The organism is Acidovorax sp. JG5 (assembly GCF_017939685.1).
Lineage (GTDB): Bacteria > Pseudomonadota > Gammaproteobacteria > Burkholderiales > Burkholderiaceae_C > Acidovorax.
Genome location: NZ_JAGKSE010000009.1, coordinates 1 through 113,845, shown reverse-complemented (window position 1 = coordinate 113,845; position 113,845 = coordinate 1). Strand labels below are relative to the sequence as shown.

Here is a 113,845-nt window from a genome sequence, read left to right as displayed (position 1 = left end):
TGGGTTGAAGAAGCTACTGCAGGATTTTTTTTTACAGCACTACGGCGATCCGCGTTTTTTACGCCATGCTCATTACCAGTGGGAGGGTGTAAAGCCAGAAGCCGTGAATGTAATGTTCTATTTGCTGACAGGTGATACCCTTAAGGGGTTTATGCGCATCCTAGATCGAACGGCTGATGATATTTGGCTATTTCGACAAAAATTCTGGATGGCTTATTACGATGCCGGTCATATTGAAGAGGCGTGGATGGTTTTAGGCGCTCATGCCCAAATAGCGGCACAAAGCAATAATGCTACGGCAGTCCCGCAACGTTTTGGACGGCTGGAAGGTGGTGTTTCCCCAAACCAATCTGTTTTACTGCTGCGTATAGGCGATTTGGTTTTTTCAGAGTGGAGTCATAGTGGCAGTTTGCGCGCTTACCGTGAAGATGATTCAGGAGCTCCCAGCTTTTACCAGCTCACCTACCACGGACAGACATTGCGAGAAGCGCAATCACTGGATTTCCATGATGGGCTCAATATGCGTCCTGAACTGCGCCATACCCATTCCGAATATGGGACGTGGCAACGCAAAGCGCGCGATATGATTCGTCAGCGCACAGGGATTTACCTCAGTGATCGGGAGATTCTGTTGTGACTGTTGCCACCCCACAGCGCGAAACAGCCAGTGTGACATGGGCACCGCCATGCGCAGTGGCGCAGTGGCTTGAAGCTTTGCCCACCCATGCCGCTGCTGCGTTGTCGGCTTATTTAGCCGATCACTCCACTGATTTGCAAGCCGCTACGCTTACCGTTCCTGCTGCGGTGGTGGCTAGTTGGTCAGCTGCTGCAGCTACCGCTTTGGGCTTGCCGCCCAATGCTCCTTTGGGTTTTGACCTGCGCCTAAGCGGTGCGCTGGGCAAGCCCGGGGCCAGCATTGCTGTGCGTTGGTTGCAACCGGGTAAGACGGTGGCTGCCCGCGATGTGCAAGCCGACGGCCTATGGCTCACATGGCAAGACAAGCCCTATCGTATTGCCTCGCCCATGTTCGATGTGCTGGTCTTGGTGGAGCAGTTCAACCAGGCAGGCCGCGGCGGGCATGAAGAACAGTTTCGCATTTGGGCGCACATCCGCCAGACCCTGGGCGATACGGCATCCGACCAGTTGACCGATGGTTTTTTGCGCAACCTGCGCGTGGTGACGGCAACGGCGCTGACCTTCGCCATCAAAACCGACAGTCATGGGGGAGTGCAGCTTGATCCGGTGCTGCTGGTTGCCCGCCGCGATGATGAAGGCGAGGGCACGCAGCAGGTACGGGCTTTGCTGGAGGCGGACGAGGCCTTGTTTCCAAGGCGACTGGATCAGTTGCCCTGTGGCGCTTCGGCCTTTGCCCTCAATCAGGGTACCTATGTGGTAGTGGATGAGCCGCTACAGCAGGCACTGGCTGCCGTGCAACAGCTGCGGCGTGCGCCTGCAGATGTGCGCAAACGCGCCGCCATGTACCCCGAGGCGGTATTGCGCGAATACATGGGCGCAGAAGACGCCGCGCCCACCGTATTTGTCGAAACCGAGCGCTTTGCCGAGCGGGTACGCGACGTGGGCGAGTGGCAGGCTCCTCTGCTGCCTTGGATCAAGATAGAACCGCAAAGTTGGGGCGCACCCGTGGATGCGGGCGTACGGCTGGGTGGTGTGGAACTGCCCCTGGACATCGTAACACTGGAGCGGGCGCTGAGCGACATGCAAACTGCCCTGAAACAGGGGCAAGGCATGATCACCATTGCGGATCAATCCGTGGTCGCCACCCCGGCCAATGTCGCGGCGCTACAGCAACTGCACCGGGTTATGACTCGGGAGGAGGGGGCGCAGAAGCCGCAAGATGGCGATGATGAGGCCGTCAAAAACGTTCTCATCATCGAAACCAATCTGGATGAAACCTCTTTTGCGCGCACTACCACTGGCCAGCGCCCCGGCCAGCAGGCGCTGCCTTTTGGGTTGAAAACCCGTCCCAAGAAACACCAGGAATTTGGCATCACCTGGCTGCAGCAGCATTGGTGCCAAGGTTCCCACGGCGCCATGCTGTGCGACGACATGGGCTTGGGAAAAACTTTTCAGGCGCTGGCCTTTTGTCTTTGGCTGCGTGAACAGATGGAGGCAGGGCACATTGCCACCAAACCCTTGCTCTTGATTGCCCCGGTGGGTCTGCTGCGCAATTGGGAGGCCGAGATCAATGTCCACTTGATGGCGCCTGGCTTGGGTAACCTCGTGCGGGCCTATGGCGAGCATCTCAAGCCCCTCAAGCGCGGCAGGCACAGCGACGGTACAGCGGGGCTGGACACCGCGCGCCTGGGCTCTGCCGATGTGGTGCTGGCCAATTACGAAGCGGTGTCGGATTACCAACTGAGCTTTGGCGCGATTCCGTTTGCTGCCGTCGTACTGGACGAAGCGCAAAAAATCAAATCGCCCAAGGCCCGCATGACCCATGCGGTCAAAGCCCTGAATGCCGATTTTGTCTTGGCCATGACTGGTACCCCCGTGGAAAACCGGCTGGCCGATTTGTGGTGCATTGCCGATGCCGTGCAGCCCGGCGCACTAGCCGATTTGAAAGATTTCAGCGCCCGTTATGAAACCGAAGGTGCAGATGTGCAGACCTTGCGCCAGTTGGTGTGGCACGGCGAAGACCACGCCCCCGGTTTGCCTCCCCGCCTTTTGTTGCGGCGTATGAAAACCGAAAAGCTCGATGGCTTGCCTGAGAAACAAGAACATGTGCTGCAGGTGCCCATGCCCGCCCGGCAGGCCGAGGCATACCAACGTGCTTTGGCGCTGAAAGATGCAGCGAGTAGCTACACCACGCTGGAAATGATCCATGCCCTGCGCCAAGCCTCTTTACATCCTGCATTACTGGAAGGAGGGTTGGGGAATGAAGCGCTGCGATTTGAGGATTCAGCCCGGTTTATGGCGATGGTGCAGGTTTTGGATGCGATAGCACCGAAAAATGAAAAAGTGCTGGTCTTTCTGGAATCGCTCGATTTACAAGAAGCCGACCAACTACCGCTTTTGTTACAGCGCCGTTATGGGCTCTTACGCATGCCTATGGTGATCAATGGGCAGGTGCAAACGGAGGCCCGCCAACAAAGGGTGGATAAATTTCAGCACGAGTCGGGTTTTGATGTGATGTTGCTCTCACCGAAGGCTGGGGGTGTCGGTCTGACTTTGACGGCAGCCAATCACGTCATCCACTTGTCGCGTTGGTGGAATCCTGCCGTGGAAGACCAATGCTCAGATCGCGTGTATCGGATTGGTCAGACCAAGCCTGTGCATATTTATTACCCACTCGCGGTTATTCCTGGTGCAGAAGAGCACAGTTTTGATGTGCAACTGCAGGCGTTGATGGATCGAAAGCGCAAGTTGGCTCACGATTTGCTGGCTGCGCCAGCATTTTCTTCCAAGGATTATGAGTCTTTGCTTGCTTCTATCAACTGAGAATTTTTCAGAAATTAAAATTTCTTGGAGAGCGTAAAAATGTGCAATGCAAGAAACCATCCGCCCGGCTGCAATTGTGGTTGGGGAGGCGGCTGGCATAGCGGTGGCTACGGCTCTTCGGGTGGCAACTCTTCTTTTTTCTCTAGAAAGTCCAATTTATCAAAATATGCATACAGCGGCGATGTATTGACCCCAGCCTCATTCATTTCCACGACTGAAAAAAATATGAAAACCAGTTCTCTTAGTGGCGCCTGGACAGAGCCTAATGCAACTTGTCCTGAGTGTGGGCATGGAGTTTATTTTGTCAAGACAGAAAATGGCGGTTGGGTTTATTTTGATGAATTGGGGCCGCCATGGCCGAAGCATGCCTGCATTGCCAATTCGAAAAATATAAAGGCTCCTTATCCAAGGGAGAGTCGTTGGGATAGGCAAGGGTGGAAGTCGTTGCTAAATTTTACCGCCACTGTTGCTGGTTATAACTCTGGTAAGGGTTTTTTGATGCAAGTGCGTGGTGAAGATGAAAGCCGCAAAAAAAGATATTTCGTTTGTCGGATTGGGGATAGTGTGGAATTTGATATTTGTCGCTTTCTATCTGTTGGAGAAATGACTGCGTTATCTATATTGGCGCACAATAAAAATGGGGATTTTTTGATATATGAAGGTGATGCTGTCGCAGGTAATGTTTTTCAATTGAAATTAAAAGATGCTGATGGGTCTTTTGATTCAGAAGAAGAGGTTGTCAATAGTATTATATCCGCTAATTTTTTTAATGATTGGACTTTGGAGAAGCCGTGGATTCCAATATTGGATGTAAAAGCTGAATTGGCAGCCGGGACTCTTTGCAAAATTAATGGGTATGTGGATGGTGCTGAAATTACGCTGCAAGTCCGAATGGATCGCCTTTATTTGATTCGTTGTGCCAGATTTCAATTGTTTGGCGTAAGTTCTGCACTTGTTTCCCTGATGGTGCAAAAGTCGGAGGGGTCGGCTGAATTTTATGTTTTAGAGGGCGTTGCTAGCGTGGGTAGGTCTTTTCCTCCCGGAAAGAGGTTGGAAGTAAAAGAGAAATTTTCTAAGCATGAAGAGATAGCTGCTTCTAAAAATTTGACATCCTATTCGTCTGGTAATAATTTTGAGATTAATTTTATAAATGATGTTGAAGCTATTGATTTGGAGATAAATGAGTTGCTCAATAAAATATGGGCTCTCAATAAGCAAAAAACACAATTAATGGAAAAGATGATGGGTCAAGGTTCTCTTTTGGATTGAGCTAGAACCATGCTCGCCTACATCCTCAAACGCATCCTGCTCATGCTGCCCACCCTGCTGGGCGTGCTGCTGCTGACTTTCGTGGTGATCCAGTTCGTGCCCGGCGGCCCGGTGGAGCAGTACATGGCCGAGGCCAAGGCCGGTGCGGGTGGTGGCGGTGCCGAAGGTGGTGGCCTGGCCTATCGGGGCGCGCAGGGCGTGGACCCGAAACGGTTGGAGCAGATCAAGGCGCTTTACGGCTTCGACAAGCCTGCGCACGAGCGCTTCTTCCAGATGCTGGGCCAGTTCGCGCGGTTTGACCTGGGCAAGAGCTTCTTCCAGAACAAGGATGTGTGGCAGCTGGTGGTCGAGAAACTGCCCGTCTCCATCAGCCTGGGGTTGTGGACGTTTTTCATCAGCTACCTGGTGGCCGTGCCGCTGGGCGTGGCCAAGGCGGTGCGCGCGGGCTCGCGGTTTGACCTGGTGACCACGCTGCTCATTTTGGTGGGCTATGCCATTCCGGGCTTTGTGCTGGGCGTGGCGCTGCTGGTCATCTTTGGCGGGCAGCTGCAGTGGTTTCCGCTGCGCGGGCTCACCTCGGCCAACTGGGATGAACTGGGCTGGGGCGCGCGCATTGTGGATTACCTCTGGCACATCACCTTGCCCATCATCGCCATGGTGCTGGGCAGCTTTGCCGTCACAGCCATGCTGACCAAGAACGCCTTTCTCGAAGAGATCCGCAAGCAGTATGTGTTGACGGCACGCGCCAAAGGGCTGAGCGAGCGCCAGGTGCTGTGGAAGCATGTGTTCCGCAACGCGCTGATCCCCATCATCACGGGCTTTCCGGCGGCGTTCATCGGCGCATTCTTTGCGGGCTCGCTGCTGATCGAGACGCTGTTCTCGCTCGATGGCCTGGGCCTGCTGAGCTACGAAAGCGTGATCCGCCGCGACTACCCGGTGGTGCTGGGCACGCTCTACCTGTTCACGCTGATCGGGCTGGTGACCAAGCTGGTCAGCGACCTTTGTTATGTGTGGGTAGACCCGCGGGTCAAGTTTGATTGAAGTTGGACATGGTTTGTAGGTAATATGTCCATATTGGATATCCAACCGCAGGAGGCCACCATGACATGGAACATCGCCAGCGCCAAACAGCAGTTTTCTGAAGTGGTGCGGCTCACCGCCGAGGAGCCGCAAGCCATTTACAACCGCGACAAGCCCGTGGCTGTGCTGATTTCGGCGCAGGACTATGCGCAATTCAAACAATGGCAGGCGCAGCACAAGCGGCCAACGCTCAGTGCTTTGTTCGAAGAGATCCGCGCCATCCTGGCTGCCGAGGGCGCGGACGGGATCGAGCTGCCACCGCGCACCACGCGTTACAACCCCATGGTGGACGATCCCCATTACTGGGATGACCCTGCAAAGCAACCGGCCCACCCTTGAGCCACCATGTATCTGGCCGATACCCACACCGTCAGTGAACTGATGCGCCCCCGCCCCGATGCGGGAGTGCTGCAGTGGATGCAACGCCTGGAGCAGGATGACCTGCCCGTGGTCGTCAGTGCCATCACGGTCGATGAAATCGTTTTTGGCCTGCATTGGCGACCCCATGCCGCCAAGATGCGCTGGTTTGACCTTTTCTTGCAGCGCGTCAGCGTGCTCTCGGTGGGTGGCGACATCGCCCGACGCGCCGGGGAATTGCGCGCGATATTCGCCCGCCAGGGGCGCGTGTGCGAACAGGCCGACATGCTGATCGCCGCCACCGCCCAGGTGCACGCGCTCACACTCGTCACCCGCAACGTGCGCGACTTTGACGGCTGCGGCATTGCGGTGCTCAATCCTTTTTCGGAATAAAGGTTTCCATGAACTTGCCACCGCGCTTGCCCCGAACCTTTCAGTCCACCAGCGACGAGGGCACCAAGGAAATTATCCAGGCCCTGCAGGCCTGTGTTCCTGATCTCCTGGCCATCTACGGCTTTGGCAGCCGCGTGCAGGGCGTGGCCGGGCCGCACAGTGACCTGGATGTGGCGGTGCTGGTGGCCGGCTATGCCGACCCGCTCAGCCTGTGGCGCTGGGCCGCAGATTTGAGCGATGTGGCCGGGTGCCCCGTGGATCTGCTGGATTTGCGCGCCGCGTCCACGGTGATGCAGTACCAGATCATCACCACCGGCATGCGCTGGTGGGCACGGGATGCGCAGGCTGCCTTGTTTGAAAGCGCCATCCTGAGCGAAAAAACCGCGCTGGACACTGCGCGCGCCGGTCTGCTGGCCGACATTGCGCAGCGGGGGAGCGTGTATGGCAGATGACGTGCTGTTGAACAAGGCCGCCACGATCGAGCGCTGCGTGGCGCGCGCACGCGAAGAATATTTCAGCGAGCCTGGCACCTTTGCCACCAACTTCACGCGCCAGGATGCCGCCATCCTGAATATCCAGCGCGCCTGCGAGGCCGCGCTGGACATGGGCCAGCACCTGATCCGGCGCGAACGGCTTGGCGTTCCGCAAAGCGCACGGGACGTTTTTTCGTTACTGGCGCAAGGCGGTTGGATACAAGCGCACCTGGCCGAAGGCCTGCAGCGCATGGTGGGGTTTCGCAATATCGCTGTGCATGATTACAAGGTGCTGCAATTACCCATCACGGTGGCCATCATCGAAAAGCATCTGGATGATTTTTTGCAATACAGCAAGGCCGTGCTGCAGCGTGATGGCGCCTGAAAATTTGGCATGACGATGGTTGCACCTGTCTCGCTCTCCCCCTCCCGCCGTGCCTGGCTGCGCTTCAAGCGCAACCGCCTGGGCTACTGGAGCCTGCTGATTTTTTGCGTGCTGGTGGCGCTGAGCCTGTGTGCCGAGCTGGTCAGCAACGATCGGCCGCTCATCGTGCGCTACGAGGGGCAGACTTATTTCCCCATGCTCAAGGACTACCCCGAGAAAACCTTTGGCGGAGATTTTGAAACCCCTGCCGACTACCTCGACCCCTTCATTCGCGAGCGCATCACGCAGGGCAGCAACTGGGCGCTGTACACGCTTAACCCCTACGGCCCCAACACGCTCAACTATTTCGCCAAATCGCCCAACCCCTCGGCACCCACCGCCGACAACTGGCTGGGCACCGACGACAGAGGACGCGACCTGCTGGCGCAGCTGATTTACGGCTTTCGCGTGAGCGTGCTGTTCGCGCTGGCGCTCACCGTCACGGGCGTGGCGCTGGGCGTGGTCACGGGCGCCATCCAGGGCTTTTTTGGCGGCAAGACCGATTTGGCGTTTCAGCGCTTCATCGAAATCTGGGGCTCCATGCCCGAGCTGTATTTGCTCATCATCTTCAGCGCCGTGTTCGCGCCCAGCATCTCGCTGCTGCTGATTTTGCTCAGCCTGTTCGGCTGGATGGGGCTGAGCGACTACGTGCGCGCCGAATTTTTGCGCAACCGCCAGCTCGACTACGTGAAGGCTGCGCGCGCCCTGGGCGTGGGCAATGGGCAGATCATCTGGCGCCACATCCTGCCCAACAGCCTCACGCCGGTGGTCACGTTTTTGCCGTTCCGCATGAGCGCGGCCATCCTGGCGCTGACCTCGCTCGACTTCCTGGGCCTGGGTGTGCCGCCCGGCACGCCCAGCCTGGGCGAGCTGCTCTCGCAGGGCAAGAACAGCATCGACGCCTGGTGGATATCGCTCAGCACTTTTGGCGTGCTGGTGGTCACGCTGCTGCTGCTGACCTTCATGGGCGACGCGTTGCGGGATGCGCTCGATCCGCGAAAGGCCGAAAAATGACGGGCGAAGCCATCAACCCGCTGCTCCAGGTGCGCGACCTCTCCGTGCGCTTTGGCGCCAAAGAGGTGGTGCGCAGCGCCAGCTTCAGCATCGCGCCCGGCGAAAAGCTGGCCCTGGTGGGTGAATCGGGCTCGGGCAAAACCATCACGGCACTCAGCCTGCTGCGCCTGGCGGGTGATGCCAAAATCAGCGGCAAGGCCTTGCTGCGCGGGCGCGACCTGCTCTCATTGTCAGAGCGCGAGATGCGCGGCATTCGCGGCGGCGACATCGCCATGGTGTTCCAGGAGCCCATGACGGCGCTCAACCCGCTGATGACCATCGGCCAGCAGATTGCCGAGGTTTTAGCGCTCAAAAAGGCATTGAGCCCCGCCCAGTGTGCGCAAGCAGCTATTGAACTGCTAGCAAAAACCGGCATCCCCGAGCCCGGGCGCCGCGCGGGCAGCTTTCCGCACCAGTTGAGCGGCGGCCAGCGCCAGCGCGCCATGATCGCCATGGCCCTGGCCAGCGAGCCCGCGCTGCTGCTGGCCGACGAGCCCACCACGGCGCTCGACGTCACGCTGCGCGGTCAGATTCTCGACCTGCTGTCCGACCTGCAGCGCAAAAGCGGCATGGCCGTGCTGCTCATCACGCATGACCTGAACCTGGTGCGCCGCTTTGCCGACCGCGTGGCCGTGATGGAGCAGGGCGTGCTGGTGGAACAGGGCCGCGTGGCCGATGTGTTTGGCGCCCCGCAACACGATTACACCCGCCGCCTGATCGCCAGCCTGCCCCGGCGCGATGTGGTCGAGGGCCATGCGCCCGCAGGCACCGCCCCGGTGATGAAGACGCAGGATTTGCGCGTGGCTTACCCCACCCCCTTGCCCGGTGTGCGCGGCTGGTTCAAAAAAGGCGAATTCGTGGCCGTGCAGGGCGCCACGCTGCAACTGTTGCCCGGCCGCACGCTGGGCGTGGTGGGCGAATCGGGCTCGGGCAAGTCCACGCTGGCGCTGGCCATATTGGGGTTGCTGCCGCATGGCGGCGCGCTGGCCGTGGCGGGGCAGGGGTGGCAGCAGCCCGCCACGCGCAACACGCCCGCCAACCAGCAGCTGCGCCGCAAGGTGCAGGTGGTGTTCCAGGACCCGTTTTCGTCGCTCTCGCCGCGCCTCACCGTTGAAGAGATCGTGGGCGAAGGCCTCAAGGTGCACGAGGCGGCGCTGAGTGTGGCTGCCCGCCGCACCCGCGTGGAGGCCGCGCTGAACGAGGTGGGCCTGACCGAAGCGCAATACCCCGGCCTGCTGGCGCGCTACCCGCACGAGTTTTCGGGTGGCCAGCGCCAGCGCCTGGCCATTGCGCGCGCGCTCATCGTGCAGCCGCAGGTGCTGGTGCTCGACGAGCCCACCAGCGCGCTCGACGTCACCATCCAGCAGCAGGTGCTGGGCCTGCTGCAGCGCCTGCAGCGCGACAAGGGCCTGAGCTATCTGCTCATCACGCACGACGTGGATGTGATCCGCGCCATGGCGCACGACGTGCTGGTGATGAAAGACGGCGCCGTTGTCGAGCACGGCACCGTGGCCCAGGTGCTGGATGCGCCGCAGCACCCCTACACGCAGCGGCTGGTGGCGGCGGCCACGGTGCCAGAGGTTGCGACTGAATTTTAAGGGCAAAAAATGGCTCTGGCGCTTACTGGTAAAGCGCTGGTAGCTATTAAAAAATGAGTTCCTGACTCAGCGCGGCGCCGTTTTGCTGAGCGGGTCTGCGCCCGCATCGGTGCCGCTGGCATGCACCTTGGCAAAGGTCAGGATGACCTCGCGGATCAGCTTGCGCTGGGGAATGGGCAGTTTCAGGAACGCCTCAAAAATATCCCTGTCCTGGTAGCCAATGCCGCTGTCCCAACGAGAGCGGCGCTGCTCCACCTTGCGCTGGATTTCATCGCCAAAGTTGAGCTGCTGCGGTGGCACGCCCAGCCACTCGGCCAGCACCAGCAGTTTTTCGTGCGTGGGCAGCGTTTCGCCGCGCAGCCAGCGGCGCACGCCGTGCAGCGTCATGGGCTTGCCCCAGTAGCGCGTATTGAACTCCCGTTCCAGCACCGCAGGCTTGGGCTCATAGCCCGCAGCCTTCATGGCGTCACGTAACCGGTTCGCAAACATGTTCTTTGCGTTTTCCATGCGGTTACGCTATTCGCGGCTTTGTGCACAGAGGGAACAGGCCTGTATAGTTACAAAAATAGCGTAACTATCAGTCACGTTGACGAGTCTGGCGGGCCAGAGGATGTCAGCGCCTATACATGCCCAAATCCCTGCTCGAACAACTCCCCGAAATCGTCGCCAACGGGCGCAAGCAAGCCGAAAAGATCCTGGAGAGTCTGGAAAGCCGCCAGCGCGTGCGCCTGCAAACACGCGAGGTGGTGCTGCCCGCCAAAGACAGCGCCGCGCAAGACTGGGTGACGCAGCAGCGGCGCAGCGCGCAGCAAGAGGTGTTTGCGCCGGGCCAAAGCAGCCTGCTGCCCAGCGCGCAGGCCATGCTGGGCGCCGCGCCCACTGGCCCCACCGCTCGCCCTGAGTTTGTCGAAGGGCAACCCTGGGCCAACCGCCTGATCTACGGCGACAACCTGCTGGCCATGGCCGCGCTGCTGGCGGGCGATGAAGACACGCCCAGCCTGCGCGGCAAGGTGGATTTGATCTACATCGACCCGCCGTTTGACAGCAAGGCCGACTACCGCACCAAGGTCACGCTACCGGGCGTGGAGCTGGAGCAAAAGCCCACGGTGATTGAGCAGTTCGCGTATTCCGACACCTGGAGCGATGGCACCGCGTCCTACCTGGCCATGATCACGCCGCGCCTGATCCTGATGCGGGAGCTGCTGGCGGATACCGGCTCGATTTATGTGCATCTGGATTGGCATGTGGGGCATTACGTGAAAATTTTGCTCGACGAGATTTTTGGGAAACGCCACTTTGATAACCAGATTGTTTGGCACTACAGCCAAGGCGGCAAATCCACTGAGGGCTTTGCGAAAAAACACGATCTCATGTTCGTTTACACAAAAAGTGTGGATCGATTTTTCGATGGAAAAGCTGTTCGTATGCCGTTCACACCGCATAAGCAGGACAAGTCTGGGAAGAACTACGGCGGTCGAATGGGCGTCGATGATGATGGCCGCGAGTACGTCGAAAAATGGGGGACTGGTAAGAAAAAACTGTATCGCTATTACTTGGATGAGGGAAAAGTACCAGAGAACGTCTGGTCGGACATTCAATCGATCCAATCCGATGCAGGTGAACGCTCGGGCTACGCAACCCAAAAACCAGAGCCTCTAATTGAACGAGTAATTCTTGCTTCATGTCCATCAGACGGGGTAGTTCTGGATTTCTTCGGTGGCTCCGGCACCACCGCCGCCGTCGCCGAAAAACTCGGCCGCCGCTGGATCACCACCGACCTCGGCAAGCCCGCCTGCATGATCATGCGCAAGCGCCTGATCGACCTCGAAGCCAAGCCTTTCCTTTACCAGGCCATCGGCGACTACCAGGTCGAGGCCGCCAAGGCGCACCTGGGGCGCGATTTCCGGATTGGCGATTTATCGCAGATCGTGCTGTCGCTGTACGGCGCGCTGCCCCTGCCGCCCGAGGCCAATCCGCAGCGCAACCTGGGCCAGATTGCGGGCGTGGAGCTGAATGGCCGGCGCGGCAGCAAAACACTGGTGCTGGCCGATTCGCCCAACAAGCTCACCGGCACCGCCACCCTGAAAAAAGCCATTGCCCAGCGCGACAACCTGCTGGGCGGCTGGGACCGCGTGGTGGTGCTGGGCTGGAACTTTGAGCCCAGCATTGGCGAGACCATCACCGCGCTGAATGACGACCGCCTCGAAGTGCTGGTGATTCCGCCCGACCTGATGGACCGCCTGAAAAAGAAGGGCGGCATCGACAAACTGCGCGGGCAGGTGCGGTTTTCGTCGCTGCAATACCTGACGATCCACCCGATCGAGCGCAAGGCTTCGACAAGCTCAGTCCGAACGGAGGGGAAAGATACGCCGCAGGAAACCCTGAGCGTGCGCCTGAAAAACTACGTGCTGCTCTCGCCCGAGGCCATCAACCTCGACGACGCCAACCGCGCCAAGCTGCAGGCCGTGGCCAACGCCGAGCCGCTGGCGCTGATCGAATACTGGGCGGTGGACCCGGATTACGACGGGCGCGTGTTCCGCTCGGTGTGGCAGGACTACCGGGGCAACACCGCCAACGATGCCGATGCGCTGCGCGTGGTCACGCAGGCCACTTTGAGCGTGCCCGCCCACAGCGGCCCACGCCGGGTGTGCGTGCGGGTGGTGGATGTGTTTGGGTTTGAGGCCGAGGTGGTGGCACAAGTGCCGGCTGCCTGCGCGGCGTAACGCTCAGGGCGCATCCATGTGTGACCGCCCGGATGGCGCTGTCGTGGCTGTACCTCTTCGCGATGTGAAGGGAAGAAACACCACCGCTTGGCTACGCATGGCTGGCAGCAATGAAAGCGAGCTGCAAATCCGGGTTGTCGCGCACGGCCCGGCGGATGGTGCGGACAGCCGGGGCCTTTTGCCGAGAGGCCGAGAGGTGGTCATGGCGAATGCTGTCTTTGATTCCATCAGCCATTGGCTTGATGGCGACCATAGTTTTCAGGAAAGCGCTGCGCCATCTCCTGCTTGCTCTGCCTCAGCAATGCGATCTCGGATGGTGTCAGCCGCCTCGGTTCGGGCGAGGTACCGAGCTTCTGATTCAGTAAGCGCGTCGAAGGTGTGAGCGAAATGTCCGATCCACCAGTTTTCAAGTTCTGTTCCATGTTTTTCCCTCAGTGCTTGCAAAGTTTGAGGCAGCGGCGTCAATTTGGCCGAATAGGGCTTTCCTGTCAGCGTTACCGCTGCCACTACACGCCCGCCATTGGATTCGATATGGCCCTTCAAGTTCGCCAAGGTGCCACCCATTCCCACAAAGTCATCAACCAACACGTATTCGCATCCGGCCTTCACTGGGCCTTGGAATTCAGCTTGGCGGGCCATGCGCCAGAAACCCTTGGCGCTGGTATGCCCCACCACATTGACCTGAACAACCCCTGTATCCACAGGCCAGTCCAGCACCTTTCCCAGCAGCTCCGCAAAAACCTCAGGAATCGCATTGACACCTTCGCGCTCAACGGCGTGGGCACTGACCAATGTCGGTGCGCGTCCTCCCAGCAATTCCTCCAGCACATGCGTTTTATCAAGACTGAATGTATCCACAACCAAATCTGTGGCTGCATCGTCGTTACCCGATTTCGCGGCTTTGTAGGCCGGGTGCTGTTTGACGGCAGATTCTGTGGCGTGAATCACGACATCAGGAAACGCGCCCCATGCGGTGCGAGGTGGGTGAAAGGTGGCAGGCATGGCCGGAATTCTCCCACGCACACTGTTTTTTTGAATTCAACCTTCCCATGACACCTACCGATAACCCCCTCGCCCTCTCCGCCGCACTCACGGCCAAAACCAACCAGTTGGCCCTGGGCCTCGAACACGGCGCCGCCGATCTGCTGGACCTCGTCACCCCCACCACGGCCGAGCTGCTGCTGTGGTGGTTCGGCCAGGACATGGTGGACGCGCGCGGCGGGCTGAACTTTCATGCCGGGCAAAAGCAGGCCATCCTGAACGCCATCGTGGCGCACGAGGTGCTGGGCGCCGGGAAGGCAAGCTGGACGCTGAAAGACCTGTACCAGCAGGTGGCGCCCGATGCGCTGCTGGCGGGCACCCGGCTGGCCGAGGTGTCGGCGGGCAAACACGCGCACCCCAAATACTGCTTCAAGATGGCCACGGGCACGGGCAAGACCTGGGTGTTGCAGGCGCTCTTGATCTGGCAGTTGCTCAACAAGACGGCGGCGCTGGCCGAGGGCATGGACGACGCACGCTTTACCCGCCAGTTCATGGTGGTGGCGCCGGGGCTAATTGTTTACGAGCGGCTGCTGGATGCGTTTTGCGGAAAATTGATAGCAGGCAGCGCAAGCGGGGCAAGGGATTTCGCCAGTTCTGACATGGCGCAGTTTGCCGACCTGTTCATCCCCGAGGCGCACCGCGATGCGGTGTTTGCCTTTGTGCGCGGCAACGTCTGTGGCAAGGGCGAGATTGGCCTGAAGGCTACGGGCAACGGCATGATCGCCATTACCAACTGGCACCTTTTGGTAGATGGGCTGGCTGAAGGCGAGGTGGTTGACGACGTGGAAACAGTGGAGACCCCAGGCGCGCCGCTGGAACCGCAGCAGGTGGTGGCCGCCGTGCTGCCGCTCATGCCGGGCCGCGCCACGGGCAACAGCCTGGACGTGCTGGACCGCCGCTATGCGCGCGGCAATGTGCTGGAGTTTCTGGCTGCGCTGCCCGAGCTGATGGTGTTCAACGACGAGGCACACCACATCCATGAGTTCAAGCGCGAAGGCGAGGTGACCGAGGTGGAGTGGCAAAAGAGCCTGAGCCGCATTGCCGAAACCAAGGGCCGGCGCTTTGTGCAGGTGGACTTTTCTGCCACGCCGTACAACGATGTGGGCAGTGGCAAGAACAAGAAGAAGCTGTACTTTGCGCACATCGTCACCGACTTTGACCTGAAGTCGGCCATGCGCGCGGGGCTGGTCAAGTCGTTGGTGCTGGACAGGCGCAAGGAAATTGGCGCGCTGCCGCTGGAGTTCAAGGCCGAGCGCGACGAGGCGGGCAACCCCATCTTGAGCGAGGGCCAGCGCGTGATGCTGCGCGCCGGGCTGCAAAAGCTGCGCAAGCTCGAAGCCGACTTCGCCCGTATCGACCCCGCCCGCCACCCCAAGATGCTGGTGGTGTGCGAGGACACGACGGTGTCGCCCCTGGTGGCGCAGTTTCTGCAAGAGCAGGAAGGCTTGCAGGCGGATGAGGTGATGACCATCGACTCGGGCAAAAAAGCCGAGCTGGGCGAGAAAGACTGGGCGCCCGTGCGCGAGCGCCTGTTCAGCGTGGACCGGCACGCCACGCCGCGCGTCATTGTCAGCGTGTTGATGCTGCGCGAGGGCTTTGACGTGAACAACATTTGCGTCATCGTGCCGCTGCGCAGCTCGCAAGCGCAAATTTTGCTGGAGCAGACCATTGGCCGGGGCCTGCGCCTGATGTGGCGCGATGCCGAATACGCCGACCTGAAGCGCGAAAACCGCGAGCGCATCAACGCCGGGCAAGAGCCTGCCAACCTGATCGACGTGCTGAGCATCGTCGAGCACCCGGCGTTTCAGTCGTTTTACGACGACTTGCTGAAAGAAGGCCTGGCGGGCACCACGGGCGAGGGCATGGACGACACCTCCAGCACGGGCGACGTGATGGCCGCCGAGCTGCGCGAGGGCTTTGAGGCATTTGACTTTGGCATCCCGTTCATCCTGCGCGAGGCCGATGAGCTGCGGGACCACGCCGCCATCGATGTGCTGGCGCTGCCCGCCTTCACCGCCCTGTCGGCGCACGAATTGCGCGGCCTGCTGGGCAAGGGCGACACCTTCATCTCGCAAGACCTGCAAAGCGCCACGTTGTTTGGCGACTACCGCGTGGATGGCGCAGTGATGAACGTGGGCGGCTACAACGACTATCTGGCGCGCCTGACGCGACGCATCAGCCAGGCGCTGAGCGAGCCGCTGCCCAAAGGTAACAAAATTGCCACGCACCTGGCCAAACCCTATTTGCAAGTCAACACCGCCGATTTGACCGGCTGGCTGGACGACTACATCTGGACGCGGCTGTTTGGCGCCGCCTTCAACCCGCTTGAAGATGAAAACTGGCGCCTGTTGCTGCTGCAGCCGGTGGTGGAGCACATCACCAAGGTGTTTGCCGTGGCGCTGCTCGAATCCGAAGAGCAGCACACCAGCGGCCACACCGAGGTGCATGCGCGCTGGATCAGCGAGGTGCCGCGCCTGATGCTGCGCGAGGCCCATTCGGTAGAAGTCAGCAAGTGCATCTACACCCGCCTGGGCTGGCCCGCGCGCAATGGCGGGCTGGAGCGCAGTTTCATCCACTGGGCGCAGGCCGATAGCCAGGTGCTGGCGTTTTGCAAGATCAGCGAAAACCGCCACCACTTTGCCCGCCTGCGTTATGTGAAGGACGACGGCTTGCCCGCGTTTTACAGCCCCGATTTTCTGGTGCGCACGGCCAGCGGCATTTTTCTGGTGGAAACCAAGGCGCAGCAGCAGGCCATTCACCCCAATGTGCAGCGCAAGTTGAAAGCCGCCGTGGCTTGGGTAGCGCGCATCAACGCCCTGGCGCCAGAACACCGGCAAGGCCTGCCCTGGCATTACGTGCTGCTGGCCGAGAACGTGGTGCACGAGTGGCAGGCCAAGGGCGCGCACCTGGCCGAGCTGCTGGATTACGCCCGGCTGCGGCCGCTGGCCAGTGCAGAGCTGCAGGGGTGGTTGCTGTAGGCGGCGTGTTGGGCCCATCGGCCTGCTTGGGTTGAACGCGTCAATAATGCAGCCTGGCGCCACGGTTTGATAAAAATGTGGCCCTGGTGCTTATGCAGTAAGCGCTACCAGCTATCAAATCAGGAGTGTTTGGTGTTCGATATCCATGGACCCGCCTTGCGCGGAGGCGCTGTGGCGCTGCTGGCGGCGGTGCTGTTTGGCGTCAGCACGCCGCTGGTGCAGCACCTGGGCGCGGGGTTGGGCGCCTTCAGCACGGCGGCGCTGCTGTATGCGGGCGCTGCCGGCATGGGCGCGGTGTTGCGCAAGCCGGTGCAGCAGGAAGCGCGCTTGCGGCGTGCCGATGCGTCCCGCCTGCTGGCCATGGCGGGGTTGGGTGCCGTGCTGGGGCCGGTGGCGCTGGCCTGGGGCTTGCAGCGCACCAGCGGCAGCAGCGCCTCGCTGATGCTGACGCTGGAGGCGCTTTTCACCGCGCTGCTGGCCTGGCGCCTCTACCACGAAACCATGGACCGGCGGGTGTGGGCGGCCATGCTGTTGCTGCTGGCCGGGGGCGTGGCGCTGGTGGTGGACCAGGGGCGCCTCGGTGGCGTGGAGCTGGCCGGCCTGCTGGCGGTGTTGCTGGCCACCATGGCCTGGGGGGCGGACAACACCTTGTCGCGCGCCCTGGCCGAGCGCGACCCGGCGCAGGTGGTGCTGGTCAAGGCCGCACTGGGCGCCTGCGCCACGGCGCTGCTGGCCTGGGGCTTGGGCGAGCCCTTGCCCACTGCGGCGGCGGCCTGGGGCCTGGTAGCCGTGGGGGCCACGGGCTATGGGCTCAGCCTGCGTTGCTACCTGCTGGCGCAACGCGCGTTTGGTGCGGCGCGCACCGGCTCGGTGTTTGCGTTTGCGCCGTTCATTGGCGCGGTGCTGGCGTTTGCCATGGGCGACCGCAGTGCCGGCGGGCTGGTGGTGGTGGGCGGCCTGCTGATGGTGGCCGGGGTGGTGTTGCACCTGGCCGAAACGCATGAGCACCCGCACGACCACGACGCCCTGGAGCACGAACACGCACATCGGCATGACGACGGGCACCACAACCACCGCCACGACCCGATGCCGCAGGGCAGCCACAGCCATGGGCACCAGCACGGGCCGCAGACGCACACCCATGCGCATGTGCCCGACGCCCACCACACGCACCGGCATTGACTGAATCACACAGCATTTGGCTTGCAGCCACGGGGCAAAATACGCCTCGACGCGGGGCATCCCGCACTGTTTCCCAGACACTGGCCCTTGCGGTTTCCTTTTGTTCTCGGCCTGTCTGACAGGCATCCACCATGAATTTCAACGACTTTGCCGACGACGCTGAAGACACCGCGCACACCCCCGCGCAGCGTGCGGCCGCCGCATCGCGCAGCACCTGGGTGAGTGTGGGCGTCAACCTGGTGTTGTCCACCATCCAGATCGTGGTGGGGGTGCTGGCCAAATCCCAGGGCCTGATTGCCGACGGCATCCACTCGCTGTCCGACCTGGTGGCCGATTTCGTGGTGCTGTTCGCCAACCACCATGCCCAAAAAGACGCTGACGAGGGCCACCCCTACGGCCACCACCGCTTCGAGACGGCGGCCTCGCTGGTGCTGGGCCTGTTGCTGCTGGGGGTGGGCGCGGGCATGGTGTGGTCGGCGGTGGTCAAGCTGGAGAACCCGCAAGCCGTGCCGCAGGTGCATGTGATCGCCCTGTGGGTGGCGGGGGCCGCGCTGGTGGGCAAGGAGCTGCTGTTTCGCTACATGCTGGCCGTGGCCAAGCGCGTCAAGTCGGGCATGCTGGTGGCCAACGCCTGGCATGCGCGCTCGGATGCGGCTTCGTCGCTGGTGGTGGGCATCGGCATTGCGGGCAACCTGGCCGGCTACCCCATCCTGGACCCCATTGCAGCACTCATCGTCGGCTTCATGGTGGCCAAGATGGGCTGGGAGTTTGGCTGGGACGCCTTGCACGACCTGATGGACCGCTCGGTGGACGAGCAGGAGGTGCAGGCCATCCGCCAGACGCTGCTCGAAACCCCTGGCGTGAGCGGTGTGCACGATGTGCGCACGCGCAAGATGGGCGACATGATCGTGGTGGATGCGCACCTGGAGGTGAACGCCGCGCTCACGGTGGAAGCGGGCCACGACATCGCCGTGCAGGCCCGCCAGCGCGTGCTGCAACGCCACCGCGTGCTCAACCTCATGACCCATGTGGACCCGTGGCGCAAGCCTGACCTGGACCATGCCGCGCAGCCCGCGCGCGGCGGTGGCGCTGCGTAACTGCCACAGGCAATCAGGCGATCAGGCAATCAGGCAATCAGGCAATCAGGCGGTGCCGAGCTGCCCGCCGCACCAGTTCCAGCCAGGCCAGGCACAGCGCCAGCAGGCCAGCGGCCACCACCACGCCTGGGGTGCCGGGCAGCGCCAGCCCCATGAGTGTGCGCAGCCAGGGAATGCCCAGCACCGCCGCCAGCAACACCACCATCGCGGCGGCAATGCGCCACAGCCAGGGGTTGGGTGTGGTGATGCTTTGCAGCGCAGTGCGCGACAGGTCGCGGTTGGCCAGAATCAGCAGCATGACGCACAGCACCAGCGTGCCAAACACCACGGTGCGGCTTTGCGCGCTGCCCCAGCCCTGGCCAGCCAGCCAGTACTGACCGCCCAACAGCAGGGCGGCCATGCCCAGGCCCTGCAGCACCGAGGACACCAGGGGGCCGATGGCAAAGGGCGAGTCGGAAACCGGCCGTGGCGGCCGCTCCATGCTGGCGCTGTCTTCGGGCTCGGCCTCCAGCACGACGGCGCAGGTGGGGTCGATCAGCAACTGCAGCAGCACGATATGCACCGGCATCAGCAGCGTGGGCCATTTCAGCAGCGTGGGCACCAGCACCAGCGCAATGATGGGGGCGTGCACCGCAAAGGTGAAGCGAATGGCCTTGCGGATGTTGCCGTCGATGCGCCGCCCCTGGCGGATGGCGGCGACGATGCGGGCAAAGCTGTCGTCCAGCAGCACCAGCGCGGCGGCCTCGCGCGCCACGTCGGTGCCGCGCTCGCCCATGGCAATGCCCACGTCGGCGGCCTTGAGGGCGGGCGCATCGTTCACGCCGTCGCCCGTCATGGCCACCACCTCGCCACTGGCGCGCAGCAGTTGCACCAGGCGCAGCTTGTGCTGGGGCTGCAGGCGCGCGCACAGGTCCACATGGCGCAGTCGTTCTGTCAGGGCAGCGTCGTCCAGCGCCTGCAGCTGCGCGCCGGTGATGACGTCGGGGCGGTCTGAGAGGCCCACCTGCTGCGCGATGGCGCGGGCCGTGGCGGGGTGATCGCCAGTCATCATGATCACGCGCACGCCCGCGCGCCGGCATTCGGCCAGCGCGGCAGGCACCTCGGGGCGCGGCGGGTCGGCCAGCGCCACCAGGCCCAGAAAATCAAAGTCGAAGTCGTGCTGGCTCTGCGGCCAGGGCGGGCTCTGGCTGGCGGCCGGGGCCACGCCCTTCCAGCGGCCGCGCGCCACACCCAGCACGCGCAGGCCGCGCTCGGCCATGGCCTCCACCTGGCGGCGGATGGCATCGCGCCGCGCTGCATCCAGGTGGCACAGGTCGGCCACGGCCTCGGGCGCGCCCTTGGTGGCCAGCAGGTGCATGTTGGGCTCATCGCTGGCAAAAACGCGCGTCATGGCCAGAATCTCGCCCGACAGGGCGTATTCAAACTCGGGCTCGCGCCCGTCATGCACATGCTCGGTGCCCTGCAGCCACTGGTGGCCAAAATGCTGGATGGCCTTTTCCATGGGGTCGAACGGGTCGCCCGGCGTGGCCAGCATGGCGAACTCGGTCAGCAGGTGGAAGTGCTCGGGCAAGTCGCTGGCGCCTTCGGGGTCGAAATGCTGGTCGGCGGTGGCAAGCCCGGCCACTGCCATGCGGTTCAGGGTGAGCGTGCCCGTCTTGTCCACCGCCAGCACGGTGATGGCGCCCAGTGCCTCGACGGCGGTGACGCGCCGCGTCAGCACCTTCTGGTGTGCAATGCGCCAGGCCCCCAGCGCCAGAAACACGGTCAGGATGACCGGAATCTCCTCGGGCAGGATGGCCATGGCCAACGCAATGCCCGACAGCAGGCTGTCGAGCAGCGGGCGGCCATTCCACCACCAGCCCAGCAGCACCTGCGCCAGCGCCAGCACGACGGCGGCCGTGCCCAGCGTGCGCACCAGCCGGCGCGAGCCCTGTTGCAGCGCAGAAGGCGGCTCGGTGGTTGCCGCCAAGTCGGCGCCGATGCGCCCCACGGCCGTGTGGGCCGCCGTGGCGCACACCTCGGCCACACCCACGCCACGCGTGACCACGGTGCTGGCGTAGATAGCCGCCATGCTTGCCGGCGGCTGCTCGTTGGGTGCTGCGGGCAGTTTGGCCACGGGCACGGCTTCGCCGGTGAGCAGGGATTCGTCCACTTCGAGTTGGCCGTCGAGCAGCAACGCGTCGGCGGCAATGCGGTCGCCCTCGTGCAGCACCAGCAGGTCGCCGCGCACCACGTCGCGCCCGGCAATGCGCTGCTCCTGGCCGTCGCGAATCACCAGCGCGCGCGGGGCCGACAGGTCGCGCAGCGATTTGAGCGCGCGCTGCGTTTTGCGCTCTTGCGCCAGCGTGATGCCGATGACCACGAACACAAAGCCCAGCAAAAACAGCGCCTCGGCGCGGTCGCCCAGCGCCAGGTAGATGCCGCCAGCTGCCAGCAGCATGAGAAACATGGGTTCGGTGAGCACATCGCGCACGATGGCGAGCATGGATTTGGGTGCGCTGCCGGGCAGCAGGTTGGGGCCTTCGGCGCTCAGGCGGCGGGCCGCTTCGGTGGCGCTCAGGCCTGGTGGCATGGACGCTGCGCGGGGCGGTGGGGCTGGATTGGTGGGCATCGCAATCTTCCTCATGGGTTAATAGGCCATGGTGGGCCGCCGGTTCCCTTCGTAGCAGGGCCTGCCGCCAGTGTAGGGATGCGAGATGGCGCTGGGCTTGCGGTTTTGGTGGTTGGAATGAAATAGGCTGTTAGCGCTTATGTAGCAAGCGCTAGCAGCTATTGTTTTAATAGTGACGTGGTGCATCTTCACGCCGATGGCGTTGCACAATGCGAGCACCGTACCGCTGAGGAAACACGATGCGCCCGTCCGTTCGCGAAGATTCCGCTGCCGACCCGGCCACCACCGCCATCACCGCACGCGGCACGATCCATCCCGATGTGCTCAGGCTGGGCCTGGTGAGTTTTTTGACCGACCTGAGCTCCGAGATGATCTTCTCGGTGTTTGCCGTGTTCTTCACCACGGTGGCCGGTGCCTCGACGGCGTTGCTGGGGTTGATCGAGGGCCTGGCAGATTTTTCGGCGTCTTCCCTCAATTACCTGGCCGGCTGGCTTTCAGACCGCAGTGGCCGGCGCAAGTGGTTTGCCACGGCGGGCTACGGCTTTTCGACACTGGCCAAGCTGATCTTGCTGGTGTCGTCGTCCATCGTGGGGTTGTCGGTCTTTCGCGTCATCGAGCGGCTGGGCAAGGGCTTTCGCGGCCCGCCGCGCGATGCCTGGCTGTCGTCGATGGCCGCCAAGGAGTCGCGTGGCTATGCGTTTGGCGTGCACAAGGCCCTGGACAAGGCGGGCGCCGTGCTGGGCCCGCTGGTGGCTTATGCGGTGCTCCAATCGCTGGGCGAATCGGCCAGCACCTACAGCCTGCTGTTTCTGGTGGCCTTTGTGCCGGCGGTGGTGGCCGTGGTGGTGCTCACGCGCATCCCCGACCAGCGCGGCCAGCCCCATGCGCGCGAGAGCGTGCGGCAGAACTGGCAGCAGCTCAGCCCGGCGTTCAAGCGTTTTCTGGTGCCGGCAGGGGTGTTTGCGCTGGCGTATTTCAGCCTGGGCTTTGTCTTGCTCAAGGCCCATGCCGTGGGCTTTGGCATGACCGACATCGTGCTGCTGTATGCGCTGTTCAATGCCATCTGCGTGGTGGCGGCGCCGCTGGTGGGGCGGCTGGGCGACAGGGTGGGGCGCAGCCGCATCGTGGTGCTGGGCTATGCGCTGTATGCGGCCCTCAATGTGTGGCTGGTGCTGGCGGCCAGCCGCGGGGAAATGGTGGGCATTTTTTGCCTGTATGGCGTGTTCTATGCCATCGAAGAGTCGCAAAGCAAGGCCTTCATCGCCGACCTGGAGCCCGAGCGCCGCGCCACGGCCATGGGCGTCTACAACTTCGTCACGGGTGGCTTGTACCTGCCCGCATCGCTGATGGCGGGCGCCCTGTGGGCGGTGGCGCCAGCCCTGGCTTTCGGGTTGGCCGCGGTGCTGTCGGTGGCGGCCATGGTGGTGTTTATTGCGTCGAAGCCCGCCGCAGTCGGGGGGCGCTGATCGCAGCGGCAACTTACATTTGGGCCATGGACAAACCACACACCTTTCACCGCAGCGACCTGGTGCGCATTGCCATTGATGCCATGAAGGAGCGCGGCCTGGAGCCCGAGTTTCCGCCGCGCGCCCTGCAGCAGCTGCAGACCATCGACGCCGCCGCGCAGGACGACGACCCGCGCATCCGCGACCTGACCGCGCTGCCCTGGTGCTCGATCGACAACGACGACTCGCGCGACCTCGACCAGCTCACGGCCTGCGGCCCCTTGGGCCATGGCGCCGTGAAGATTTTTGTGGCCGTGGCCGATGTGGACGCCCTGGTCAAAAAGAACTCGGCCATCGACCAGCACGCGCACACCAACACCACGTCGGTGTATACATCGGCGCGGGTGTTTCCGATGCTGCCCGAGCGTCTGTCCACCGACCTCACCTCGCTGAACCCCGGCCAGGAGCGCATCGCCATCGTGACCGAAATGGTGGTGGATGCCGAGGGCGTCGTCACCCATTCCACCGTGCACCGTGCGCGGGTGCGCAACCAGGCCAAGCTGGCCTACGACGCGGTGGCCGCGTGGATCGAGGGCGCGGGTGACCTGCCCGAGGCCGCGCGCGCGGTGCCCGGCATGGACGAGCAGCTGCGCACCCAGGATGCGGTGGCCCAGCGCATGCGCGCGCGCCGGCGCGAGCAGGGCTCGCTCGATCTGGAGACCTTCCAGCCGCGCGCGGTGTTCGACGGCGACCGCGTGGTGGACATTCGCCAGCAAGCGCAGAACCGGGCGCGCCAGCTCATCGAAGAATTCATGATCGCCACCAACACCTGCACCGCGCAGTTTCTGGCGCAGCATGGCGGCAGCGCCTTGCGGCGGGTGGTGCGCTCGCCCGAGCGCTGGCTGCGCATCGTGGAAGTGGCCAGCAAGTATGGCGAGGCGCTGCCCAAAGAGCCCGATTCGCGCGCGCTCGAGGGTTTTCTGGCGCGCCAGCGCAAGGCCGATCCGCTGCGCTTTCCCGATCTGTCGCTGGTCATAGTCAAGCTGATGGGGTCGGGCGAGTATGTGGTGGAGCACGCGCGGGGCGAGCCCATCGGCCACTTCGGCCTGGCCGTGCGCGACTACACGCATTCCACGGCGCCCAACCGCCGTTACCCTGATCTGGTGAGCCTGCGCATGGTCAAGGCGCTGCTGTCGGGCGAGCGTGCGCCCTATGGCCTGGCCGAACTGACCACGCTGGCCGAGCATTGCACCCACCAGGAAGACGCGGCCCAAAAGGTGGAGCGCAGCGTGCGCAAATCCGAGGCAGCGCTGTTCATGCAGGGGTTGATCGGCCAGCGGTTTGACGCCATCGTCACCGGCCGCAGCGAAATCGCCACCTGGGTGCGCATCTTCACGCCGCCGGCCGAGGGCCTGCTGGTGGCGGGGGATTTCAACCTCGACGTGGGGGCGAAAATCCGCGTGAAGCTGGTCAGCACGAACGTGGAGCGCGGTTTCATCGATTTCGAGCAGGCGCGCTGAACAGCCGCACCGACTTCGCAGCCAACCCGGGCCCCGTCTGCACAAGGAACACCCATGAACGAACCCTCACCCGCTCACTCGCCACCCGCACCGGATGCCCTGGCCGCCCAGGCCGACATCCGCGCCCGTTTCCGCCACCTGCGCGCCGGTGCGGGGCTGCAAGGGGCTGTCACGGTGCTGCACATCGGCGCCGAACACACCGCCGTTGCCACGGGGCCGGGCGATGAGGCCGCTGCCTGGCTGGTGCTGGACATTGGCGCGCAGAAAACGGCGCGGCAATTTTTCAAGCGCAGCCCGCCCACGCCGCTGGAGATGGAAAACGCCATTGCCACCGTCGAAGACGAGGTGATCCGGGCGGTGCCCATGCTGGCGCCGGGCTCGGCCTTGCTGTGTGCCGACGCGGTGGTGCGCGAGATGGCCCTGCTGGCGGGTGTGGCGCCCGGTGAATCGATGGCAATGCCGCTCGATGCCATGGAACGGGTGTTTGAGCGCCTGGCCGCCGTGGCCGAAGGGCGCCCGGTTGCGCGCGAGGGCTTGCCACAAGGCGCCGACTTCGCTGCCGCGCTGCTGATCCTGCGCGAGTTCATGCACCACCTGCGGTTCGGGTCCATCACCGTGCTGCGCTGAGAGGCTGAGTTCGTGAACAGGTTCTTGGCGCAATCCACCACTTGGAATGAGCGACTTGAGAAACCAGTCAATAATTAGATAAAAATGGCTGTTTGCGCTTTACCAGTATGCGCATGCAGCTATTGTTTTTGTAGCTTGCTCGCACCCGTATGGGTGCATTGCTTTCCCGTCAGAATCCGCCCATGACCTATTGCCTGCTTCAATCACGGCGTTCCTTGTTGCCCTTGCTATGGGTTGCCGCACTGGGCGCAACCGCCCTGGTTGCCACGCCGGCCCGCGCTGCTCCTGAAACGCCGGCCACGGCCGCCAGCGCCATGGCGCCGCGCGTGCTGGCCTGCACCACCTGCCATGGCAAGGAAGGCCGCGCCACGCCAGACGGTTACTTTCCGCGCATCGCGGGCAAGCCGGCGGGCTACCTGTACAACCAGCTGCTCAATTTTCGGGACGGGCGGCGCAGCTACCCGCAGATGGGCTACCTCATCGAGCACCTCACGGACGACTATCTGCGCGAGATCGCCACCCACTTTGCCGCGCTGCAGGTGCCCTATGCGCCGCCCCCGGCGCCCCAGGCCGCGCCGCAGGTGTTGGAGCGCGGGCGCCAGCTGGTGCAGCAGGGCGATGCGGCGCGCCGGCTGCCCGCCTGCGTGCAATGCCACGGCCAGGCGATGACGGGGCTGCAGCCGTCGATTCCCGGCTTGCTGGGCCTGCCGCGCGACTACCTCAACAGCCAGCTCGGGGCCTGGCAAACCGGCCAGCGCCGCGCGCAGGCGCCCGATTGCATGGCCGATATTGCGCGCCAGCTTTCGCCCGAGGAGGTGAGTGCGGTATCGGCCTGGCTGGCGGCCCAGCCGGTGCCGGTGGATGGCAAGCCCGCCGACCGGCTGGCAGCGGCCATGCCCGTGCGCTGCGGTGGTGTCGATGGTGTGCCGGTGGTGGACGCGGCGGCGCGTTGAAGGGGAACACCATGAAACGCATCCTCTGGACGATCTCTTCCACCATGGCCGCTCTGGGCCTGGGCGCCGCCGCCGTGGTGGCGCTGAACCTGCGCGGCGAAGCGCCGTTGACCGCCGGCGAAGCCCTGCAAAGCACGCCCGAACTGGTGGCCCGTGGCGAATACCTGGCGCGCGTGGGCAACTGCATGGCCTGCCACACCGTGCAGGGCGGTGCGCCCTATGCGGGCGGGCGCGGCATCGACACGCCGTTTGGTGTGATCCACACCTCCAACCTCACGCCCGACAAGGCCACGGGCATCGGCAACTGGTCGGCCGCCGAGTTCTGGCGCGCGCTGCACAACGGCCGCTCCAAAGACGGGCGCCTGCTGTACCCGGCGTTTCCCTACCCCAATTACACGCAGGTGACGCGCGAGGATTCCGACGCCATCCATGCCTATCTGCAAAGCCTGCCCGCCGTGGCGCAGGCCAACCGGCCGCACGCGCTGCGCTTTCCCTACAGCACGCAGGCGGCCCTGGGCGTGTGGCGGGCGTTGTTTTTTACCGCCGGGCCGCCCCCAGCTGAAAAAGCGGCCCCCTTGGGGGGCGGCGACCCGCAAAGCGGCGGAGCGAGGGGGGCAACGCTTGCGCCCGGCGCGCCACCGGCCGAGCCCACGCAGTTGGCGCAATGGAACCGGGGTGCCTATCTGGTCAACGGCCTGGGCCACTGCGCCGCCTGCCACACACCGCGCAATGCGCTGGGCGCCAGCAACCCCGCGCAGGCTTTCAGCGGCGGGCTGATTCCGGTGCAAAACTGGTATGCGCCGGCACTCAATGCCGCTGCCGAGGCGGGCGTGGCGCACTGGCCTGTCGAAGACGTGGTGGCCCTGCTCAAAACCGGCGTGGCGCCGCAGGGCTCGGTCACCGGGCCCATGGCCGAGGTGGTGTTTCGCAGCACGCAGTATTTGAGCGATGCCGACGCCCAGGCGATGGCCGTGTATCTGCGGGCGCTGCCGCAGCAGGCCCTCGCCGCCACGGCGGTGGCCAAGCCCGCGGCCGCCACGCTGGAGCGCGGTGCCAAGGTGTATGAGCAGCACTGCGCGCAGTGCCATGGCGACAAGGGCGAGGGTCAACCGGGTGCGTTCCCGGCCCTGGCCGGCAACCGCGCCGTGATGCTGCAAGACCCCACCAACCTCGTGCGCATGGTGCTGCAGGGCGGCTATCTGCCGGCCACGGCGGGCAACCCGCGCCCGCACGGCATGCCGCCCTTCATGCAGGTGCTGGGCGACGAGGACGTGGCGGCGGTCAGCACCTTTGTGCGCAATGCCTGGGGCAACCAGGCGAGCGCAGTGGGTACCATTGGCGTTTACCGTGCCCGGGAGCGGCGCGGGTCTTGAAGGAGAACCCCCCGATGCACAGCCCGGCCGCGTTGCCAGAAATCCACCCAGCGGCCCCTGGCAGCGGCTGGTGGGCGGTGTGCCTGTGCGCCGGCTGGTGCGGCACCTGTCGCGACTACCAGCCCCTGTTTGACGAATTGGCGCGTGCGCACCCCGGCATGCGTTTTGAGTGGGTGGACATCGAGGACGAATCCGAAATCGCGGGCGATCTGGACGTGGAGACCTTCCCCACGCTGCTGATTGCCGACGGCCGCCGGGCCTTGTTTCTGGGGCCGCTGCTGCCGCAGGCGCCTGTGCTGGCCAGGCTGTTGACCAGCCTGCAGGCCGGTGCACCAAGCGCCGCCGGGGCAGGGGGCGAGGCCCAGGAACTGTTCGAGCGCGTGCGCGCCGCGCGCGGGGCCTAGTCGCCGGGTCTTGTGGCACCTGTTGGCACCAGTGTGCGCGCGCAGGCGCGGAGCGGAAGCGATGCGTGTTGCGGGCTCGGTGGGTGTTTTTACTCCTGTTTTTATAGCTGCAGGCGCTTATTCATAAAGCGCTAGAGGCACTTTTTACTTGGTTTTCCTATGGTGCGCTCTTCGTGGTTTGATCTTCGTTCGTTGCAGGCGCAGTGCGACAAGGGCGCCTGGTCGCGTGGCATGGGGCTTTATCGCAACGCGGACGTGCTCCACCTCGATATCGAACCCGATGGCGATGGCCGCTGGCTGATGGATGGCGAGGTGCAGGGCAGCCTGTTCGACCCCTATGAGGTGTCGGTGGAACTGGTCATCGCGCCCAATGGCCAGGTCAAGCAATGGTCGGGTGACTGCAGTTGCCCCGTGGGCGTGGATTGCAAGCACGCAGTGGCGTTGACGCTGGAAGCGGCGCAAGAGGGCCTGGCGCTGGAGCAGCCACCCGCGCCCAGCGCCGATGCGCTGCAAGCGCTGCAACAGCGCAAGGAGGCCCAGGCGCGCGCAGAGGCCGAAGCCCGGCTGGTGCACTGGTTGCACGACTGGGACAGCGCCTCGGGCGTGCCAGCCACGCCAGCCCCGGGAGCCAGGCCGGATCGGCCCGAACAGTATCTGTACCTGCTCTCCACCGTGACGCTGCCGCGCGCCACCGCGCCGCAAATGCAGCTGGAGGCCGTGGTGTCTTACCCCAAAGTCACCGGCGGCTGGGCCAAGCCCAAGCCGATTCGCACGCAGCCTGGCCCGGGGCAGGCCGTGTATGACCGCGCCAGCGATGCCGACCACCAGGTGCTGCAACTGCTGCGGGCCATGCCGCGCAACCTGGGTTACTACTCGGCCTATAGCCTTGCGCCATCGGGGGTGCTGGAGGGCGCGGCGGGCGTTCTCGCGCTGCAGCAGGCGGCCAGCACCGGCCGCCTGTTTGCCGACGTGGGGGGCTCCACCGTGGGCGCGCCGCTGCGCTGGGGCGAGCCGCTGCCCATCACCTGGGCATGGCGCGAGTCCACGCCAGCCGCAGGGGGTGAAAGCACCTGGGCCCTGGGTGCCAGCCTGCCTGCGGCGTCGGCCACGCTGTGCGGCAACAGCCCCCCGCTGTACCTCGATGCCGACCACGGCGTGGTTGGCGCGGTGCAGGCCGAAGGCCTGAGCGCTGCACGGCTCGCCCTGCTGTTCAAGACGCCCGCGCTGAGCGCCGCCGCGCTGCAAAAGCACCAGGCCGAGGTCGCCAGCCGCCTGGGCGGTGTGCTGCCATTGCCGCCGGTGCTCGGGCCGCTCACGCGGGTGCAGGGCGTGCAACCCGTGGCGCGTCTGCATCTGGCGCCCGTGCCGGCGGGCGATGTGCCCGACCTGGGCCTCATCACCGCACAGCTGCGGTTCGACTACCAGGGCCATGTGGGCTGGTGGGTGGGGCAGGAGCTGGATGTGCTGGTGCCGGCGGCAGATGGCGGCCAAGTGTTGCTGCAGCGCGATGCACAAGCCGAGCTCGGTGCCATCGAGCGGCTGATGGACCTGGGCCTGCTGGCCACCGACGATGGCCTGTTCGGCATCCCTGGCGACCGCCCGCAAAACGATTGGATGCACTGGGCCGACAACGGTTTCGGGGTGCTGCGCGAGGCGGGGTTTGACGTCACGCTCGATGCCGCGCTCTCTGGCTGGATCACGCACGCCGACACACTGGCCGTGGCGTTGCAGCCCGAGGGCGACGACGAGGCCACATCGCCCTGGTTTGCGCTGTCGCTGGGCATCGAGATCAACGGCGTGCGCCACAACATCCTGCCCTGGCTGCCCGATCTGATTGCCGCTGCTGCGGCCCACCCGCCAGACCCCGAAACCGGTTTGCCCCAGTTGCCGTCGCATGTCTATCTGCCGTCGCAGGCGGGCCCCGGCTTTGTGCGCCTGCCCACCGACACGCTGCGGCCCTGGATGGCGGCATTGCTGGACCTCGTGGGCGACCGTGCCCACGACTTCACCGGCGACAGCCTCAAGCTCTCGCGCATGGATGCGTTGCGCACCAGCGCCGCGCTGGGTGAGGGCGCCGTGTGGGAGGGCGCTGGCGCCTTGCGCGCCATGGTGGCGCAGCTCAAGGGTGCCAGCGCGTTGCCCGAAGTGCCGCTGCCCGCCAGCGTGCACGCCACGCTGCGGCCCTATCAGCAGCAGGGCCTGAACTGGCTGCAGTTTTTGCGCACCCATGGCCTGGCCGGCGTGCTGGCCGACGACATGGGCCTGGGAAAAACGCTGCAAACCCTGGCGCACATCCAGGTCGAAAAAGACGCGGGCCGCCTGACCCACCCCGCGCTCATCATTGCGCCCGTGAGCCTGATGGGCAACTGGCAGCGCGAGGCCGCGCGGTTTTGCCCCGGCCTGCGCAGCCTGGTGCTGCATGGCGCGGGCCGCCATGCGGTGGCCGATTCGCTGGCCGAGCACGACCTGGTCATTGCCCCGTATTCACTGCTGCAGCGCGACCGCGAACGCTGGCTGGCGCATGAATGGCATCTGGTGGTGCTCGACGAAGCCCAGAACATCAAGAACGCCAGCACCCACGCCGCGCAGGTGGTGAGCCAGTTGCAGGCGCGCCACCGGCTGTGCCTGTCGGGCACGCCCATGGAAAACCACCTGGGCGAGGTCTGGAGTTTGTTCCACTTTCTGATGCCCGGCTTTCTGGGCAGCCAGAGGCACTTCAACGAGCTGTTTCGCGCGCCGATTGAAAAACAGGGCGACGGCGCGCGCATGGCGCAGTTGCGCGCGCGCGTCACGCCGTTCATGCTGCGCCGCACCAAGGCGCTGGTGGCTGGCGAACTGCCGCCCAAGGTCGAGACCGTGATGCCGGTGGAAATGACCGGTGCGCAGGCCGACCTGTATGAAACCATCCGCTTAGGCATGGAAAAAACCGTGCGCGAGGCACTGCAGTCCAAGGGGCTGGCCAAGTCGCAGATCACCATCCTCGATGCGCTGCTCAAGCTGCGCCAGGTGTGCTGCGACCCGCAACTGGTGCCGCTGGATGCCGCCAAAAAGGTCAAGACTTCGGCCAAGCTGGAGCAGCTCATGGCGCTGCTGCCCGAAATGTTGGCCGAGGGGCGGCGCATTTTGCTGTTCTCGCAGTTCACCAGCATGCTCACGCTGATCGAGGCCGAGCTGAAAAGGCGCAAACTGCCCTGGGTCAAGCTCACCGGCCAAAGCCAAAAGCGCGACGCGATCATCGAGCAGTTCACCAGCGGGCAGGTGCCGCTGTTTCTGATCAGTCTCAAGGCGGGCGGGGTGGGGCTCAATTTGCCCCAGGCCGATACGGTGATCCATTACGACCCGTGGTGGAACCCCGCTGTGGAAGCCCAGGCCACCGACCGCGCCCACCGCATCGGCCAGACACAGAGCGTGTGGGTGATCAAGCTGGTCGCCCAAGGCACGATTGAAGAGAAGATTCTGGCGCTGCAGGAGCGCAAGGCGCAGCTGGCAGGCAGCCTGTATGGCGGCGCGGCTGCGCGCAAGGAGCCGATGTTCACCGAAAGCGACCTCGCAGAACTGCTGCAGCCGCTATCACGGTTGTAGCTGCTCGCGCTTGTTGGATAAGCGCCAGGTGCCGTTTTGGCATCGCATCGTCCGGCAGGCCGCGTGGGCACTGGCCTGGGCGCATTGACAACAGCTTTCCCCGTGTGCATCTTTGCAAAACAACACTTTGCACGCTACAATACGGGTCTCACGACCAAACGGGCGGGTACCAACCGCCCGTTTTTTTTGGTCGAATGCTTTTGGAGCTCGAAGCTGTCGGGGAAGAGTCTCCGGGGGTTATCGGGTTTTTTGTTTTGGACTTACGCAAACAAGGGTGCACGAGGGGTGCTTCCATGGGGTGGCAGCTGGCCTGACCCTGATTTGCGTAAGTTGTGTTGTTTTTCCGGGATTGAACTGAACACGTGGCATTACAGCAAGTCGTTGAACAAATTGTGGCGGGTCTGGGCTATGACCTGGTGGAGATCGAGCGATCTCCGGGGGGCTTGCTGCGCGTCACCATCGATTTGCCATGGGTTCAGCCCGCGGTGGATGCGCCAGATCCGGCCATCGAGCAATACGTCACAGTGGAAGACTGTGAAAAGGTCACCCGCCAGCTGCAGTTTGCGCTGGAGGTGGATGGGGTTGAGTACAAACGGCTCGAAGTCTCGTCGCCGGGCATTGATCGCCCCTTGCGCCACGAGCAGGATTTTGTGCGTTTTGAAGGTTCGGTCATCGACCTCACCCTGAAGGCGCCCATCGGTGCTGCGGCGGTGGGGCAGGTCAATGCCACCCGCAAAAAGTTTCGTGGCACGCTGGAGCGGGCCGAATCAGGTGGCTGGCAGATCGTCTGGAGCGATGAGCCGGCGGTCAAGCCTGGTCAGAAAATAAGCAAAAAGCGTGTGCCAGCCCCCTTGCAGGCGCTGGGGTTCGCGCTGGATGAGCTCAGGGATGCCCGACTGGCGCCCATTGTGGATTTCAAGGGGCGGGGGGCAAAGGCTGGTCAAGTACCGGACTGAGTCGCTGGATGGTTTGGAGTGGGTGGGCAGTTGCTGGCAGCTGTTGCCTGCGGATGATAGAAACAGGAGAGTCGTCGCATGAATCGCGAATTGTTGATGTTGGTTGAGGCCATTTCGCGCGAGAAGAACGTGGAGCGCGATGTGGTCTTGGGCGCCGTGGAATCGGCCTTGGCCCAGGCTACCAAGAAGCTGTATCAGGGCGAGGTGGACATCCGCGTGTCCGTCGATCGCGACAGCGGCAACTACGAGACTTTCCGTCGCTGGCTGGTAGTGCCTGACGAGGCGGGTCTGCAAAATCCCGAAGCCGAAGAGCTGCTGATGGACGCCAAGGAGCGTATCGCGGACATCGAAGTCGGGGAATACATCGAAGAAGGTGTCGAGTCCGTGCCCATCGGTCGCATCGGTGCCATGGCGGCCAAGCAGGTCATCCTGCAGAAGATCCGCGACGCCGAGCGCGAAATGCTGCTCAACGACTTCATGTCGCGCGGCGAACGCATCTTCACCGGCACCGTCAAGCGCATGGACAAGGGCGACATCATTGTCGAGTCCGGCCGCGTGGAAGGCCGCCTGCGCCGCGGCGAGATGATCCCCAAGGAAAACCTGCGCAGCGGTGACCGTGTGCGCGCCATGATCATGGAGGTGGACTTGACGCTGCGTGGCGCCCCCATCATCCTGTCGCGCTCGGCCCCCGAGTTCATGGTCGAGCTGTTCCGCCAGGAAGTGCCCGAGATCGAGCAAGGCCTGCTGGAGATCAAGAGCTGCGCCCGTGACCCCGGTTCGCGCGCCAAGATCGCCGTGCTGTCGCATGACAAGCGCGTGGACCCCATCGGTACCTGCGTTGGCGTGCGCGGCACCCGTGTGAATGCGGTGACCAACGAGCTTGCCGGCGAACGCGTGGACATCGTGCTGTGGTCCGAAGACCCGGCCCAGTTCGTGATTGGTGCGCTGGCCCCGGCCAACGTCTCGTCCATTGTGGTCGATGAGGAAAAGCATGCCATGGACGTGGTGGTGGATGAGGAAAACCTCGCCATCGCCATCGGTCGTGGCGGCCAGAACGTGCGTCTGGCCTCCGACCTGACTGGTTGGAAAATCAACATCATGGACGCCGCCGAGTCGGCCCAGAAGCAGGCCAACGAGTCTGATACGGCCCGCCGTCTGTTCATGGAAAAGCTCGATGTGGACGAGGAAATCGCCGACATCCTGATCGCCGAAGGTTTCAACAGCCTGGAAGAGGTGGCTTATGTGCCACTGCAGGAAATGCTGGAAATCGAAAGCTTCGACGAAGACACCGTGAGCGAGCTGCGTACCCGTGCCAAGGATGCGTTGCTCACCATGGAAATCGCCCGCGAGGAAAGCGTTGGCGAGGTTTCGCAGGATCTGCGCGATCTCGAAGGCCTTACACCCGAATTGATTGCCAAGCTGGCAGAAAATGGTGTGCACACGCGTGACGACCTGGCCGATCTGGCCATTGATGAACTGACCGACCTGACCGGACAGTCCGCAGAAGATGCCAAAGCCTTGATCATGAAGGCGCGCGAACACTGGTTCGCAGGGCAAGAGTAAGGTCAGGGAGGCACGAACCACATATGTCCAGTAATACTGTCGCCGAGTTTGCAACCGAACTCAAAAAATCGCCTGAAACCCTGCTCGATCAGCTCAAGGCTGCGGGTGTGGGCAAGGCTGCACCGTCCGACGCGTTGACCGAGTCGGACAAGCAAAAACTGCTTGCTTATCTGCAGGCCAGCCATGGCACGGCTTCTGCCGATCGCAAGAAGATCACGCTGGTGAAGAAGTCCACCAGTGAAATCAAGCAAGCCGATGCCACCGGCAAGGCGCGCACCATCCAGGTGGAGGTGCGCAAGAAGCGCACTTTCATCCAGCGCGATGAAGGTGTCGAAAGTGTTGCCGAATCCAGGGAATCCCCGGTGGAAGACGTCGCTGCCGCCGGCGAAGACCTCGAACTGGCCCGCCGCGAAGAAGAAGCGAGCCGCCAGGCCGAGCTGATTCGTCGCCAGGAAGCCGAGCTGGCCGAAAAGCGTGCCGATCGCGAAGCACGTGAGAAGCGCGAGCGCGAAGCCGAAGAGCGCGCCGCCGCCTACGCAGCCCAGGAAGCCGAGAAAAAGGCACAGGCCTCTGCAGTCAAGCAGGAAGCCACCCGCGAGCAGGCGGCAGAAGCAGCGGCACGCGCAACTGCACAAGCCGAGGCCCGTGAGAAAGCTGCAGCCGAGTCCAAGGCCCGTTCCGACGAAGAGGCGGCTCGTGCTGCCGATCTGGATGCACGCCGCCGCAAGGCGGAAGCCGAAGCGGCTGCTATTCGGTCCATGATGGCCACGCCCAAGAAGGCGGTCATGGTGGCCAAAAAGCCCGAGGAACCCAAGCCTGTGGCCAAGCCTGCAGCCGTGGGTGATGCCAAGAAGGGCACGCTGCACAAGCCTGCGGTCGGGACGGGTGTTGCCCGCGCGGGCGCTCCGGCGGCTGCAGGCGCAGCCGCGCCCGGTGCTGGCAAGGAAGTCAAGTCGGCCAAGCTGTCTTCCAGCTGGGCAGGCGATACGGCCAAGAAAAAAGAAATCAAGACCCGCGGCGACAGCAGCGGCGGTGTCGGTCGCAACAACTGGCGTGGTGGCCCGCGTGGCCGCCGTGGCGATGGCCGCGATCACCGTGATGACCACCACCAGCATTCCGCTCCGGTGGAGGCGCGCACCATTGAAGTGCACGTGCCTGAAACCATCACCGTGGCCGAGCTGGCCCACAAGATGTCCATCAAGGCCTCCGAGGTCATCAAGGCGCTCATGAAGATGGGCCAGATGGTCACCATGAACCAGCCGCTGGACCAGGACACCGCCATGATCGTGGTGGAGGAACTGGGCCACAAGGCCGTGGTGGCGGCGCTGGACGATCCGGAAGCATTCACCGACGAGGATTCGGCCCAGCTGGACGTGGCGGTTCTGCCGCGCGCTCCGGTGGTGACCGTGATGGGTCACGTCGATCACGGCAAGACCTCGCTGCTCGATTACATCCGCCGCGCCAAGGTCGCTTCAGGCGAAGCCGGCGGCATTACGCAGCACATTGGTGCCTACCACGTGGAAACACCACGCGGCATGATCTCGTTCCTCGACACCCCCGGTCACGAAGCCTTCACGGCCATGCGTGCCCGCGGTGCGCAGGCTACCGACATCGTGATTCTGGTGGTGGCTGCCGATGACGGTGTGATGCCCCAGACCAAGGAAGCCATCAAGCACGCCAAGGCGGCGGGTGTTCCTATCGTGGTGGCCATCACCAAGTCGGACAAGCCCGATGCCAATCCAGACCGCGTCAAGCAGGAACTGGTGGTGGAGGAGGTGGTTCCTGAAGAGTACGGTGGCGATTCGCCTTTCGTGCCCGTGTCCTCCAAGACCGGCATGGGCATCGACACCCTGCTGGAGCAGGTGCTGCTGCAAGCCGAAGTGCTGGAACTCAAGGCGCCCGTCGATTCGCTGGCCAAGGGCCTGGTGATCGAAGCCAAGCTGGACAAGGGCCGTGGCCCTGTGGCGACCGTGCTGGTGCAGTCCGGTACGCTGAAGGTGGGCGATGTGGTGCTGGCAGGCCAGACCTACGGTCGCGTGCGCGCCATGCTGGATGAAAGCGGCAAGGTCGCCAAGACGGCGGGGCCGTCGATTCCGGTCGAAATCCAGGGCCTTACCGAAGTGCCGCAGGCCGGCGACGACTTCATGGTGCTGACCGATGAGCGCCGTGCGCGCGAAGTCGCCACCTACCGTGCTGGCAAATTCCGCAATACCAAGCTGGCGCGCCAGCAAGCGGCCAAGCTGGAGAACATGTTTGCTGACATGACGGCGGGCGAAGTGAAGATGCTGCCCATCATCGTCAAGGCCGACGTGCAGGGCTCGCAGGAAGCGCTGGCGCAGTCGCTGCTCAAGCTCTCCACCGACGAGGTCAAGGTGCAGCTGGTGTATGCCGCAGTGGGCGCCATCAGCGAGTCGGACATCAACCTGGCCATCGCCTCCAAGGCCATCGTGATTGGCTTCAACGTGCGTGCCGACGCTGGTGCGCGCAAGCTGGCCGAGAGCAATGGCGTCGATCTGCACTACTACAGCATCATTTATGACGCTGTGGACGAGTTGCGGGTGGCGATGTCGGGCATGCTGGCACCTGAGCAGCGCGAGGAAATCATCGGTACGGCCGAGATCCGCACCGTGTTCGTGGCAACGAAGATCGGCACGATTGCCGGCTCGTACATCACGTCCGGCATGGTGCACCGCAACGCCAAGTTCCGCCTGCTGCGCGACAACGTGGTGGCTTACACCGGCGAAGTCGATTCGATCAAGCGCCTCAAGGACGATGTCAAGGAAGTCAAGGAAGGCTTCGAGTGCGGTATCAAGCTCAAGAACTACAACGACATCAAGGAAGGCGATCACCTCGAATTCTTTGACATCAAGGAAATCGCGCGGACGCTGTAATCCATGGCTGCCAAGAAATCTTCCACCCCCAACCGCGCCTTCAAGGTGGCCGATCAGATCCAGCGTGATCTGACGGAACTGATCGCGCGCGAGTTGAAAGACCCGCGCGTGGGCATGGTGACGCTGCAGGGTGTGGAGGTGACTCCCGACTATGCGCACGCCAAGGTGTTCTTCAGCCTGCTGGTGGGCGACCCGGTGGAAACGCAGGCGGCACTCAACCAGGCTGCAGGTTTTCTGCGCAATGGCCTGTTCAAGCGCCTGCACATCCACACGGTGCCCACGCTGCATTTCGTGTTTGACCGTACCTCCGAGCGTGCGGCCGACATGAATGCCTTGATTGCCAAGGCTGTTTCCTCGCGCGCGAAAGAAGACTGAAGTGAGCATCGCCGGGCCGCCCCAAGGTGCGAAGGCCCCCTTGGGGGGCAGCGATTTACACGCAGTGAATGAGCGTGGGGGCGCGGTGCGCGCGCCACGCACCAGGGTGCAGCGGCGCCCTGTGCATGGGGTGTTGCTGCTCGACAAACCGCTCGGCCTTTCGAGTAATGACGCCTTGCAGAAGGCGAAATGGCTGCTGCGCGCCGAGAAGGCGGGCCATACCGGCACGCTCGATCCGCTGGCCACCGGCGTGCTGCCATTGTGTTTTGGCGCAGCCACGAAGTTCAGCCAGCTGCAGCTCGACGCTGCCAAGACCTATGAAGCCATCGCCCTCCTGGGCACGACGACAACCACCGGCGACGCCGAGGGTGATGTGGTGCAGCGCTGCGATGTGGACCCCGCCCAGCTCACCCCTGAGCGCCTGGCGGCCGTGCAACAGCAGTTCACCGGCCCCATCCGCCAGGTGCCGCCCATGCACAGCGCGCTCAAGAAGGATGGCAAGGCGCTGTACGAGTACGCCCGCGCAGGCGTCACGGTGGAGCGCGAGGCCCGCGATGTGGTTATTCATGCGTTGAATCTGACGCTGGTGCATACGGATCAGGCGCAGAATGCTATCAAAATAGTAGTGACCTGCAGCAAAGGCACCTACATCCGTACCCTGGGTGAAGACATCGGCGCTGCCCTGGGCTGCGGGGCGCACTTGACGTTTTTGCGACGCATCGACACGGGCGGGCTGGGTGTGGAGGGCTGCGTTACGCTGGAGCAGCTAGAGGCCATGCCCGAGGCTGAACGCCTGGCCAGCCTTCACGCACCCGAATCGTTGCTGGCACAACACATGCGTGTCACGCTGGACAGCGACAATACCGCTCGTTTCCTTTCGGGGTTGCGGCGCAGGGGGCACTGGCCAGACGCTAGCGCCGTGGCGGTTTTCAGCGAGGCTCCTGCGGCCCTGCTGGGCGTCGGTCATATAAAAGACGGTGAACTGGTGCCCGAAAGGCTCCTGAGTCCGCTGGAAATTCAACAAATTTTGGAAGGCACGCCGCACCTACAAGCCAGCGGCATATTGGAAAAACTATGAGCAAACAAATCCGCAACATCGCCATCATTGCCCACGTGGACCATGGCAAGACCACCATGGTCGACCAACTGCTGCGCCAGTCCGGCACCTTCGCCGAGCATGAAAAAGTGGTGGATACGGTGATGGACAACAACGCCATCGAAAAAGAGCGTGGCATCACCATCCTGGCCAAGAACTGCGCCGTGAGCTGGGAAGGCACCCACATCAACATCGTCGACACCCCTGGTCACGCGGACTTTGGTGGCGAAGTGGAGCGTGCACTGTCCATGGTGGACGGCGTGGTGCTGCTGATCGATGCGCAAGAAGGCCCCATGCCCCAGACGCGTTTCGTGACCAAGAAGGCGCTGGCCCTGGGTCTCAAGCCCATCGTGGTGGTGAACAAGGTGGACAAGCCCGGCGCGAATCCCGACAAGGTGGTGAACGCGGCATTCGACCTGTTCGACAAGCTGGGTGCCACCGACGAGCAACTCGACTTTCCCGTGGTGTATGCCTCGGGCATCAACGGCTGGTCGTCGCTTGAAGAAGGCGCACCGGGTGAGCAGTGGGGCCCTGACATGTCGGCCCTGTTCAACACGGTGCTCAAGCATGTGCCCGCACAGAAGGGTGATCCTGCTGCCCCGCTGCAGTTGCAGATCTCCGCACTCGATTTCTCCACCTTCGTGGGCCGCATCGGCGTTGGCCGCATCAGCCAGGGCACGATCAAGCCCATGATGGACGTGCTGGTCATGGAAGGCCCCGATGGCAAGAGCCTCAAGGGTCGTGTCAACCAGGTGCTGACCTTCCAGGGGCTGGACCGTGTGCAGGCCACCGAAGCCGGTCCCGGCGAAATCGTGCTGATCAACGGCATTGCCGACATCGGCATTGGCGTGACCATCACCGACCCGCTGAACCCCGCGCCGCTGCCCATGCTCAAGGTGGATGAGCCCACGCTGACCATGAACTTCTGCGTCAACACCAGCCCGCTGGCCGGCCGCGAAGGCAAGTACGTGACCAGCCGCCAGATCTGGGACCGCCTGCAAAAGGAGCTGCAACACAACGTGGCCCTGCGCGTGAAGGAAACCGACGAAGAAGGCATCTTCGAAGTGATGGGCCGGGGCGAACTGCACCTGACCATCCTGCTGGAAAACATGCGCCGCGAAGGCTACGAACTGGCTGTGTCCAAGCCGCGCGTGGTGTTCAAGGAGATCAATGGCGAGAAGTGCGAGCCTATCGAGCTGGTCACCGCCGACATCGAGGAAGCCCATCAGGGTGGCGTGATGCAGGCACTGGGCGAGCGCAAGGGCGAGCTGGTGAACATGGAGCCGGACGGCCGAGGCCGTGTGCGCCTGGAATACCGCATTCCTGCGCGCGGCCTGATTGGCTTTACCAACGAATTCCTGAACCTGACACGTGGCTCGGGTCTTATTGCCAACATTTTCGACAGCTACGAGCCGCACAAGGGTGATATCGGCGGCCGCAAGAACGGCGTGCTGATTTCCATGGACGACGGTGAAATCTTCACCTACGCCCTGGGCAAGCTCGACGACCGCGGCCGCATGTTCGTGAAGGCGAACGACCCCGTGTACGAAGGCATGATTGTGGGCATCCACAGCCGTGACAACGACCTGGTCGTGAACGCCACGCGTACCAAGCAGCTGACCAACTTCCGCGTTTCGGGCAAGGAAGACGCGATCAAGATCACCCCGCCCATCGATGCCACGCTGGAATACGCGGTGGAGTTCATTGAGGACGATGAGCTGGTCGAGATCACGCCCAAGTCCATCCGCATCCGCAAGCGCCACCTCAAGGAAAGCGACCGCAAGCGCGCTGGTCGCTGATCGCGGTTCCAGGGGCTCCGACGGGCTCCTGGCCGTGTCCACAAGGGCCACTGCAGTGCAGTGGCCCTTTTGCCGTCTGAAGCGATATTTGCCGACGAAAACCCATGAAACTCACGCATTCCCGAGCGGTCGCGCTGATGCTGTTGGTTACGCTGCTGTGGTCCATTGCCGGTGTGGTGACGCGCCATCTGGAGCATGCGCGCAGCTTTGAAGTGACCTTCTGGCGCAGCTTTTTTACCGTGCTGTCGCTGCTGGTGATCCTGCCTGCGCTGCAGGGCCGCAGCGTGTTTTCGGCCATGCGCCGCGGCGGCGCTGCCCTGTGGCTCTCCGGCCTGTGCTGGAGCGTGATGTTCACCACCTTCATGGTCGCCATGATGCTCATGCCCGTGGCGAATGTGCTGGTGACCATGGCGGCAGGCCCGCTGCTCACGGCCCTGTTTGCACGCCTGTTTATCGGGCACCGGATTGCGTTGCGCACCTGGGTGGCCATCGGAATTGCCGGCGTGGGCATGGCGTGGATGTATGGGGCGCAGATGGCCGGGTTGCCGCTGGCGGGCACACTGGTGGCCCTGTGCATTCCGGTGGCGGCAGCGGCGAACTGGACGGTGGTGCAATCGTCCCAGCAGCATGGCCACGCGGTGGACCTGGTGCCGGCGGTGCTGGTGGGCGCCGTGTTGTCGGCGCTGGCTACGTTGCCCCTGGCACTGCCGTTTCAGGCAACGGGCCACGATATCCTTCTGTTGGCGCTGCTCGGGCTGTTTCAGCTGGCGATTCCGTGCGTTCTGGCGGTGCGCTGTGGGCGTGTGCTCAAGGCCCCCGAAATGGCCTTGCTGGGCTTGCTGGAGGTGATCTTCGGTATCTTGCTGGCCTGGGCCGGTGCAGGTGAGCGCCCTGGGGCTGCCGTGCTGACCGGCGGCCTGCTGGTGATTGGCGCCTTGGTAATCAATGAATTTTTAGGCTGGAAGGAACAAAAATGACGGAGATGAAAGTGCAAGTGACAGTGGAAGGGGCCAGTGAAGTGCTCAGTGAGGTGCGAGGCCAGGTGGGCTTCATTACCTTGAACCGCCCCCGGGCGCTCAATGCGTTGTCGCTGGGTATGGTGCGGGACCTGATGGGCATCCTGCTGGCCTGGCAAAACGACGCGCGGGTGCTGGCCGTGGCCATCCGCGGCAGCAACAAGGAAGGCCCGTTTGGGGCCTTTTGCGCGGGCGGAGACATCCGCTTTCTGCACCAGGCGGGTGGCCAGGGCAACCCGCTGCTGGAGGATTTTTTCACTGAGGAATATGCGCTCAACCACCTGATCCACAACTACGGCAAGCCCTACATAGCCTTCATGGATGGCATCGTCATGGGCGGCGGCATGGGCATCAGCCAGGGCGCGGCCCTGCGCGTGGTGACCGAGCGCACCAGGATGGCCATGCCCGAGACGGCGATCGGCTTGTTCCCTGATGTGGGCGGGGGCTATTTTCTGAGCCGCTGCCCGGGCCGTGTGGGTGAGTGGCTGGCGTTGACGGGCGACACCATCGGTGCCGGCGATGCGGTGGAGTTTGGCCTGGCCGATGGTTGCCTGCCCGTGGACCAGCAGGCGCCGGTGTGGGAGGCCCTGGGATCGGGACACTTTGCCGATGGTGCGGCCATCAAGAACTATGTTGCTTCTAAATTTATAGCTGTTGGCGCAATGCTATCAAGCGCTAGAGGCACTATTGACCACTATTTCGCGTTGCCTGCCGTGCGCGAGATCGTGGACCAGCTGGAGGCCACGGATTCCGACTGGGCCCGCACGACGGCGGCCACGCTGCGCAAGCGATCGCCGCTGATGCTGCATGTGGTGCTGGAGCAGGTGCGCCGTGCTCGCAGCATGGGCCTGGCCGACGATTTGCGCATGGAGCGCGACATGGTGCGCCACTGCTTTTTCCTGCGCGCCGGCCAGAGCGAAACGGTGGAGGGCATCCGCGCACTGGCGGTGGACAAGGACCACGCGCCAAAGTGGAGCCCCGCGCGCATCGAAGACGTGACACCGGAGATGGTGGCCCCGTTCTTCGTCAGCCCCTGGCCGGCCTACGCGCATCCGTTGGCTGCGTTGCGCTGAAGGGCGTTGCGCGGTGCGCGCGGCGGGCGCGCCACGGGCCCGTCGGATCGGGTCGGTGAGGGCGCTTTTTCACCCGCCTTTGCGGGCCGTTGGGCTGGTCTCAAGCGCCGAGCTGCTGGTACACCGCCGTGGCCAGCGCCTGCAGGGCCGGGCGCGAGAGCTGCCCACTCAGCGCATAGCCAAAGCCCTGGTCCGTCCAGTAAAAGCCCGGCACCGGGCCTTCCTGGGTGAAACGGAAGGCGGTGTCTGCAGATTGCGGCGGGTTGGTGGCCGGTGCAGCCGATCCTGCAGGGGGCGATGCCTTCGTGGCGGCGGCGGGCGCCAGGGCGCCCAGGTAGAGCGTGACGCGCTCGCCCGCGCCGTTCTGGTACATGAATTGCGCGCGTGCGCCGGTGTCGCCGGGCAGCAGCCGCCCGCCCACCAGCTCATAGCCCTGCGCGGTCAGCAATGGCACTTTCAGGGGCCGCCCCAATCGCTTGGACAGCCATTGCACCAGATGCTCCTGCTGGGCGGCGGGCACCTCCACGGGGTGGCGCTGCTCGGGTTGGTACACCGCGTGGGCCATGGCGGCTTGCGCTGCAAATCGCTGGCCCGGTGCGTTGGCGTTGACGGCCAGGAGACCGGTGGGTGCCACCGCGGGCCACTGGCCCCGGCCCACCCATCCCAGTGCAAACGCCACCAGCACCGAGGCCGCCATGCCGCCCCAGCGCCACCACTGGCGATGCTGTTCTGCCCTGCGCGCCGTGGCGTTTGCAAGGGTCTGCAGCAGCGCATCCGGCAGGGGGGCCTCCAGCATGTCCTGGTGCAGGGCGCGCAATTGTTGGCGCTGCGCCTGCCACTGCGCAACAGTGGCTTGCGCCGCAGCGTCGGCGGCCAGTTGCTGCTGCAGGGCCTTGGTGTCGGCGGGGGGCAGCCGGCCATCCGCCAGTGCATGCCACGCATGGTCATGGGAGGGGCCGGCAGAAAAGGGGGTGGAGTGGTCCATGGCAAAGGCCGAAATCATTGGAGGCGGCGCAGCACCGGTGGCTGGCCCGGCACCGCGCTGGGTGTGTGTTCCATCAGTGCGCGCAGGCGGCTGCGTGCGCGCGACAGCCGCGACATGACGGTGCCCACGGGAATGGCCAGAATGCGGGCGGTGTCTTCGTAGCTCAGGTCTTCCAGCGTGACCAGCAGCAACACGGCGCGTTGCTCGGCCGGCAGGCGCTGCAGGCAGCGCTCCAGGTCCAGCGCATCGTCCGATGGGGGCACATGGGCTTGAAGGCTGTCCTGCACGTCCTCCATTTCCAGCCGTTGCAGCGAGGGCATCGCCCGGCGCTGGTTGAGATAAAGGTGGTGCATCAGCGTGAACAACCAGGCGCGCAGATCGCTGCCGCTGCGCCAAAGCCGCCATTTGCTGCAGGCCCGCTCAAGCGTGTCCTGCACGAGGTCGTCGGCCGCCCAGGCGTCACCCGTCAGCACGCGGGCATAGCGACGCAGGCCGGGAAGCTGTTCGACTACCTGGGTGCGGTCCATGTCGCGATGTCAGGGATGGGATGGGTCAGGGGCGCGCAGCGTGCCAGACCTGGTTGAAACCATCGCCGGTTTTGTCGCCGGGCTTGGCGTCCTTGGACCAGTAGTACAGCGGTTTTCCCTTGTAGGCCAGCTGGGTTGTTCCGTCATCGCGGGTGATGACGCTGTAGTCGCCGCCCGCTTGGGCCGGTGTGGCCATCAGGGGTGGCCAGTTGGTGGCGCAGGGGCCGTTGCAGACGGACTTTCCGCTGCCCGCGGTGTCGCGGTCAAAGGTGTAGAGCGTCATGTCGCCGGCGCCGACCAGCACGCCATCCATGGGTTTGGCAGGGGACTGGGCCATGGAGGAGCAGGCGGCAAGCGCAAAGAGTGCGGCGATGGGCAAGAGCTTTTTCATGGGTTTCTCCGGGTAATGGTGCAGGCGGGTGCGAAATGCGGCCCTGCACGCAGACAAACACATGGACGCGGTGGTTTATTCCCGCCGCCTTGCAAAAATTTTCAGCGGTTGCGGCTTTTCATGGCGCGTTCGACCTCGCGCTTGCCTTCACGGTCCTTGATGGTGTCGCGCTTGTCATGTTCGGCCTTGCCCTTGGCCAGCGCAATCTCGCATTTCACATATCCGTTCTTCCAGTGCAGGTTCAGCGGCACCAGGGTGTAGCCTTTTTGCTCGACCTTGACGATCAGGCGCTTGATGTCGTCTTTTTTGAGCAGCAGCTTCTTGGTGCGCGCTGCCTCGGGGTTGACGTGGGTGGAGGCGGTTTTGAGGGGGTTGATCAGGCAGCCCAGCAGGTACAGCTCGCCGTCACGGATGAGCACGTAGCCATCGGTCAGCTGCACCTTGCCCTCGCGCAGCGCCTTGACTTCCCAGCCATACAGCACCATGCCGGCCTCGTGGCGCTCTTCGAAGAAGTAGTTGAAGGCCGCCTTCTTGTTGTCGGCAATGCGGGACGTGGGATCGGGTTTTTTGGCCATGAAAGATTAGATGCGGCGCAAACGGGGAGATAAAAGGCCTCCCTACAATGGTTGGGTCGCGCAAGAGCGATTCTAATTTCCTCCGGATGCCCTGGCCGATTCAATGGGCCAGTTGCATCGAAGCAGCGTCTGCATGAAAACCGTCCACAAATCCGTCCTCATCTGGTACAGCCCCGAAGAAATGTTTGCCCTCGTGACGGGGGTGGAGCACTACCCCCAGTTCCTGCCCTGGTGCGACCATGCGGCCGTGCTGGAGCGCGATGATGCAGGCATGACCGCCGAGGTCGGCATCGCGATGGCGGGGCTGCGGCAGACCTTTGTGACCCGCAACACCCATGAAGAGGGCCGGCGCGTGCAGATGCACCTGATCAAGGGCCCGTTTTCCCGCCTGGAGGGCGACTGGCATTTTCATGCCGTGGCGGATGGCAGCCAGCGCGCGTGCAAGGTCGAGCTGTTGCTCAACTACGGGTTTGAAAGCGCTGCGCTGGCGGCCTTGGTGGGCCCCATCTTTGACCGCATCGCCGCCAGCATGGTCGATGCGTTTGTCAAGCGCGCGGAGCAGGTCTATGGGTGACGAAGGCGGCGCGCTGCAAATCACGGTGGTTGTTTGCACAGCGCCGCGCAGCATTGGCGAGTGGACGCTGCACCTGCCTGCAGGCGCCACGGTGGCTGAAGCGCTGAAGGCCTGCGAGGTGACGTCGCTGCTGCCGCAAGGGGAGACTTGTGCCGTTGTCGGCATATGGGGGCGCCAGGTGGCACTGGATTGCACACTCGCACCGGGGGACCGGGTAGAGGTGTATCGCCCCCTCAAGGTGGACCCCAAGGTGGCCCGGCGCGAGCGCTTTGCACGCCAGGGCGCACGCACCACCGGTCTGTTTGCGCGCCAGCGCCCTGGCGGTAAATCGGGCTATTGAGGTCCGGGCAACAGCGGCGATGGCTGCGCCGTCATCCCTTAATTACCGTGCGCAATCGCTCGCCATAATGCCGTCAACGCGTTTCGATTCCGCGTTGCGGGTGGCTTCATCAAGGAAAACGCGTTCGCCCTGGGCATTGGTATGTGTGATGAGGCGTCCAGACTCAAATGTGGCCTTGGCCTGGCGAGCGCGGGCGCAGTTGTCTGCCTTGGCCTTGGCGAGTTTTTCCTCTTCGGCCTTTTTCTTGGCCGCTTCTGCAGCCTCTGCCTGTGCCTTTTTCTCTTCGAGTTCCTTGTCCTTGCCAGGGGCTGGGACTTTGGGGGTGGATGCGGCGGCGGCAGCTTCGGCGGCGGCCGCCGTAGCCAGAGCCGGTTTTTGATCGGCGCGCGCCCCCGGGTTACCTCCCGGCTGTTTCAGGATGCTCTTGTCCGGGATGTCCAAAGGCGGCGCGCGGTCGCTGAATACCTTGCGGCCATCCTTGTCGATCCATTGCCATTGGGCCGACGCGCCCATTGACCAAGCACAGGCAAAGGCCAGCAGCACAAGCTTGTATATTTTCATGGCAGCAAGTTTAGCCGTGGCTCTGAGCAGTCGCCAGTTCACTTGATTTCCGTGGCAGCGTTTTCGCCACAGGCCGCGCGGGTACAATCTGTCTTTTGGAGCTTTCTCATGCGCCTTCTTGGAAAAGCGCTCACCTTCGACGATGTGTTGCTGGTGCCAGCGTACTCCCAGGTCCTGCCCAAGGACACGTCCCTCGCGACGAAACTCTCCCGCAACATCCAGCTGAACCTGCCGCTGGTGTCCGCCGCCATGGACACCGTGACAGAGGCGCGGCTGGCCATCGCCATCGCCCAGGAGGGCGGCATCGGCATCGTGCACAAGAACCTCACGCCCCAGGAGCAGGCCGCTCACGTGGCCAAGGTCAAGCGCTACGAGTCGGGCGTGGTGCGCGATCCTGTTGTCATCACCCCCGAGCACACCGTGCTGCAGGTGCTGGAACTGTCGGAGCAACTGGGTATCTCGGGCTTTCCGGTGTGCGATGGTGGCAAGGTGGTGGGTATCGTCACCAGCCGCGATCTGCGCTTTGAAACCCGCTACGACGTCAAGGTGCACCAGATCATGACGCCCCGTGAAAAGCTCATCACGGTCAAGGAGGGGGCCACGGCCAGTGAGGCCAAGGCGCTGCTCAACAAATACAAGCTCGAGCGGCTGCTGGTCATCAACGACGACTTTGTGCTCAAGGGCCTGATCACGGTCAAGGACATCACCAAGCAGACCAGCTTTCCCAATGCCGCGCGCGATGCCTCGGGCCGCCTGCGCGTGGGGGCTGCAGTGGGTGTGGGCGAGGGCACCGAAGAACGCGTCGAAGCCCTGGTGAAAGCCGGTGTGGACGCCATCGTGGTGGATACGGCGCACGGCCACAGCAGGGGCGTGATCGAGCGCGTGCGCTGGGTCAAGCAAAACTACCCGCAGGTGGATGTGATTGGCGGCAACATCGCCACCGGTGCGGCTGCGCTGGCGCTGGTCGAAGCCGGTGCCGATGCCGTGAAAGTGGGCATTGGTCCGGGCTCGATCTGCACCACGCGCATCGTTGCCGGTGTGGGCGTGCCCCAGATCATGGCCATCGACAACGTGGCCACGGCGCTTCGCGGCACCGGTGTGCCGCTGATTGCTGACGGCGGCGTGCGTTTTAGCGGCGACATCGCCAAGGCCCTGGCTGCCGGGGCCAGCACCATCATGATGGGCGGCATGTTTGCCGGCACCGAAGAGGCGCCTGGCGAAGTAATCTTGTTCCAGGGCCGCAGCTACAAGAGCTATCGCGGTATGGGTTCCATCGGCGCCATGCAGCAAGGCAGTGCCGACCGTTATTTTCAGGAATCGACCACGGGCAACCCTAATGCCGACAAGCTGGTTCCCGAAGGCATCGAAGGCCGCGTTCCCTACAAGGGTTCGATGGTTTCCATCGTGTTCCAGATGGCGGGCGGTGTGCGTGCCGCCATGGGCTATTGCGGCTGCGCCACGATCGAGGACATGAACAACAAGGCCGAGTTCGTCGAGATCACCACCGCAGGCATCCGTGAAAGCCACGTGCACGACGTGCAGATCACCAAGGAAGCGCCGAACTACCGCGCTGACTGATCGCAAAACGCTACTGTTTTGATAGCTGCTGGCGCTTATTTTATAAGCGCTAGAGGCCGATTTCATTCAAAATCGCCATGCAACACCAGAAAATCCTCATCCTCGACTTCGGCTCGCAAGTCACCCAACTCATCGCCCGCCGCGTGCGTGAAGCCAATGTGTACTGCGAAGTGCACCCCTGCGACGTGACCGACGAATGGGTGCGTGACTACGCCAAGGATGGCTCGCTCAAGGGCATCATTCTGTCGGGCAGCCACGCCAGCGTGACCGAAGACACCACCGACCGGGCGCCGCAGGCCGTGTTCGAGCTGGGCCTGCCGGTGCTGGGTATCTGCTACGGCATGCAGACCATGGCGCAGCAACTGGGCGGCAAGGTGGAAACCGGCCACAAGCGCGAGTTCGGCTTTGCGGCCGTGCGCGCCCGTGGCCACACCGCGCTGCTCAAGGACATTGCCGACTTCACCACGTCTGAAGGCCACGGCATGCTCAACGTGTGGATGAGCCACGGCGACAAGGTCACTGAGTTGCCCCCGGGCTTCAAGCTCATGGCCAGCACCGATAGCTGCCCCATCGCCGGCATGGCCGACGAGGCGCGCCGCTTCTATGCCGTGCAGTTCCACCCTGAAGTCACGCACACCGTGCAGGGCAGGGCGCTGCTCGATCGCTTCGTGCTCGGGATCTGCGCTACCCGCCCCGACTGGGTCATGCGCGACCACATCGCCGAAGCCGTGGAGCAGATCCGCCAGCAGGTGGGCGATGAAGAAGTGATTCTGGGCCTCTCGGGCGGTGTGGATTCGTCCGTGGCCGCGGCGCTGATCCACCGCGCCATCGGCGACCAGCTCACCTGCGTGTTCGTGGACCACGGCCTGCTGCGCCTGAACGAAGGCGACATGGTCATGGACATGTTCGTCGGCAAGCTGCACGCCAAGGTGATCCGGGTGGATGCCAGCGATCTCTTCCTGGGCAAGCTGGCGGGTGTGAGCGAGCCTGAGCAAAAGCGCAAGATCATCGGGGGCCTGTTTGTCGATGTGTTCAAGGCCGAGGCCGCCAAGCTCAAGGGCGACGGAGCGAAGGGTGCCAAGTGGCTGGCCCAGGGCACCATCTACCCCGACGTCATTGAATCCGGCGGCGCCAAGAGCAAAAAGGCCGTCACCATCAAGAGCCACCACAACGTGGGCGGATTGCCCGAGCAGCTGGGTCTGAAGCTGCTGGAACCCCTGCGCGACCTGTTCAAGGACGAAGTGCGTGAACTCGGCGTGGCCCTGGGCCTGCCGCCCGAAATGGTCTACCGCCACCCCTTCCCCGGCCCCGGCCTGGGTGTGCGCATCCTGGGTGAAGTGAAGAAGGAATACGCCGACTTGCTGCGCCGCGCCGACGCGATCTTCATCGAAGAGCTGCGCAACTTCACCGACGACGCCACCGGCAAGACCTGGTACGACCTCACCAGCCAGGCTTTCACCGTCTTCCTGCCCGTCAAGAGCGTAGGCGTGATGGGCGATGGCCGCACCTACGACTACGTGGTCGCCCTGCGTGCCGTGCAGACCAGCGATTTCATGACAGCTGACTGGGCGGAGCTGCCCTACGCATTGCTCAAGAAAGTGTCGGGCCGCATCATCAACGAAGTGCGCGGCATCAACCGCGTGACGTATGACGTGAGCAGCAAGCCGCCAGCGACGATCGAGTGGGAGTGAAATAGCGATCTTCTCGGATCGCTCCAGAAGAGGTGGATTCAAAAAATCGAGAATATGCCAGCGTGCAGGCAGATACGTGATCCGGGAACGTTCGAATACGGCATCGGCCTGTCGCTGCGTGAGGCCCGTAACAGCTACCGGTCCAGCGGAAGGCTGAGCGTTTCCTTGACTTCTTCCATTACCACCACGCTGCGCGACTCTGCCGTAACGGGTAGCTTCTTCAGAATGTTTCCTAGCAAGTGCCGGTATTCGCCCATGCCGCGCAGCCTGAACTTGACCAGATAGTCGTAGTCGCCGGAAACCAGGTGGGCTTCCATCACTTCAGGCATCTGCGACAGTTCCCTCTTCACCTTGTCGAAAACGTCCCCGGACTTCGCGGACAGTTTGATTTCCACGAACACAAGCAGCGTCCGGCCCAGCGCCTCCGATGACAGGCGTGCGTGGTAGCCCTCGATGACGCCCTCGCGCTCCATCCTTCGCACCCGCTCGGTACAGGGCGATGCCGACAGGCCCACCTTCTCTGCCAGTTCTGTCATAGAAATGCGTCCCTGGCGCTGCAGGGCATCCAGGATGGCCAGGTCAATTCTGTCGGCTTGGAACATTTTTCTGTCGAACCCCGTGGTGCACTTAAAAAACAGTGGATTGCCTTGGCAATCAAAACAAAAACAGTGAAATCAGCTGCACATGATTTTCTAGACTTAGTGACTTCACCGTCACTCATCGAGTATTCCATGAAAGTCATTGTTGCAGGCAGCGGCGTTGTCGGAACCGCAACCGCGTACTACCTCGCCAAGGCTGGCGCGCAGGTCACCGTCATCGACCGCCAGCCCGGCCCCGCGCTGGAAACCAGCTTTGCCAATGCCGGCCAGGTATCTCCAGGCTACTCGACGCCCTGGGCCGCGCCGGGCATTCCGCTGAAAGCCATTCAGTGGATGTTCCAAAAGCATGCGCCACTGGCGGTGCGCGCCGATGGCAGCCTTTGGCAACTGCAGTGGATCGCCCAGATGCTGCGCAACTGCACGCAGGCGCGCTACGCGGTGAACAAGGAACGCATGATGCGCATCGCCGAATACAGCCGCGACTGCCTGCGCACGCTGCGTGCCGACACGGGTATTCAATACGAACAGCGCACCGGCGGCACACTGCAACTCTTTCGCAGCCAGGCGCAGATGGATGCGGTGCAGCGCGACATCGAGGTGCTGAAAGAGTGCGGGGTCGCATACCAGCTTCTCGACCGCGATGCACTCGCGCTGGCCGAACCTGCGCTGGCCTATGCCAAGGACCGCCTCACCGGCGGCCTCCGGCTTCCCGGCGACGAGACGGGCGATTGCCAGCTGTTCACGACAGAACTCGCCCGCATGGCCCAAGACCTGGGGGTGCGGTTCATTTACGGAACGGATATCGAAGGGGTCGAAGCGCAAGCCGACCGCATCCAGGGCATTCGCGCCAACGGCGAACTGTTCACGGCGGACGCCTACGTGATGGCGCTGGGCAGCTTCTCGCGTGCCATGCTCCGCCCCTTGGATCTGCAGCTTCCCATCTACCCCGTCAAGGGCTATTCGTTGACCATTCCTTTGCTGGATGCAGATCGCGCCCCACAATCGACCGTGCTGGACGAGACGTACAAAATCGCCATCACCCGTTTCGATGACCGCATCCGCGTCGGCGGCATGGCCGAACTCGGTGGCTTTGACATGCGCCTGAATCCGCAGCGTCGTGCGACGCTGGAGATGGTCGTCAACGACCTGTTCCCGGGCGGCGATGTACCGCGCGCCACGTTCTGGACGGGCCTGCGCCCCATGACGCCCGACGGCACGCCGATTGTGGGAGCCACGCGCTATTCCAACCTGTTCCTGAATACCGGTCACGGCACGCTGGGTTGGACCATGGCCTGCGGCTCCGGGCGCATCGTGGCCGATCTGGTGACGGGTCAGCGCCCAGAAATCAACACCGAAGGGCTGGGCCTGGACCGGTACACCACCGCGGCGGCCCGTCGCGCCCCACCGGCACACACGGCCGTGGCGGCATGAACCGGCCCAGCCTGGCGCGCATCGACCTTCAAGCCCTGCGCCACAACTACCGCACCGCCCGGGAGCTGCATGGTGAAAAAGTCCTCGCGGTCCTCAAAGCCAACGCCTACGGCCATGGCGCCGTGCGCTGCGCTGCGGCACTGGCGGACATCGCGGACGGGTTTGCCGTCGCATTCCTGTCAGAAGCGCTGGAGCTTCGCGAGGCGGGCATCACCGCACCGATACTGGTGCTCGAAGGGGCGTTCGACGCGGCTGAACTGCATGCGGCCGCATCGCACGCGCTGTGGATCGTCGTTCACCAGGAAGCGCAGCTGCAATGGATCGAGCAGATGTCGAACGATGCGGGCGCACTCAACGTGTGGCTCAAGATGGATTCGGGCATGGGCCGCGCAGGCTTCGCGCCTGCCGCCATGGCCGGCAGCTACGCGCGGCTGCAGGCGTGCAGTGCCGTTGGGAGCATCGTGCTCATGAGCCATTTCGCGCGGGCCGACGAGTTGGACGTGCCGATCACCGCGCAGCAGATCGCGACGTTCAATGCGGCCTGCAGCGGCCTGGACGCCCCTCGGAGCCTGGCGAATTCTGCCGGCATCCTGGGCTGGTCAGGCGCCCGCCAGCACTACGGCCGGTCCGGCATCATGCTGTATGGTGCCGATCCGCTGGCCGCGCACCATCCAAAGAGCGGCCTGCAACCCGTCATGGCGTTGCAGAGCCGGGTCTTTGCCGAACGCTGGCTGGCGCCGGGCGCACCGCTGGGTTATGGCGGCGGGTTTGTCGCGGAGCGCCGCACCCGGGTGGGCCTGGTGGCCATCGGGTACGCTGATGGCTACCCGCGCACGGCACCCACCGGCACGGCAGTGGCTGTAGATGGTCAAATCACACGCCTGATCGGGCGCGTTTCCATGGATATGCTGACCGTCGATCTCACGGATCTGCCGGAGGCCGGCATCGGCAGCGAAGTGGAGCTGTGGGGCGCGACCGTGGATGTGAACCAGGTGGCCGCCAGCGCCGGAACCATCGCCTATGAGCTGCTGTGCAACGTCAAGCGCGTCCCGCGGGTCTATGCAGGCGCTGCCTCACCGGCCGCCGCAAACAGTTAACTTCATCACAATAGGAGTCCATTAAATGAGTAACGTACAACGCTTTCATGTGGGAAAACGCCTGTCCGAGACAGCCGTGCACAACGGCACCGTCTACCTGGCGGGACAAGTCGCCGACGACGCGAGCAAGGACATTGCCGGCCAGACCGAAGAAGTGCTGGCCATGGTCGATCGCCTGCTGATCGAGGCTGGCAGCAGCAAGTCGCAGATTCTGATGGCCACCATCTACCTGGCGGACCTGGCCGATTTCGATGGGATGAACGCCGTCTGGGATGCATGGGTGGACCAGTCCAATGCCCCGCCCCGCGCCACGGTACAAGCCCTGCTTGCGCGCCCTGATTGGCGCATCGAGGTGGTCGTCACCGCAGCAGTCCTTTGAGCTACCCTGCGCTCGTCACGCAACCGAGCAGGTTGCGGGATTAAAAAAAGAGGCCGCGAATGCGGCCTCTTTGGTTGGCGCGGGTGGCGGCTGCTCAGATCGCTGCCGTGACGATGATCTCGACCAGCAGATCGGGAGTCGCCAGTCGGCTTTCACCGGTCGCGCGCGTGGGCAGCGCGTCCTTGGGTGCCCATTCGGCCCACGCTTCGTTCATCAAGGCAAAGTCGCGATCAATGTCCTTGAGCCAGATTTGAACCGTCAGCATGCGCGTCTTGTCGATGTTGACGCTGGCAAGGTAGCCGTCGATCTTGGCGAGGATGTCGAGGGTCTGGGCCTTGGCATCGCCGCTGGTGTTGCTGGCCGTCACGCCCGCGATGTAGGCCACGCCGTTGTGTACCACGACGCGCGAGAGGCGCGCGTTCGAGTCGTAGCGTTTGATTTCTGACATGGGGAAAATCCTTCCTTGAGGGTTAAAAAAATGGACTCTTATTCGAGGGCGGCGAGCTCGCCCAAAGAGATCGGTTTGATGGGGGGGCGAATGCGGTAGTAGCCCACCTCTTGCGGCGACACCCCGCGCGCGTCCGCCATGACTTCGGTGACCGTCAGACCGCATTGCCGTCCCTGGCATGGACCCATGCCACATCGACCGAACGCCTTGGCCTGGTTCGGCCCCTGGCAACCCAGCCCGACAAAGTTGCGGATGGCCCCCGCGCTGACTTCCTCGCACCGGCAAACGATCACATGGTCCGCAGGAACACGGTTGCTTTTCTTGGGCCGGTAAAGCGCGTCAAGAAACGGGCGAATCTGCAAGTTGCGCTGGAGCTCGTCGCGCTGGGGCGCCGCAAGCCGATCCCGCTGCGCCAGTGGCAGCTTGCCCATGGTGTGCAGCGCCCCCAGGGCCGCCAGTTCGCCCTGCAATGCCGCGGCGACTGCCCCGCCAATGCGCGCGCCGTCGCCCGCAATGGAAACCCCGGGAACACTCAGTGCGCCCCATTCGTCGACATCCGGCTGCCAGCACAGCTGCACATCATCCCAATGGTGCTGGGCGCGCAAGGACCAGGTGAACTGCGTGTTCGGCACGACGCCCTGGTGCAGCAACAGGGTTGACGTGTCGATGCGGTGGGCCTTGCCGCCAGCGTTGAAGGTCAAGGCCTCCACGCCATCCACGCCTTGCACCGCCAGGTCGCAAGCGCCGGTATGGAACGGTACGCCTGCACGCTTGAGCTCGCGCATGAGTGCCAGGCCCTTGCGCAGGTAGCGCCAGCCCCTGAGCGCCCCCCCGAGGTGGACGGCCGCACGGCGGTAGTCTTCAAATGCCGTGGTGTCGACCAGCGCACGGATAGGCACGCCAGCCCGCACATACTGCCAACCGAGCAAGTACAGCAGCGGCCCGCATCCGGCGAGAACGACCGGCTCCGCCGGAACGACGCCCGCGGTCTTCAAGAGGATCTGGGCAGCACCTGCCGTCATGGCGCCAGGCAGCGTCCAGCCGGGGATGGGGAAGGGGCGCTCCATCGCGCCGGTACACAGGATGACGTGCTCGGCCGACACCATCGCCGCCTTGCCTTGGCGGATGTAGTGGACTTCCCCACCCGGCGTCACCTGCCAGACGGCGGCATCATTCAGATGCAACGCGCTGCTGGCCTGGAAACTGGCGGCAATCCCCAGCCCGGCCGCGTAGTCCGGCCCCAGCAGATTGCGGCGGCGATCGGACACCTGGCTCACCGCGCGGTATATCTGCCCGCCCACCGCCGGCTGCTCGTCGAGCAAGACAACGCGGGCTCCATGGCGTGCGGCCGTCGTGGCCGCCGACATGCCTGCGGGCCCGGCACCGATCACCGCGACATCAAAGCGTTCAGTGGGCATGCGACACCTCCTGGTGCGTGACGCCGAGGGAACGGGCACCCTTCTGCGTGCGAACGCTCATGCCTTCTTGCACGACCACCATGCAGCTTTGGCGGTTGGGCTGCCCGTCGATGTCGACGAGGCAATCGAAGCACGCGCCCATCATGCAATAGGGGGCACGCGGCGCACCGCTGACGGGCGTGCTGCGAAACGTCGAGACACCGCTGGCCAGCAGCGCTGCCGCCACGGTGGTGCCCAACGGGGCTGTGCATGTGCGACCGTCGAAGCTGAAGGTCACTGGTGCGCCTTCATCGGGGTTCGCAAGAGAGCGGAAGTGCGAATTAGTGGCCATGGGTGAATTCCTTTTCGGGGTCGAGGAAGCGGTCTCCTGAGAACGCGTCAACGCCTTCAGGGGCCTCATTGCCGACGAGCCAGGGAGCGATGCTGAAGACGTGATTCGCCGCCAGCGTGACCCCGCTGTGGCAGGTCACGACGAAGGCGCCCGGTTGGTCGGTGGATTCTTGGTAGATGGGGAAACCATCAGGGGACAGAACACGCAGTGCGCCCCACGCACGCACCAGCCGCAACCCCGCCAGTGCCGGGAAGGAGCGCACGCCCCGGCGCGCAATCGATGCCAGAACGTCAGCCGTGGTGCCGTCATTGAGGCCGACATCCTCCATGGAGTCGCCCAGCTGGACCGTGCCCTCATCGGTTTGGCGTATGAATGTGGTCAGCTGATCGAGGAATTTTTCCGTGCGCTCGCTCACCAGCACCTGGCCCCGGTTGGGCACGACCGGCGCGTGCAGGCCGACCAGCGGCGCCAGCGCACGGTTGCCCAGCCCGGCGGCGAACACGACGCGCGCAGCGTGGAATCGCTCGCCTGCGGCCAGCACCTCAAAACCGCCACCCGGCAGTTTGTGCACGCGCTCCGTCCGGTGCCCCGTCTTGAGCGCCACGCCGCGCTTGATGCAGGCGGTGTGCAGGGCCCGCAACAACTTCAGCGGGTTGACGTGTCCATCCATCGGCGTGTAGCTCGCCCCGGCGACCTCGGGGCCGATCAGCGGCAGACGCTCTTTCAGCGCCGCGTGCCGGAGCATCTCGAACGGGTAGTTGCCGCCCAGATCGTCCTGGATCGACTGCATCCGCTGGCGCCGTGCTTCCATCTCTTCGTCGGAGAAGCAAAGATGGAATCCACCGCGCTGGCGCAGGCTCACATCGACGCCCGTCTCGCTGAGCAGCTCTTCGGCCAGCTTGGGCCACTGCGCGGCGGACTGGCAGGTCCACTGCGCGTAGGGCGCCATGCCGAACCCTTTGCCCTGTACCCAGACCAGGCCAAAGTTACCCCGGGAAGCCCGGAATGCCGTGTCGCCTTCATCCAGGATCAGAACGCGCGACCCCAGGCGGGCGGCCCCATAGGCCACGGACGCACCCACGAGCCCGCCACCCACCACAATCAGATCATTGGTTTTCATGGTGTTCTCGCAGGAGTCAACCCTTGCCGATCAGCACACGGTCCAGGCCCACGATCCTGTCGAGCAAGAGCATCAGAACGAACGTGCCGACAATGAGTACGGTCGACACAGACGCCACGAGCGGGTCGATGGTCTGGGCGATCTGGTTGTACATGGCGACGGGCAGCGTGGTGGTGCCCGGCGTGGCGACGAAGATGGTCATCGTCAGCTCATCGAAGCTCTGGATGAAGGCGAGCATCCAGCCCCCCACGACACCCGGCAGGATCATGGGAAGCACGATGCGGCGGAACGCCGTGAAGCGGCTCGCGCCCAACGACAGTGCGGCGCGCTCCGCGTCTTGCTCCAGGCCGGTCGCCGATGCCAGCACCAGGCGCAGTGCGTAAGGCATCACCACGACGACGTGGGTGAGGCACAGCCAGAAGAACGAGCCCGTCACGCCCACCGTTCCGAAGAAGCGCAAGAAGGCGACACCAAGCACTACGTGCGGAATCATCAGTGGCGACATGAAGAACGCCGTCAGGGCGCCACGGCCGGTAAAGCGATAGCGCACCAGCGCCAGCGCTGCAGGCACAGACAACAGCACGGCCACCGTCGCGCTGGTGAGCCCAAGCCACAGGGACAGCCAGAACGCATTGACGATTTCGTTGGCGCCACCGATGGCACGGAACCACCGCAGCGACAGCCCATCCGTGGGCAGGGAGATATAGCCCTTGCTGGTGAACGAGACGAGCACCACGACCAGCAGCGGCGCAACGATGAACGCAATGAACAGCGTGTGATAAAGAAGGGAGAGAAAGCCGTTTTTACGCATGGGGTTCCCCAGCCTTAAAGATCAAAGACTTGGCGGTAGCGCCGCTCAAGCCAACGGTTGAACGCGACGATGACCAGGATGTTGGCGATCAGCAGCAGCACGGCGATCGCCGCGCCAAGCGGCCAGTTCAAGGTGCTCAGGAATTCGTCATAGGCAGCGGTGGCCACGACCTTCAGGCGCCGGCCGCCGATGATCGATGGCGTTGCAAAGGCCGATGCCGCAAGCGCGAAGACGATGATTCCACCCGACAGGATCCCGGGAACGATCTGGGGCAGGATCACCCGGCGGAACACCGTGAACGGCGATGCGCCGAACGAAAGGCCCGCGTTCTCCACCTGCGGATCGAGCTTCTGCAGCGACGCCCACACGGAGATCACCATGAATGGCATCAGCACATGGGTGAGTGCGATCACCACACCGGTCATGGAGAACAGCATGCGCACCGGCGAATCAATCACGCCCAGTGCCGTGAGCGCTTCGTTGATCAGGCCGTTGTTCCCCATGAGGATGGCCCAGCCCAACGTGCGCACCACGACCGACACCAGCAGCGGCCCGAGGATCACGATGAGGAAGATGCCGCGCCATGGCGCTTTCATGCGGGACAGGATGATGGTTTCAGGCACCCCGAAGAGCGCCGACAGCAGCGTCACCGCCAATGCCAGCCCTGCGGTGCGCAGGAAAATCTCGTGGTAGTAACCGTCTCCCAGTACCTCGGCGTAGTTGGCGAGCGTCATCTGCGGCAGGATGCCGCGCGTTCCGTCAAACGCGTTGAAGGAAAGGACCGCGGTGAGCGCCAGCGGGATGACCAGAAGGCCCAGCAGCAGGAGCAGCGCAGGCGCACTCAGGAGCCAGGGCGCACCAGCGCCGCGTTTCGGGCCAGAACCTGGCGGCGTCAGGGGTGCACGGGCTGTCATTGCGTCAGCCATGGGCTGCCTCCGTATCCAGAATGCGCAGGTCGCTTTGCAGCCAGCTCACCCTCACCGATGCACCGACTGCCGGCGGTGCAGCGCCGATATTGATGTGGCTCACACTCAAGGGGCCGATTTCGCTATCGAGCTCAAGCAGCCAGTGGTTGCCCAGGAACAGGCGTGTGCGCACCGTTGCGGGCACACCTTGCCCGGCCTCGGCCAGCGTCACTTTTTCGGGTCGCAAGTACACGTTGACGTCCTTGCCGATCTGGCGCGCGTCGCTCGGCACCTCCATCAGCGTCTGGCCCACGCGCACGCCCCAGAACCGGTCGTTGCTCGACTCCACCGTGCCGCCGAAGACATTCGTTTTGCCGAGGAACGTCGATGCGAAGGAGCAATTGGGCTGCTCGTACGCCTCATACGGCGTGGCCAGCTGGACAATCCGCCCACCGTGCATCAGTGCGATGCGGTCGCTCATCGTCATGGCTTCCACCTGGTCGTGTGTGACCAGGATCGTCGTGATGCCCAGGTGCTGCTGAATGGACCGCAGCTCCACATGCATGTTCTCGCGCAGCTTGGCGTCCAGGTTGGACATGGGCTCGTCCAGCAGCAGCACCTCAGGCCGCACGGCCAGTGCACGCGCAATGGCCACCCGTTGGCGCTGGCCACCCGAAAGCTCTTTCGGGAACCGTTTGCCCAGGCCCGGCAGGCGAACCAGATCGAGCGCCTCGTCCACCCGCCGCAGCCTTTCGGCACGCGGAACACCACGCATCTCCAGCCCAAAGCCGATGTTCTCAGCCACCGTCATGTGGGGAAACAGCGCGTAGCTCTGAAACACGACGCCCATTCCGCGCTTTTCAGGGCGCGTGTGGGTGATGTCATTGCCATGCAGCAGGATGCGACCGCGTGTGGGATCGACAAAGCCGGCCACCATTTGCAAGGTGGTGGTCTTGCCGCAGCCTGAGGGCCCGAGCAAGGAGATGAACTCCCCTTTCTCGACGCTCAGGCTGATGCTTTCGACCGCAGTGAAGTCGCCAAAGGTTTTTCCGAGCTGTTTGATTTGAAGATAGGACATGCGTGGGTCTCCTCGTGGTTCCGAAACTCAACGCTCAACCGTGCGATTCCAGCGGTTGGTCCATTCCGCCCGCTTCTCGTTGACGGTCTTCCAGTCGGTCGGCAAGAGACGGTCGACCTGCTCCTTGCCGTACGGCACCTTGGCAGCCACGGCCGGTGCCAGCTTCGTGGCGCTGTTGGCGGGACCCCAACCCTGGGTATCCGCAAGCACCGTTTGCACTTCGGGTGTGAGCAGGTATTGCACGAAAGCCCGCGACAAAGCCGGGGCGCTGTTGCCGGCCACGGGGCAAGCGGCGGTCAACAGTGCGGGTGCGCCTTCCTTGGGGATGACGAATTGCACGGGGAATCCGGTGTCTTTCAGCGCCTGAACCCGTCCGCTGCCCCAGGCGGCCAAGAGGACGTCCTTGTTCTGGAATAGCTCAGCCATCTTGCCCGGCGACGGTTCCCACGCCAGCACATTGGGGCCGACTTCACGCGTCATGGCCGTAAAGCCCGGATCGATGTTCTTGTAGTCGCCGCCGCGAAGACGCGCAAAGGTTAGCAGTACGTGCAGGCCGTAGGTGTTGCTGATCGGGGGGATGGCGACCTTCTGGGCGAAGCGCTTGTCCGTCAGTGCCTCCCATGAATCCGGCGCGGGCAGGTTGGCCTTCTTGAAGGCCTCGACGTTGTACGCCAGGCCGGTGGCGATCACACCGATGCCGACGGCACTGTCGGTCATGCGTGCGACGGGGTAGAGGTCCTTCAGCACGGGCATGTCGCCCAATTTGTCGCAAAACCCGAACTGCACCGCCTGGTACATGGGACCATCGTCCATCAGCACCACGTTGAGCTCCTGCTTGCCCTTTTGCGCCTGCAGCTTGGCGAGCGTATCGGTGGAGTTGCCGGCAACGTAAACAATCTTCACGTTGTTCTTGGCTTCGAACTGGGGAATGAGTTTTTCCCGGAAAGCAGTCTCCGTGGAGCCTCCATAGGAAGCAACGTAAAGCGTGGTCGGCTGCTGTGCGAATGCGGTCATCGAGGCAGCGCAGGTCAATGCCGCGATGCATGTGGCACGAACGGAAGAGAGTTTCATAAAGGGTCCTTTGCACCAAAAAAGGTAGTGTTTTCCCTAATATGATGCACTCATGTTATGGCGCACCAAATTGGGTTTTACGAGTTTTTATCTCGTAGGAAGAAGATTATTGCTTGTCGACGTTCTTGAATAATCATTTTTTTTGGAACATCCATAACATTCAAACATATACTTAATTTCATGAAAATCCGCCAACTCGAAGCGTTCCGCGAAGTGATGCGCTGGCAGACCGTCACGCGCGCGGCTGACGCACTGCATGTATCGCAACCGGCTGTTACGCGCCTGATTACCGACCTGGAGGAGAGCGTCGGATTCCCGCTGTTCTTGCGCATCAAGGGGCGACTGCAACCGACCTCGGAAGCGCAGGTTCTCTACGAAGAAGTGGAGCGTTCGCTGATCGGGGTGGAGCGGATCGCCCGCACGGCGGAGGACATTCGCCAGCTGCAACGTGGCTTGTTGAGCATTGCCGCAGCGCCTGCGATGGCGTTGTCGTTCCTGCCCCGCGCCATTGCCAGTTTTTTGAAGGCACACAAGGACGTGCGCGTCTCCCTGGCCAACCACTCCTCACGCACGGTGATGGACATGGTCATGGGAGAGCGCTGCGACGTGGGCTTCGTCATCCTGAGCATGGGGCACATCGGTGCGCACGGCGAACTCTTGCTCTCGACACGCAGCGTCTGCGCGCTACCGTCGGACCACCGTTTGGCGGGCCACAAAGTGATCCGTCCGGTCGATCTGGCAGGAGAAGCCTTTTTGTCGTATCCGCCTGAGCCCGACTTGCGGTTGAAGCTGGACGCCTTGTTCGCGTCCTATGGCATCGAACGCGTGCTGCAGGTCGAGACGCAGGTCTCTGCAGGGCTGATCGCGATGGTCGCCGCAGGTCTTGGGGTGGCGGTGGTGGACGCGGTTTCCGCCATGGAGTATGGCGAGCGCGGCGTGGTCTTCCTGCCGTTTGAGCCGACGATGCTGACAGACTTCACCGTGCTGACACCTGCACGGCGAGGTCCGTCCATGCTCGTCTCGGAGTTTGTCGAGCATGTCCGCGATTTCGCGCACCAGGAGCTTGATCCGCGGTTCATTGTTGCCTGATGCACGGCGAGTAATGCCGCAGCGCAGCACACGACCAGAATGCTCAGCCGGGCTGCACTTGCGGCATGGCCTGCCAGAGGTTGAGCAGCGCCGGGTTGCGCTTACCACACAGCAATCCTGACACTCCCTTTTCAAAAAGATCGCGCGGAAAGCACCGGCTGGTCCAGGATTTTGCCGAACTCTGCAGCACAAGGATTTTGCTGCAGCCAGAATGCGCAGAACCTGTTTGCGTCGCTGCCAAGGCATGCGTAAATGCATGGCACGATGCCTCGCACCATGCGGCCGATAGAATCGGCCGCTTTCGTCCCTGAGGGCTTCCCCCGTGTCCGATCGCCTGGCAGTGCTGCCGCAATACCTCTTGCCCAAACGAGCCCTTACCACGCTGGCCGGAAAATTAGCCTCAGCGCAGCTGGGTGGTTTAACTACCGCGGCGATACACCGCTTCGTGGCCCGCTACAACGTGAACATGGCAGAGGCGGCCAATCCCGACATCACCAGCTACGCGTCCTTCAACGACTTCTTCACGCGTGCGCTCAAGCCTGGCGCGCGCCCGCTGGCAGCAACCGATCTGGTTTGCCCGGTGGACGGTGCCATCAGCCAGTTCGGCCCTCTGGACAAAGACCAGATCTTTCAGGCCAAGGGCCACCACTACTCCACCACTGCGCTGGTTGGGGGCGATGCAACGTTGGCCGCACGCTTTGAGCACGGCCATTTCGCCACCTTGTACCTGAGCCCACGCGATTACCACCGCATCCACATGCCGTGCGCGGGTCGGCTCACGCGCATGGTGCATGTGCCGGGCGACCTGTTTTCCGTGAACCCCACCACGGCGCGTGGTGTGCCGGGCCTGTTTGCACGCAATGAGCGCGTGGTGTGTGTCTTCGAATCCGACCACGGGCCTTTTGTGCTGGTGCTGGTGGGCGCCACCATCGTGGGCAGCATGGCCACCGTATGGCACGGCCAGGTGAATCCGCCCCGCACGGGCCAGCTGCGGCAATGGGACTACGCACCGGGCACGGTGAGCTTGCAGCAGGGCGAAGAAATGGGCCGTTTTCTGCTGGGCTCTACCGTGGTGATGCTGTTCCCACAAGGGCCACTGCAGTTCAACCTCGATTGGGCGCCAGCACGCCCCATCCAGCTGGGCGAAGCCATGGCCCGGCGTGTGAGCATCTGACGCACCTCCAGGGAAAGGATCGGCGCCTGCGCATTGCTTGCAGGAAGCCCTGGGGCAGGCTTCGCAATACGTAATGGGGGCATGGCCAAAAAAAAAGCCCAATCCTGAGATTGGGCTTTAAAGGGATCCCTGAAACGGGGGGTTTCGAGAGGATCCAAGGAGACAACCGGTAGTCCCTGATTCGGGATGATGGGTTGATCATCAGGGTAATCCCTGATTGCTGGCTAGGGTTTCAGCTCCAATGCCAGCGCAGTGCGTGGCTTAGCGCTTGCGGGGAGCGGCAGACTTGGCGGCGTCGGCAGCCGTGCTGGCGACGGCGTTGAAGTTGGCTTCGGCCACGTCAGAGGCTTGCTTGACAGCCTTTTGCACCGATTCGAACGCATTGTTGGCAGCGGCCACGGCGCTCTTCATCACGGCAACGGCGGTTTCGGAACCGGCGGGGGCGTTCTTGGCGGCGCTGTCCACCAGGTTGGCGAATGACTTTTGTGCGTCGGTGGTCTGGGTTTCCAGAGCCTTGCCAAATTCGGCGCCCGTGCTCGAGGCGATGTCATACAGGTGACGGCTGTAGGCGGCGGTCTTTTCAGCCAGGGGCTGGAACAGGCCCGCTTGCAGGGCAAGCAGTTCTTGTGCGTCCTTCACGCCCAGGACTGCCTGGGTGTGCTGGGCGGCTTCCGACAGGGCAGCGCGCGTGGCGGTCACGTTCAGTTCAACCAGCTTTTCCACGCCTTCGAAGGCCTTGGTGGTCAGGCCGAACAGGGTTTCGATGTTGGCTTTGTGGGATGCCAGGATTTGTTCTGCGGTCAGCGACATGTCATATCTCCTAAAAAATGGAACCCGGATGGGTCAAGGTGGCTTACGGACATCTGCGCTGACCTTGACTCGGTAAAGTCATGTTGCAGTGCAGCATGGATTGAATTCTAGGGAGTTGGAGTTCAATTGCAAGCAGTTTTTGTTGCAATGCAGCATATTAGGGGCGACTCCCCAGCGGCCGTGGGGTTGCCACAATCCCGTCATGCATGCCTATTACGCGGACCATTTTGTGTTGCCTCTTCCTGAGGGGCACCGTTTTCCCATGGCGAAATACCGGCTTTTGCGTGACCTTCTGGCGCAGCAGTTGCCCCAGGTGCTGCTGCAGGTGGCCCCAACGGCATTCGACGGCGAACTGGCCCTGGCGCACACGCCGGGCTACATCCAGGCGATAGCTTCTGGCACCCTGCCTGCAGCCGCGCAGCGGGAGATTGGCTTTCCGTGGAGCGAGGCGATGGCCGAGCGTGCGCGGCGCTCCGTGGGGGCCAGCATCGCGGCATGCCGCGTGGCCCTGCGCGAAGGGCTGGCGGGCAATCTGGCGGGTGGCACGCACCACGCCTATGCCGACAAGGGCAGCGGGTTTTGCGTGTTCAACGACATCGCCGTGGCTGCGCGTCTCATGCAGGCCGAAAGGGCGTCTGATCTCGACGGTGGCACGGGGCAGCCGCTGCGGGTGGCGGTGATCGATCTGGATGTGCACCAGGGCAATGGCACGGCACATATCTTTCGCAGCGATGCCAGTGTGTTCACGCTGTCACTGCACGGGGCTCGCAACTTTCCGTTCCGCAAGGAGGCCAGCGATCTGGATGTGGAGTTGCCCGACGGCTGCGCGGACGACGAATATTTGCATGCGTTGGAGCAGGCGCTGGACACGCTGGACCAGCGCTTTGCGCCCGGGCTGGTGCTGTATTTGGCGGGCGCCGACCCGCATGTGGGCGACCGGCTGGGCCGCCTCGCGCTGAGCCACGACGGCCTGGAGGCGCGTGACCGCCGGGTGTTCGACTGGGCCTGGCAGCGCCGCGTGCCGCTGGCCTTCACCATGGCCGGGGGCTATGGCCGTGACATGGCCGACACACTGCAGGCGCAGCTGACGACCTGGCGGGTGGCGCAGCAATACCATGCGCGCTGGCAGAATGCTCGGCCATGACCACTGCCGCCACTGCCGCCACTGCCACCACTTCCCAGGCTGACCAGCCCGCCCAACCCGCCCAGTCAGCAGCGCGCCCCGCGCCGCAGCCGCGCAGCGCCTACCGGGCCTTCCGCCCCATAAGCACCCGCTGGGCCGACAACGATGTCTATGGCCATGTGAACAACGTCGTTTACTACAGCTGGTTCGACACGGCTGTGAACGCGCACCTGATCGAGCACGGCGTGCTCGATATCCACACCGGTGAAACCATCGGCCTGGTGATCGAAACCCAGTGCAATTATTTTGCCCCGCTGGCGTTTCCGCAGACCGTGGAGGCGGGCATTCGCGTGGCGCGGCTGGGTGGCTCCAGCGTGCGTTACGAGGTGGGTTTGTTTGCCCAGGGCGAGCCGCTGTGCGCCGCCGCCGGGCATTTCGTCCATGTGTACGTGGACCGCGCCACGCGCCGGCCCGTGCCGGTGCCTGAGCCCTTGCGTGCCGTGCTGCAGGCGCTGGTGGTGGGTGGGTGAGTATTTTGCTATATAAAATATAGCTACTTGCGCTTTATGCGTAAGCACTAGAGCCATATTTGACATATATTTTGCAACCGGGAATGTTCTGGGCCTTTGGACAGTGGCTGCATGCGCCTGATGGCCTACACTCTGGAGCCCCTGGCTTCGCCAGCGATGGTTTTTGCATCCCCAGGCCGCCCTGCCGTGGCCCCGCCTCACCATGATCATCACCAGTCTGCTCGACACCGACCTGTACAAGTTCACCATGATGCAGGTGGTGCTGCACCAGTTTCCGGGTGCGCAGGTCGAATACAAATTCAAATGCCGCAACCCCGGCGCGCAGCTGGCGCCTTATGTGGCTGAAATTCGCTCGGAAATCCGCTCGCTGTGCAGCCTGCAGTTCCAGGACGACGAGCTCGATTACCTGCGCTCGCTGCGCTTCATCAAGAGCGACTTTGTCGATTTTCTCGGCCTGTTCCGGCTGAACGAGAAATACATCACCGTCACGCCGCAGCCCTCGGGCGAGATCGACATCACCATCCGTGGACCCTGGCTGCACACCATCCTGTTCGAGATTCCGGTGCTGGCCATCGTGAACGAGGTGTACTTTCGCAACACGCAGAAGGTGCCCGATTTCCCCGAGGGGCGCCGGCGCCTGGACGACAAGATGGCGCTGTTGCAGGCCGATGGCCTGGCCGACCTCAAGATCGCCGACTACGGCACGCGCCGGCGCTTCAGCCGCGCGTGGCATGAAGAGTTGCTGCGCGTGCTGGTGGCCCGTCTGGGCACCGGCGACCGCCGTCCGGGCGCGCCGCCCGGCCCCGGCCAGTTTGCCGGCACCAGCAATGTGCTCTATGCCATGAAGCTCGGTGTGACGCCGCTCGGCACCATGGCGCACGAATACCTGCAGGCCTGCCAGGCGCTGGGCCCGCGCCTGCGCGACAGCCAGGTGTTCGGCTTTGAAATGTGGGCCAAGGAATACCGGGGCGACCTGGGTATTGCGCTGTCCGATGTGTACGGCATGAGCGCCTTTTTGCGCGATTTCGACCTGTATTTCTGCAAGCTCTTTGACGGCGCGCGGCATGACAGCGGTGACCCGTTTGCCTGGGGCGAGCGCCTGCTCGACCACTACCGCAAGCACCGTGTGGACCCGCTGACCAAGACGCTGATCTTCAGCGACGCCCTCACGGTACCGCGCACCATCGAGCTGTACCAGCAGTTCCGGGGGCGCTGCCAGCTGGCGTTCGGCATTGGCACCAACCTCACCAACGATCTGGGTTACGAGCCGCTGCAGGTGGTCATCAAGATGACGCGCTGCAACGACCAGCCCGTGGCCAAGGTGTCCGACACGCCCGGCAAGGGCATGTGCGATGACGAGAAATACCTGGCCTATCTGCGCCAGGTGTTCGAGATTCCGTCGGTGCCCTGATTGCACCGATAATGCTGCCCGCGCCGTGCGCGGGGTGCAGGGCAATCCAGCCCCATCCAACCCTCGACAAGAAGGAGACAGACCCATGACGATTTACCGCTGGCTGACCGCAGCCGCCCTGTGCGCGCTGCCAGGCCTGGCCTGCGCCGCCGATATTGACGGCGGCCGCCTTTCGATGCTGTGGGGCGTGCCGTTTGCCGGCATCTTGCTGTCGATTGCGCTCGTGCCCTTGCTGGCGCCCATCTTCTGGCACCACCATTTCGGCAAGGTGGCGGTGGCCTGGGGGCTGGCGTTTCTGGTGCCGTTTGCCGTGGTGTTCGGCCCCGGCGTGGCGGGCGCCAGCTTCGTGCACGCGCTGCTGGCCGAATACATCCCGTTCGTCATTTTGCTGACGGCGCTGTTCGCGGTGTCGGGCGGCATCTACATCCGCGGCAATCTGCATGGCAGTCCGGGGCTCAATACGGCCATTTTGGCCATCGGTGCCGTGCTGGCCAGCTTCATGGGCACCACGGGGGCATCCATGCTGCTGATCCGCCCGCTGATCCGCGCCAACGACAACCGCAAGCATGTGGCCCATGTGGTGGTGTTCTTCATTTTCATCGTCTCCAACGCGGGTGGCTCGCTCACGCCGCTGGGTGATCCACCGCTGTTCCTGGGCTTTTTGAAGGGCGTGGATTTCTTCTGGACGGTGGCCCATATCTTCCAGGAGACGCTGTTCCTGGTGGGCGTGCTGCTGGTGCTGTTTTATGCGCTCGACAGCTGGTATTACCGCCGCAACAAAGAGGTGAAACCGCAAGACCCGACCCCCGACACCCGCGACCCCCGCGCCATCGGCTTTGATGGCAAGGTCAACTTTGCCCTGCTGGGTGCGGTGGTGGCGCTGGTGCTGCTCAGCGGCTTCTGGAAATCGCCCGTGGTGTTCAACATTGCGGGCACCGAGGTCGGCTTGCCCGGCATCGTGCGCGATGTGGGCCTGGTCCTCGTCACGCTGGCCTCGCTCTGGCTCACGCCCAAAAAGGTCCATGCCGACAACCAGTTCGGCTGGGGCCCCATGCAGGAGGTGGCCAAGCTGTTCGCGGGCATCTTCCTGACGATCATCCCCGTGATTGCCATGCTCAAGGCGGGCGTCAACGGGCCGTTTGGCGGCATCGTCGCCGCCGTTACCCGGCCCGACGGATCGCCCGACCCGGCCATGTATTTCTGGGCCACCGGGGTGCTGTCTTCGTTCCTGGACAACGCCCCCACCTACCTGGTGTTCTTCAATACCGCCGGTGGCGACCCCGCCGTGCTCATGACCACGCTGGCCCCCACGCTGGCGGCCATTTCGGCGGGCGCCGTGTTCATGGGTGCCAACACCTACATCGGCAACGCGCCCAACCTGATGGTCAAGGCCATTGCCGAAGACCGCGGCGTGAAGATGCCCAGCTTCTTTGGCTACATGCTGTGGTCGTTTGGCATCCTGGTGCCGCTGTTCGTGGTGATGACCTTTATCTGGTTCAAGTGAAGTACACCCCCCTGAGCGACTTTGTCGCTTCCCCCGTCTCTCGCATCGCTACGCGCTGCGGGAAGGGGGACGCCGCCCTCGCTGCAGGGCGGCCCTTGCTCGGCGGCCCTGGCCTGGATCGCGCCAGTTTCATCAGCGGTGATCGACGCACAACACAATGGAGATAAAAAAATGAGCAAACCCCGCATCCTGGTCGCCCGCGCGATTTTTCCTGAAGTGGTGGAGCGCCTGGCGCAGCATTTCGAGGTCGAATCCAATCCCGATGACGTGATCTGGTCGCCCCAGGAGCTGGCCGCGCGGCTGGCCGACAAGGACGGCGCCTTCACCACCGGCAGCCAGCGCATCGATGCCGCGCTTCTCTCCGCCGCGCCGCGCCTGAAAATCGTGGCCAACATGGCCGTGGGCTACAACAACTTCGACGTGGACGCCATGACCGCCGCTGGCGTGCAGGGCACCAACACCCCCGATGTGCTGACCGAAACCACGGCCGACTTCGGCTTTGCGCTGCTCATGGCCACGGCCCGGCGCATGACCGAGAGCGAGCATTACCTGCGCGCCGGCAAGTGGACCACCTGGCGCTATGACATGTTTGCCGGCAGCGACATCCACGGCAGCACGCTCGGCATCATCGGCATGGGCCGCATCGGGCAGGGCATTGCCAAGCGCGGCGCGCACGGCTTTGGCATGAATGTGGTCTATCACAACCGCTCGCGCCTGTCGCCCGCGCTGGAGGCCGAATGCAAGGCCCGCTATGTCGAAAAGGACGAGCTGCTGCGCACGGCCGACCATGTGGTGCTGGTGCTGCCCTACACGCCGGCATCGCACCACACCATTGGCGCTGCCGAGCTGGCGCTGATGAAGCCCACGGCCACGCTCATCAACATTGCACGCGGCGGTATCGTGGACGACGCGGCCCTGGCCGTGGCGCTGCGCGAGCGGCGCATTGCGGCGGCGGGCCTGGATGTGTTCGAGGGCGAGCCCAGCGTGCATCCCGACCTGCTCACCGTGCCCAATGTGGTGCTCACGCCGCACATCGCCAGCGCCACCGTGCCCACGCGCCTGGCCATGGCCAACCTGGCGGCCGATAACCTGATCGCCTTTTTTGGCGGGCGCGGGCCGCTCACGCCGGTGAACCAGCCGGCTGCAGTGCGATTGGCCTGAGTTTTGAATGAAATCGGCTTCTAGCGCTTATGAGATAAGCGCTAGAAGCTATATAAAAGATAGTGAATTCCTTGACTACTGACACGCTCGTTTTGCTGGCCGCGCTGGCCGCGCTGGCCCTGGTGTTGCTGCTTTTGGTGCTGTTGCTGGTGCGCCGCCCCCGTGTTGATTTGCCGCCCGAATGGCTGGCGCGCCTGCAGGTGCTGGAAGGCACCGCACAGGCCACGCAACTGGCCGTGGCCAAGAACGATGGCGCCATGGATGCGCTGGCCCAACAGCTCAGCGGCTTCACGCAGGCCACGCAAACCACGCTCGAAACCCTGCGCCACGCGGTCGATGAGCGCTTGACGCAAACGGTGGCTGAATCGCGCAACGGCCGCGCCGAGCTGCTGGCGGCCTTTGGCGTGTTCGAGGCACGGCTGGAGCAGCGCCTCACGGCACTGGACGCGGCCACGCGCCTCACGCTCGATTCGCTCAAGAGCGACACCCAGTCGCAGCTGGGAGTCATGTCGCAAGCGCTCAAGGACCAGCTCGAAGGCAACAGCTACCAGATCAAGAACCAGTTTGCGGTGTTGCAAGACGCCGTCTCGCAGCAGCTCACCGGCCTGGTGCAGGGCAGCCAGCACAACGCCGAGCAGCTGCGCACGGCGCTCAACGAGCGGCTTGGCGCCATCCAGATGGACAACGCCACCAAGCTTGAAGAAATGCGCCGCACGGTGGACGAAAAGCTCCACGCCACGCTGGAGCAGCGCCTGGGTGAATCGTTCAAGCTGGTGAGCGACCGGCTCGAGCAGGTGCACAAGGGCCTGGGCGAGATGCAAACGCTGGCCGGCAGCGTGGGCGACTTGAAGCGCGTGATGACCAACGTGAAGTCGCGCGGCACCTGGGGCGAAATGCAGCTGGGCGCCATCATCGACAACGTGCTCACGCCCGACCAGTTTGCGCGCAACGTCAAGACCGTGCCGGGCAGCGACGAGCTGGTCGAGTTCGCCATCCGCCTGCCCGGCAAGAACGACGAGCACCCCGTGTGGCTGCCCATCGACTCCAAATACCCGGTGGAGCAATACCAGCGCCTGATGGACGCGCAGGACGCCGCCGACAAGGCCGCCATCGCATCGGCAGGCAACGCGTTCGAGACCTCGATCAAGCTCGAAGCCAAGAAGATCTTTGCCAAATACGTCTCGCCCCCGCACACCACCGACTTTGCCGTGCTGTATTTGCCCACCGAAGGCCTGTTTGCCGAGGTGATGCGCCGACCCGGCCTGGTCGAAGCCGTGCAGAACGACTGCCGCGTGATGATCACCGGCCCGGCCAACCTGGCCGCCATGCTCAACAGCCTGCAGATGGGCTTCAAGACGCTGGCGATTGAAAAGCGCTCGTCCGAGGTGTGGAGCCTCTTGGGCATGGTCAAGACCGAGTTCGCCAAGTTTGGCGATGTGGTCGAGGCCACCAAGAAATCCATCGACGCTGCCGCCAAGAAGTTTGACGAGGTGGGCGTGCGCACCCGCGCCATCCAGCGCAAGCTGCGCGATGTGCAGGACCTGCCCGCGCCCGACACTGCCGTGCCGCTGGCTGGCGCCAGCCCCTCGGCTCTACCCGGCCTGGACCTTGAGGACGACCTGCCGTGAACCGGGCGCTGGCGCGCGTGGTTGCCTGGTTGTGAAATCGGATCAGAGCTTGTAGAAAGCCTTGATTAGCCCCCAGGCTTCCTGCGGGTCGTCCGTGAAGTGGAACAGTTGCAGGTCCTTGGCCGCGATGGTGCCTTCTTCGACCATTACGTCAAAGTTGATCAGGCGCTTCCAGTAGTCCACGCCAAACAGCACGATGGGCACCGGCTTGGCCTTGCCGGTCTGCACCAGGGTGAGCACTTCGAACAGTTCATCGAGCGTGCCAAACCCGCCGGGGAACGCCACCAGTGCCTTGGCGCGCATCATGAAATGCATCTTGCGCAGGGCAAAGTAGTGGAACTTGAAGCTCAGCGAGGGCGAGATGAAGCGGTTGCCGCTTTGCTCGTGCGGCAGGCCGATGTTCAGGCCCACGTTCAGCGCGCCGGCTTCGTGGGCCCCGCGGTTGGCGGCTTCCATGATGCCGGGGCCGCCGCCGGTGCAGATGTAGATGCGGTCGGCGGGGCGCTGGCGCTCGCTGTAGTTGGCCACGAGGCCGGCGAATTGGCGCGCCAGGTCGTAATAGCGGGCGTTGCGCACGGCCTGCCGTGCACGCTGCAGTTGTGCTGCGTCGCCGCTGGCTTCGGCGGCGCTCAACTGGGCCGCCGCCTCGTCGGGCGCCACAAAGCGGGCGCTACCAAACACCACCACCGTGTTCTCGATGCCTTGCTCGGCCTGGCCCAGGTCGGGCTTGAGCATTTCCAGCTGGAACCGGATGCCGCGCGTCTCCCGGCGGAACATGAATTCGGGGTCGGCAAAGGCGAGCCGGTAGGCATCGGCGTGCAAGGGGTTGTCGTTGTTGGCGTGCGCGTGCAGCTCGGCCCAGGCATCGGCCAGGCGGCGTTCGTTGAGTTGGGTGTTGGCTTCCATGGGGATTCCAGGCGTCGCGGCGGGGCCGGACTGTGAGAGTGGGGGTGTTGACATGGCCCGACCATTGCCTTGCGGGCTCTGCCGGATTTTATAGGCAAAAAGCGCTTTTACGCTTTGCAGTCGTGCGCTGTAAGCTATGAAAAAGATAGTGATTCAGGCGGCAGGAACGCAGAGAAACCGCCGACCCGTCAGTGGCGGGTGGTCAACACCAGTGCCACCGTCTGCAGGCCCAGCAGGGTCATGAGCAGCGAGCCCCCCAGGTGCAGCCCGGTGGTGCTGGCTGCCAGCAGGTAGCGCTGCTGCTGCAGCATGGTCACCACCTCGGCCGAGAAGCTGGAAAACGTGGTCAGCGCCCCCAAAAAACCGGTGACCAGCGCCAGGCGCCAGGCGGGATCGATCTGGGGCAGGGCCTGGAAGGTCGCCACGCACAAACCGATGAGGTAGCCGCCCACCAGATTGGCTGCCAGCGTGCCCCAGGGCAGCAGCGCGCCGGGGCCGCTGAGCCACAGGCCCAACCGCCAGCGGGCCAGCGCGCCGAGGCTGGCGCCGATACAGATGGACAGAACATTCAGCATGGCGCCATTGTCCACATCCGGTGGGCCGCGCCCGGCGTTCAGCGGGCAGACATCTGCTGCGGCAGCCAGGTCACGATGCCGGGGAAGACATAGATCAACGCCACGGCGCCACACATCAGCAGGAACATGGGCATGGCCACCTTCGCGATCCAGGGCAGCTGGCGCCCCGTCATGCCCTGCAGCACGAACAGGTTGAAGCCCACGGGCGGCGTGATCTGCGCCATCTCGACCACCAGCACGATGAAGATGCCGAACCAGATGGTGTCGATGCCGGCGGCCTGCACCGTGGGCATGAGCACGCCCATGGTCAGCACGACCATCGAGATGCCGTCCAGAAAGCAGCCCAGGATGATGTAAAAAACCGCCAGCGCCACGATGAGCTGGGCCTGGTTCAGGCCCAGCGACGCAATCCATTCGGCCAGATGGCGCGGCAGGCCGATGTAGCCCATGGCCAGCGTCAAGAACGCGGCCCCCGCCAGGATCAGCGCGATCATGCAGTACAGGCGCGTGGCGCCCATCAGCGAATCCTTGAACGTGCCCCAGGTCATCGAGCCCTGCACGGCCGACAGCACCAGCGAGCCCACCACGCCCACAGCCGCTGCCTCGGTGGCGGTGGCAAAGCCGGTGTAAATGCTGCCCAGCACGGCTGCGATCAGCAGCACCACGGGGATCAGGCTGCGCGATTCGGACAGCTTTTGCATGAAGGTCATGCGCACGTCGGCAGCAGGCACCTGCTCGGGGTGGCGCAGTGCCCACAGCATGATGTAGCCCGAGAACAGTGCCGCCAGCAAAATGCCCGGCAGCACGCCCGCAATGAACAGCTGCGAGATCGATACCTCGGCCGACACGCCGTACACGATCATGATGATCGACGGCGGGATCAACAGGCCCAGCGTGCTGGCCCCAGCCAGCGTGCCCACCACCATGTGCTCGGGGTAGCCGCGGCGCGTCAGCTCGGGCAGCGTCATCTTGCCGATGGTGGCGCAGGTAGCGGCACTCGACCCGGACACAGCGGCAAAGATGGTGCAGCCCACCACGTTGGTGTGCAGCAGCCGGCCCGGCAGCGCCTGCACCCAGGGAGCCAGGCCCTTGAACATGTCTTGCGACAGCCGGGTGCGGAACAGGATTTCGCCCATCCAGATGAACAGCGGCAGGGCCGTGAGGGTCCAGCTGGAGGCGCTGCCCCAGATGGTCACCGCCATCGCATCGCCCGCCGGGCGCGCCGAGAACAGCTGCATGGCGATCCAGGCGACGCCGGAGAGGGTGAGCCCGATCCATACGCCGCTGCCCAGAATCAGGAACAGCGACAGCATGAGCAGGCCGGTTATGGTGAGATCACTCATGGTGGTAGGTCGAGCCGGGTTTATTCATTGCGCAATGCTTCGCCGGATGGGGCATCCACGCGCTTGCCCATCATCTCCAGCACCAGTTCGTCCACGAATGCGATCGCCAAAATGACGGTGCCAACAGCCATGGCGATTTGCGGAATCCACAGCGGCGTGGCGTCGTTGCTGGTGGAGATGTCGTGGAACTCGTGCGACTGCCAGGCCAGCTTGCAGCTGTACACCGCAAACAGCAGCGCCAGCAGGGTGGCAATGGCCAGTGCCCAGATCTCGAACGCCTTCTTGGCGCCGCCCTTCAAAAAGTTGAGCAGCAGCGTGACGCGGATGTGTTCGCCGCGCTTCAAGGTGTGGGCGAGCGCCAGGAAGCCCGTTGCGGCCATCAGGTAGCCCGCATAGGCGTCCGTGCCCGGCACGTGGAAGTTGAACTGTCGGCTGGCAATGGACAGCAGCACCATCCCCAACAAGCCGACCATGAAAAGCGCCGCCAGGGCGGCGGCGCTGTCGTACAGAAAGTCCAGCAGACGACGCATTTGTGTGGGCGCCTGGGCTTACTTGCGGTAGGCGTCGATCAGGGCCTTGCCTTCGGGGCCAGCCTTGTCGAGCCATTCCTTGAGCATGGTGTCGCCCACCTTGGCCATGTCGGCCTTCAGCGCGGCAGGCGGTGCTTCCACGTTCATGCCGTTGGCCTTGAGCTTGGCCACGGTGTCGGTGTTCACCTTGGAGCTGTTGGCCCAGCCGCGCGCTTCGGCGTCGGCACCCGCCTTGAGCAGGGCTTGCTGCAGGGGTTTGTCCAGCGCATCAAACGCCTTCTTGTTCACCAGGATGGCGTTCTTGGGCAGCCAGGCCTGGGTGTCGTAGTAGTACTTGAGTTGCTCGTAGAGCTTGCTGTCCACACCGGTGGCGCCCGACGTCATCGTCGATTCGACCACGCCCGTGGCCAGGGCCTGCGAGAACTCGGCGGCTTGCACCGTCACAGGCTGCGCACCCACCAGTTCGGCGATGCGTGCGGTGGCGGGGCTGTAGGCGCGCCACTTGATGCCCTTGAGGTCGGCGGCAGAAGCCAGCGGCTTCTTGGTGTAGATGCCTTGCGGAGGCCAGGCCACCGCGTACAGCAGCATCATTCCTTGTTCAGCCAGCTTCTTTTCCAGGAAGGGCTTTTGCGCAGCGTAGAGCTTCTTGGAGGCGTCATAGCTGTCCGCCAGGAAGGGCAGACCATCCACGCCAAACAGCTGCCATTCGTTCTGGAAGTTGGCGAGCAGGATTTCGCCCATCTGCGCCTGGCCGCCTTGCACGGCGCGCTTGATTTCGGGGGCCTTGAACAGCGCGGCGTTGGCGTGCACCGTGATCTTGAGCTTGCCACCCGTGGCCTTGTCCACGTCGCTGGCCAGTTGCACCATGTTTTCGGTGTGGAAGTTGGTGGCGGGGTAGGCGGCGGCCAGATCCCATTTCGTTTGCGCAAAGGCGGAAGTGGCGGCAAAGCCCGCGGTCAGTGCGAGGGCGAGTGCGGTCACGGGGAAGATTCGACGCTTCATGGGTTAGCTCCGCAGGGTTGGATGTTGAAAAATATGAGGATTCACTCTATCGAACGTAGATGGCTTTGGGGGTAAGTGTTTTGCCTGAACGTCGAAAAATCACCTTCGACTTGCCCGCAAAATCTGCATGCATATCCCGTGCCATGGGAGGCTGCAAGGCGCTTTCCTGCAAGTCTGCGGGCGGTGCAAACAATGCGTCGGCCCCCGTCGTTTCGTCAGCGCAGCTGCTGAACGAAGCGCTCAGAAACTGGCAGGCCTTCGGTGTTGTAACCTCGCAAAAAATAGAGAAGAACGCAGCTTCGCCGCTGCCGATGCGGACACCAACCGTGCAGCGCTACCGTGAGATTCGCGGACATTGCCTGATGGGTCCGCTCCATGCCGGCGACGCACCCAAGCGCGACATCGACGAGTTGGCCCGTTTACTGCGTGTGCTCTCGGGCAGGTACGACCAGGCAATGTGCGCTGCCGCATTGCGGTGGTTGAATTTTGGTTAAAAATGGCTGTGGCGCTTATGTGTAAAGCGCTATTAGCTATAAATTGAGTAGCAAGCAATGCCCGTTCAAACGTCTTTTTCTCCCCGCTGGCAGTTCTGGATCGACCGGGGCGGCACCTTCACCGACGTGGTGGGAAAGCGGCCTGACGGCACGCTGGTCACGCACAAGCTGTTGTCGGAGAACCCCGAGCAGTACAAGGACGCGGCTGTCGCAGGCATCCGCCACCTGCTCGGTTTGAAGCCCGGCGAACCCGTGACGCCCGAGCTGGTGGAGTGCGTGAAGATGGGCACCACGGTGGCCACCAACGCGCTCTTGGAGCGCAAGGGCGAGCCCACCCTGCTCATTACCACCAAGGGCTTCAAGGACGCGCTGCGCATCGCCTACCAGAACCGCCCGCGCCTGTTTGACCGGCACATCGTGCTGCCCGAGCTGCTGTACAGCCGCGTGATCGAGGCGCAGGAACGCATGGGCGCGCACGGCGAGGTGATCGAGCCGCTGGACGAGGCCCACCTCAAGGAGCGCCTGTGGGCGGCCTTCGATGCGGGCCTGCGCAGCGCGGCCATCGTGTTCATGCACGGCTACCGGTACACCGCGCACGAGGAGGCTGCGGCCCGCATTGCGCGCGAAATCGGCTTTACGCAGGTGAGCGCCTCGCACGCCACCAGCCCCATGATGAAGCTGGTGAGCCGGGGCGACACCACGGTGGTCGATGCGTACCTGTCGCCCATCCTGCGCCGTTATGTGGACCAGGTGGCGAGCGAGATGCCGGGCGTGAAACTGTTCTTCATGCAGTCCTCCGGCGGCCTCACGGACGCGCAGGTGTTCCAGGGCAAAGACGCGATCTTGAGCGGCCCGGCGGGCGGCATCGTTGGCATGGCACGCACCGCCGGGCTCGCGGGCCACGACAAGGTCATCGGTTTTGACATGGGCGGCACCAGCACCGACGTGAGCCACTACGCGGGCGCGTTCGAGCGCGAGTTCGAGACCCAGGTGGCGGGCGTGCGCATGCGCGCGCCCATGATGAGCATCCACACCGTGGCGGCCGGTGGCGGCTCCATCCTCGGGTTTGACGGCGCGCGTTTCCGGGTTGGCCCCGAGAGCGCAGGCGCCAACCCCGGCCCCGCCAGCTACCGCCGGGGCGGCCCGCTGGCTGTGACGGATGCGAACGTGATGGTGGGCAAGATCCAGCCTGCGCACTTCCCCAAAGTGTTTGGCCATGCAGCCAATGAGGCACTCGATGGCGACGCCGTGGCGCAGAAGTTTGGCGACCTCGCCACCCAGACCGGCCGCAGCGCCGAAGACGTGGCCCACGGTTTTATCCAGATCGCCGTGCAGCAGATGGCCAATGCCATCAAGAAAATCAGCGTGGCGCGCGGCTATGACGTGACGCGCTACACGCTGCAGTGTTTTGGCGGCGCGGGTGGCCAGCACGCGTGTTTGGTGGCCGATGCGCTGGGCATGACGCGCGTGTTTGTGCACCCGTTGGCGGGCGTGCTCAGCGCTTACGGCATGGGCCTGGCCGACCAGAATGTGATCCGCGAGCAGGCGGTCGAAACCCCGCTGGTGCCCGACGCACTCGCGGGCATCCAAGCGACGCTGGACCAACTGGCCACCACCGCACGCACTGAGCTGGAGCGCCAGCAGGTGGGTGCGGGCACAGCCGTGGTGCACCGCCGCGTGCATGTGCGCTATGAGGGCAGCGATTCGGCCCTCATCGTGCCGTTTGGCTCGCTGGCTGAAATCACCGCAGGGTTCGAGGCTGCCTACCGCCAGCGCTTTGCCTTCCTGATGCAGGGCAAGGGCCTGGTGGTGGAGGCCGTATCGGTCGAGGCCGTGGTGCCCGGCGATGCGCCGGTGGAACCACGCCACACGCTGCAGCCCGCGCGCGAAGTGCCGCGCCGCAGCACCGTGCGCATGTACACCGGCGGCGTGGACGGCGTTGCCGCGTGGCACGACGCTGCCCTTGTGGTGCGCGAAGATTTGCGCCCCGGCGATGTGATTTCCGGCCCGGCCATCATTGCCGAGAAAAACGCCACCACCATCGTCGAGCCCGGCTGGGGGGCGCAGCTGACCGACCTGGACCATCTGCTGCTCAACCGCCGCGTGGCGCGCGCCGTGCAGCATGCCGTGGGCACCACGGTGGACCCGGTGCTGCTGGAGGTGTTCAACAACCTGTTCATGAACATTGCCGAGCAAATGGGCCTGCAGCTGCAGAACACGGCCTACTCGGTGAACATCAAGGAGCGGCTGGACTTCAGCTGCGCGCTGTTCGATGCCGAGGGCAACCTGATTGCCAACGCGCCCCACATGCCCGTGCACCTGGGCTCGATGGGCGAGAGCATCAAGACCGTGATCCGCGAGAACGCGGGCCGCATGCAGCCCGGCGACGTGTTCGTGCTCAACGACCCGTACCACGGTGGCACGCACCTGCCGGACATCACCGTCATCACGCCGGTCTACATCGCCGACGAGGCCGAGCCCACGTTCTATGTGGGCAGCCGGGGCCACCATGCCGATGTGGGCGGCACCACGCCGGGCTCCATGCCACCGTTCTCCACGCGCATCGAGGAAGAGGGCGTGCAGATCAACAACGTGAAGCTGGTCGAGCGCGGCACCTTACGTGAACGCGAGATGATTGCGCTGCTCGAAAGCGGCGAATACCCCAGCCGCAACCCGCAGCAGAACATGGCCGATCTGCGCGCGCAGATCGCCGCCAACGAAAAAGGCCAGCAAGAGCTGCGCCGCATGGTGGCCGAGTTTGGCCTGGACGTGGTGCAGGCCTACATGCGCCATGTGCAGGACAACGCCGAAGAATCGGTACGCCGGGTCATCACGCGCCTGAAGGACGGGCAGTTCACCCTGCCTCTGGACAACGGCGCGCAGATCAGCGTGGCCGTGAAGGTGGATGCCAAGAGCCGCAGTGCCACCATCGACTTCACTGGCACCAGCCCGCAGCAAACCAACAACTTCAACGCGCCCACGGCAGTGTGCATGGCGGCGGTGCTGTATGTGTTCCGCACGCTGGTGGACGACGACATTCCGCTCAACGCCGGGTGCCTGAAGCCGCTCAACGTCATCATCCCGCCGGGCAGCATGCTCAACCCGAACCCGCCAGCCTCAGTGGTGGCGGGCAATGTGGAGACCTCCACCTGCATCACCAACGCGCTGTATGGCGCTTTAGGCCTGATGGCGGCGGGGCAGTGCACCATGAACAACTTCACGTTCGGCAACGCCCGCCACCAGTATTACGAAACCATTGCGGGTGGCAGTGGCGCGGGCGGTGTGTTCGATGCCGCGGGTGCCCTGGTGGGCGGTTTTGGCGGTACCAGCGTGGTGCAGACCCACATGACCAATTCGCGCCTGACCGACCCCGAGGTTCTTGAGTTCCGATTTCCGGTGCGGCTGGAAAGCTATGCCATTCGCGCCAACTCGGGTGGCGGCGGCCGCTGGGCGGGTGGCAATGGCGGGGTGCGGCGCATCCGTTTTCTGGAGCCGATGACGGCCAGCATCCTGTCGAACGGCCGCCAAAACGGCGCGTTCGGCATGGCCGGTGGCACGGCCGGAATGCCCGGCGTCAACAAGGTGGTGCGCGCCGATGGTCGTGTGGAGTTGCTCGGCCACATCGGCCAGGCCGAGATGCAGCCGGGCGATGTGTTCGAGATCCACACACCGGGTGGCGGCGGGTTTGGTATGGCGTGAGAAAAATATGAATGAAATGTGCCGCTAGCGCTTGATGGTAAAGCGCTAGAAGCTATAAATTCAGGAGTGAACACGGGCGCGAATGTGCCCAATAATCCATCACGAATCGCGCTCGACCGAGGCCGTGCTACGGCTCAGGCTCTGGGGCACGTTGCTGCCAGCGCGCCGCGCGCGGAACAGGGCGGCGCGCATGAGGAAGATGTTGGTCACTGGCACCGTGATGGCCACGAACAGCGCGATCAGCAGGGAGTGCAGCGCCAGGCCCTCGCCCTGCAGCGAAAAATACACGATGGTGCCGTGCATGATGCACCAGCAGCCCATGGTGGCAATGATGGACGGCGCGTGCACGCGCTCGAAATAGGTTTTCAGGCGCAGCAACCCCCACGAGCCCAGCAGCGCAATCGCCGCTCCCGCCAGCACCAGCACTGCAATGGTGATTTCTGCCCACAGCGGCAGCGCAGCGTCGGTCATTCGATCACCTCGCCGCGCAGCAGAAATTTGGCCATGGCCGTGGTGCCCACGAAGCTGAACAGCGCGATCAGCAGCGCCCCCTCAAAATACGCGCTGCTGCCATAGTGAATGCCCAGCACCAGCGCCAGCAGCATGCCGTTGAGGTACATGCAGTCGAGTGCCAGCACGCGGTCTTGTGCCGAGGGGCCCTTGAGCAGCCGCACCAGGGCAAACACCATGGCCAGCACCAGCATGCACAGGGCAATGGGCAGCGCCCAGGAAAGAACGGGGTGGTTCATTCAAAAATCTCCATCAACGGCCGCTCGTAGCACTGCTTGACGTGGTCGATCAGTGTCTGCGGGTCGTCCACCTCCAGTGCGTGCAGCATCAGCATGGAGCGGTCCAGCGAGAGCTCGGCCCAGGCCGTGCCGGGGGTGATGCAGACAATCATGGCCAGCACGGCCAGCGCATTGGGGTCGCGCAGTTCGAGCGGAATAAGCACAAAGTTGGCGCCATGGCGCGGTGGCCGCGGAGAAAGCAGCAGGCGCGCCACGGCAATGTTTGATGCCACCGTGTCGGCCATCACCGTGAAGCCCAGCCGCAGCACGGTGCCGGGGCGGCGGATGCGCACCGGCAACGGCCGCAGCCCGCGCGTGAACAGCGGAATCAGCCAAGCGAGCAACAGCGCCAGCACCAGGTTGCCGGCGCTGAGCGACTGGTTGAGCAGCAGCCATAGTACGAACAGCGCAGCCGACAGCAGGGGGGCGGGCAGCAGGCGCTTCATGGGGCCTCCTGGGGCAGATTGGCAGGGTCCGGGGTGACCGGGCCGGGAACGGGTTTTGCCTGCATCACGGCGCGAATGTAGGTGCCCGGCGAGTGCAGGGCGTCGGCCGTGGCCTGGGTGAATCGCATCACGGGGCCGGCCATCACGGTCAGTGCAATGCACAGGGCCAGCAGGGCGAAGATGGGCAGGCCCTCCAGCAGGCGCAGCTGCGGTGCGCTGCGGTCATGCGTGGCCCAGAAATGGCGGATGCCGGCCCGCGAGAGGGCAATCAGTGCCAGCAGGCCGGTGGCAATCATCAGGGCGAACAGCGTCCAGCCCGGCGCGCCCGGCTGGGTTCCCGCCGAAGAAGCCAGGCCCAGCGGATTGAGCAGGGCGCTGAGCATGGCCACCTTGCCGACAAAGCCCGACAGCGGTGGCAGGCCGGCAATGACCAGGGTGCAGACAAGAAAGGCCAGGCCCAGCAGGGCGGCGGCGGCGGGGATCACGCGGCCGATCAGCACTTCTTCGTCCTCGTCCAGGTTCAGCCCCTCAGTGGGAACCAGCTCTGCGTTGAGAAAGGGGGCGTTGTCGCGTTGCTCGAACGGCGCGTAGCTGGCGCCGTCGTTGCGCCAGCGGTCGATGAGGTCGGCGGTCAGGAACAGGGCACTGACAGCCAGCGTGGAGCTGGGCAGGTAATACAGCAGCCCGGCCGTGAGCAGGTTCTGGCCAAAGCCCGCAGCGGCCAGCAGGGTGCCGGACGACAGGATGGCGGCAAAACCGGCCAAGTGCGTCAGTCGCTGCGAGCCCAACATGCCCACGGCACCAAAGCCCATGGTCAGCATGCCGCCGCCGATCAGCCACAGGCTGCCAAACAGGGCCGAGGCGCCGGCCTCGCTGCTGAACAGCAGCGTCCACAGTCGCAAGATGGTGTAGATGCCCACCTTGGTCATCAGCGCAAACAGTGCGCCCACCGGCGCTGTGGCGGCGCTGTAGGCCGGCACGAGCCAGAAGTTGAGCGGCCACACGGCGGCCTTGATCAAAAACGCCGTGGCCAGGATGGCGGCCGCCGCGTGCAGCAGGCCGCGGTCGGCAGTAGCCACCAGCGGAATGATCTGTGCCAGATCGGCCATGTTCAGCGTGCCGGTGATGCCATACAGCATCGACACGCCCACCAGGAACAGCGAGGACGCGGCCAGGTTGATGGCGATATAGTGCAGCCCGGCCTGCACGCGTGGCCGGCCCGAGCCGTGCAGCAGCAGGCCGTAGGACGCGGCCAGCATGATCTCGAAGAACACGAACAGGTTGAACAGATCTGCCGTGAGAAACGCGCCCGCCAGGCCCATGAGCTGGAACTGGAACAGCGGGTGGAAATGCACGCCTGCGCGGTGCCAGCGGGCGCCCGCAAAAACGATGGCGGCCAGGGCAACCACGCTGGTCAGGACCAGCATCATGGCCGAGAGGCGGTCCAAGGCCAGCACGATGCCAAACGGCGCCTGCCAGTTGGCCGCCAGGTACACGCCCATGCTGCTGCTGGCGCCGGGCTGGTTGGACCACAGCAGCAGGGCCAGCGCCACCAGCAGTCCGACTGCGGTGGACAGCACGTTGACGGTGAGCTTCAGGCGATGGCGCTCCTCGCGCATGAACAGCATGAGTGCGGCCGTGAGCAGGGGCAGGGCGATGGGGGCAAGCATCAGGTGCGGCATGAGTGCCGAGGTTGCTTGCACCAGCAGTGCGGTCAGGCCTTCGGTCATTGGATGGCCTCGGTGCACAGCGCTGCAGGGCGGGTACGGTGCGGCAAGTGCGCACAATGCGGCGCGGCGCTCATGGCATCTCCTGCACGTCGCGGGCGCTGCTGCCGTCCACATGGTCGGTGCCCGACATGCCGCGCGAGGCCAGCAGCACCACCAGGAACAGGGCCGTCATGGCAAAGCCGATCACGATGGCGGTGAGCACCAGCGCCTGCGGCATGGGGTCGGCATAGTGCGCCAGATCGTTCGGCAGGCCGGGCCGCAGCACTGGTTCCTTGTCGATGACCAGGCCCAGTCGGCCCATGCTGAAGATGAACAGGTTGACGGCATACGACAGCAGCGACAGCCCCATGATGACCTGGAAGGTGCGCGGGCGCAGCAGCAGCCACACGCCCGAACCCGTGAGCACGCCGATGGCGATGACCAGAACGATTTCCATCAGCGGGTGGCCTCCTGTGGGATTGGGGGGGCATCTCGCTCGGCCGTTTCTTCTGCCAGGCGGGCGTGGTAGCGGTGGCCGCGCACCGATTGGTGGGCAATGGCCGTAAGGATCAGCAAGGTGGAGCCCACCACGAGCGTGAACACGCCGATGTCAAAGAACATGGCGCTGGCGACATGGATGTCGCCCAGCAGCGGCAATATCAGGTGGAAGGTGTGGCTGGTGAGAAATGGGTAGCCCAGCACGATGGCACCAAGCCCCGTGGCCAGGGCGAACAGCAGGCCGGCCCCTATCCAGCGCCGGGGAAGCAGCGGCATATGGGCCTCGACCCAGTGCGTGCCCGAGATGATGTATTGCAGCAGCAGCGCCACCGAGATCACCAGCCCTGCCACAAAGCCGCCTCCGGGCTCGTTGTGCCCGCGCATGAACAGGTAGAACGCCACCACGGTGGCAAAGGGCAGCAGCAGGCGCACCAGCACGGCAGGCACCATCAGGTAGCCTACGGCGGTGTCGGTGGCGTGGCGCGGATTGAGCAGGTCGGTCTGCAGGTCGGCGGGCATGTTGCGCTGCTGCTCGGGCAGGTCCATCGTTTCGCGCGCGGGGCGAAAGCGCCGCAGCAATGCATATACGGTGAGGGCCACCACGCCCAGCACCACGATTTCGCCAAAGGTGTCAAAGCCGCGAAAATCCACCAGCATCACGTTGACCACGTTGGTGCCGCCGCCCTGGCCGAGCGCGTTTTCCAGGAAGAACGTTGAAGTGCTGTCGGGAAATGGGCGACTCATCATGGCAAAAGCCAGCCAGGCCATGCCGCCGCCGGCTGCCAGCGCCAGCGCCATGTCGCGCTGGCGGCGCCAGCGGGTGGTGGCCTGCTCGGCAGAGGTGGCAACGCGCAGGGTTTCATCGCGTTTGGGCAGCCAGCGCAGGCCCAGCAGGATGAGCACCGTGGTCACGATCTCGACCACGATCTGTGTCAGTGCCAGGTCGGGTGCCGAAAACCACAGGAAGGTGATGCAGGTGCAAAGCCCTGCCCCGCCCGCCAGCGTCAGCGCCGCCAGCCGGTGGTACTTGGCCTGCCATGCGGCCGCCACCGCGCAGACCATGCCCACGGCCCAGAGCAGCACGAACGCGGGCGACAGCGGCAGCATGCTGCGCTGGCCCAGCTGCATGCCCTGGCTCCACAGCGGCAAGGCGCCAGCGGCCAGCGCTGCGCAAACCAGCCACAGCATCTGCCACTGCAGGCGCTGGGTGGACAGCATGCGCCTGCCGTTGCGCCCCATCTGCGTGACCAGTGCCAGGCCACCGTCAAACAGGCGCCGCCCCTGGATGTGGTGCATGAGCGGCGGCGCATCCACCTGGCCGGCGGCGCGCAGCGCCCGCAGCGCCAAGTACAGCACGATGCCGCAGCCCAGGGCCACCAGGCTCATGATGAAGGGCGTGTTGAAACCGTGCCACACCGCGAGGCTGAAGGCCGGAAGCTCCCCGCCCACCACCGGCCTTGCCGCTGCATCCAGAAAGCGACCCACAGACCATGCCGGCAGCATGCCCACCACCAGGCATACCAGCACCAGCAATTCGACCGGCACGCGCATCCAGTGCGGCGGTTCGTGCGGTGTGCGAGGCAGGTCGGTAGCCGGTGGGCCAAAGAACACATCGACCGTGAAGCGCAGCGAATACGCCACGCTGAACATGCCCGCCACGGTGGCGGCAATGGGCAGCACGAAACCCACCAGCGGCGTGGCGTCCACAAACACCGTCTCGGCGAAGAACATCTCTTTGGACAGAAAACCATTGAGCAGCGGCACGCCCGCCATCGCCGCACTGGCCACCATGGCCAGCGTGGCGGTGATGGGCATCATGGTGCGCAGCCCCGACAGGCGTCGGATGTCGCGCGTGCCGCTTTCGTGGTCCACGATGCCGGCGGCCATGAACAGCGACGCCTTGAAGGTGGCGTGGTTCATGGTGTGAAACACGGCCGCCACGGCAGCCAGCGGGCTGTTCAGCCCCAGCAGCAGGGTGATGAGGCCCAGGTGCGAAATGGTCGAATAGGCGAGCAGGGCCTTGAGGTCGTTCTGGAACATCGCGGCATAGCCGCCCACCAGCAGCGTGGCCAGGCCCGTGCCACCCACCAGCCAGAACCAGGGCTCGGTGCCGCCCATCACCGGCCACATGCGGGCCAGCAAAAAGACGCCGGCCTTGACCATGGTGGCCGAGTGCAGATAGGCCGAAACAGGCGTGGGCGCGGCCATGGCATTGGGCAGCCAGAAGTGAAACGGAAACTGCGCGCTCTTGGTGAAGGCGCCCAGCAGCAGCAGGACCAGGGCCGTGAGGTACAGCGGGTGGTCGCGCACCTGCTGGCCGGCGGCGAGCACATGATCGAGGTCGTAGCTGCCCACGATGTGGCCGATGACCAGCATGCCGCCCAGCAGGCACAGGCCGCCCGTGCCGGTCACGGTGAGCGCCATGCGTGCGCCGCGCCGTGCGTCGCGCCGGTGGTGCCAGTAGCCGATCAGCAGGAACGAGAACAGACTGGTCAGCTCCCAGAAGAGCGCCAGCTGGATGATGTTGCCCGCCAGCACCACACCGGTCATCGCCCCCATGAAAGCCAGAAAAAACGCGAAGAAGCGCGGCACCGGGTCGGCGGGCGACAGGTAGTAGCGCGCATACAGCACCACCAGTGCGCCGATGCCCAGCACCAGCATGCAGAACATCCAGGCAAAGCCATCCATGCGGATGACCAGGTTCAGCCCCAGTGCAGGCAGCCATTCGATCTCCTGGCGCAGCACGCCGCCGTTGGCGATCTGGGGAAAGTAGAGCGCTGTCTGCACGGTGCAGAACAGGGCAATCAGCCCGGCGACCGTCGATTCGGTGTTGCGGGCGTTGGCGGGCAGGACCGCCGCAAGGAAGCTGCCGATGAAGGGAAGAAGAATGAGGGTGATCAGGGGCATGCGCAGATAATTTTACGGGCCGGTCCGATCCCGTCAGGGAAAAGACCATACCTGCCCGGGCTTTTGCCCGCTGCGCCTGTCCCAAAAAGAAAACCCGCCGCAGCGGGCTTTGCGCGTGCGTGGGATGCTTATTTTTTGGGAGCGCCAGGAGCGCCAGGAGCGCCAGGAGCGCCAGGAGCGCCAGGAGCGGCCTGTGTGGGGGCTGCGGCGGCAGAGGCTTTGAAGCCGCGGCCGTTCACCGTCATCCCTTCGGCAGAAAATTTGCCGGCATTGGTTTCGCCCACGCCGCGCACCCGCTGGATGAAGTCGTTCCAGTCCTTGAACGCTCCATTTTTGCGCTCGTCAATGATTTTTCCGGACATGCCCGGGCCAATACCCTTGATGCCGTCCAGTTCAGCGGCTGTGGCCTTGTTCACATCGACCGCTGCAAACGCGGCGGCGGCATACAGCATGGCAACGGTGGTCAGAATTTTTTTCAACACGGATGAACTCCTAGTGGATGAAACGGAGCGATGAAATCGCCCGCGCATCATAGCGGTGCACGCCGCGCACGCTGGCTGACCGCCTGCCTGTGCAGCCGGTTCAGAGCTCTTCCACCCGGCGCGCCGGGTAGCTGTCCCAGGTCTGGCAGCCCGGACATTGCCAGAAATGCTGGCGGGCCTCGAAGCCGCAGGCCGCGCAGCGGTAGCGTGTGAGTGGCTTGACGGCGTGGTCGAGCGCGCGCTGCACCTGGGGGTGGAACTCTTCGTGCTCCAGCTTTTCCTGCGCCAGCCACTTGGCGGCCGCCACCAGGGATTTTTCCTTGTCCAGATGCCGGACATACCACTGCCGCGCTGTGCCCGGGGCCTTGGTGTCAAGGGCCTGCAAGGCCACGATGCCTTCCAGAACATCCAGCGAAGGCGCCTCGGCGTAGTGTGCTTGCAGCAATGCCTGCATCTCCGGCACTGTGCCCGCTGCGATGGCCGCTTCGACCATCAGGGGCGTGGCCAGGGGCAGCGCGGCGGGAGACAGCCGGCTGAGCGCCTGCAGGGTGCCCAGGGCTGCACCGGTGTCACCCATCAGCTGCTGCAGCCGGGCGAGGTCGATGCGGGCGCGGGCAGCGTCGGGCGCGGTGTCCACTGCCTGATTGAGCAGGGCCAGTGCGCCAGCGCGGTCGTTGCTGGCAATGCAGGCTTGCGCCTGTTCGCACAGGTAATGCGCCTGACGGGTGCTGAAATCGCCCTGGCTGGCGTCGTGCATCTTGCGGGCAATGCCGGCGGCGTGGGGCCAGTCGCGCGAACGTTCGTAGATGGCCAGCAAGGCAAGGCGGGCCTGGCTCTCGAACGGTGTGCCTTCCAGCTGGCTCAGCGCCGCTTCGGCCCGGTCGAGCAGGCCGGCTTTCAGAAAGTCGAGCGCCAGCGCGTATTGGGCGCGCTCCCGGTCGGCGCGGGACAGGTCGCCGCGCGACAGCAGGTGTTCGTGCACCCGCACCGCACGGTCGTATTCGCCCCGGCGGCGAAACAGGTTGCCGAGGGCAAAGTGCAGTTCAGAGGTGTCGGGGTCGTTCTGTACCGCTTCGATGAAGGCATCAATGGCCTGGTCCTGCTGCTCGTTGAGCAGAAAGTTCAGCCCCTTGAAATAGGCCTTGGGAGCACGGCGGTTTTCCGCACGCAGCTGGCGCAGGTCAAAGCGCGATGCCAGCCAGCCAAGCACAAAGGCCAGGGGCAAGCCCAGCAGGATCCAGCTGATATCAAATTCCATGAGGGGGCGGCATCTCGACAGGGGAGGGCGGGGCGGCAGGCGCGGGCGCTGCGGGTGTGGGCGACAGTTTTGCGGATACATCGGCGCGGCGCGCGGCCCGGCGGTGCTTCCACCAGCGGGGCACCATGCCCAGAACGCCCACCGCGAGGCCGGCAGCAAACGCGGTCAGCACCACCAGCACCAACGGCGCCCGCCACTGCGTGCCAAAGAAAAAATGCACGGTGGCGTCTTGCTGGTTGTTCAGCGCAAACGCAAACAGCGTAAAAAAAATGGCTGCCTTGAGCAGCCACAGGAGGTATTTCATGGAGCTCCCCGGTGGTGGGAAGATTCTAAGAGCTTGGCCATGGGACTCGGCTGCAACGGTGCGCGGCGCAGGTCATTCATGGTTTAGGCATGATTTATGCCGCTAGCGCTTATCCATAAAGCGCTAGCAGCTATTAAATTTGAAGCGAAAGTCTGTCAAAGACCTTTTTCCAGTTCTGCCGTTCGCTGGTCCACGGATTCGCGCAGTGCCTTTCCTGGCTTGAAATGCGGCACGCGCTTTTCCGGAATGGCCACGGCCTCGCCACTGCGCGGATTGCGGCCCATGCGGGGAGGGCGGTGGTTCACCGAAAAACTGCCAAAGCCCCGGATCTCGATGCGGTGCCCCCGCACCAGGGCATCGCCCACGGCGTCCAGAATGGTCTTGACGGCAAATTCGGCATCGCGGTGCGTCAGCTGACCAAAGCGGGCGGCCAGTTCTTCAACGAGGTCGGAGCGGGTCATGGAATCTTGGGGCATGGCGGGGAATCAGGGGCTGAAAGAAAAGCGGGCGCACAAGGCGCCCGCTGTCTGACCGTTTAACGGGTCAGCGCTTTACTTTTCCGAGTTGTCCAGCTTGGCGCGCAGCAGGGCGCCCAGGCTGGTCGTGCCGGCGCTTTCGCGGCTCGACTGCTGGCTCAGGTTGGCCATGGCGCCTTGTTCGTCAGCCATGTCCTTTTGCTTGATCGACAGCTGGATGTTGCGGGTCTTGCGATCCACATTGACCACCACAGCGGTGACTTCGTCGCCTTCCTTGAGCACGTTGCGGGCATCTTCCACGCGGTCGCGGGAGATTTCCGAAGCGCGCAGGTAGCCCACGATGTCTTCGCCGAGGTCGATTTCAGCGCCACGGGCGTCCACGGTCTTGACCTTGCCGGTCACCGTCTGGCCCTTGTCGTTCACGGTCACGAAGGTGGTGAACGGGTCGCCGTCGAGCTGCTTGATGCCCAGCGAGATGCGTTCGCGGTCCACGTCCACAGCCAACACGATGGCTTCGACTTCCTGGCCCTTCTTGTAGTTACGCACGGCGGCTTCGCCAGCTTCGTTCCAAGACAGGTCAGACAAGTGCACCAGGCCGTCGATGCCGGCAGCCAGGCCCACGAACACACCGAAGTCGGTGATCGACTTGATAGGACCCTTGACGCGGTCGCCGCGCTTGGTATCCTGGGCGAATTCTTGCCATGGGTTGGCCTTGCACTGCTTCATGCCCAGGCTGATACGGCGCTTGTCTTCGTCGATTTCCAGAACCATGACTTCGACTTCGTCGCCCAGCGAAACCAGCTTGGCGGGAGCGATGTTCTTGTTGGTCCAGTCCATTTCAGACACGTGCACCAGGCCTTCGATGCCGGGTTCGAGTTCGACGAACGCGCCGTAGTCGGCAATGTTCGTGATCTTGCCGAACAGGCGGGTCGATTGTGGGTAGCGGCGGTTCACGCCCATCCATGGGTCGTCGCCCATTTGCTTCAGACCCAGCGAGACACGGTTCTTTTCGGTGTCGAACTTCAGGATCTTGGCGGTGATTTCTTGGCCAGCAGTCACCACTTCGGATGGGTGACGCACGCGACGCCATGCCATGTCGGTGATGTGCAGCAGGCCGTCGATACCGCCCAGGTCCACGAACGCACCGTATTCGGTGATGTTCTTGACCACGCCTTGAACGATGGAGCCTTCCTTCAGGGTTTCCATCAGCTTGGCGCGCTCTTCGCCCATGGAGGCTTCCACCACAGCGCGGCGGCTCAGTACCACGTTGTTGCGCTTGCGGTCGAGCTTGATGACCTTGAATTCCATGGTCTTGTTTTCGTACGGCGTCAGATCCTTGATCGGACGGGTATCGATCAGCGAACCGGGCAGGAATGCGCGGATGCCGTTGACCAGAACGGTCAGGCCGCCCTTGACCTTGCCGCTGGTCGTGCCAGTGACGAATTCGCCGGATTCCAGGGCCTTTTCCAGGCTCATCCAGGAAGCCAGACGCTTGGCGGTGTCACGCGACAGGATGGTGTCGCCGTAGCCGTTTTCGATGGAGCCAATGGCCACCGAGACGAAGTCACCCACTTGGACTTCGACTTCGCCCTTGTCGTTCTTGAACTCTTCCAGCGGCACGTAGGCTTCGGACTTGAGGCCAGCGTTCACGACCACGAAGTTGTGCTCGACGCGCACGACTTCAGCGGTGATGACTTCGCCTGGGCGCATTTCCGTGCGCTGCAAGGATTCTTCAAAAAGGGCGGCAAAAGATTCGGACATGTGTTTCCTTGCCACAAACAGGATTCCGGCAGCACCGTTGCTGTCGTTTTTATAGCTGCTTGCGGTGGTTTTTTGCGGTAGAACCGCGGGTTAGGTTATCGATCCAGGCAACCTGTGCGCTGGCGCGCGAGAAGGGTTGCATGGGCCTGTGGCAGCGCCTTTCGGCTTTGCCCGGGGGCCAAAATTTTAATAAGGGCCCCGCACGTTTCAGCCTTGCGCAGAGGCTGCGAAAGGCTGGCGCTCTTGCCACCAAGACAACACCTGATTGACGGCTTCATCAATCGTCAAGGTGGAGTTGTCCAGGACCAGAGCGTCTTGCGCGGGCTTGAGGGGTGCGACGCTGCGGGAAGTATCCTTTGCGTCGCGCGCTTCAAGATCTGCGCGAAGGTCTTCGATATTAGCCGAAAAACCCTTTGAAATCAATTGTTTGTAACGGCGCTCGGCGCGGCAGGCGGCGCTGGCCGTCAGATACACCTTCAAAGGGGCGTCCGGGAAGATCACGGTGCCCATGTCGCGGCCATCGGCTACCAGCCCTGGCAGGCGCCGAAAGCTGTGTTGCAGATCCACCAGAGCGGCGCGCACGGCCGGCAAGGCGGACACGCGGGACGCGTTCATGCCGGCTTCTTCGGTGCGGATGGCATCGGTCACGTCGTCGCTGCCGAGCCACACGCGGTCACTTTCAAAGCGCACGGGCAGGGTCTGGGCCATGGCGGCAATGCGCGCTTCGTGGTCCGCATCGATGGCCAGGCCAGCCCGCAATGCGGCCAGCGCGGTGATGCGGTACATGGCGCCAGAGTCCAGGAATCGGTAACCCAGCCGCTGCGCCACGGCCGCCGCCACCGTGCCCTTGCCCGAGGCGGTGGGGCCGTCGATGCAGATCACCGGAATGCGTGTGCTGGCAACCTGGGCCACCGAGAACAGGGCCTCGAAATAGTCCGGAAAGGTCTTGGCGACGCACTTCGGGTCCTCGATGCGCACGGGCAGGCCTGCCGGATTGAATGCCGCCAGCGAGAAGCACATGGCGACGCGGTGGTCGTCATAGGTGTGGATGCTGGCGGCTTTCCAATCTTCTCCGCGTGCCGGCGGGGTGATGCGGATGAAGTCCGCACCGTCCTCCACGGTGGCGCCGAGCTTGCGCAGCTCGGTGGCCATGGCGGCGATGCGGTCGGTTTCCTTCACGCGCCAACTGGCGATGTTGCGCAGCGTAGTGGTGCCGTTGGCGTACAACGCCATCACGGCCAGGGTCATGGCCGCGTCTGGGATGTGGTTGCAATCCAGGTCAATGGCTTGCAAGGGCCACGCGCCGCGTTCGATCTGCAGCCAGTTGGGGCCCCCTGTGACCACCGCGCCCATGGCCCGGGCCGCTTCGACAAAGCGGATGTCGCCCTGGATCGAATCCAGGCCCACGCCCTGAATTTTTATCTCTTTTTGGTTGTTAGAGCCTGATGCGATTGCGCCAAGGGCTATGAAATAGCTAGCGGATGATGCGTCGGCTTCTACATGGATATCGCCGGGAGACTGGAAGCGGCTGCCTGCGGCAATCGTGAAGCGCTGCCAGTTCTGGTGCTCGACCACGATGCCGAAGCGCGCCAGCAACTGCAGGGTGATGGCGATGTAGGGCTTGGATATCAGCTCGCCCATGACCTCGATCACCACCGCCTGCGTGGCGGCGGCCAAGGGCAGTGCCATGAGCAGCGCGGTGAGGAATTGGCTGGACACATCGCCGCGCACGCGGATCGGTGCGGACAGCGCCAATGCTGGAACACCTTGGGCGTGGGCAATACGCAGCGGGGGGTAGCCGTCGTTGCCCAGGTAGTCGATCTGGCAACCGAGCTGGCGCAGCGCATCGACCAGATCGCCAATCGGGCGCTCGTGCATGCGCGGCACACCAGACAGTTCGAATTCGCCGCCCAGCAGCGCCAGGGCTGCCGTCAGGGGTCGCATGGCGGTGCCCGCGTTGCCCATGAAGAGTTTGGCGGGCGACAGCGGTGCACGGCCACCCAGACCGGTAATGCACACAGTGCTGCCCCCGGTTTCGTCCACCACGCAGCCGATCTGGCGCAGCGCGTCCAGCATCACCCGGGTGTCGTCGGAGGCCAGCAGGTCATGCACGGTGGTGGTGCCACGGCTCAGCGCGGCCAGCAGCAGCACGCGGTTGGAAATGCTCTTGGAGCCGGGCAGGTGGACCTCGCCGGACACGGCTTGCATGGGAGGCAGATCTAAGAATGCGGTGCTGTACATCGGTGTGGTTTTCCGGTTAGGCCAATGGCGTGTGCACCGGCGTGTCCTAGGCCAGTGCCACCGTGGAACTGGCTTTGCCAGGCCACGGGTGGCGTCCCCCTTGGGGGAAGGCGCCGCAGGCGACTCAGGGGGTTATTTTCTCTTGGCGCCCATGCGCCAGTGGGCACGGGTTTCGCTGGCCAGGGTGAGCATGTCTTCAAGGCGCTGCGCGTCGCCTTTTTCCATGGCCTGCTCAAAGGTGTGCAGGGCCTGCTGGAACAGGCGCGACTGGGCGAGCAACTCTTCGCGGTTGGACAGCAGGATGTCGCGCCACATCTTGGGGTCGCTGGCAGCGATGCGGGTGAAGTCGCGAAAGCCCGGGCCCGCCAGCGACAGGAAGTCGTCGCCGTTCGATTGACCGGTGATGCTGTTCATCATGGCAAACGCCAGCAGGTGCGGCAGGTGGCTGACTGCGGCAAAGGCCGCATCGTGCGATTCGGGCGACATGCTGCTCACCCGGCAACCCAGCGCCGTCCACACCGCCTCGGCTTTTTGCAGCTGCGCTGTGAGCGTTCGCTCGATGGGGGTGAGGATGACCTGGCGGCCGCTGTACAGCTCGGCATCGGCGTGTTCCACGCCCGATACTTCGCGCCCGGTGATCGGGTGCGCGGGCACGAACGAGCCCAGCTGGTCGCGCAGCGAGCGCCGGGCCGCCTGCACCACGTCGGCCTTGGTGGAGCCCACGTCCATCACCAGCATCTGCGGCGTGACGAGGTGCTTGATGGCCTTGAGCGTGGCTTCCGTGGCCGCAACCGGCACGGCCAGCAGCACAATGTCGGCCCCCGCCACGGCCAGCAGGGCCGAAGGGGCCTCGACATCGATCACGCCCAACTGGCGGGCACGGTCGGTGGTGGAGGGGGATTTGCTGTAGCCGACCACGCGCTTGACGAGGCCGGCTTTTTTCATCGCCAGTGCAAAAGAGCCTCCCATGAGGCCGCAACCGATCAGTCCGAGTTGTTCAAACATGCCGGCTCCTCAGGCTGAGACCGGGTAGGTTCCCAGCACCTTGTAGAACGCACACAGGCTGCGCAGCTCTTCCAGCGCCCGTGCGACATGGGGCTGGGCGGGATGGCCGTCGAGGTCGATGTAGAAGTAATACTCCCACTGGCCGGTGCGGGCAGGGCGCGATTCAAAGCGTGTCATCGAGACACCATGGGTCTTGAGCGGCATCAGCAGGTCGTGCACGGCGCCGGGCCGGTTGGGGACGGACACGATGAGGCTGGTGCAGTCCTTGCCCGAGGGCGGCGGTGTCTGCAGCGTGTGGGGCAGGCAGATGATGGCGAACCGCGTGCGGTTGTAGGCATCGTCCTGGATGGCATGGGCCACGATGTGCAGGCCGAACTGCTGGGCTGCGCGCTCGCTGGAAAGGGCTGCCCAGGCCGGGTTGGTGGCGGCCAGCCGCGCGCCTTCGGCATTGCTGGAGACGGGGCGGCGCTCGGCGTGGGGCAAGTGCTTGGTCAGCCAGGCCTGGCACTGCGCAAGGGCTTGGGGGTGGGCCAGCACGGCTTCGATGCCATCCAGCGAGTTGCTCTGGCGCAGCAGGTTGTGCCGGATCAGCAAGCTGACTTCGCCCACCACATGGGTGGGCGTGTGCAGGAACATATCGAGCGAGCGGGTGACCACGCCTTCTGTGGAGTTTTCTACGCCCACCACGCCATACTGCGCGCTGCCCGCCGCCGTGGCGTGAAACACCTCGTCGAAATTGGCGCAGTACATCAGGTCGGCGGCGTCGCCGAAAAATTCAATCGCTGCCTGCTCGCAGAACGTGCCTTCCGGGCCCAGCACGGCCACGCGCTGGGGCGATTCGAGCGCCAGGCAGGCCGACATGATTTCGCGCCAGATGGCCGCCACATGGGCGCCCTTGAGCGGTCCGGGGTTGGCGGTCTGGATCTTTTCGATCACCTGCGCCACGCGATCGGGGCGGAAGAACGGTGTGCCTTCGCGCTTTTTGACTTCGCCCACCCGCTCGGCCACCAGCGCGCGCTGGTTCAGCAGTGTCAGCAGTTGCTGGTCGATGTTGTCGATCTGCACGCGCAGGCTGGCGAGGTTGGGGGAGGCTTGCGGATGGTTCATGAATGGCTGTGGCGTTCGCGGAGCGTGCGGCTGAACGGGCGTTCAGGCGTTTTTTTGTTCAAATTCTCGCAGGTAGTCCACCAGCGCCTGCACACCTGCCAGGGGCATGGCGTTGTAGATGCTGGCGCGCATGCCGCCGACCGACTTGTGGCCCTTGAGTTGCAGCAGTCCACGCTCCTTGGCGCCCGCCAGGAAGGCCTCGTTGCGGCTTTCGTCGCGCAGGAAAAACGGCACGTTCATGCGCGAGCGGCAGTTGGCCGCCACCTTGTTGACATAGAACTGCGACTGGTCAATGGCGTCGTACAGCAGCCGGGCCTTGGCGATGTTGCGCTGCTCCATCGCCGCCACGCCGCTGTGGCTGCCCTCGCGCTGGCGCTTGAGCCACTGGAAGGTCAGACCCGCCACGTAGATGCCCCAGGTGGGCGGCGTGTTGTACATGGAATGGTTGTCGGCCACGGTTTTGTAGTCGAACGCGCTGGGGCAGGCCGGCAGGGCGTGGCCCAGCAGGTCTTCGCGCACCACCACCAGCGTCAGGCCTGCGGGCCCCAGGTTTTTCTGGGCACCGCCAAAGGCCAGGCCGACGCGCGACCAGTCCACGGGGCGCGAAGCCACATGGGACGAAAAATCGATCACCAGCGGGGCGTCGCTGCCCAGCGCCTTCAGGTCGGGCAACTGGTGGAACTCGATGCCGTTGATGGTTTCGTTGCTGCAGATATGCAGATAGCTTGCCCCCCGGCTGACCGTCCAGCCCGCAGGATCGGGCAGGGTGGTGAAGCCGCTGTCTTCACCGGACGCGATCACGTTGACTTCGGATGCATATTTGCGCGCTTCTTTTTGCGACTTCTGGCTCCAACTGCCGGTCACCACGAAATCGACGGCCCCGGCGCGCGACAGGTTCAGCGGCACGATGGCGTTTTCTGCCAGGCCGCCACCCTGCATGAACAGGATCTTGAAGTTGGCGGGCACCGCCAGCAACTCGCGCAGGTCGGACTCCGCTTGTTCGTAAATGGATACGAACTCCTTGCCCCGGTGGCTCATTTCCATCACGCCCATGCCGCTGCCCTGCCAGTCCAGCATTTCGGCCGCAGCCTGTTCCAGGACTTCGGTGGGAATGGCGGCCGGGCCGGCCGAGAAGTTGTACGGGCGTGTCATCGAGTTTTGATAAAAAAGGCCGCTAGCGCTTACTGGATAAGCGCGAGCAGCTTCGTTTTTAATAGCGCTGGTGGCGTGCGAATCGTGCGAATTGTGCGATACGGGGGGGATCAAGCGTCTGGCGTATCCGGGGTTTCGGGCGCAGCGGTTGCGCCACTGTCCGTGCCCGATTCACCATTGGCTTGCTCGTCGGCCATGTTCGCATCGTTTTCGACAATGCGCTGCAGGCCGCTGAGCTTGGAGCCTTCGTCCAGGGCAATCAGTGTGACGCCCTGTGTGGCACGGCCCAGTTCGCGGATCTCCGAGACGCGGGTGCGCACCAGCACGCCCTTGTCGGTAATCAGCATGATCTCGTCGTCGGCATGCACCAGTGTGGCGGCCACCACCTTGCCGTTGCGCTCGCTCTGCTGGATGGCAATCATGCCCTTGGTGCCGCGGCCATGGCGGGTGTATTCGGTGATGCTGGTGCGCTTGCCGTAGCCGTTTTCTGTAGCGGTCAACACGCTTTGGGTTTCGTCTTCAGCCACCAGCATGGCGATCACGCTCTGGCCTTCCTCCAGCATCATGCCGCGCACACCACGCGCAGCGCGCCCCAGTGGCCGCACGTCGTTTTCATCAAAGCGCACGGCCTTGCCGCCGTCGCTGAACAGCATCACGTCATGCTTGCCGTCGGTGAGGGCTGCGCCAATCAGGTAGTCGCCGTCGTCCAGGTTCACGGCAATGATGCCGCCCTTGCGCGGGTGGCTGAACTCGTCGAGCGCCGTCTTTTTCACGGTGCCCATGCTGGTGGCCATGAACACGTAGCGGTCGGCCGGGAAGGTGCGCATGTCGCCGGTGAGGGCCAGCACCACGTTGATCTTCTCGCCCTCTTGCAGCGGGAACATATTGACGATGGGGCGGCCGCGCGAGCCGCGCGAACCCGCAGGCACTTCCCACACCTTGAGCCAATACAGGCGGCCGCGGTTGGAGAAGCACAGGATGTAGTCGTGCGTGTTGGCGATGAAGAGCTGGTCGATCCAGTCGTCTTCCTTGGTGGCCGTGGCCTGCTTGCCGCGCCCGCCACGCTTTTGCGCGCGGTATTCGGAGAGCGGCTGGCTCTTGATGTAGCCGGTGTGAGACAGCGTCACCACCATGTCGGTGGGCGTGATCAGGTCTTCGGTGGAGAGGTCCTGGGCGCTGTACTCCACCACGCTGCGGCGTGCGCCCAGCTTGTGCTGGCCGAATTCCTGCTTGATGGCGGTAAGTTCGTCGCCAATGATGACCGATACGCGTTCGGGCTTGGCCAGGATGTCCAGCAGGTCTTCGATGACCGCCATGACTTCCTTGTACTCGGCCACGATCTTGTCCTGCTCCAGGCCGGTCAGGCGCTGCAGGCGCATCTGCAGGATTTCCTGGGCCTGCGTGTCCGACAGGCGGTACAGGCCGTCCTGGCCCATGCCGAATTCCTTTTCCAGGCCCTCGGGGCGGTAGTCGTCGGCGTTGATCACGCCGCCGTCGGCGCGCGTGCGCGTGAGCATCTCGCGCACCAGCTTGCTGTCCCAGGAGCGCGTCATCAGTTCGGCCTTGGCCACGGGTGGCGTGGGTGACTCGCGGATGATGCGGATGAAATCGTCAATATTCCCCAAGGCGATGGCCAGGCCTTCGAGTACATGGCCGCGGTCGCGCGCCTTGCGCAGCTCGAACACGGTGCGGCGGGTCACCACTTCGCGGCGGTGCTGCAGGAAGACGCTGATCAGGTCCTTGAGATTGCACAGGCGCGGCTGACCGTCGATCAGCGCCACCATGTTCATGCCAAAGGTGTCCTGCAACTGCGTTTGCTTGTACAGGTTGTTCAGCACCACTTCAGGCACTTCACCGCGTTTGAGTTCGATCACCAGGCGCATGCCCGACTTGTCGGACTCGTCCTGGATGTGGCTGATGCCTTCGATCTTCTTCTCATGCACCAGTTCGGCCATGCGCTCCTGCAGCGTCTTCTTGTTGACCTGGTAGGGCAGCTCGTCCACGATGATCGATTGGCGCTGGCCACGGTCGATGTCCTCGAAGTGGCAGCGCGCGCGCATCACCACCTTGCCGCGACCGGTGCGGTAGCCGTCTTTCACGCCATTGATGCCGTAGATGATGCCGGCCGTGGGGAAATCGGGTGCCGGAATGATCTCCATCAACTCGTCGATGGTGGTTTCCGGGTTGCGCAGCATGTGCAGGCAGGCATCCACCACTTCATTGAGGTTGTGGGGCGGGATGTTGGTGGCCATGCCCACCGCAATACCGGCCGAGCCATTGACCAGCAAATTGGGCAACTTGCTGGGCAATACCAATGGTTCTTTTTCGCTGCCGTCGTAATTGGGGCCGAAATCAACCGTTTCCTTGTCAATATCGCCGAGCATCTCGTGCGCGATTTTCGCCAGGCGGATTTCGGTGTACCGCATGGCGGCGGCACTGTCGCCATCCACCGAACCGAAGTTGCCCTGGCCGTCCACCAACATATGGCGCAGTGAGAAGTCCTGGGCCATGCGCACGATGGTGTCGTACACCGCCGAATCGCCGTGCGGGTGGTATTTACCAATCACGTCGCCCACAATGCGGGCCGACTTCTTGTAAGGACGGTTCCAGTCGTTGTTGAGCTCGTGCATGGCAAAGAGCACGCGTCGGTGGACTGGCTTGAGGCCATCCCGCGCATCGGGCAAGGCCCGCCCCACGATCACGCTCATGGCGTAGTCGAGATAGCTGCGCCGCATCTCCTCTTCAAGGCTGATGGGCAGGGTTTCTTTGGCAAACTGGGTCATTGGGGGCGGCGGTGACAGCAAAGGAGAGCCATTTTAGGGGTAAGTGCATGTAGCGACTTAGCAACACATCGTGGCAATTGCGCTTTTGTCCTACGGAACCTTAACTGCCGCACCCTCACTTGCCCTGTTACGTATGGCACAATCGATTGAACGTTTTTGGTGATGGTCACCGATGACGTCCTGATTCGCAGCGCGGCTGCGGCTTTTTCCCCAAGAGGAGAACCATGAAGAAACTGAACAAAGTGGCGATGTTGTTTGCCTCCGCAGCGCTCGCAACCGCCGCTGGCGCCCAAACCGTTGACAACTGGAAGAATGGCTCCAACGAGCTGGTCTGGAAAAACGGCACCAATGAATACTGCTGGCGCGATGCCAACTGGACGCCCGCAACGGCCGCTCCAGGATGCGACGGTGCTCTGGCTGCTGCTCCGGCTGCTGCCGCACCTGCTGCTGCTCCCGCTGCTGCTGCACCTGCTCCCGCTCCCGCTCCAGCACCCGCTGTGGCCACCAAGGTGACGTACGCTGCCGACGCCTTCTTTGACTTCGATAAGTCTGTTCTGAAGTCCGAAGGCAAGGCCAAGCTGGATGATCTGGTCTCCAAGGTCAAGGACATCAACCTGGAAGTCATCATTGCCGTGGGTCACACCGACTCCGTTGGTTCCGATGCCTACAACCAGAAGCTGTCCGTACGTCGTTCCGAAGCCGTGAAGGCCTATCTGGTCTCCAAGGGCATCGAAAAGAACCGTGTGTATACCGAAGGCAAAGGCGAAAAGCAGCCTGTCGCTGACAACAAGACCAAAGAAGGTCGCGCAAAGAACCGTCGCGTCGAAATCGAAGTGGTCGGCACCCGCGCTTCCAAGTAATCTTCAGATTGCTCAAAAAAGGGCCCCGATTTCGGGGCCTTTTTTACGTCTGTGCTTTTCTCGCCTGAAGCTTGATGGACAATGAATGCCATGAGTGAATCTGTGAATGCCGATCCTGCCGAGTTGGCCAAATTTTCTGAATTAGCCCACCGATGGTGGGATCCTGAGAGTGAGTTCCGGCCCCTGCACCAAATCAACCCACTTCGTCTGGAGTGGATTGACGGCTTGGCAGACCTGTCGTCAAAGCGGGTGCTGGATGTGGGTTGTGGCGGCGGCATTCTGTCGGACTCCATGGCGCGCAAAGGGGCGACTGTCACCGGCATTGATCTGTCCACCAAGGCATTGCGTGTGGCCAGACTACATGCGTTGGAGGCGCAAACTACCCACCTGAATTTCAGGGAAGTGAGCGTCGAAGCGTTGGCGGCAGAGCAGCCTGAGAGCTTCGATGTGGTGACTTGCATGGAAATGCTTGAACATGTACCAGACCCTGCATCTGTTGTTCAGTCCTGCTCGCGGCTCGTGAAGCCTGGTGGATGGGTCTTTTTTTCCACTATCAACCGCAGCGCTAAGGCTTTCATGCTGGCTATCGTGGGGGCAGAATACATTCTGAACATGCTGCCACGCGGCACGCATGAATACGCAAAGCTGCTTCGTCCGAGCGAACTCGCAGGTAGCTGCCGCGCCGCTGGACTGGACGTCACGCACACCTGTGGTCTTGAACACAATCCGCTCACCGGCCGCTACTGGCTTGGTAACGACACCAGTGTCAACTACATGTTTGCCACTCGTCGTGCTGCGTGAGGCGCAGTATGTTTCACAACATTCGCGCTGTATTGTTCGATCTGGATGGGACCTTGATTGATAGCGCTCCCGATCTCGGTGCAGCTGCTGACAAGATGCGCACAGACCGCGGTATGCCGTCCTTGCCTGCGGACCGTTACCGTCCCATGGCTGGTGCTGGAGCTCGGGGCATGCTGGGTGAGGCGTTTGGCATGACGTCAGAACACCCCGACTATGAAGCGTTGCGTGAAGAGTTTTTCGTGAATTACGAAAGACGCATGACCCATCTGCCCACTGTGTTTGATGGAGTGGGTCAACTCATTGAGCAACTGCTGCAAAAACAAATGCAATGGGGCGTGGTTACCAATAAATCTGCCCGTTTTACTGAACCACTCATTCTTGCCATGCCGCTGTTCACTACAGCCGGTGCTGTTGTGAGCGGGGACACAACACCCCACGCCAAGCCGCACCCAGCGCCCCTTCTGGAAGCCGCAGCGCGTCTGGAATTGGCTCCGGAGTTCTGTATTTACGTCGGTGACGATGAGCGGGATATCATCGCCGGTCTTGCCGCTGGGATGGGCACTGTGGCTGCGACGTATGGATATCTGGGGGCGAAGGCAGATCCACTGCAATGGGGGGCCCATGCAGTAATAAATTCACCGACCGAGCTCTTGCAATTGCTCGGGAAGGCCTAAAATAGATCTTCTAGGGGCTGTCCTGGTTTCGACGTGGGTTCGGAATCGGTGTGGTGCATGTCGAGCTTGAGTCACGCTCGTAAATCTCGATTTAAAAAACTAACTGCAAACGACGAACGTTTCGCACTCGCTGCTTAATTGCCAGTGAGCCTTGCAACAGTTGGCCGATGGGCTGGGCAAGGGGGTCTGAGCAATCAGTGCCTCCCGGCTGCAAGGATAATTACATGGGCTGGCCTTGATCCGGGTACCTTGGACTGGGGTAAGAAAATAGGGTGCTGGCGGCCGGTGTAGCGTGCGACTGCGCGACACCGGCGGCGAGACTTAAATCAGACCGCTAAACATGTAGATCTGCTCGATGAAGGCTTGCGGACGCGGGTTCAATTCCCGCCAGCTCCACCACATTTGTAAGTTGTTGATATCAAAGGGTTTTCAGGACTTCTAAAACGAAGACACCTCGAACGGACACCAAGGGCGACACTTTGGGGTCTGTTCCATGAGGTCATCCGCTTACCTTTCCGTCTCGCGCTGCGGGGTTTTTCTTGTTCGTTTGGTCATCCCCAGCGAGCGTAGAAACCACAAAGAGCCGAGGGATATCAAGTTCTCCACGCTCACCAAAGACCCGCGTTGTGCTAAGAGCATAGCGCGGCGTCTGCGCGTCTATTTCGAGCTGTATCTGTTGCAAAATGTGCGTATCGAGCGCCAAGCGCTCACTGAATATCTGCGCAGCAACATGAAAAAACCAAAGCTCGAAGACCTCGCCCCATTCAATGCCGACAAGGACGACAACGGCAACTGGCGCTTCACGGACGTAAAGCCCGGGGACGTGGGGGCCATCGACGCCTTTTTAGAGGCCGTAAATAGGTCTAGCCAGGGCGATAGGCCTTTGTCGCAGGTTGCCATATCCGAGCCCTTGCCAGAACGTTTTCACGAGCCTGGGCGGCTGTCGTCTGCTGCCCGCCTGCGGGTGTCCAGACACATAGCGGACTATCTGAAATCCGAGCAAGCCCGCGAAGACGACAAGGAAATCGGCGAGAGAAGCCTTCCGCAAACCAAAACCCGGTTGAGGCCATTCCTCGAACGCTTCGGAACCAAGCAGATCGGCACACTCACGCCTGCCGACATGGAGAAATTCAAGAAGGACTTGGTTTTCTACCCTGTCAATGCGCCAAACCTGCGCAATGCCGTAAATCTGACGTTTGACGAAATTGTGAGTCGTTCCCGCCGCAAGCTGTTGTTGGACAATGACGGCGCTATTGCAGAGCGCCTTACGGAAGCCACGCTTGAAGGCTATGTAACGGTGGCAATTAAATTTTTGGAGTTCGCCGCAAAGCAATATGCGGTTAATGAACTCGTAATTAAAGGGTTCGAGGTAAAAACGAATGCGCGCAAAGGAACAATAAAGAGAGCATTCACGCAAGCTGAATTAAAAGCAATCTTTGGCGATGCGTATTACGAAAATGCGAACTACAACAGAAGCTATCAGTACTGGGTTCCTTTGCTAGGGCTATTCACCGGGGCGAGGCTCAATGAAATATCGCAATTGCAGCTAAATGACGTAAGGCAAGACGACGCCGGGCTCTGGTACATCGACATTACCGCATCAGCTGACGACGATGAAGAGGAAGACACGAAATCAGTGAAGAACGAGGAAAGCCGTCGCCTCGTCCCGGTTCATCAGCAATTGCTAGATTTAAAGTTCATTGACTTTGTAAAAGAACAGAGGCGTTCTGCACCTTCCCGAAAAGCTGAAATTGAGGCTAAGGCCGCAAGCGCCAAGCCCGGCACAAAAGAGGCTAACGCCAAATACACCCCAAACCTTTTTGGGCTGACATCTGGCACAGGGGACAAGTATGGAAAAGCGCCGGGGCGCTGGTTTAATGAAACATACATTGCTGAATACCTAGAAATAAAGCAACCCGAAATCTCCTTTCATAGCTTCCGACATCGCTTTGTTACGTCGTTGGCACAAGCAATTGTGGATAGCAGCGGCTTGGGTGTAGAAACTGTTCTACATGAGCGCATTCCCGAGTCGGTAATTCTTCGACGCATTTGTGGACACTCGGGCGCGCATGTTCTGACCGCTGGGCGCAATCAGAACGATGTGCACACAAATACCTACACGGGCGCTTTCAGTATTGAAAGCATGAAGCGTGTAATTGACCGCCTCAATTATCCCGGTGTGCATTTCTTCGACTATGTTGAACCGATAGTCGGAAAACGTAAACGCAAAAAGACACCCGCAAAAAAGGCGGGTGAATTTAAAGTGTCCTCAGAAGAACTAGCTAACTTGCTTGGCTAACCGGTGCCGACATTGTCAGCAAATCCGGGAATGGCTTCTTGTCCCTTTCCGGCGCGTTGCTTAGCAGCGTGGATATGTGCTTGCGCAGAGCTGCATTTGTCTCAATGTCTTTTAGCACAAGCGCGCCGACGACGAACTTCCGTCTGTCGATGGTTTTTCGCTCCTTTGCATTGAATTGACTTTGCAATTGTTGCGCTCTTGCCCTCAATTGCTCTTGTTCCTTTTGCAGAACTGCAATTCGTTCTTTCAGATTCTTGCTCATGACTTGTCTCGCTTTCTGAAATCAGCTTAACAAATCATTTCGGTTTGTCAATAAAGGCTGGGGCTATTCATTTGCGCCGGCCTTTCTTGCTTTTGCGTTTGCTTTTGCTACTATGAATGTATCAACGCACCCGCTATGTTCTCGCCTGCTAAATCGTCCTCGTCCATCGTAGCCCCCTGCAAGGGCTCACTTATGCAAACATCCACTGCGTGTATATTTGCGTTCGCCCTGCCGGGGGCGTTGCGTTGCAACCTGGAGGCCATTAGCTATGGCTAATCTTGCTACATGGTTTTCGCCTTCGCTCCAAACCATTTCGCGTTCGTCTGGGCGTAGCTCTGTCATTGCTGCTGCATACCGCGCTTGTACCAAGCTAACGGATGAGCGTATTGGCATTACTCGCGACTTTACGCCAAAAGGTAAGAACGGATTGGCTGGCAACATTTGCATTGGCATCCTAGACGACGACATTAGCAAGTTGTGGAATGATGCCGAGAATGCAGAAACGCGGGTTAACTCGACCGTGGCCCGCGAATTGATGGTTCCCTTGGCTTCGGAGTGGAGCGACCACGAGCGGCGCGAATGCGTCCGCGCCATCGCGCAGATGCTGCGCGATGAATACGGCGTAGCCGTCCTGGCCTCAATCCACCGCCCCGCCAGGGACAATAAAAATGACCACGCGCATATTCTGTTCACCACCCGCACCGTGGATGCGGATGGCGTATTTGGAGAAAAGACCCGCATTCTTGACTCGGCAAAGACTGGTGAAGTAAAGAAGATGCGGGAACGCGTTTGTGCAATTGTAAATGAGCATGCGCTTGCAAATGGAAGCGACTGGTATGTTTACGCCGGAAAATTTGCCAACGTTTTGGAAGACCATATTCCGACGGACCACATTTCAATTAAGCACGGAAAGAATCAGCAGGCACTTATTGATGCCAACCGGGAGGACGTGGGCCAAGCGCGTATCGAGTTGGGCAGGGTTCAAAAGGACTTTAAGTCTAATACTGCAAAGATTGCAGAGCTAACAACACATACCGCAATTGCAGAATCGAGCTCGAGTGCCAATCAAACGGCCGACAATTCAAAAGTGGTGCCTTTGGAGGTACCAGTTTACAAAATCGATTTAAAGCGTATCCCAATGCCCGTAGCAGCTATTGAAGCCCGAGCGCAAATCGAAAAAGCAATTGGTTCACGTAATCTGCTACGCCAACACTTCGAGGCATGGAAAGACATGCGCGACCAGCTTTTGGCCAAACCACCGACACCCAAGTATGGTTTCTTCGGCGGGCCGACTGCTAGCTATAAAAAAGCATGGGCCGAGCATGTAAAAGGGGTGCAAGGAGCCAAAGACAGCATGGCGGAATGTACGAAAAAGGCTGATGGGCTAGTTGCTTACATTCAAGACCCCGAGCGTCAAAGGCTACATACCATCTATCACGATACAAACTCCCACAATGCAAAAGTCGAAGTCCACGAAAAGCAGATGGCCCACGAGAAAGAATGCGAGTGGGAACGCATAGCGCAAGCCCAGCGCGAACGTGAACGCTTACAGGAAAGCCAAACTGATTGGTCGGCCCGCTTGCAAGAGTCCAATCGTGAAATGGAGGCTCGACGCGAGCGGGAGTCTGCTACGGAATACAGCAGCGGCGGCATGGGCATGTAGAAACAGCCAAAACCTGCTTTACAAAGCGCGCAATAGCCGTCGTGGTGTGCATGTGCTCTGTACCGCGTAAAAGGTCTTTGCGGGGCGTTATAGCCCTATTGCTTCCGCTTCGCTGTCATGGGGCATGGCCCCATACCCTTGGGCCTCATTCATCCGAAGTTGCGACCCAGCCTTGTTCAATACGTAATGCAATGAAAGCCGCATTTGTCGGGTCGGTAACTTGATGAAGGGCGTACCAGAGTTTGGGCTTTACCAAGCCGTTGTACCGTGCCGCCACCGGTTTATCGCTGATTGGAATGTTTGCTTTTTTTGCCATGTGCTTCGACATCAGAAAATAAGGGTCGAGGCCAGCGGCTTCGAGTTCTTTAACACGGGAGGGCAATCGGTTGCCTTGTGCATCTGTGAATGGATTGTTGTTTTGATATGTCATGTACTTCACCTTGGCCAATTTTTCTCAAATGTCAATTGAGAAGCAGCCTGCATATCATTGTGATATCACTCAATCACCCTCCCCGCCCCCGCGCTTGCGTGGGGGCGGGGAGGGTCGGCACACCGAAGGTGGCCGGGGAGGGGGTGGGGGCTAGGGAATAATTGTATTAGCGACACACACGCCCCCAGCCCCCAGCCATCACCCCGCCAGCCCAATAGACATGCGGGTTTACGTCCTTTTTATACAATAAAAAGATTTCGGGATTTCTATAAACTATATAAATTCAAATCAGAGGGAGCGCGGACCGCTAGGGCCGCGCGACAGGTGAGCAGCCCTATGCCAGAAAGGGCATGAAATGCGCAAAAAATAGAGCCGATTTGGCGATGCCGACATAGCGGAACCTTCGAGCGAACGACGAAGGAGGGAGCGACCCGGTTCCGCGTAGAGCAATCCCGGCTTGCCGGAATTGCGGATGGCGGAGTCGCCGAATCGTGGCGGTGTGCTGCCCAAAAAGAAAAGCCGAGGAGTCTTTGCAGACGCCTCGGCTTATCTTGACTTAGCTACCTGTGTGAGGTAATTTATTTGGAGCAAGCCGAGTATCCAGCTCGACTTGCCCAAGACTGACGGTAAACGCACTACGCATCAATCTCTTTCCCTTTCAATTTTATCTATAAAAGTTGAATAGTCAAGTGAAGCACTAGGTGTCGGTTCCCATCGGTTTTGCAACCCGAATCAGGAACCACCCAAATGCCAAAATTCAATGCAACAGCAATTCAGCAACATCAAGCAGCCCGCTTGTTGACACAGCACTACCGCACAACCCGCGAAAACATCTTGGGCGACGGCTTAAAGCTTTGCCGCCGTGCCAAGGCTCACAATACCCAAAATCCCGACACCGCATACATTGCGGTAAAGCAAACGCCGGATGGCCTGACGGCACATATGCAAGACGTTGCCCATTGCGGAAATGCCCATCTTTGCGCCTTTTGCTCCGGCTTGAAGGCTTCCAACATGCGCAATTGGATTGACCATGCGTTCTTGCCAGAAGTAAAGGCCCGTGGCCTTGTTTGTGGCCTTATGACATTGACCGCGCACCACAAGCGCGAATCGGATTGGGCTGAATTCGTCAAGAATTTCTATCGTGCGGCAGAAGCATTTGGCAAAACGATGCGCCGTGAATTTAAGGCCATGGGGAGCCTTGGCCGTGTGCGGGGGATGGAGTGCCCCGTGGGCTCCAATGGCCTGCATCTCCACCTTCACGACCTTTTTACATACAAACCCGGTGCGGACATTGACGTGTTAACCGCCATCGCCCTGGCGAAATGGAAAGCCGCCCTGCGCAAGTTCGGTTTGCACTGCTCCAAGCGTGGTGTAGACATCAAAAAGCACGGCGAATTCGACCCGCGCTACATCGCAAAAGAGCTTGCAGCCCACGACACGAAGACCGACAGCAAAAGCGACTTGGTCCCGCTATTCAAGTTGCTCGACAAAAGCGCACGGGGCGACAAGCAAGCCGGCCAAGATTGGATTCGTGCAGCGAAAGCAATCCAAGGCCGCGACCGTTGGAACGTGGGCAAATTGGCAAAAAATCTGAAAATTGCTAGTCCCAGCGACTGGAAACGCTCGGATATCTTTTCTATCCAGGACTCTACGCCCGTTCAGGTCATTGAGTACCCGCAATCCCATCACATGGTCGCCACATCCCCAAATAGCGAGCGTGCGGGCCTTGCATTTGTGCTGCGCGCTGGAAGGAACGAAGCGGCCCGCCCGGGCAGCGTACAGCGCATGGCCCTGCGCATGTGTGAAGAGACAATCAAGGCCGACATTGAGCTAATCAAGAAAAAGAGCGCGTACCGCCTTGCCGAAGCGATAAAAGCGGCCCCCGAAGCGACTGTGGTGCTAACGGCCCGGCACTTTGCACGTTATACATTTGCGATTGCCGAATACCGAGCCAAAACGCATTCGTACATGTTTCCTTTACCGGTACCTGCATCTCCGCCCATGTCCACGCCTGCGCCCATTATTGCCCCAATTGCGCCCGGCCTCGAATTGGACTTTGCCTAATTGCATTGCCATGTGCTACATTGCGACCAACACATAGGAGTCCACATGGCAGACAATAGCGCAATACAATTGGAAAAACTCGAAGCCGACCAGAAAAAGGCAGCCGCTGTGCTTGCAGAAGCCAATGCGAAATTGGCGAGTTTTCGCAAAGAAAACCGGGGCCCAAAGCTTGCTGAGATGAAGAAGGACATTGAGAACTACGGGTTTGCCGCAGTGGAACTTTTTGGCGAAGCTGCGTTGGCCCCAGCAAAGCCGACCGTAAAAGCCAAGGCAGGAAAGCGCCTCCCGTCCGTTGTCAAATATAAGGACGACGACGGCAACACTTGGGGCGGTGGCAAAGGCCCACGCCCTGCTTGGGTCAAGGCTATTCAAGAAGCCAATGGCGATATCGAGAAATACCGCGTTGCGCCATGAAATGCCCGGTATGTGGTGGTGCTGAACTTATCCGCGACACCCGAGCAATCGACGCAAAAGGCGTGCAGGTTGTCGTAACGGGCGACTTTTGCCCAAGCTGCGGCGAGTGCATCCTTGACCATGAAAACGGCGACCGATACGGGGCTGTTTTGAAGCAAGCGCGCTTAGTGGCCGCGAAGCGTTTGGCAGAGCTGGGCGGCGCTGCGCCTGACATGCAGGACGTTCCCCGCCGTCAATCTCCCGAGTAGGTTAGCCAGGGTTCCCCGCCCTTGAAAGGGCGTTCACACAGGGCTTTTAGCTCGATTTCGCCGCGAGTTTTCGGGCTCGTGGTGTGCCCGTGCTGGTGACATTTCGATGTTTCTGGAAAACTGGTAATATCCGTCGCATGGATGAAGAAAAAGTTGTTGTCGCCCTTGGAGCGCTGGCCCACCCGATGCGCCTGCGCGTGTTCCGCGCCCTTGTCGTTGCGGGTCAAACGGGGCTGACGCCGGGGGCCATGTGCGAGTCGCTCGGCACGCCGAACGCGACGCTTTCCTTCCATCTCAAAGAACTCTCTCGCGCTGGCCTTGTTACGCAAGAGCGAGCGAGCAGGAACTTGGTCTATCGGGCGGCCTACGAGTCCATCAACGGGCTCATTGCTTTCTTGACCGAGAACTGCTGTGAAGGCATGGAGTGCGACGTGGACGCCGCCCCGTGCATCTGCTGAATTACCAACCTCAACCCCTCACCCATGACAAACACAAAACCCCTAAATGTGCTGTTTCTGTGCACGCACAACTCTGCCCGCAGCATCATGGCCGAGGCCATGCTGAATCACCTCGGGAAAGGGCGATTCCGCGCCTATTCCGCAGGCAGTAGCCCACGCGACCAGCAGCAGCCGCACCCGTTGGCCCTGGCCGCCTTGGAGCGCGTCGGCGTACCGACCGAAGGGCTGCGGAGCAAGTCGTGGGACGAGTACGGTCAGGAGAGCGCGCCGCACATGGATTTGGTCATCACCGTTTGCGACAACGCGGCGGGCGAGGTCTGCCCGCTCTGGCCGGGCCATCCGGCGACGGCACATTGGGGCTACGCCGACCCGTCAGAAGTTGAGGGCACCGACGATGCGCGGCATCAAGCTTTCCGCAAGACGCTGATGGAAATCCGTCAGCGGTTGGAAGCGTTCATCAACTTGCCCGCCAGTGCCATCGAAAAGCTGGCCCTCCAACAGTCCGCCCGCGACCTCGCAAGCCGCTGACCAATGAACGCCTCGATGCTCCTGGCCGTGGCCATTTTTGTCGCCACCCTGATATTCGTGATTTGGCAGCCTCGCGGGCTGGGCATCGGTTGGAGTGCCACGGCGGGTGCGTTGGTGGCGCTTGCGACCGGTGTGGTGCACCTCGCAGACATACCCGTGGTTTGGGGCATTGTCTGGAATGCGACGGCGACCTTTGTGGCGGTGATCGTCATCAGCTTGGTCTTGGACGAAGCCGGGTTTTTTGAGTGGGCCGCGCTTCACGTTGCCCGCTGGGGCGGTGGAAGTGGGCCGCGCTTGTTTGCCTTCATCGTGCTGCTGGGGGCGTGCGTGTCGGCGCTGTTCGCCAACGACGGCGCAGCCCTGATTTTGACGCCCATCGTCTTGGCGATGCTGGTCGCCTTGGGTTTTTCGCCCGCAACGACCTTGGCGTTTGTTATGGCTGCCGGATTCATTGCCGACACGGCAAGCCTGCCGCTTGTGGTGTCCAACCTCGTCAACATTGTGTCGGCAGACTTCTTCGACATTGGGTTCAACCGATACGCGTCGGTCATGGTGCCCGTAAACATCGTCGCGGTCGCCGCGAGTTTGAGCGTGCTGTACCTGTTCTTTCGCAAGGACGTGCCCGCAACCTACGACCCGCGCCAAATCAAACAACCGCAAGACGCCATTCGCGACCGCAAGACGTTTCTCGCGGGCTGGGCCGTGCTTGTGGTCCTGCTGGTGGGATTTTTTGGCCTTGAACCGCTGGGCGTGCCCGTGAGCGCGACCGCAGCGGTTTGCGCGGCTGCTTTGCTGGCTGTGGCAGCTCGGGGCCATGTCATCAAACCGCAGACCGTACTGAAAAACGCACCATGGCAAATCGTGGTCTTTTCCCTCGGGATGTACTTGGTGGTCTATGGCCTGCGCAACGCCGGTTTAACGACCCATTTGGCCGCATTGCTGGACCACTTCGCGAAGGCCGGAGTCTGGGGGGCCACGTTCGGCACGGGCTTCGTTGCTGCGGGGCTTTCGTCCGTCATGAACAACATGCCGACCGTACTGGTGGGCGCGCTGTCCATCGAGCAGTCCTCGGCGACGGGCGTGGTCCGAGACGCCATGGTGTTCGCCAACATCATCGGCTGCGACCTCGGCCCAAAAATCACCCCCATCGGCAGCCTCGCCACGTTGCTTTGGCTCCATGTCCTTTCGCGCAAGGGCACGACCATCGCATGGGGTTACTACTTCCGCGTGGGCGTGGTGCTGACCGTGCCCGTTCTGGCCGCCACACTCGCCGCTCTGGCCTTGCGCCTGAGCTTTGCCTAACCCGCTTGCCCTCACCGCCATGACCTCCATCACCATCTATCACAACCCGGCGTGCGGGACCTCGCGCAACACCCTCTCGTTGATTCGCAACTCCGGGGAAGAGCCCACGGTTATCGAGTACCTAATCACGCCCCCCGACCGCGCTACGCTGAAATCTCTCATCGCCGCGACCGGTCTGACCACCAAAGAGGTGATGCGCCGCAAGGGTACGCCCTTCGACGAGCTGGGGCTGGACGATGCCAAGTGGACGGATGACCAGCTCATCGACTTCATGCTGGCGCACCCCATCCTCATCAATCGGCCAATCGTGGTCACGCCTTTGGGCACCAAACTGTGCCGCCCTTCGGAGGTGGTGCTGGACATCCTGCCGGGACGCCAGCAAGGCGCATTTTCCAAAGAGGATGGGGAGCAAGTCATCGATGCAGGGGGCAACCGTGTCGCCCACCAGTGAACTCCCAAACCTCGACCAAGAGGCATTTCAGGCGCTGGACGAGGCCAAGCTCTTCCCGCCGGTGCGTGCCACGCACCCGCCGCGCATCCTGCTGCTTTATGGCTCCCTGCGAGAGCGCTCTTACAGCAGGCTAGTGGCCGAAGAGGGTGCCCGTTTGCTGCGTGCAATGGGTGCAGAGACGCGTTTCTTCGACCCGACAGGGCTACCCCTGCCGGATGGCGCGCCCGATGACCACCCCAAGGTGGCGGAGCTTCGCGAGCTTGCCCAATGGTCCGAGGGCATGGTGTGGTGTTCGCCAGAACGTCATGGGGCCATGTCGTCCATCTTGAAGGCGCAGATTGACTGGATTCCGCTCGAAATTGGAGGGGTCAGGCCAACACAGGGTAAGACGCTCGCCGTCATGCAGGTGTCGGGCGGCTCCCAATCCTTCAACGCCGTGAACCAAATGCGCGTGCTGGGGCGTTGGATGCGCATGCTCACCATCCCCAACCAGTCGTCGGTCGCCAAGGCGTTTTTGGAGTTTGACGAGGCAGGGCGGATGAAACCCTCCGCATACTACGAGCGCGTGGTGGACGTCATGGAGGAGTTGATGAAATTCACATGGCTGACGCGGGACTGCTCGCCCTATTTGGTCGACCGATACAGCGAGCGACGGGAGAGCGCAGAAGCTGTGTCGAAGCGCGTGGCCCTCAAAAGCATCTGACCTCTAACCAATGCGGAACTGCATCGCCGTTCGCTCGACCGTGGGCACGTCTACCCCTACGCCGGTGCATCAAGAGTTGTCGTGGCAAACCTCTTTGATGGCTTTCCCTCGAACCCACTCTTTCCACCCGTCCTCGCATCCCACGAAGGCTTTGCCGGTGCCGGTCTGAAACCATAGGTGGATTTCGTGCGGGAATGGCTGCGCGTACGTTGGTTCTTCGGACGACGAATACACCACGGCCACGATGCCGGAACGGCCCGAAGTCATCGAGCCGAAGCGCCCAGCCGAGACAGCACGCGAACGTAGACCAGCTGTGCCGCCAGCTCAATGAGTGTTTGCGTAACGATGACCGCAGGAAGGATAGGAATTGCGCCAGGCACGGCCAAGGCGAGGGGTAAGACGACCAAGGAGTTTCGAGTGCCCGCACTGAACGCAATAGAGCGCCCTGCCGGTGCATCAAGCTTGAACACGCGGCTGGTCAACCATCCCAAGACCGGCGCAGCTACGGCAAAGGCAACGTACAACGGCACGACGCTGATGGCGGCGTCAATTGCTGCCCCAATTTGCGGGACTACGGCCACGATGACAACGAACAGCACGAGTGCTGTCGCCGGTACGGGCAGTAAGCCTAGAACGCCGGAAACGCGTGCGCCAGAAGCGCTTTTCTTCGCCCACAGTTGCACTGCCGCAGCGAGGGCAAGAGGCACGACGATCAACCACATAAACGCGTGAACGAAGGGGCCAACCTGCACCAGCCCTGAGGCTGATTCCCCTAGGAAAATGCGCAGGTAGAGAGGCAGCAACAGCATCTGTGCGACCAACAGCGCGGGCGTCGATGCCAGCAGCAGCCGGGCGTCGGCGCGGCCGAGGTGCGAGAAGGTAACCACGTAGTCGATGCAGGGCGTCAGTAGGACAAGCAGCACACCGAGCCGAATCAGCGGGTCGGCGGGTAGAAACTGAATCAGGACAGCGACCAGTAAGGGCACCAGCAGGAAATTTGTAAACAGCAAGGCGGTGAGGAATCGGATGCGCGTGAGGGCATGCCCCAACTCCGCAAGCGGTACTTGCAAGAAGGTGACGAACAGCATCAGTGCGAGTGCCGGATTGATTGCGCTTTCCAGTCGGTCGGTGCCTGGAACAAGTTTCGCGATGACCATCGCGACCGCGACGGTACAGAAGTAAATGGCAACCTGTCGGTTTTCCAACTGGTCTCTAATGCTCTGCATGGATGCTTCCAATCATGTAACGTTTGGCGGTCGACCATTGGCCAACATTGCAATAACTCTTGTTTAGTTGCAATGATATGGCTTGGCGACGTGTTTGGCATGCATGCGAGGTTTTTTGGCTTCGTTTTTGAGGTACGTCCCATGATGAAAGAAGAGCAAGCACTAACAAGCTTCGCCGCGATTTCCCAAGAAACGCGCTTGCGCATCGTTCGCTTGCTCGTGGTAGCGGGTGCAGAAGGGTTGTCGGCTGGTGCGATTGCTGAAAAGCTCGGGGGGTCAGTCGTCCCTCGCATCTCGTTTCATTTGAGTCAGCTGGACCATGCTGGCCTCATTGAGAGTCGCCGGAATGGCCGATTCATCGTGTACAGCGCGATTTTTCCGGCGTTGTCCGACTTGGTCGCGTTCCTCATGCATGACTGTTGCCAAGGGCATTGCCAGTACTGCGACAGGGCAATCTCACTGTTTGCCAAGTGCGAAGGTCGGCCAGCCACTGTTGCCCCCGTTGGCCGAGATTGAACCGCCGTCCGCAAAGCGCGATTCGCGTAGGGCGACACCATGGGCTACACTGCGGGGCGACACTTTTACAACCTGCCCGATGGTCTGGATATGGGGGAGCTTTGTAGGGGGTCCGGCAACTCATTGATTTGCAACAACATTTAGGCGTTTGGGCGGTTACTCCACTGTTTCCCGCCAGCTCCACCATCCACCTGTACAAAGGGGTTCAATGAAGTTCATTGAACCCCTTTTTATTTTTGTAAATCAACGACTTATCGTCTTTTTGTGTCTTAAGTGATTTCACTGCTGCCAATGCATACATGGGGAACAGTTGGGGGAACAAATGGGGGTGATGGTAAATTTACCCACTATTGTTCCCCCTTTCCCCTCTGGGGGAGGTCTTTTCGAACGGATTTGTTCCCCCTATGTTGACTGATGCACAGTGCCGAAACGCAGTCTGTTCCCCCGGAGCCAAGCGAGAGCGTTTTTCCGATGCAGGTGGCCTATACCTTGAGGTCAGTCCTGCAGGGTCTCGGTGCTGGTTCTGGAAGTATCGAAAAGACGGCAAAGAAAAGCGTCTGGCGCTTGGCAGCTATCCGGAGGTTAGCTTGACAGCTGCCCGGAAAGCCAGAGATGTCGCTCGACTGCAGAAGTCAGAAGGCATTGATCCGGCCAGTGCACGCAAGTTGGGGGCGTTCCCAGTGCAACCTGAATCGCCCCGGTTTTTGAGGAGGCTCTTTTCTCTGAGAG

At 62.7% G+C, this 113,845-nt stretch carries 105 protein-coding genes, 1 other RNA gene and 1 pseudogene (1 of these 107 cut by a window edge); 63 read left to right on the top strand and 44 right to left on the bottom strand.

Annotation, left to right across the window (positions count from 1 at the left end; translation table 11 throughout):
* The 11 genes in view from J8G26_RS11630 to J8G26_RS11580 are tightly spaced (at most 60 nt apart) and all read left to right on the top strand, a layout consistent with a single transcriptional unit that may run on beyond the window.
* Window positions 1–637, top strand: partial view of an EH signature domain-containing protein gene (locus J8G26_RS11630; protein WP_210569023.1) — the 3' portion only. It extends 770 nt beyond the left edge of the window; 637 of the gene's 1,407 nt are visible here — the last part of the coding sequence; the start codon falls outside the window, past its left edge; the stop codon is at window positions 635–637.
* Window positions 634–3,459: a DEAD/DEAH box helicase gene (locus J8G26_RS19635; RefSeq protein ID WP_210569022.1), complete on the top strand. Its 2,826-nt coding sequence runs from the start codon at window positions 634–636 to the stop codon at window positions 3,457–3,459. Before J8G26_RS11630 ends, J8G26_RS19635 begins: the two co-directional genes overlap by 4 nt.
* A 46-nt stretch (window positions 3,460–3,505) precedes the next feature.
* Window positions 3,506–3,649 carry a hypothetical protein gene (locus tag J8G26_RS11620; protein ID WP_210569021.1) on the top strand — a complete coding sequence of 48 codons (144 nt, stop codon included), beginning with the start codon at window positions 3,506–3,508 and terminating at the stop codon, window positions 3,647–3,649.
* 35 nt (window positions 3,650–3,684) lie between these two features.
* Window positions 3,685–4,728 carry a hypothetical protein gene (locus J8G26_RS11615; RefSeq protein WP_210569020.1) on the top strand — a complete coding sequence of 348 codons (1,044 nt, stop codon included), beginning with the start codon at window positions 3,685–3,687 and terminating at the stop codon, window positions 4,726–4,728.
* A 9-nt stretch (window positions 4,729–4,737) separates the two neighbouring features.
* Window positions 4,738–5,769 (top strand): ABC transporter permease subunit, encoded by a 1,032-nt coding sequence (locus J8G26_RS11610; RefSeq protein ID WP_087745103.1) that lies wholly within the window; start codon window positions 4,738–4,740, stop codon window positions 5,767–5,769.
* Window positions 5,770–5,829: 60 nt separating this feature from the next.
* On the top strand, window positions 5,830–6,147 hold the full coding sequence (locus tag J8G26_RS11605; protein WP_157667108.1) for a type II toxin-antitoxin system Phd/YefM family antitoxin: 318 nt from the start codon (window positions 5,830–5,832) through the stop codon (window positions 6,145–6,147).
* 6 nt (window positions 6,148–6,153) lie between these two features.
* Window positions 6,154–6,558: a type II toxin-antitoxin system VapC family toxin gene (locus J8G26_RS11600; protein WP_087745107.1), complete on the top strand. Its 405-nt coding sequence runs from the start codon at window positions 6,154–6,156 to the stop codon at window positions 6,556–6,558.
* A gap of 8 nt (window positions 6,559–6,566) precedes the next feature.
* Window positions 6,567–7,010: a nucleotidyltransferase domain-containing protein gene (locus J8G26_RS11595; protein ID WP_087745109.1), complete on the top strand. Its 444-nt coding sequence runs from the start codon at window positions 6,567–6,569 to the stop codon at window positions 7,008–7,010.
* Complete coding sequence (locus tag J8G26_RS11590; RefSeq protein WP_087745111.1) at window positions 7,000–7,416, top strand: DUF86 domain-containing protein; 417 nt, start codon at window positions 7,000–7,002, stop codon at window positions 7,414–7,416. Before J8G26_RS11595 ends, J8G26_RS11590 begins: the two co-directional genes overlap by 11 nt.
* Window positions 7,417–7,425: 9 nt before the next feature.
* Entirely contained in the window at window positions 7,426–8,469 is a 1,044-nt protein-coding gene (locus tag J8G26_RS11585; protein WP_087745113.1) for an ABC transporter permease, read from the top strand.
* Window positions 8,466–10,106 carry a dipeptide ABC transporter ATP-binding protein gene (locus tag J8G26_RS11580; RefSeq protein WP_087745116.1) on the top strand — a complete coding sequence of 547 codons (1,641 nt, stop codon included), beginning with the start codon at window positions 8,466–8,468 and terminating at the stop codon, window positions 10,104–10,106. The genes J8G26_RS11585 and J8G26_RS11580 overlap by 4 nt, the downstream gene beginning before the upstream one ends.
* Window positions 10,107–10,172: 66 nt before the next feature.
* Here J8G26_RS11580 and J8G26_RS11575 read toward each other — a convergent pair whose 3' ends face one another.
* On the bottom strand, window positions 10,173–10,613 hold the full coding sequence (locus J8G26_RS11575; protein ID WP_210569019.1) for an XRE family transcriptional regulator: 441 nt from the start codon (window positions 10,611–10,613) through the stop codon (window positions 10,173–10,175).
* Window positions 10,614–10,732: 119 nt separating this feature from the next.
* Here J8G26_RS11575 and J8G26_RS11570 point away from each other — a divergent pair, with 119 nt between their 5' ends.
* The gene (locus J8G26_RS11570; RefSeq protein WP_210569018.1) at window positions 10,733–12,829 is read left to right on the top strand and encodes a DNA methyltransferase; all 2,097 of its coding nucleotides are present in this window, start codon (window positions 10,733–10,735) and stop codon (window positions 12,827–12,829) included.
* 91 nt (window positions 12,830–12,920) lie between these two features.
* Here J8G26_RS11570 and J8G26_RS11565 read toward each other — a convergent pair whose 3' ends face one another.
* Together J8G26_RS11565 and J8G26_RS11560 are read right to left on the bottom strand one after the other, a co-directional pair.
* Complete coding sequence (locus J8G26_RS11565) at window positions 12,921–13,064, bottom strand: hypothetical protein (RefSeq protein WP_210569017.1); 144 nt, start codon at window positions 13,062–13,064, stop codon at window positions 12,921–12,923.
* 23 nt (window positions 13,065–13,087) lie between these two features.
* Window positions 13,088–13,831 carry a phosphoribosyltransferase gene (locus J8G26_RS11560; protein WP_087745122.1) on the bottom strand — a complete coding sequence of 248 codons (744 nt, stop codon included), beginning with the start codon at window positions 13,829–13,831 and terminating at the stop codon, window positions 13,088–13,090.
* A 47-nt stretch (window positions 13,832–13,878) separates the two neighbouring features.
* Here J8G26_RS11560 and J8G26_RS11555 point away from each other — a divergent pair, with 47 nt between their 5' ends.
* The 3 genes from J8G26_RS11555 to J8G26_RS11545 all read left to right on the top strand — a co-directional run bounded on the left by J8G26_RS11555 (window position 13,879) and on the right by J8G26_RS11545 (window position 19,127).
* Window positions 13,879–16,848 (top strand): DEAD/DEAH box helicase family protein, encoded by a 2,970-nt coding sequence (locus J8G26_RS11555; protein WP_210569016.1) that lies wholly within the window; start codon window positions 13,879–13,881, stop codon window positions 16,846–16,848.
* A 132-nt stretch (window positions 16,849–16,980) separates the two neighbouring features.
* Window positions 16,981–18,030, top strand: a complete 1,050-nt coding sequence (locus tag J8G26_RS11550) for a DMT family transporter (protein ID WP_232476500.1) — start codon at window positions 16,981–16,983, stop codon at window positions 18,028–18,030.
* Window positions 18,031–18,161: 131 nt separating this feature from the next.
* Window positions 18,162–19,127 (top strand): cation diffusion facilitator family transporter, encoded by a 966-nt coding sequence (locus J8G26_RS11545; protein WP_087745126.1) that lies wholly within the window; start codon window positions 18,162–18,164, stop codon window positions 19,125–19,127.
* A gap of 37 nt (window positions 19,128–19,164) precedes the next feature.
* On the opposite strand, the gene J8G26_RS11540 is transcribed toward J8G26_RS11545, so the two are convergent.
* The gene (locus tag J8G26_RS11540; protein WP_210569015.1) at window positions 19,165–21,738 is read right to left on the bottom strand and encodes a cation-translocating P-type ATPase; all 2,574 of its coding nucleotides are present in this window, start codon (window positions 21,736–21,738) and stop codon (window positions 19,165–19,167) included.
* 239 nt (window positions 21,739–21,977) lie between these two features.
* On the opposite strand from J8G26_RS11540, the gene J8G26_RS11535 reads away from it, so the two are divergent.
* From J8G26_RS11535 to J8G26_RS11465, 15 genes are all read left to right on the top strand, one after another.
* Entirely contained in the window at window positions 21,978–23,204 is a 1,227-nt protein-coding gene (locus J8G26_RS11535; RefSeq protein WP_087745129.1) for an MFS transporter, read from the top strand.
* A gap of 26 nt (window positions 23,205–23,230) precedes the next feature.
* On the top strand, window positions 23,231–24,703 hold the full coding sequence (locus tag J8G26_RS11530) for an RNB domain-containing ribonuclease (RefSeq protein ID WP_210569014.1): 1,473 nt from the start codon (window positions 23,231–23,233) through the stop codon (window positions 24,701–24,703).
* 54 nt (window positions 24,704–24,757) lie between these two features.
* The gene (locus tag J8G26_RS11525; protein WP_198314772.1) at window positions 24,758–25,330 is read left to right on the top strand and encodes a hypothetical protein; all 573 of its coding nucleotides are present in this window, start codon (window positions 24,758–24,760) and stop codon (window positions 25,328–25,330) included.
* Window positions 25,331–25,512: 182 nt separating this feature from the next.
* Window positions 25,513–26,283 (top strand): c-type cytochrome, encoded by a 771-nt coding sequence (locus J8G26_RS11520; protein ID WP_246881364.1) that lies wholly within the window; start codon window positions 25,513–25,515, stop codon window positions 26,281–26,283.
* An 11-nt stretch (window positions 26,284–26,294) separates the two neighbouring features.
* Complete coding sequence (locus J8G26_RS11515; protein ID WP_210569013.1) at window positions 26,295–27,656, top strand: cytochrome c; 1,362 nt, start codon at window positions 26,295–26,297, stop codon at window positions 27,654–27,656.
* Window positions 27,657–27,670: 14 nt separating this feature from the next.
* A complete protein-coding gene (locus tag J8G26_RS11510; RefSeq protein WP_210569012.1) occupies window positions 27,671–28,060 on the top strand; it encodes a thioredoxin family protein in 390 nt (129 codons plus the stop codon).
* Window positions 28,061–28,291: 231 nt separating this feature from the next.
* Complete coding sequence (locus J8G26_RS11505) at window positions 28,292–31,642, top strand: DEAD/DEAH box helicase (RefSeq protein ID WP_210569043.1); 3,351 nt, start codon at window positions 28,292–28,294, stop codon at window positions 31,640–31,642.
* Between the two features lie 362 nt (window positions 31,643–32,004).
* Entirely contained in the window at window positions 32,005–32,598 is a 594-nt protein-coding gene (gene rimP / locus J8G26_RS11500; RefSeq protein ID WP_210569011.1) for a ribosome maturation factor RimP, read from the top strand.
* Window positions 32,599–32,676: 78 nt separating this feature from the next.
* The gene (nusA, locus tag J8G26_RS11495) at window positions 32,677–34,161 is read left to right on the top strand and encodes a transcription termination factor NusA (protein WP_210569010.1); all 1,485 of its coding nucleotides are present in this window, start codon (window positions 32,677–32,679) and stop codon (window positions 34,159–34,161) included.
* Window positions 34,162–34,184: 23 nt separating this feature from the next.
* On the top strand, window positions 34,185–37,052 hold the full coding sequence (infB, locus tag J8G26_RS11490; RefSeq protein ID WP_210569009.1) for a translation initiation factor IF-2: 2,868 nt from the start codon (window positions 34,185–34,187) through the stop codon (window positions 37,050–37,052).
* 3 nt (window positions 37,053–37,055) lie between these two features.
* On the top strand, window positions 37,056–37,427 hold the full coding sequence (rbfA, locus tag J8G26_RS11485) for a 30S ribosome-binding factor RbfA (RefSeq protein ID WP_005795091.1): 372 nt from the start codon (window positions 37,056–37,058) through the stop codon (window positions 37,425–37,427).
* Between the two features lie 85 nt (window positions 37,428–37,512).
* The gene (gene truB / locus J8G26_RS11480; RefSeq protein ID WP_210569042.1) at window positions 37,513–38,505 is read left to right on the top strand and encodes a tRNA pseudouridine(55) synthase TruB; all 993 of its coding nucleotides are present in this window, start codon (window positions 37,513–37,515) and stop codon (window positions 38,503–38,505) included.
* The gene (gene typA / locus J8G26_RS11475) at window positions 38,502–40,322 is read left to right on the top strand and encodes a translational GTPase TypA (RefSeq protein WP_210569008.1); all 1,821 of its coding nucleotides are present in this window, start codon (window positions 38,502–38,504) and stop codon (window positions 40,320–40,322) included. Before truB ends, typA begins: the two co-directional genes overlap by 4 nt.
* Before the next feature lie 104 nt (window positions 40,323–40,426).
* Window positions 40,427–41,299, top strand: a complete 873-nt coding sequence (locus J8G26_RS11470) for a DMT family transporter (RefSeq protein WP_210569007.1) — start codon at window positions 40,427–40,429, stop codon at window positions 41,297–41,299.
* Window positions 41,296–42,411, top strand: coding sequence for an enoyl-CoA hydratase/isomerase family protein (locus tag J8G26_RS11465; protein WP_246881363.1), 1,116 nt, complete (start codon window positions 41,296–41,298; stop codon window positions 42,409–42,411). Before J8G26_RS11470 ends, J8G26_RS11465 begins: the two co-directional genes overlap by 4 nt.
* Window positions 42,412–42,511: 100 nt before the next feature.
* Here J8G26_RS11465 and J8G26_RS11460 read toward each other — a convergent pair whose 3' ends face one another.
* The 4 genes from J8G26_RS11460 to smpB form a co-directional block, all read right to left on the bottom strand.
* Complete coding sequence (locus J8G26_RS11460; protein WP_198314773.1) at window positions 42,512–43,396, bottom strand: anti-sigma factor; 885 nt, start codon at window positions 43,394–43,396, stop codon at window positions 42,512–42,514.
* Between the two features lie 14 nt (window positions 43,397–43,410).
* Window positions 43,411–43,923, bottom strand: a complete 513-nt coding sequence (locus J8G26_RS11455) for a sigma-70 family RNA polymerase sigma factor (protein WP_087745152.1) — start codon at window positions 43,921–43,923, stop codon at window positions 43,411–43,413.
* A 25-nt stretch (window positions 43,924–43,948) separates the two neighbouring features.
* On the bottom strand, window positions 43,949–44,314 hold the full coding sequence (locus tag J8G26_RS11450) for a hypothetical protein (protein WP_087745153.1): 366 nt from the start codon (window positions 44,312–44,314) through the stop codon (window positions 43,949–43,951).
* A gap of 101 nt (window positions 44,315–44,415) precedes the next feature.
* On the bottom strand, window positions 44,416–44,889 hold the full coding sequence (gene smpB, locus J8G26_RS11445) for an SsrA-binding protein SmpB (protein ID WP_087745155.1): 474 nt from the start codon (window positions 44,887–44,889) through the stop codon (window positions 44,416–44,418).
* A gap of 133 nt (window positions 44,890–45,022) precedes the next feature.
* On the opposite strand from smpB, the gene J8G26_RS11440 reads away from it, so the two are divergent.
* Entirely contained in the window at window positions 45,023–45,463 is a 441-nt protein-coding gene (locus J8G26_RS11440; RefSeq protein ID WP_087745157.1) for a type II toxin-antitoxin system RatA family toxin, read from the top strand.
* Window positions 45,456–45,803, top strand: coding sequence for an RnfH family protein (locus J8G26_RS11435; RefSeq protein ID WP_087745159.1), 348 nt, complete (start codon window positions 45,456–45,458; stop codon window positions 45,801–45,803). Before J8G26_RS11440 ends, J8G26_RS11435 begins: the two co-directional genes overlap by 8 nt.
* A gap of 42 nt (window positions 45,804–45,845) precedes the next feature.
* Here the strand turns inward: J8G26_RS11435 and J8G26_RS11430 are convergent, their stop codons facing one another.
* A complete protein-coding gene (locus J8G26_RS11430; RefSeq protein WP_087745161.1) occupies window positions 45,846–46,364 on the bottom strand; it encodes a DUF4124 domain-containing protein in 519 nt (172 codons plus the stop codon).
* 108 nt (window positions 46,365–46,472) lie between these two features.
* Between J8G26_RS11430 and guaB the strand changes: the two genes are divergently transcribed.
* Together guaB and guaA are read left to right on the top strand one after the other, a co-directional pair.
* The gene (gene guaB, locus J8G26_RS11425; protein ID WP_087745163.1) at window positions 46,473–47,942 is read left to right on the top strand and encodes an IMP dehydrogenase; all 1,470 of its coding nucleotides are present in this window, start codon (window positions 46,473–46,475) and stop codon (window positions 47,940–47,942) included.
* Between the two features lie 77 nt (window positions 47,943–48,019).
* Entirely contained in the window at window positions 48,020–49,633 is a 1,614-nt protein-coding gene (gene guaA, locus J8G26_RS11420; protein WP_210569006.1) for a glutamine-hydrolyzing GMP synthase, read from the top strand.
* A gap of 134 nt (window positions 49,634–49,767) precedes the next feature.
* On the opposite strand, the gene J8G26_RS11415 is transcribed toward guaA, so the two are convergent.
* A complete protein-coding gene (locus J8G26_RS11415; RefSeq protein ID WP_210569005.1) occupies window positions 49,768–50,235 on the bottom strand; it encodes a winged helix-turn-helix transcriptional regulator in 468 nt (155 codons plus the stop codon).
* Window positions 50,236–50,364: 129 nt separating this feature from the next.
* Between J8G26_RS11415 and J8G26_RS11410 the strand changes: the two genes are divergently transcribed.
* Genes J8G26_RS11410 through J8G26_RS11400 form a run of 3 tightly spaced genes read left to right on the top strand, consistent with a single transcriptional unit; the run spans window position 50,365 to window position 53,139 of the window.
* A complete protein-coding gene (locus tag J8G26_RS11410; protein ID WP_210569004.1) occupies window positions 50,365–51,663 on the top strand; it encodes a D-amino acid dehydrogenase in 1,299 nt (432 codons plus the stop codon).
* The gene (gene alr / locus J8G26_RS11405; protein WP_210569003.1) at window positions 51,660–52,760 is read left to right on the top strand and encodes an alanine racemase; all 1,101 of its coding nucleotides are present in this window, start codon (window positions 51,660–51,662) and stop codon (window positions 52,758–52,760) included. The genes J8G26_RS11410 and alr overlap by 4 nt, the downstream gene beginning before the upstream one ends.
* A 25-nt stretch (window positions 52,761–52,785) precedes the next feature.
* On the top strand, window positions 52,786–53,139 hold the full coding sequence (locus J8G26_RS11400) for a RidA family protein (RefSeq protein WP_087745306.1): 354 nt from the start codon (window positions 52,786–52,788) through the stop codon (window positions 53,137–53,139).
* Between the two features lie 94 nt (window positions 53,140–53,233).
* Here the strand turns inward: J8G26_RS11400 and J8G26_RS11395 are convergent, their stop codons facing one another.
* From J8G26_RS11395 to J8G26_RS11360, 8 genes are read right to left on the bottom strand one after another with little or no spacing between them, the layout of a single operon-like run.
* Entirely contained in the window at window positions 53,234–53,587 is a 354-nt protein-coding gene (locus J8G26_RS11395) for a RidA family protein (protein ID WP_087745308.1), read from the bottom strand.
* A gap of 38 nt (window positions 53,588–53,625) precedes the next feature.
* Complete coding sequence (locus J8G26_RS11390; protein ID WP_210569002.1) at window positions 53,626–55,005, bottom strand: FAD/NAD(P)-binding oxidoreductase; 1,380 nt, start codon at window positions 55,003–55,005, stop codon at window positions 53,626–53,628.
* A complete protein-coding gene (locus J8G26_RS11385; RefSeq protein WP_087745310.1) occupies window positions 54,995–55,336 on the bottom strand; it encodes a (2Fe-2S)-binding protein in 342 nt (113 codons plus the stop codon). Before J8G26_RS11385 ends, J8G26_RS11390 begins: the two co-directional genes overlap by 11 nt.
* Complete coding sequence (locus tag J8G26_RS11380) at window positions 55,326–56,456, bottom strand: FAD-dependent oxidoreductase (protein ID WP_087745313.1); 1,131 nt, start codon at window positions 56,454–56,456, stop codon at window positions 55,326–55,328. Before J8G26_RS11380 ends, J8G26_RS11385 begins: the two co-directional genes overlap by 11 nt.
* 16 nt (window positions 56,457–56,472) lie before the next feature.
* Window positions 56,473–57,267, bottom strand: a complete 795-nt coding sequence (locus J8G26_RS11375) for an ABC transporter permease (RefSeq protein ID WP_087745315.1) — start codon at window positions 57,265–57,267, stop codon at window positions 56,473–56,475.
* Window positions 57,268–57,281: 14 nt separating this feature from the next.
* Window positions 57,282–58,181, bottom strand: coding sequence for an ABC transporter permease (locus J8G26_RS11370; RefSeq protein WP_246881371.1), 900 nt, complete (start codon window positions 58,179–58,181; stop codon window positions 57,282–57,284).
* Between the two features lie 4 nt (window positions 58,182–58,185).
* The gene (locus J8G26_RS11365) at window positions 58,186–59,250 is read right to left on the bottom strand and encodes an ABC transporter ATP-binding protein (RefSeq protein WP_210569000.1); all 1,065 of its coding nucleotides are present in this window, start codon (window positions 59,248–59,250) and stop codon (window positions 58,186–58,188) included.
* Window positions 59,251–59,277: 27 nt separating this feature from the next.
* Window positions 59,278–60,321 carry an ABC transporter substrate-binding protein gene (locus J8G26_RS11360; RefSeq protein ID WP_210568999.1) on the bottom strand — a complete coding sequence of 348 codons (1,044 nt, stop codon included), beginning with the start codon at window positions 60,319–60,321 and terminating at the stop codon, window positions 59,278–59,280.
* 180 nt (window positions 60,322–60,501) lie between these two features.
* Here J8G26_RS11360 and J8G26_RS11355 point away from each other — a divergent pair, with 180 nt between their 5' ends.
* On the top strand, window positions 60,502–61,410 hold the full coding sequence (locus J8G26_RS11355; RefSeq protein WP_087745325.1) for a LysR substrate-binding domain-containing protein: 909 nt from the start codon (window positions 60,502–60,504) through the stop codon (window positions 61,408–61,410).
* A 43-nt stretch (window positions 61,411–61,453) separates the two neighbouring features.
* Here J8G26_RS11355 and J8G26_RS11350 read toward each other — a convergent pair whose 3' ends face one another.
* A complete protein-coding gene (locus tag J8G26_RS11350; RefSeq protein ID WP_088132884.1) occupies window positions 61,454–61,651 on the bottom strand; it encodes a hypothetical protein in 198 nt (65 codons plus the stop codon).
* Window positions 61,652–61,732: 81 nt separating this feature from the next.
* Here J8G26_RS11350 and asd point away from each other — a divergent pair, with 81 nt between their 5' ends.
* Window positions 61,733–62,584, top strand: coding sequence for an archaetidylserine decarboxylase (gene asd / locus J8G26_RS11345; protein ID WP_087745327.1), 852 nt, complete (start codon window positions 61,733–61,735; stop codon window positions 62,582–62,584).
* A gap of 261 nt (window positions 62,585–62,845) precedes the next feature.
* Here asd and J8G26_RS11340 read toward each other — a convergent pair whose 3' ends face one another.
* Entirely contained in the window at window positions 62,846–63,394 is a 549-nt protein-coding gene (locus J8G26_RS11340) for a phasin family protein (protein WP_210568998.1), read from the bottom strand.
* Between the two features lie 202 nt (window positions 63,395–63,596).
* Here J8G26_RS11340 and J8G26_RS11335 point away from each other — a divergent pair, with 202 nt between their 5' ends.
* The 6 genes from J8G26_RS11335 (at window position 63,597) to rmuC (ending at window position 70,751) form a co-directional block, all read left to right on the top strand.
* Window positions 63,597–64,538, top strand: a complete 942-nt coding sequence (locus tag J8G26_RS11335) for a histone deacetylase (RefSeq protein WP_210568997.1) — start codon at window positions 63,597–63,599, stop codon at window positions 64,536–64,538.
* Window positions 64,535–65,047 (top strand): thioesterase family protein, encoded by a 513-nt coding sequence (locus J8G26_RS11330; RefSeq protein WP_210568996.1) that lies wholly within the window; start codon window positions 64,535–64,537, stop codon window positions 65,045–65,047. The genes J8G26_RS11335 and J8G26_RS11330 overlap by 4 nt, the downstream gene beginning before the upstream one ends.
* A gap of 202 nt (window positions 65,048–65,249) precedes the next feature.
* Window positions 65,250–66,458 carry a nicotinate phosphoribosyltransferase gene (gene pncB, locus J8G26_RS11325; RefSeq protein ID WP_210568995.1) on the top strand — a complete coding sequence of 403 codons (1,209 nt, stop codon included), beginning with the start codon at window positions 65,250–65,252 and terminating at the stop codon, window positions 66,456–66,458.
* Between the two features lie 85 nt (window positions 66,459–66,543).
* Window positions 66,544–67,962 carry a sodium:proton antiporter gene (locus J8G26_RS11320; protein WP_210568994.1) on the top strand — a complete coding sequence of 473 codons (1,419 nt, stop codon included), beginning with the start codon at window positions 66,544–66,546 and terminating at the stop codon, window positions 67,960–67,962.
* A 171-nt stretch (window positions 67,963–68,133) separates the two neighbouring features.
* Complete coding sequence (locus J8G26_RS11315; RefSeq protein ID WP_210568993.1) at window positions 68,134–69,123, top strand: D-glycerate dehydrogenase; 990 nt, start codon at window positions 68,134–68,136, stop codon at window positions 69,121–69,123.
* Between the two features lie 71 nt (window positions 69,124–69,194).
* Entirely contained in the window at window positions 69,195–70,751 is a 1,557-nt protein-coding gene (gene rmuC, locus J8G26_RS11310) for a DNA recombination protein RmuC (protein WP_210568992.1), read from the top strand.
* Window positions 70,752–70,793: 42 nt separating this feature from the next.
* On the opposite strand, the gene J8G26_RS11305 is transcribed toward rmuC, so the two are convergent.
* The 5 genes from J8G26_RS11305 to J8G26_RS11285 form a co-directional block, all read right to left on the bottom strand.
* Window positions 70,794–71,657, bottom strand: a complete 864-nt coding sequence (locus J8G26_RS11305) for a TIGR00730 family Rossman fold protein (RefSeq protein ID WP_210568991.1) — start codon at window positions 71,655–71,657, stop codon at window positions 70,794–70,796.
* A 188-nt stretch (window positions 71,658–71,845) separates the two neighbouring features.
* Window positions 71,846–72,232 carry a fluoride efflux transporter CrcB gene (crcB, locus tag J8G26_RS11300; protein WP_210568990.1) on the bottom strand — a complete coding sequence of 129 codons (387 nt, stop codon included), beginning with the start codon at window positions 72,230–72,232 and terminating at the stop codon, window positions 71,846–71,848.
* Between the two features lie 38 nt (window positions 72,233–72,270).
* Window positions 72,271–73,575 carry a TRAP transporter large permease subunit gene (locus tag J8G26_RS11295; protein WP_087745342.1) on the bottom strand — a complete coding sequence of 435 codons (1,305 nt, stop codon included), beginning with the start codon at window positions 73,573–73,575 and terminating at the stop codon, window positions 72,271–72,273.
* Between the two features lie 20 nt (window positions 73,576–73,595).
* Complete coding sequence (locus tag J8G26_RS11290; RefSeq protein ID WP_087745344.1) at window positions 73,596–74,105, bottom strand: TRAP transporter small permease subunit; 510 nt, start codon at window positions 74,103–74,105, stop codon at window positions 73,596–73,598.
* 18 nt (window positions 74,106–74,123) lie between these two features.
* Window positions 74,124–75,107 carry a TRAP transporter substrate-binding protein gene (locus J8G26_RS11285; RefSeq protein WP_087745345.1) on the bottom strand — a complete coding sequence of 328 codons (984 nt, stop codon included), beginning with the start codon at window positions 75,105–75,107 and terminating at the stop codon, window positions 74,124–74,126.
* A gap of 59 nt (window positions 75,108–75,166) precedes the next feature.
* Between J8G26_RS11285 and J8G26_RS11280 the strand changes: the two genes are divergently transcribed.
* Together J8G26_RS11280 and J8G26_RS11275 are read left to right on the top strand one after the other, a co-directional pair.
* Window positions 75,167–75,601: a hypothetical protein gene (locus J8G26_RS11280; protein WP_143218344.1), complete on the top strand. Its 435-nt coding sequence runs from the start codon at window positions 75,167–75,169 to the stop codon at window positions 75,599–75,601.
* A 57-nt stretch (window positions 75,602–75,658) separates the two neighbouring features.
* Entirely contained in the window at window positions 75,659–79,300 is a 3,642-nt protein-coding gene (locus J8G26_RS11275; RefSeq protein WP_087745349.1) for a hydantoinase B/oxoprolinase family protein, read from the top strand.
* A gap of 99 nt (window positions 79,301–79,399) precedes the next feature.
* On the opposite strand, the gene mnhG is transcribed toward J8G26_RS11275, so the two are convergent.
* The 16 genes from mnhG to gyrA form a co-directional block, all read right to left on the bottom strand.
* A complete protein-coding gene (gene mnhG / locus J8G26_RS11270; protein ID WP_210568989.1) occupies window positions 79,400–79,771 on the bottom strand; it encodes a monovalent cation/H(+) antiporter subunit G in 372 nt (123 codons plus the stop codon).
* The gene (locus J8G26_RS11265; protein WP_087745353.1) at window positions 79,768–80,049 is read right to left on the bottom strand and encodes a K+/H+ antiporter subunit F; all 282 of its coding nucleotides are present in this window, start codon (window positions 80,047–80,049) and stop codon (window positions 79,768–79,770) included. The genes mnhG and J8G26_RS11265 overlap by 4 nt, the downstream gene beginning before the upstream one ends.
* On the bottom strand, window positions 80,046–80,534 hold the full coding sequence (locus tag J8G26_RS11260) for a Na+/H+ antiporter subunit E (RefSeq protein WP_210568988.1): 489 nt from the start codon (window positions 80,532–80,534) through the stop codon (window positions 80,046–80,048). Before J8G26_RS11260 ends, J8G26_RS11265 begins: the two co-directional genes overlap by 4 nt.
* The gene (locus J8G26_RS11255) at window positions 80,531–82,264 is read right to left on the bottom strand and encodes a monovalent cation/H+ antiporter subunit D (protein WP_210568987.1); all 1,734 of its coding nucleotides are present in this window, start codon (window positions 82,262–82,264) and stop codon (window positions 80,531–80,533) included. The genes J8G26_RS11260 and J8G26_RS11255 overlap by 4 nt, the downstream gene beginning before the upstream one ends.
* Before the next feature lie 70 nt (window positions 82,265–82,334).
* A complete protein-coding gene (locus J8G26_RS11250; RefSeq protein ID WP_210568986.1) occupies window positions 82,335–82,700 on the bottom strand; it encodes a Na+/H+ antiporter subunit C in 366 nt (121 codons plus the stop codon).
* A complete protein-coding gene (locus tag J8G26_RS11245; protein WP_210568985.1) occupies window positions 82,700–85,648 on the bottom strand; it encodes a monovalent cation/H+ antiporter subunit A in 2,949 nt (982 codons plus the stop codon). The genes J8G26_RS11250 and J8G26_RS11245 overlap by 1 nt, the downstream gene beginning before the upstream one ends.
* Before the next feature lie 128 nt (window positions 85,649–85,776).
* Entirely contained in the window at window positions 85,777–86,130 is a 354-nt protein-coding gene (locus J8G26_RS11240; RefSeq protein ID WP_210568984.1) for a helix-hairpin-helix domain-containing protein, read from the bottom strand.
* A 100-nt stretch (window positions 86,131–86,230) separates the two neighbouring features.
* A complete protein-coding gene (gene lapB / locus J8G26_RS11235) occupies window positions 86,231–87,388 on the bottom strand; it encodes a lipopolysaccharide assembly protein LapB (protein WP_210568983.1) in 1,158 nt (385 codons plus the stop codon).
* Window positions 87,378–87,692 carry a LapA family protein gene (locus J8G26_RS11230; RefSeq protein WP_210568982.1) on the bottom strand — a complete coding sequence of 105 codons (315 nt, stop codon included), beginning with the start codon at window positions 87,690–87,692 and terminating at the stop codon, window positions 87,378–87,380. Before J8G26_RS11230 ends, lapB begins: the two co-directional genes overlap by 11 nt.
* 155 nt (window positions 87,693–87,847) lie before the next feature.
* Window positions 87,848–88,168: an integration host factor subunit beta gene (locus tag J8G26_RS11225; RefSeq protein WP_236748540.1), complete on the bottom strand. Its 321-nt coding sequence runs from the start codon at window positions 88,166–88,168 to the stop codon at window positions 87,848–87,850.
* Window positions 88,169–88,243: 75 nt separating this feature from the next.
* The gene (rpsA, locus tag J8G26_RS11220; RefSeq protein ID WP_349238320.1) at window positions 88,244–89,944 is read right to left on the bottom strand and encodes a 30S ribosomal protein S1; all 1,701 of its coding nucleotides are present in this window, start codon (window positions 89,942–89,944) and stop codon (window positions 88,244–88,246) included.
* A gap of 192 nt (window positions 89,945–90,136) precedes the next feature.
* Complete coding sequence (locus J8G26_RS11215; protein ID WP_210568980.1) at window positions 90,137–92,170, bottom strand: bifunctional 3-phosphoshikimate 1-carboxyvinyltransferase/cytidylate kinase; 2,034 nt, start codon at window positions 92,168–92,170, stop codon at window positions 90,137–90,139.
* Window positions 92,171–92,302: 132 nt separating this feature from the next.
* The gene (locus J8G26_RS11210; RefSeq protein WP_210568979.1) at window positions 92,303–93,175 is read right to left on the bottom strand and encodes a prephenate dehydrogenase/arogenate dehydrogenase family protein; all 873 of its coding nucleotides are present in this window, start codon (window positions 93,173–93,175) and stop codon (window positions 92,303–92,305) included.
* A gap of 9 nt (window positions 93,176–93,184) precedes the next feature.
* Complete coding sequence (pheA, locus tag J8G26_RS11205; RefSeq protein WP_210568978.1) at window positions 93,185–94,282, bottom strand: prephenate dehydratase; 1,098 nt, start codon at window positions 94,280–94,282, stop codon at window positions 93,185–93,187.
* Window positions 94,283–94,324: 42 nt separating this feature from the next.
* A complete protein-coding gene (gene serC, locus J8G26_RS11200) occupies window positions 94,325–95,434 on the bottom strand; it encodes a 3-phosphoserine/phosphohydroxythreonine transaminase (RefSeq protein ID WP_087745379.1) in 1,110 nt (369 codons plus the stop codon).
* A 110-nt stretch (window positions 95,435–95,544) separates the two neighbouring features.
* Complete coding sequence (gyrA, locus tag J8G26_RS11195; protein ID WP_087745381.1) at window positions 95,545–98,217, bottom strand: DNA gyrase subunit A; 2,673 nt, start codon at window positions 98,215–98,217, stop codon at window positions 95,545–95,547.
* Between the two features lie 224 nt (window positions 98,218–98,441).
* Here gyrA and ompA point away from each other — a divergent pair, with 224 nt between their 5' ends.
* The 5 genes from ompA (at window position 98,442) to J8G26_RS11170 (ending at window position 102,851) form a co-directional block, all read left to right on the top strand.
* A complete protein-coding gene (gene ompA, locus J8G26_RS11190; RefSeq protein WP_210568977.1) occupies window positions 98,442–99,077 on the top strand; it encodes an outer membrane protein OmpA in 636 nt (211 codons plus the stop codon).
* 90 nt (window positions 99,078–99,167) lie between these two features.
* Window positions 99,168–99,878, top strand: coding sequence for a bifunctional 2-polyprenyl-6-hydroxyphenol methylase/3-demethylubiquinol 3-O-methyltransferase UbiG (gene ubiG / locus J8G26_RS11185; protein WP_210568976.1), 711 nt, complete (start codon window positions 99,168–99,170; stop codon window positions 99,876–99,878).
* A gap of 8 nt (window positions 99,879–99,886) precedes the next feature.
* On the top strand, window positions 99,887–100,552 hold the full coding sequence (locus J8G26_RS11180; RefSeq protein ID WP_210568975.1) for an HAD-IA family hydrolase: 666 nt from the start codon (window positions 99,887–99,889) through the stop codon (window positions 100,550–100,552).
* A 13-nt stretch (window positions 100,553–100,565) separates the two neighbouring features.
* Window positions 100,566–100,951: a transfer-messenger RNA gene (gene ssrA, locus J8G26_RS11175) on the top strand.
* Window positions 100,952–101,045: 94 nt separating this feature from the next.
* The gene (locus J8G26_RS11170; protein ID WP_210568974.1) at window positions 101,046–102,851 is read left to right on the top strand and encodes a site-specific integrase; all 1,806 of its coding nucleotides are present in this window, start codon (window positions 101,046–101,048) and stop codon (window positions 102,849–102,851) included.
* Here the strand turns inward: J8G26_RS11170 and J8G26_RS11165 are convergent.
* A complete protein-coding gene (locus J8G26_RS11165) occupies window positions 102,835–103,113 on the bottom strand; it encodes a hypothetical protein (protein ID WP_210568973.1) in 279 nt (92 codons plus the stop codon). The genes J8G26_RS11170 and J8G26_RS11165 overlap by 17 nt on opposite strands.
* 268 nt (window positions 103,114–103,381) lie before the next feature.
* Here J8G26_RS11165 and J8G26_RS11160 point away from each other — a divergent pair, with 268 nt between their 5' ends.
* Complete coding sequence (locus J8G26_RS11160; protein WP_210568972.1) at window positions 103,382–104,776, top strand: MobA/MobL family protein; 1,395 nt, start codon at window positions 103,382–103,384, stop codon at window positions 104,774–104,776.
* A gap of 145 nt (window positions 104,777–104,921) precedes the next feature.
* On the opposite strand, the gene J8G26_RS11155 is transcribed toward J8G26_RS11160, so the two are convergent.
* Window positions 104,922–105,206: a hypothetical protein gene (locus tag J8G26_RS11155; RefSeq protein ID WP_210568971.1), complete on the bottom strand. Its 285-nt coding sequence runs from the start codon at window positions 105,204–105,206 to the stop codon at window positions 104,922–104,924.
* Between the two features lie 747 nt (window positions 105,207–105,953).
* Here J8G26_RS11155 and J8G26_RS11150 point away from each other — a divergent pair.
* The 8 genes from J8G26_RS11150 (at window position 105,954) to arsH (ending at window position 111,374) form a co-directional block, all read left to right on the top strand.
* Window positions 105,954–107,270, top strand: coding sequence for a hypothetical protein (locus tag J8G26_RS11150; protein ID WP_210568970.1), 1,317 nt, complete (start codon window positions 105,954–105,956; stop codon window positions 107,268–107,270).
* A gap of 45 nt (window positions 107,271–107,315) precedes the next feature.
* A complete protein-coding gene (locus J8G26_RS11145; protein WP_210568969.1) occupies window positions 107,316–107,684 on the top strand; it encodes an H-NS family nucleoid-associated regulatory protein in 369 nt (122 codons plus the stop codon).
* Complete coding sequence (locus tag J8G26_RS11140) at window positions 107,681–107,932, top strand: type II toxin-antitoxin system MqsA family antitoxin (protein ID WP_210568968.1); 252 nt, start codon at window positions 107,681–107,683, stop codon at window positions 107,930–107,932. Before J8G26_RS11145 ends, J8G26_RS11140 begins: the two co-directional genes overlap by 4 nt.
* A gap of 137 nt (window positions 107,933–108,069) precedes the next feature.
* Window positions 108,070–108,390, top strand: a complete 321-nt coding sequence (locus J8G26_RS11135; protein WP_210568967.1) for a metalloregulator ArsR/SmtB family transcription factor — start codon at window positions 108,070–108,072, stop codon at window positions 108,388–108,390.
* A 24-nt stretch (window positions 108,391–108,414) separates the two neighbouring features.
* Window positions 108,415–108,918 carry an arsenate reductase ArsC gene (locus J8G26_RS11130; RefSeq protein WP_123295296.1) on the top strand — a complete coding sequence of 168 codons (504 nt, stop codon included), beginning with the start codon at window positions 108,415–108,417 and terminating at the stop codon, window positions 108,916–108,918.
* Between the two features lie 15 nt (window positions 108,919–108,933).
* The gene (locus tag J8G26_RS11125; RefSeq protein ID WP_210569040.1) at window positions 108,934–110,220 is read left to right on the top strand and encodes an arsenic transporter; all 1,287 of its coding nucleotides are present in this window, start codon (window positions 108,934–108,936) and stop codon (window positions 110,218–110,220) included.
* A 19-nt stretch (window positions 110,221–110,239) separates the two neighbouring features.
* Entirely contained in the window at window positions 110,240–110,671 is a 432-nt protein-coding gene (gene arsC / locus J8G26_RS11120; protein WP_210568966.1) for an arsenate reductase (glutaredoxin), read from the top strand.
* Window positions 110,655–111,374, top strand: coding sequence for an arsenical resistance protein ArsH (gene arsH / locus J8G26_RS11115; RefSeq protein ID WP_349238319.1), 720 nt, complete (start codon window positions 110,655–110,657; stop codon window positions 111,372–111,374). Before arsC ends, arsH begins: the two co-directional genes overlap by 17 nt.
* A 263-nt stretch (window positions 111,375–111,637) precedes the next feature.
* Here arsH and J8G26_RS11110 read toward each other — a convergent pair whose 3' ends face one another.
* Window positions 111,638–112,600 (bottom strand): arsenic resistance protein, encoded by a 963-nt coding sequence (locus J8G26_RS11110; RefSeq protein WP_210568964.1) that lies wholly within the window; start codon window positions 112,598–112,600, stop codon window positions 111,638–111,640.
* Between the two features lie 141 nt (window positions 112,601–112,741).
* On the opposite strand from J8G26_RS11110, the gene J8G26_RS11105 reads away from it, so the two are divergent.
* Window positions 112,742–113,116, top strand: coding sequence for a metalloregulator ArsR/SmtB family transcription factor (locus J8G26_RS11105; RefSeq protein WP_246881361.1), 375 nt, complete (start codon window positions 112,742–112,744; stop codon window positions 113,114–113,116).
* A 404-nt stretch (window positions 113,117–113,520) separates the two neighbouring features.
* Window positions 113,521–113,784: pseudogene (locus J8G26_RS11100) on the top strand (Arm DNA-binding domain-containing protein); the annotation flags it as partial.
* Window positions 113,785–113,845: the final 61 nt, after the last annotated feature.

Bases quoted from the DNA above. Each gene is read 5' to 3' on its own strand.
- J8G26_RS11275 (WP_087745349.1), top strand. From the start codon at position 75,659: ATGCCCGTTCAAACGTCTTTTTCTCCCCGCTGGCAGTTCTGGATCGAC.
- infB (WP_210569009.1), top strand. From the start codon at position 34,185: ATGTCCAGTAATACTGTCGCCGAGTTTGCAACCGAACTCAAAAAATCG.
- J8G26_RS11560 (WP_087745122.1), bottom strand. From the start codon at position 13,831: ATGCCTGCCACCTTTCACCCACCTCGCACCGCATGGGGCGCGTTTCCT.
- J8G26_RS11215 (WP_210568980.1), bottom strand. From the start codon at position 92,170: ATGTACAGCACCGCATTCTTAGATCTGCCTCCCATGCAAGCCGTGTCC.
- arsC (WP_210568966.1), top strand. From the start codon at position 110,240: ATGACCTCCATCACCATCTATCACAACCCGGCGTGCGGGACCTCGCGC.
- J8G26_RS11105 (WP_246881361.1), top strand. From the start codon at position 112,742: ATGATGAAAGAAGAGCAAGCACTAACAAGCTTCGCCGCGATTTCCCAA.
- alr (WP_210569003.1), top strand. From the start codon at position 51,660: ATGAACCGGCCCAGCCTGGCGCGCATCGACCTTCAAGCCCTGCGCCAC.
- ubiG (WP_210568976.1), top strand. From the start codon at position 99,168: ATGAGTGAATCTGTGAATGCCGATCCTGCCGAGTTGGCCAAATTTTCT.
- J8G26_RS11510 (WP_210569012.1), top strand. From the start codon at position 27,671: ATGCACAGCCCGGCCGCGTTGCCAGAAATCCACCCAGCGGCCCCTGGC.
- J8G26_RS11375 (WP_087745315.1), bottom strand. From the start codon at position 57,267: ATGCGTAAAAACGGCTTTCTCTCCCTTCTTTATCACACGCTGTTCATT.
- J8G26_RS11330 (WP_210568996.1), top strand. From the start codon at position 64,535: ATGACCACTGCCGCCACTGCCGCCACTGCCACCACTTCCCAGGCTGAC.
- rbfA (WP_005795091.1), top strand. From the start codon at position 37,056: ATGGCTGCCAAGAAATCTTCCACCCCCAACCGCGCCTTCAAGGTGGCC.
- typA (WP_210569008.1), top strand. From the start codon at position 38,502: ATGAGCAAACAAATCCGCAACATCGCCATCATTGCCCACGTGGACCAT.
- guaB (WP_087745163.1), top strand. From the start codon at position 46,473: ATGCGCCTTCTTGGAAAAGCGCTCACCTTCGACGATGTGTTGCTGGTG.
- J8G26_RS11290 (WP_087745344.1), bottom strand. From the start codon at position 74,105: ATGCGTCGTCTGCTGGACTTTCTGTACGACAGCGCCGCCGCCCTGGCG.
- J8G26_RS11465 (WP_246881363.1), top strand. From the start codon at position 41,296: ATGACGGAGATGAAAGTGCAAGTGACAGTGGAAGGGGCCAGTGAAGTG.
- J8G26_RS11165 (WP_210568973.1), bottom strand. From the start codon at position 103,113: ATGAGCAAGAATCTGAAAGAACGAATTGCAGTTCTGCAAAAGGAACAA.
- J8G26_RS11575 (WP_210569019.1), bottom strand. From the start codon at position 10,613: ATGGAAAACGCAAAGAACATGTTTGCGAACCGGTTACGTGACGCCATG.
- J8G26_RS11130 (WP_123295296.1), top strand. From the start codon at position 108,415: ATGACAAACACAAAACCCCTAAATGTGCTGTTTCTGTGCACGCACAAC.
- J8G26_RS11525 (WP_198314772.1), top strand. From the start codon at position 24,758: ATGAACGAACCCTCACCCGCTCACTCGCCACCCGCACCGGATGCCCTG.
- J8G26_RS11370 (WP_246881371.1), bottom strand. From the start codon at position 58,181: ATGACAGCCCGTGCACCCCTGACGCCGCCAGGTTCTGGCCCGAAACGC.
- J8G26_RS11400 (WP_087745306.1), top strand. From the start codon at position 52,786: ATGAGTAACGTACAACGCTTTCATGTGGGAAAACGCCTGTCCGAGACA.
- J8G26_RS11620 (WP_210569021.1), top strand. From the start codon at position 3,506: ATGCAAGAAACCATCCGCCCGGCTGCAATTGTGGTTGGGGAGGCGGCT.
- J8G26_RS11410 (WP_210569004.1), top strand. From the start codon at position 50,365: ATGAAAGTCATTGTTGCAGGCAGCGGCGTTGTCGGAACCGCAACCGCG.
- J8G26_RS11280 (WP_143218344.1), top strand. From the start codon at position 75,167: ATGGCTTTGGGGGTAAGTGTTTTGCCTGAACGTCGAAAAATCACCTTC.
- J8G26_RS11440 (WP_087745157.1), top strand. From the start codon at position 45,023: ATGAAAACCGTCCACAAATCCGTCCTCATCTGGTACAGCCCCGAAGAA.
- J8G26_RS11295 (WP_087745342.1), bottom strand. From the start codon at position 73,575: ATGAGTGATCTCACCATAACCGGCCTGCTCATGCTGTCGCTGTTCCTG.
- smpB (WP_087745155.1), bottom strand. From the start codon at position 44,889: ATGGCCAAAAAACCCGATCCCACGTCCCGCATTGCCGACAACAAGAAG.
- J8G26_RS11135 (WP_210568967.1), top strand. From the start codon at position 108,070: ATGGATGAAGAAAAAGTTGTTGTCGCCCTTGGAGCGCTGGCCCACCCG.
- J8G26_RS11600 (WP_087745107.1), top strand. From the start codon at position 6,154: ATGTATCTGGCCGATACCCACACCGTCAGTGAACTGATGCGCCCCCGC.
- J8G26_RS11610 (WP_087745103.1), top strand. From the start codon at position 4,738: ATGCTCGCCTACATCCTCAAACGCATCCTGCTCATGCTGCCCACCCTG.
- J8G26_RS11170 (WP_210568974.1), top strand. From the start codon at position 101,046: ATGAGGTCATCCGCTTACCTTTCCGTCTCGCGCTGCGGGGTTTTTCTT.
- J8G26_RS11430 (WP_087745161.1), bottom strand. From the start codon at position 46,364: ATGAAAATATACAAGCTTGTGCTGCTGGCCTTTGCCTGTGCTTGGTCA.
- gyrA (WP_087745381.1), bottom strand. From the start codon at position 98,217: ATGACCCAGTTTGCCAAAGAAACCCTGCCCATCAGCCTTGAAGAGGAG.
- J8G26_RS11595 (WP_087745109.1), top strand. From the start codon at position 6,567: ATGAACTTGCCACCGCGCTTGCCCCGAACCTTTCAGTCCACCAGCGAC.
- serC (WP_087745379.1), bottom strand. From the start codon at position 95,434: ATGACACGCCCGTACAACTTCTCGGCCGGCCCGGCCGCCATTCCCACC.
- J8G26_RS11125 (WP_210569040.1), top strand. From the start codon at position 108,934: ATGCTCCTGGCCGTGGCCATTTTTGTCGCCACCCTGATATTCGTGATT.
- ompA (WP_210568977.1), top strand. From the start codon at position 98,442: ATGAAGAAACTGAACAAAGTGGCGATGTTGTTTGCCTCCGCAGCGCTC.
- J8G26_RS11415 (WP_210569005.1), bottom strand. From the start codon at position 50,235: ATGTTCCAAGCCGACAGAATTGACCTGGCCATCCTGGATGCCCTGCAG.
- J8G26_RS11470 (WP_210569007.1), top strand. From the start codon at position 40,427: ATGAAACTCACGCATTCCCGAGCGGTCGCGCTGATGCTGTTGGTTACG.
- J8G26_RS11160 (WP_210568972.1), top strand. From the start codon at position 103,382: ATGGCTAATCTTGCTACATGGTTTTCGCCTTCGCTCCAAACCATTTCG.
- J8G26_RS11210 (WP_210568979.1), bottom strand. From the start codon at position 93,175: ATGTTTGAACAACTCGGACTGATCGGTTGCGGCCTCATGGGAGGCTCT.
- J8G26_RS11140 (WP_210568968.1), top strand. From the start codon at position 107,681: ATGAAATGCCCGGTATGTGGTGGTGCTGAACTTATCCGCGACACCCGA.
- J8G26_RS11460 (WP_198314773.1), bottom strand. From the start codon at position 43,396: ATGGACCACTCCACCCCCTTTTCTGCCGGCCCCTCCCATGACCATGCG.
- J8G26_RS11250 (WP_210568986.1), bottom strand. From the start codon at position 82,700: ATGGAAATCGTTCTGGTCATCGCCATCGGCGTGCTCACGGGTTCGGGC.
- J8G26_RS11590 (WP_087745111.1), top strand. From the start codon at position 7,000: ATGGCAGATGACGTGCTGTTGAACAAGGCCGCCACGATCGAGCGCTGC.
- J8G26_RS11585 (WP_087745113.1), top strand. From the start codon at position 7,426: ATGACGATGGTTGCACCTGTCTCGCTCTCCCCCTCCCGCCGTGCCTGG.
- J8G26_RS11450 (WP_087745153.1), bottom strand. From the start codon at position 44,314: ATGAAAAAGCTCTTGCCCATCGCCGCACTCTTTGCGCTTGCCGCCTGC.
- J8G26_RS11505 (WP_210569043.1), top strand. From the start codon at position 28,292: ATGGGGCTTTATCGCAACGCGGACGTGCTCCACCTCGATATCGAACCC.
- J8G26_RS11390 (WP_210569002.1), bottom strand. From the start codon at position 55,005: ATGCCCACTGAACGCTTTGATGTCGCGGTGATCGGTGCCGGGCCCGCA.
- J8G26_RS11385 (WP_087745310.1), bottom strand. From the start codon at position 55,336: ATGGCCACTAATTCGCACTTCCGCTCTCTTGCGAACCCCGATGAAGGC.
- J8G26_RS11305 (WP_210568991.1), bottom strand. From the start codon at position 71,657: ATGGAAGCCAACACCCAACTCAACGAACGCCGCCTGGCCGATGCCTGG.
- J8G26_RS11520 (WP_246881364.1), top strand. From the start codon at position 25,513: ATGACCTATTGCCTGCTTCAATCACGGCGTTCCTTGTTGCCCTTGCTA.
- J8G26_RS11285 (WP_087745345.1), bottom strand. From the start codon at position 75,107: ATGAAGCGTCGAATCTTCCCCGTGACCGCACTCGCCCTCGCACTGACC.
- mnhG (WP_210568989.1), bottom strand. From the start codon at position 79,771: ATGACCGACGCTGCGCTGCCGCTGTGGGCAGAAATCACCATTGCAGTG.
- J8G26_RS11605 (WP_157667108.1), top strand. From the start codon at position 5,830: ATGACATGGAACATCGCCAGCGCCAAACAGCAGTTTTCTGAAGTGGTG.
- J8G26_RS11110 (WP_210568964.1), bottom strand. From the start codon at position 112,600: ATGCAGAGCATTAGAGACCAGTTGGAAAACCGACAGGTTGCCATTTAC.
- J8G26_RS11155 (WP_210568971.1), bottom strand. From the start codon at position 105,206: ATGACATATCAAAACAACAATCCATTCACAGATGCACAAGGCAACCGA.
- J8G26_RS11435 (WP_087745159.1), top strand. From the start codon at position 45,456: ATGGGTGACGAAGGCGGCGCGCTGCAAATCACGGTGGTTGTTTGCACA.
- J8G26_RS11335 (WP_210568997.1), top strand. From the start codon at position 63,597: ATGCATGCCTATTACGCGGACCATTTTGTGTTGCCTCTTCCTGAGGGG.
- J8G26_RS11555 (WP_210569016.1), top strand. From the start codon at position 13,879: ATGACACCTACCGATAACCCCCTCGCCCTCTCCGCCGCACTCACGGCC.
- J8G26_RS11260 (WP_210568988.1), bottom strand. From the start codon at position 80,534: ATGAAGCGCCTGCTGCCCGCCCCCCTGCTGTCGGCTGCGCTGTTCGTA.
- J8G26_RS11615 (WP_210569020.1), top strand. From the start codon at position 3,685: ATGAAAACCAGTTCTCTTAGTGGCGCCTGGACAGAGCCTAATGCAACT.
- J8G26_RS11545 (WP_087745126.1), top strand. From the start codon at position 18,162: ATGAATTTCAACGACTTTGCCGACGACGCTGAAGACACCGCGCACACC.
- J8G26_RS11245 (WP_210568985.1), bottom strand. From the start codon at position 85,648: ATGCCCCTGATCACCCTCATTCTTCTTCCCTTCATCGGCAGCTTCCTT.
- J8G26_RS11225 (WP_236748540.1), bottom strand. From the start codon at position 88,168: ATGCCCCAAGATTCCATGACCCGCTCCGACCTCGTTGAAGAACTGGCC.
- J8G26_RS11565 (WP_210569017.1), bottom strand. From the start codon at position 13,064: ATGGCTGATGGAATCAAAGACAGCATTCGCCATGACCACCTCTCGGCC.
- pheA (WP_210568978.1), bottom strand. From the start codon at position 94,282: ATGAACCATCCGCAAGCCTCCCCCAACCTCGCCAGCCTGCGCGTGCAG.
- J8G26_RS11340 (WP_210568998.1), bottom strand. From the start codon at position 63,394: ATGTCGCTGACCGCAGAACAAATCCTGGCATCCCACAAAGCCAACATC.
- J8G26_RS11455 (WP_087745152.1), bottom strand. From the start codon at position 43,923: ATGGACCGCACCCAGGTAGTCGAACAGCTTCCCGGCCTGCGTCGCTAT.
- crcB (WP_210568990.1), bottom strand. From the start codon at position 72,232: ATGCTGAATGTTCTGTCCATCTGTATCGGCGCCAGCCTCGGCGCGCTG.
- J8G26_RS11265 (WP_087745353.1), bottom strand. From the start codon at position 80,049: ATGAACCACCCCGTTCTTTCCTGGGCGCTGCCCATTGCCCTGTGCATG.
- J8G26_RS11320 (WP_210568994.1), top strand. From the start codon at position 66,544: ATGACGATTTACCGCTGGCTGACCGCAGCCGCCCTGTGCGCGCTGCCA.
- J8G26_RS11535 (WP_087745129.1), top strand. From the start codon at position 21,978: ATGCGCCCGTCCGTTCGCGAAGATTCCGCTGCCGACCCGGCCACCACC.
- J8G26_RS11255 (WP_210568987.1), bottom strand. From the start codon at position 82,264: ATGACCGAAGGCCTGACCGCACTGCTGGTGCAAGCAACCTCGGCACTC.
- J8G26_RS11145 (WP_210568969.1), top strand. From the start codon at position 107,316: ATGGCAGACAATAGCGCAATACAATTGGAAAAACTCGAAGCCGACCAG.
- J8G26_RS11180 (WP_210568975.1), top strand. From the start codon at position 99,887: ATGTTTCACAACATTCGCGCTGTATTGTTCGATCTGGATGGGACCTTG.
- J8G26_RS11395 (WP_087745308.1), bottom strand. From the start codon at position 53,587: ATGTCAGAAATCAAACGCTACGACTCGAACGCGCGCCTCTCGCGCGTC.
- J8G26_RS11530 (WP_210569014.1), top strand. From the start codon at position 23,231: ATGGACAAACCACACACCTTTCACCGCAGCGACCTGGTGCGCATTGCC.
- J8G26_RS11580 (WP_087745116.1), top strand. From the start codon at position 8,466: ATGACGGGCGAAGCCATCAACCCGCTGCTCCAGGTGCGCGACCTCTCC.
- J8G26_RS11315 (WP_210568993.1), top strand. From the start codon at position 68,134: ATGAGCAAACCCCGCATCCTGGTCGCCCGCGCGATTTTTCCTGAAGTG.
- pncB (WP_210568995.1), top strand. From the start codon at position 65,250: ATGATCATCACCAGTCTGCTCGACACCGACCTGTACAAGTTCACCATG.
- guaA (WP_210569006.1), top strand. From the start codon at position 48,020: ATGCAACACCAGAAAATCCTCATCCTCGACTTCGGCTCGCAAGTCACC.
- lapB (WP_210568983.1), bottom strand. From the start codon at position 87,388: ATGGAATTTGATATCAGCTGGATCCTGCTGGGCTTGCCCCTGGCCTTT.
- J8G26_RS11515 (WP_210569013.1), top strand. From the start codon at position 26,295: ATGAAACGCATCCTCTGGACGATCTCTTCCACCATGGCCGCTCTGGGC.
- J8G26_RS11540 (WP_210569015.1), bottom strand. From the start codon at position 21,738: ATGCCCACCAATCCAGCCCCACCGCCCCGCGCAGCGTCCATGCCACCA.
- J8G26_RS11230 (WP_210568982.1), bottom strand. From the start codon at position 87,692: ATGAAATACCTCCTGTGGCTGCTCAAGGCAGCCATTTTTTTTACGCTG.
- J8G26_RS11570 (WP_210569018.1), top strand. From the start codon at position 10,733: ATGCCCAAATCCCTGCTCGAACAACTCCCCGAAATCGTCGCCAACGGG.
- J8G26_RS11355 (WP_087745325.1), top strand. From the start codon at position 60,502: ATGAAAATCCGCCAACTCGAAGCGTTCCGCGAAGTGATGCGCTGGCAG.
- J8G26_RS11360 (WP_210568999.1), bottom strand. From the start codon at position 60,321: ATGAAACTCTCTTCCGTTCGTGCCACATGCATCGCGGCATTGACCTGC.
- J8G26_RS11150 (WP_210568970.1), top strand. From the start codon at position 105,954: ATGCCAAAATTCAATGCAACAGCAATTCAGCAACATCAAGCAGCCCGC.
- J8G26_RS11365 (WP_210569000.1), bottom strand. From the start codon at position 59,250: ATGTCCTATCTTCAAATCAAACAGCTCGGAAAAACCTTTGGCGACTTC.
- J8G26_RS11380 (WP_087745313.1), bottom strand. From the start codon at position 56,456: ATGAAAACCAATGATCTGATTGTGGTGGGTGGCGGGCTCGTGGGTGCG.
- nusA (WP_210569010.1), top strand. From the start codon at position 32,677: ATGAATCGCGAATTGTTGATGTTGGTTGAGGCCATTTCGCGCGAGAAG.